The organism is Methanocalculus alkaliphilus, from assembly GCF_024170505.1.
In the GTDB taxonomy this organism is placed as follows: Archaea; Halobacteriota; Methanomicrobia; order Methanomicrobiales; family Methanocorpusculaceae; genus Methanocalculus; species Methanocalculus alkaliphilus.
This window is the reverse complement of record NZ_JALJYG010000008.1, coordinates 1-85,245: the sequence shown is the minus strand read 5'-3', so window position 1 is coordinate 85,245 and position 85,245 is coordinate 1. Positions and strand designations below refer to the sequence as shown.

At 52.1% G+C, this 85,245-nt stretch carries 97 protein-coding genes, 2 tRNA genes and 2 pseudogenes; 59 read left to right on the top strand and 42 right to left on the bottom strand.

The window, feature by feature from the left end:
- A pseudogene (locus J2T58_RS07275) lies at positions 1–103 on the bottom strand (IS200/IS605 family transposase); the annotation flags it as partial.
- A 222-nt stretch (positions 104–325) separates the two neighbouring features.
- Here J2T58_RS07275 and J2T58_RS07270 point away from each other — a divergent pair.
- Both J2T58_RS07270 and J2T58_RS07265 read left to right on the top strand, forming a co-directional pair.
- The gene (locus J2T58_RS07270; protein WP_253488450.1) at positions 326–3,703 is read left to right on the top strand and encodes a Kelch repeat-containing protein; all 3,378 of its coding nucleotides are present in this window, start codon (positions 326–328) and stop codon (positions 3,701–3,703) included.
- 113 nt (positions 3,704–3,816) lie between these two features.
- Positions 3,817–4,098 (top strand): histidinol dehydrogenase, encoded by a 282-nt coding sequence (locus J2T58_RS07265; RefSeq protein ID WP_366518459.1) that lies wholly within the window; start codon positions 3,817–3,819, stop codon positions 4,096–4,098.
- A gap of 42 nt (positions 4,099–4,140) precedes the next feature.
- Here J2T58_RS07265 and J2T58_RS11220 read toward each other — a convergent pair whose 3' ends face one another.
- The 4 genes from J2T58_RS11220 to J2T58_RS07250 all read right to left on the bottom strand — a co-directional run bounded on the left by J2T58_RS11220 (position 4,141) and on the right by J2T58_RS07250 (position 7,273).
- Positions 4,141–4,452: a type II toxin-antitoxin system RelE/ParE family toxin gene (locus J2T58_RS11220; protein ID WP_366518458.1), complete on the bottom strand. Its 312-nt coding sequence runs from the start codon at positions 4,450–4,452 to the stop codon at positions 4,141–4,143.
- Positions 4,430–4,708: a type II toxin-antitoxin system Phd/YefM family antitoxin gene (locus J2T58_RS07260; protein ID WP_253488448.1), complete on the bottom strand. Its 279-nt coding sequence runs from the start codon at positions 4,706–4,708 to the stop codon at positions 4,430–4,432. The genes J2T58_RS11220 and J2T58_RS07260 overlap by 23 nt, the downstream gene beginning before the upstream one ends.
- 126 nt (positions 4,709–4,834) lie before the next feature.
- Entirely contained in the window at positions 4,835–5,791 is a 957-nt protein-coding gene (locus J2T58_RS07255; RefSeq protein ID WP_253488447.1) for an HD domain-containing protein, read from the bottom strand.
- Between the two features lie 183 nt (positions 5,792–5,974).
- A complete protein-coding gene (locus tag J2T58_RS07250) occupies positions 5,975–7,273 on the bottom strand; it encodes an ATP-binding protein (RefSeq protein ID WP_253488446.1) in 1,299 nt (432 codons plus the stop codon).
- Between the two features lie 324 nt (positions 7,274–7,597).
- Between J2T58_RS07250 and J2T58_RS07245 the strand changes: the two genes are divergently transcribed.
- The 3 genes from J2T58_RS07245 to J2T58_RS07235 all read left to right on the top strand — a co-directional run bounded on the left by J2T58_RS07245 (position 7,598) and on the right by J2T58_RS07235 (position 8,770).
- Complete coding sequence (locus J2T58_RS07245) at positions 7,598–8,134, top strand: AAA family ATPase (RefSeq protein ID WP_253488445.1); 537 nt, start codon at positions 7,598–7,600, stop codon at positions 8,132–8,134.
- A 116-nt stretch (positions 8,135–8,250) separates the two neighbouring features.
- Entirely contained in the window at positions 8,251–8,493 is a 243-nt protein-coding gene (locus tag J2T58_RS07240; RefSeq protein WP_253488444.1) for a DUF7557 family protein, read from the top strand.
- 4 nt (positions 8,494–8,497) lie between these two features.
- Entirely contained in the window at positions 8,498–8,770 is a 273-nt protein-coding gene (locus J2T58_RS07235; RefSeq protein ID WP_253488443.1) for a type II toxin-antitoxin system RelE family toxin, read from the top strand.
- 26 nt (positions 8,771–8,796) lie between these two features.
- Here J2T58_RS07235 and J2T58_RS07230 read toward each other — a convergent pair whose 3' ends face one another.
- Positions 8,797–9,705 carry a tetratricopeptide repeat protein gene (locus J2T58_RS07230; RefSeq protein WP_253488442.1) on the bottom strand — a complete coding sequence of 303 codons (909 nt, stop codon included), beginning with the start codon at positions 9,703–9,705 and terminating at the stop codon, positions 8,797–8,799.
- A 224-nt stretch (positions 9,706–9,929) separates the two neighbouring features.
- On the opposite strand from J2T58_RS07230, the gene J2T58_RS07225 reads away from it, so the two are divergent.
- Positions 9,930–10,109: a hypothetical protein gene (locus J2T58_RS07225; RefSeq protein WP_253488441.1), complete on the top strand. Its 180-nt coding sequence runs from the start codon at positions 9,930–9,932 to the stop codon at positions 10,107–10,109.
- A gap of 89 nt (positions 10,110–10,198) precedes the next feature.
- Here the strand turns inward: J2T58_RS07225 and brxD are convergent, their stop codons facing one another.
- The 6 genes from brxD to J2T58_RS07195 are packed head-to-tail and all read right to left on the bottom strand — an operon-like array spanning position 10,199 to position 15,648.
- A complete protein-coding gene (gene brxD, locus J2T58_RS07220; protein WP_253488440.1) occupies positions 10,199–11,494 on the bottom strand; it encodes a BREX system ATP-binding protein BrxD in 1,296 nt (431 codons plus the stop codon).
- Positions 11,475–13,253, bottom strand: a complete 1,779-nt coding sequence (locus J2T58_RS07215; protein ID WP_253488439.1) for a tetratricopeptide repeat protein — start codon at positions 13,251–13,253, stop codon at positions 11,475–11,477. Before J2T58_RS07215 ends, brxD begins: the two co-directional genes overlap by 20 nt.
- Positions 13,253–13,948, bottom strand: coding sequence for a glycosyltransferase (locus J2T58_RS07210; RefSeq protein ID WP_253488438.1), 696 nt, complete (start codon positions 13,946–13,948; stop codon positions 13,253–13,255). Before J2T58_RS07210 ends, J2T58_RS07215 begins: the two co-directional genes overlap by 1 nt.
- Before the next feature lie 4 nt (positions 13,949–13,952).
- Positions 13,953–14,468: a DJ-1/PfpI family protein gene (locus J2T58_RS07205; RefSeq protein ID WP_253488437.1), complete on the bottom strand. Its 516-nt coding sequence runs from the start codon at positions 14,466–14,468 to the stop codon at positions 13,953–13,955.
- Between the two features lie 47 nt (positions 14,469–14,515).
- Positions 14,516–14,962, bottom strand: a complete 447-nt coding sequence (locus J2T58_RS07200; protein WP_253488436.1) for a GNAT family N-acetyltransferase — start codon at positions 14,960–14,962, stop codon at positions 14,516–14,518.
- Positions 14,963–14,976: 14 nt separating this feature from the next.
- The gene (locus J2T58_RS07195) at positions 14,977–15,648 is read right to left on the bottom strand and encodes a PEGA domain-containing protein (RefSeq protein ID WP_253488435.1); all 672 of its coding nucleotides are present in this window, start codon (positions 15,646–15,648) and stop codon (positions 14,977–14,979) included.
- An 88-nt stretch (positions 15,649–15,736) separates the two neighbouring features.
- Here J2T58_RS07195 and J2T58_RS07190 point away from each other — a divergent pair, with 88 nt between their 5' ends.
- The 7 genes from J2T58_RS07190 (at position 15,737) to J2T58_RS07160 (ending at position 22,037) form a co-directional block, all read left to right on the top strand.
- Entirely contained in the window at positions 15,737–16,153 is a 417-nt protein-coding gene (locus J2T58_RS07190) for a PaaI family thioesterase (RefSeq protein ID WP_253488434.1), read from the top strand.
- An 82-nt stretch (positions 16,154–16,235) separates the two neighbouring features.
- Positions 16,236–17,822, top strand: coding sequence for a glutamine hydrolyzing CTP synthase (pyrG, locus tag J2T58_RS07185; RefSeq protein WP_366518457.1), 1,587 nt, complete (start codon positions 16,236–16,238; stop codon positions 17,820–17,822).
- A 4-nt stretch (positions 17,823–17,826) separates the two neighbouring features.
- A complete protein-coding gene (gene guaA, locus J2T58_RS07180; RefSeq protein WP_253488433.1) occupies positions 17,827–18,744 on the top strand; it encodes a glutamine-hydrolyzing GMP synthase in 918 nt (305 codons plus the stop codon).
- Positions 18,745–18,750: 6 nt separating this feature from the next.
- On the top strand, positions 18,751–19,884 hold the full coding sequence (locus tag J2T58_RS07175; protein WP_253488432.1) for an aspartate aminotransferase family protein: 1,134 nt from the start codon (positions 18,751–18,753) through the stop codon (positions 19,882–19,884).
- Entirely contained in the window at positions 19,856–20,923 is a 1,068-nt protein-coding gene (locus J2T58_RS07170; protein ID WP_253488431.1) for a pyridoxal phosphate-dependent aminotransferase, read from the top strand. The genes J2T58_RS07175 and J2T58_RS07170 overlap by 29 nt, the downstream gene beginning before the upstream one ends.
- Entirely contained in the window at positions 20,920–21,435 is a 516-nt protein-coding gene (locus J2T58_RS07165; protein WP_253488430.1) for an adenylate kinase family protein, read from the top strand. The genes J2T58_RS07170 and J2T58_RS07165 overlap by 4 nt, the downstream gene beginning before the upstream one ends.
- The gene (locus J2T58_RS07160) at positions 21,432–22,037 is read left to right on the top strand and encodes a CDP-alcohol phosphatidyltransferase family protein (RefSeq protein WP_253488429.1); all 606 of its coding nucleotides are present in this window, start codon (positions 21,432–21,434) and stop codon (positions 22,035–22,037) included. Before J2T58_RS07165 ends, J2T58_RS07160 begins: the two co-directional genes overlap by 4 nt.
- A gap of 33 nt (positions 22,038–22,070) precedes the next feature.
- Here the strand turns inward: J2T58_RS07160 and J2T58_RS07155 are convergent, their stop codons facing one another.
- The 15 genes from J2T58_RS07155 to J2T58_RS07085 all read right to left on the bottom strand — a co-directional run bounded on the left by J2T58_RS07155 (position 22,071) and on the right by J2T58_RS07085 (position 34,015).
- Positions 22,071–23,252 carry a radical SAM/SPASM domain-containing protein gene (locus J2T58_RS07155; RefSeq protein WP_253488428.1) on the bottom strand — a complete coding sequence of 394 codons (1,182 nt, stop codon included), beginning with the start codon at positions 23,250–23,252 and terminating at the stop codon, positions 22,071–22,073.
- The gene (gene ahbB, locus J2T58_RS07150; RefSeq protein WP_253488427.1) at positions 23,249–23,731 is read right to left on the bottom strand and encodes a siroheme decarboxylase subunit beta; all 483 of its coding nucleotides are present in this window, start codon (positions 23,729–23,731) and stop codon (positions 23,249–23,251) included. The genes J2T58_RS07155 and ahbB overlap by 4 nt, the downstream gene beginning before the upstream one ends.
- Positions 23,718–24,275, bottom strand: coding sequence for an AsnC family transcriptional regulator (locus tag J2T58_RS07145; RefSeq protein ID WP_253488426.1), 558 nt, complete (start codon positions 24,273–24,275; stop codon positions 23,718–23,720). The genes ahbB and J2T58_RS07145 overlap by 14 nt, the downstream gene beginning before the upstream one ends.
- A complete protein-coding gene (locus tag J2T58_RS07140; protein WP_253488425.1) occupies positions 24,208–25,314 on the bottom strand; it encodes a radical SAM/SPASM domain-containing protein in 1,107 nt (368 codons plus the stop codon). The genes J2T58_RS07145 and J2T58_RS07140 overlap by 68 nt, the downstream gene beginning before the upstream one ends.
- Positions 25,315–25,426: 112 nt before the next feature.
- Complete coding sequence (locus J2T58_RS07135) at positions 25,427–26,263, bottom strand: hypothetical protein (protein ID WP_253488424.1); 837 nt, start codon at positions 26,261–26,263, stop codon at positions 25,427–25,429.
- The gene (locus J2T58_RS07130; protein ID WP_253488423.1) at positions 26,260–27,105 is read right to left on the bottom strand and encodes a polymer-forming cytoskeletal protein; all 846 of its coding nucleotides are present in this window, start codon (positions 27,103–27,105) and stop codon (positions 26,260–26,262) included. The genes J2T58_RS07135 and J2T58_RS07130 overlap by 4 nt, the downstream gene beginning before the upstream one ends.
- A gap of 12 nt (positions 27,106–27,117) precedes the next feature.
- Positions 27,118–28,353 carry a 2,3-bisphosphoglycerate-independent phosphoglycerate mutase gene (locus tag J2T58_RS07125; RefSeq protein ID WP_253488422.1) on the bottom strand — a complete coding sequence of 412 codons (1,236 nt, stop codon included), beginning with the start codon at positions 28,351–28,353 and terminating at the stop codon, positions 27,118–27,120.
- Positions 28,354–28,407: 54 nt separating this feature from the next.
- Positions 28,408–29,022, bottom strand: coding sequence for a 30S ribosomal protein S3ae (locus tag J2T58_RS07120; protein WP_253488421.1), 615 nt, complete (start codon positions 29,020–29,022; stop codon positions 28,408–28,410).
- Positions 29,023–29,030: 8 nt separating this feature from the next.
- Positions 29,031–29,303 (bottom strand): KEOPS complex subunit Pcc1, encoded by a 273-nt coding sequence (locus J2T58_RS07115; protein WP_253488420.1) that lies wholly within the window; start codon positions 29,301–29,303, stop codon positions 29,031–29,033.
- The gene (locus tag J2T58_RS07110) at positions 29,300–30,490 is read right to left on the bottom strand and encodes a DHH family phosphoesterase (protein WP_253488419.1); all 1,191 of its coding nucleotides are present in this window, start codon (positions 30,488–30,490) and stop codon (positions 29,300–29,302) included. The genes J2T58_RS07115 and J2T58_RS07110 overlap by 4 nt, the downstream gene beginning before the upstream one ends.
- 27 nt (positions 30,491–30,517) lie before the next feature.
- Positions 30,518–30,976 (bottom strand): 30S ribosomal protein S15, encoded by a 459-nt coding sequence (locus J2T58_RS07105; RefSeq protein WP_253488418.1) that lies wholly within the window; start codon positions 30,974–30,976, stop codon positions 30,518–30,520.
- Between the two features lie 229 nt (positions 30,977–31,205).
- Positions 31,206–32,372 (bottom strand): KamA family radical SAM protein, encoded by a 1,167-nt coding sequence (locus tag J2T58_RS07100; RefSeq protein WP_253488417.1) that lies wholly within the window; start codon positions 32,370–32,372, stop codon positions 31,206–31,208.
- Between the two features lie 220 nt (positions 32,373–32,592).
- A complete protein-coding gene (locus J2T58_RS07095) occupies positions 32,593–32,982 on the bottom strand; it encodes a Zn-ribbon domain-containing protein (protein WP_253488416.1) in 390 nt (129 codons plus the stop codon).
- 7 nt (positions 32,983–32,989) lie between these two features.
- Complete coding sequence (locus J2T58_RS07090; RefSeq protein WP_253488415.1) at positions 32,990–33,367, bottom strand: DUF2073 domain-containing protein; 378 nt, start codon at positions 33,365–33,367, stop codon at positions 32,990–32,992.
- Between the two features lie 6 nt (positions 33,368–33,373).
- On the bottom strand, positions 33,374–34,015 hold the full coding sequence (locus J2T58_RS07085; RefSeq protein ID WP_253488414.1) for an Era-like GTP-binding protein: 642 nt from the start codon (positions 34,013–34,015) through the stop codon (positions 33,374–33,376).
- Between the two features lie 220 nt (positions 34,016–34,235).
- On the opposite strand from J2T58_RS07085, the gene J2T58_RS07080 reads away from it, so the two are divergent.
- From J2T58_RS07080 to J2T58_RS06950, 27 genes are all read left to right on the top strand, one after another.
- Complete coding sequence (locus tag J2T58_RS07080; RefSeq protein ID WP_253488413.1) at positions 34,236–34,799, top strand: CBS domain-containing protein; 564 nt, start codon at positions 34,236–34,238, stop codon at positions 34,797–34,799.
- Entirely contained in the window at positions 34,796–35,554 is a 759-nt protein-coding gene (locus tag J2T58_RS07075; RefSeq protein ID WP_253488412.1) for a CBS domain-containing protein, read from the top strand. Before J2T58_RS07080 ends, J2T58_RS07075 begins: the two co-directional genes overlap by 4 nt.
- Before the next feature lie 9 nt (positions 35,555–35,563).
- On the top strand, positions 35,564–36,505 hold the full coding sequence (locus J2T58_RS07070; RefSeq protein WP_253488411.1) for a CBS domain-containing protein: 942 nt from the start codon (positions 35,564–35,566) through the stop codon (positions 36,503–36,505).
- Positions 36,506–36,510: 5 nt separating this feature from the next.
- On the top strand, positions 36,511–37,347 hold the full coding sequence (locus J2T58_RS07065; RefSeq protein WP_253488410.1) for a CBS domain-containing protein: 837 nt from the start codon (positions 36,511–36,513) through the stop codon (positions 37,345–37,347).
- Entirely contained in the window at positions 37,344–38,120 is a 777-nt protein-coding gene (locus J2T58_RS07060) for a CBS domain-containing protein (RefSeq protein ID WP_253488409.1), read from the top strand. The genes J2T58_RS07065 and J2T58_RS07060 overlap by 4 nt, the downstream gene beginning before the upstream one ends.
- Before the next feature lie 73 nt (positions 38,121–38,193).
- Complete coding sequence (locus J2T58_RS07055; protein WP_253488408.1) at positions 38,194–39,162, top strand: deoxyhypusine synthase; 969 nt, start codon at positions 38,194–38,196, stop codon at positions 39,160–39,162.
- Positions 39,163–39,267: 105 nt separating this feature from the next.
- Positions 39,268–39,352 (top strand) — tRNA-Ser (locus J2T58_RS07050).
- Positions 39,353–39,380: 28 nt separating this feature from the next.
- Positions 39,381–39,827, top strand: a complete 447-nt coding sequence (locus J2T58_RS07045; RefSeq protein WP_253488407.1) for a 30S ribosomal protein S13 — start codon at positions 39,381–39,383, stop codon at positions 39,825–39,827.
- A gap of 12 nt (positions 39,828–39,839) precedes the next feature.
- A complete protein-coding gene (locus tag J2T58_RS07040; protein ID WP_253488406.1) occupies positions 39,840–40,385 on the top strand; it encodes a 30S ribosomal protein S4 in 546 nt (181 codons plus the stop codon).
- A gap of 2 nt (positions 40,386–40,387) precedes the next feature.
- Complete coding sequence (locus J2T58_RS07035; RefSeq protein WP_253488405.1) at positions 40,388–40,783, top strand: 30S ribosomal protein S11; 396 nt, start codon at positions 40,388–40,390, stop codon at positions 40,781–40,783.
- Positions 40,783–41,610 carry a DNA-directed RNA polymerase subunit D gene (locus tag J2T58_RS07030; protein WP_253488404.1) on the top strand — a complete coding sequence of 276 codons (828 nt, stop codon included), beginning with the start codon at positions 40,783–40,785 and terminating at the stop codon, positions 41,608–41,610. The genes J2T58_RS07035 and J2T58_RS07030 overlap by 1 nt, the downstream gene beginning before the upstream one ends.
- Complete coding sequence (locus tag J2T58_RS07025) at positions 41,611–41,973, top strand: 50S ribosomal protein L18e (RefSeq protein WP_253488403.1); 363 nt, start codon at positions 41,611–41,613, stop codon at positions 41,971–41,973.
- A gap of 6 nt (positions 41,974–41,979) precedes the next feature.
- Positions 41,980–42,402: a 50S ribosomal protein L13 gene (locus J2T58_RS07020; RefSeq protein ID WP_253488402.1), complete on the top strand. Its 423-nt coding sequence runs from the start codon at positions 41,980–41,982 to the stop codon at positions 42,400–42,402.
- Positions 42,403–42,415: 13 nt separating this feature from the next.
- Complete coding sequence (locus J2T58_RS07015; RefSeq protein WP_253488401.1) at positions 42,416–42,817, top strand: 30S ribosomal protein S9; 402 nt, start codon at positions 42,416–42,418, stop codon at positions 42,815–42,817.
- 31 nt (positions 42,818–42,848) lie between these two features.
- Positions 42,849–43,037: a DNA-directed RNA polymerase subunit N gene (locus J2T58_RS07010; RefSeq protein WP_253488400.1), complete on the top strand. Its 189-nt coding sequence runs from the start codon at positions 42,849–42,851 to the stop codon at positions 43,035–43,037.
- A tRNA-Pro gene (locus J2T58_RS07005) sits at positions 43,038–43,112 on the top strand.
- 31 nt (positions 43,113–43,143) lie between these two features.
- The gene (locus J2T58_RS07000; protein ID WP_253488399.1) at positions 43,144–43,338 is read left to right on the top strand and encodes a DNA-directed RNA polymerase subunit K; all 195 of its coding nucleotides are present in this window, start codon (positions 43,144–43,146) and stop codon (positions 43,336–43,338) included.
- Positions 43,335–44,525: a phosphopyruvate hydratase gene (eno, locus tag J2T58_RS06995; protein ID WP_253488398.1), complete on the top strand. Its 1,191-nt coding sequence runs from the start codon at positions 43,335–43,337 to the stop codon at positions 44,523–44,525. The genes J2T58_RS07000 and eno overlap by 4 nt, the downstream gene beginning before the upstream one ends.
- Positions 44,522–45,145 (top strand): 30S ribosomal protein S2, encoded by a 624-nt coding sequence (gene rpsB / locus J2T58_RS06990; RefSeq protein ID WP_253488397.1) that lies wholly within the window; start codon positions 44,522–44,524, stop codon positions 45,143–45,145. The genes eno and rpsB overlap by 4 nt, the downstream gene beginning before the upstream one ends.
- A 38-nt stretch (positions 45,146–45,183) precedes the next feature.
- On the top strand, positions 45,184–45,972 hold the full coding sequence (gene amrB / locus J2T58_RS06985) for an AmmeMemoRadiSam system protein B (protein ID WP_253488396.1): 789 nt from the start codon (positions 45,184–45,186) through the stop codon (positions 45,970–45,972).
- 1 nt (position 45,973) lies between these two features.
- Entirely contained in the window at positions 45,974–46,843 is an 870-nt protein-coding gene (gene mvk, locus J2T58_RS06980; protein ID WP_253488395.1) for a mevalonate kinase, read from the top strand.
- The gene (locus J2T58_RS06975; RefSeq protein WP_253488394.1) at positions 46,836–47,597 is read left to right on the top strand and encodes an isopentenyl phosphate kinase; all 762 of its coding nucleotides are present in this window, start codon (positions 46,836–46,838) and stop codon (positions 47,595–47,597) included. Before mvk ends, J2T58_RS06975 begins: the two co-directional genes overlap by 8 nt.
- Positions 47,594–48,700, top strand: a complete 1,107-nt coding sequence (fni, locus tag J2T58_RS06970) for a type 2 isopentenyl-diphosphate Delta-isomerase (protein WP_253488393.1) — start codon at positions 47,594–47,596, stop codon at positions 48,698–48,700. Before J2T58_RS06975 ends, fni begins: the two co-directional genes overlap by 4 nt.
- Positions 48,666–50,006, top strand: coding sequence for an RNase J family beta-CASP ribonuclease (locus J2T58_RS06965; RefSeq protein WP_253488392.1), 1,341 nt, complete (start codon positions 48,666–48,668; stop codon positions 50,004–50,006). The genes fni and J2T58_RS06965 overlap by 35 nt, the downstream gene beginning before the upstream one ends.
- A 12-nt stretch (positions 50,007–50,018) precedes the next feature.
- Entirely contained in the window at positions 50,019–50,981 is a 963-nt protein-coding gene (locus tag J2T58_RS06960; protein WP_253488391.1) for a polyprenyl synthetase family protein, read from the top strand.
- A gap of 1 nt (position 50,982) precedes the next feature.
- Positions 50,983–52,659 (top strand): glutamate--tRNA ligase, encoded by a 1,677-nt coding sequence (locus J2T58_RS06955; protein ID WP_253488390.1) that lies wholly within the window; start codon positions 50,983–50,985, stop codon positions 52,657–52,659.
- Between the two features lie 9 nt (positions 52,660–52,668).
- The gene (locus J2T58_RS06950; RefSeq protein WP_253488389.1) at positions 52,669–53,376 is read left to right on the top strand and encodes a hypothetical protein; all 708 of its coding nucleotides are present in this window, start codon (positions 52,669–52,671) and stop codon (positions 53,374–53,376) included.
- On the opposite strand, the gene corA is transcribed toward J2T58_RS06950, so the two are convergent.
- Together corA and J2T58_RS06940 are read right to left on the bottom strand one after the other, a co-directional pair.
- A complete protein-coding gene (gene corA, locus J2T58_RS06945; protein WP_253488388.1) occupies positions 53,349–54,410 on the bottom strand; it encodes a magnesium/cobalt transporter CorA in 1,062 nt (353 codons plus the stop codon). The genes J2T58_RS06950 and corA overlap by 28 nt on opposite strands.
- An 8-nt stretch (positions 54,411–54,418) precedes the next feature.
- Positions 54,419–55,717 carry an STAS domain-containing protein gene (locus J2T58_RS06940; RefSeq protein WP_253488387.1) on the bottom strand — a complete coding sequence of 433 codons (1,299 nt, stop codon included), beginning with the start codon at positions 55,715–55,717 and terminating at the stop codon, positions 54,419–54,421.
- On the opposite strand from J2T58_RS06940, the gene J2T58_RS06935 reads away from it, so the two are divergent.
- Genes J2T58_RS06935 through J2T58_RS06920 form a run of 4 tightly spaced genes read left to right on the top strand, consistent with a single transcriptional unit; the run spans position 55,716 to position 58,729 of the window.
- Complete coding sequence (locus tag J2T58_RS06935) at positions 55,716–56,324, top strand: hypothetical protein (protein ID WP_253488386.1); 609 nt, start codon at positions 55,716–55,718, stop codon at positions 56,322–56,324. The genes J2T58_RS06940 and J2T58_RS06935 overlap by 2 nt on opposite strands.
- A complete protein-coding gene (locus J2T58_RS06930; RefSeq protein WP_211530124.1) occupies positions 56,324–56,551 on the top strand; it encodes a DUF8156 family protein in 228 nt (75 codons plus the stop codon). Before J2T58_RS06935 ends, J2T58_RS06930 begins: the two co-directional genes overlap by 1 nt.
- Positions 56,538–58,493 (top strand): type B DNA-directed DNA polymerase, encoded by a 1,956-nt coding sequence (locus J2T58_RS06925; RefSeq protein ID WP_253488385.1) that lies wholly within the window; start codon positions 56,538–56,540, stop codon positions 58,491–58,493. Before J2T58_RS06930 ends, J2T58_RS06925 begins: the two co-directional genes overlap by 14 nt.
- Positions 58,490–58,729, top strand: a complete 240-nt coding sequence (locus J2T58_RS06920) for a type II toxin-antitoxin system MqsA family antitoxin (RefSeq protein WP_253488384.1) — start codon at positions 58,490–58,492, stop codon at positions 58,727–58,729. Before J2T58_RS06925 ends, J2T58_RS06920 begins: the two co-directional genes overlap by 4 nt.
- Before the next feature lie 95 nt (positions 58,730–58,824).
- Here J2T58_RS06920 and J2T58_RS06915 read toward each other — a convergent pair whose 3' ends face one another.
- From J2T58_RS06915 to J2T58_RS06880, 8 genes are all read right to left on the bottom strand, one after another.
- Positions 58,825–60,150: a sodium-dependent transporter gene (locus J2T58_RS06915; RefSeq protein ID WP_253488383.1), complete on the bottom strand. Its 1,326-nt coding sequence runs from the start codon at positions 60,148–60,150 to the stop codon at positions 58,825–58,827.
- A 252-nt stretch (positions 60,151–60,402) separates the two neighbouring features.
- On the bottom strand, positions 60,403–60,753 hold the full coding sequence (locus J2T58_RS06910) for an alpha/beta fold hydrolase (protein ID WP_253488382.1): 351 nt from the start codon (positions 60,751–60,753) through the stop codon (positions 60,403–60,405).
- Between the two features lie 128 nt (positions 60,754–60,881).
- Complete coding sequence (locus tag J2T58_RS06905) at positions 60,882–61,259, bottom strand: GNAT family N-acetyltransferase (RefSeq protein WP_253488381.1); 378 nt, start codon at positions 61,257–61,259, stop codon at positions 60,882–60,884.
- Positions 61,260–61,408: 149 nt separating this feature from the next.
- Positions 61,409–61,567 (bottom strand): hypothetical protein, encoded by a 159-nt coding sequence (locus tag J2T58_RS06900; protein ID WP_253488380.1) that lies wholly within the window; start codon positions 61,565–61,567, stop codon positions 61,409–61,411.
- 233 nt (positions 61,568–61,800) lie between these two features.
- A complete protein-coding gene (locus J2T58_RS06895; RefSeq protein ID WP_253488379.1) occupies positions 61,801–62,316 on the bottom strand; it encodes a TATA-box-binding protein in 516 nt (171 codons plus the stop codon).
- 33 nt (positions 62,317–62,349) lie between these two features.
- On the bottom strand, positions 62,350–63,027 hold the full coding sequence (locus J2T58_RS06890; protein ID WP_253488378.1) for a DUF4276 family protein: 678 nt from the start codon (positions 63,025–63,027) through the stop codon (positions 62,350–62,352).
- A 4-nt stretch (positions 63,028–63,031) separates the two neighbouring features.
- Positions 63,032–64,177, bottom strand: coding sequence for an AAA family ATPase (locus J2T58_RS06885; RefSeq protein ID WP_253488377.1), 1,146 nt, complete (start codon positions 64,175–64,177; stop codon positions 63,032–63,034).
- Between the two features lie 135 nt (positions 64,178–64,312).
- A complete protein-coding gene (locus J2T58_RS06880; RefSeq protein ID WP_253488376.1) occupies positions 64,313–64,840 on the bottom strand; it encodes a DUF365 domain-containing protein in 528 nt (175 codons plus the stop codon).
- A gap of 231 nt (positions 64,841–65,071) precedes the next feature.
- On the opposite strand from J2T58_RS06880, the gene J2T58_RS06875 reads away from it, so the two are divergent.
- Positions 65,072–66,100 carry a PDDEXK nuclease domain-containing protein gene (locus tag J2T58_RS06875; protein ID WP_253488375.1) on the top strand — a complete coding sequence of 343 codons (1,029 nt, stop codon included), beginning with the start codon at positions 65,072–65,074 and terminating at the stop codon, positions 66,098–66,100.
- Positions 66,101–66,359: 259 nt separating this feature from the next.
- Positions 66,360–67,385, top strand: a complete 1,026-nt coding sequence (locus J2T58_RS06870) for a PDDEXK nuclease domain-containing protein (RefSeq protein ID WP_253488374.1) — start codon at positions 66,360–66,362, stop codon at positions 67,383–67,385.
- Between the two features lie 286 nt (positions 67,386–67,671).
- Here J2T58_RS06870 and J2T58_RS11320 read toward each other — a convergent pair.
- A pseudogene (locus tag J2T58_RS11320) lies at positions 67,672–68,057 on the bottom strand (DUF365 domain-containing protein).
- A gap of 324 nt (positions 68,058–68,381) precedes the next feature.
- Here J2T58_RS11320 and J2T58_RS06855 point away from each other — a divergent pair.
- The 7 genes from J2T58_RS06855 to J2T58_RS06825 all read left to right on the top strand — a co-directional run bounded on the left by J2T58_RS06855 (position 68,382) and on the right by J2T58_RS06825 (position 76,562).
- Positions 68,382–68,753 (top strand): DUF1016 N-terminal domain-containing protein, encoded by a 372-nt coding sequence (locus J2T58_RS06855; protein ID WP_253488372.1) that lies wholly within the window; start codon positions 68,382–68,384, stop codon positions 68,751–68,753.
- A gap of 644 nt (positions 68,754–69,397) precedes the next feature.
- Positions 69,398–70,204, top strand: a complete 807-nt coding sequence (locus J2T58_RS06850) for a HEAT repeat domain-containing protein (RefSeq protein ID WP_253488371.1) — start codon at positions 69,398–69,400, stop codon at positions 70,202–70,204.
- Positions 70,205–70,364: 160 nt separating this feature from the next.
- Positions 70,365–71,504 (top strand): DNA sulfur modification protein DndB, encoded by a 1,140-nt coding sequence (gene dndB, locus J2T58_RS06845; protein ID WP_253488370.1) that lies wholly within the window; start codon positions 70,365–70,367, stop codon positions 71,502–71,504.
- Complete coding sequence (gene dndC / locus J2T58_RS06840; RefSeq protein WP_253488369.1) at positions 71,501–72,964, top strand: DNA phosphorothioation system sulfurtransferase DndC; 1,464 nt, start codon at positions 71,501–71,503, stop codon at positions 72,962–72,964. Before dndB ends, dndC begins: the two co-directional genes overlap by 4 nt.
- Positions 72,888–74,996, top strand: a complete 2,109-nt coding sequence (gene dndD / locus J2T58_RS06835; protein WP_253488368.1) for a DNA sulfur modification protein DndD — start codon at positions 72,888–72,890, stop codon at positions 74,994–74,996. Before dndC ends, dndD begins: the two co-directional genes overlap by 77 nt.
- Entirely contained in the window at positions 74,993–75,406 is a 414-nt protein-coding gene (gene dndE, locus J2T58_RS06830) for a DNA sulfur modification protein DndE (RefSeq protein WP_253488367.1), read from the top strand. The genes dndD and dndE overlap by 4 nt, the downstream gene beginning before the upstream one ends.
- Positions 75,399–76,562, top strand: a complete 1,164-nt coding sequence (locus J2T58_RS06825; protein WP_253488366.1) for a cysteine desulfurase family protein — start codon at positions 75,399–75,401, stop codon at positions 76,560–76,562. The genes dndE and J2T58_RS06825 overlap by 8 nt, the downstream gene beginning before the upstream one ends.
- Positions 76,563–76,614: 52 nt before the next feature.
- On the opposite strand, the gene J2T58_RS06820 is transcribed toward J2T58_RS06825, so the two are convergent.
- From J2T58_RS06820 to J2T58_RS06805, 4 genes are read right to left on the bottom strand one after another with little or no spacing between them, the layout of a single operon-like run.
- Entirely contained in the window at positions 76,615–77,073 is a 459-nt protein-coding gene (locus J2T58_RS06820) for a DNA phosphorothioation-associated 4-like protein (protein ID WP_253488365.1), read from the bottom strand.
- Positions 77,063–79,048 carry an AAA family ATPase gene (locus tag J2T58_RS06815; RefSeq protein WP_253488364.1) on the bottom strand — a complete coding sequence of 662 codons (1,986 nt, stop codon included), beginning with the start codon at positions 79,046–79,048 and terminating at the stop codon, positions 77,063–77,065. Before J2T58_RS06815 ends, J2T58_RS06820 begins: the two co-directional genes overlap by 11 nt.
- Positions 79,045–79,242, bottom strand: coding sequence for a hypothetical protein (locus J2T58_RS06810; protein ID WP_253488363.1), 198 nt, complete (start codon positions 79,240–79,242; stop codon positions 79,045–79,047). The genes J2T58_RS06815 and J2T58_RS06810 overlap by 4 nt, the downstream gene beginning before the upstream one ends.
- A 3-nt stretch (positions 79,243–79,245) precedes the next feature.
- On the bottom strand, positions 79,246–81,378 hold the full coding sequence (locus J2T58_RS06805; protein ID WP_253488362.1) for a DEAD/DEAH box helicase family protein: 2,133 nt from the start codon (positions 81,376–81,378) through the stop codon (positions 79,246–79,248).
- A gap of 183 nt (positions 81,379–81,561) precedes the next feature.
- Here J2T58_RS06805 and J2T58_RS06800 point away from each other — a divergent pair, with 183 nt between their 5' ends.
- From J2T58_RS06800 to J2T58_RS06775, 6 genes are all read left to right on the top strand, one after another.
- Complete coding sequence (locus tag J2T58_RS06800) at positions 81,562–81,951, top strand: HIT family protein (protein WP_253488361.1); 390 nt, start codon at positions 81,562–81,564, stop codon at positions 81,949–81,951.
- Between the two features lie 247 nt (positions 81,952–82,198).
- Positions 82,199–83,659, top strand: coding sequence for an AlbA family DNA-binding domain-containing protein (locus J2T58_RS06795; protein WP_253488360.1), 1,461 nt, complete (start codon positions 82,199–82,201; stop codon positions 83,657–83,659).
- Positions 83,640–84,032 carry an HIT family protein gene (locus tag J2T58_RS06790; RefSeq protein ID WP_253488359.1) on the top strand — a complete coding sequence of 131 codons (393 nt, stop codon included), beginning with the start codon at positions 83,640–83,642 and terminating at the stop codon, positions 84,030–84,032. Before J2T58_RS06795 ends, J2T58_RS06790 begins: the two co-directional genes overlap by 20 nt.
- A 117-nt stretch (positions 84,033–84,149) precedes the next feature.
- Positions 84,150–84,419, top strand: a complete 270-nt coding sequence (locus J2T58_RS06785) for a nucleotidyltransferase family protein (protein ID WP_253488358.1) — start codon at positions 84,150–84,152, stop codon at positions 84,417–84,419.
- Positions 84,416–84,763, top strand: coding sequence for a HepT-like ribonuclease domain-containing protein (locus J2T58_RS06780; RefSeq protein WP_253488357.1), 348 nt, complete (start codon positions 84,416–84,418; stop codon positions 84,761–84,763). Before J2T58_RS06785 ends, J2T58_RS06780 begins: the two co-directional genes overlap by 4 nt.
- 90 nt (positions 84,764–84,853) lie before the next feature.
- On the top strand, positions 84,854–85,245 hold a 392-nt coding region (locus J2T58_RS06775), incomplete at its 3' end, for an HIT family protein (protein ID WP_366518455.1).

Below are 85,245 nucleotides of genomic sequence, written 5' to 3'. Positions count from 1 at the left end.
ACCGATCATCGACAAAGACTCCTCTCCGGTACTTGACACACTGCACCAAATGGTAGTGCAAAGCATAGACCGAATGGGCGCCCTTATCTAATCGGCAGTCCATAGTTGCTATCAGGTGTGATGAACCATAAAGGTTGCGGGAGCTCGTAGACGGCTCTCATCCCCCAGCTTGCGCAAGGGGACTTCTCGCATGTGGAGTTAAATAGGAGTCTATGTATCTATTACTACCATTATGATTCCGCCTCGTTCTCTGACCCCTGATCATACTCCCGTAACAAAGGGCGTAATGCCATGGCAATATGAATACCACTCCTTCCATCGGGTAATGGCACTGTGGTTGCTGCTTTTGGGTATCATCTGTACTTGTCTGGTTGGAGGGGCGGCGGCATATCCTATAGCAGACTTCTCCGCGAATGTGACGGAGGGTGATGCTCCGCTTACGGTTCAGTTCTCTGATGAATCAACCGGCGAACCCGCAACCGGCCTGGCATGGTATTTCGGCGATGAGCCTTTTGATGGTGCGTGGATCCGGGTTGATGACACTCCCGGGTGGAGCGGCCGGTGGGGTCAGACAAGTGTGGTGCTCCCTGACAGCAGTATTGTGCTGATGGGCGGATGGGATGCTGGCGGTAGGAAGAACGATACCTGGCGCTCTTATGATAATGGATCCACGTGGACGCAGGTAAATCCCGGTGCCGGATGGAGCGGCCGAGCCTGGCATACGAGTGTGATCCTCCCTGATGGCAGCATTGTGCTGATGGGCGGGGAGGCTGACGGCGATATTCCGCTCAACGACACCTGGCGTTCCGAGGATGGTGGAGCCACGTGGAACCAGGTGAATCCCGGTGCAGGGTGGAGCGCCCGGTATAGTCACACGAGTGTGCTGCTCCCTGATGGCAGTATTGTCCTGATGGGGGGAACAGATGATGATGTTTATACGAACGATGTCTGGCGTTCCCCTGATGGTGGAGCCACATGGACGCAGGTGAGTGCGAGTGCCGGATGGAGCGAGCGATACACTCATACGAGTGTTGTGCTCCCTGATGGCAGTATTGTCGTGATGGGTGGAGCGGATAGTGCTGATAATCTGATGAACGATGTCTGGCGTTCCCCTGATGGTGGAGCCACGTGGAACCAGGTAAATGCAAATGCAGGTTGGAACGGGCGATTTGGGCACACGAGTGTTCTGCTCCCTGACGGCAGTATTGTCCAGATGGGTGGATCGGGTTTCCCTTTTAGTCTGAGGAACGATATATGGCGTTCTTCTGATGGTGGAGCCACGTGGACACAGGTGAATGAGAGTGCCAGGTGGAGCGAGCGATTAGGGCACACGAGTGTTGTGCTCCCAGACGGCAGTATTGTGCTGATGGGGGGATTGGATGGCAGTTTTCAGAACGATGTCTGGCGACTTGAGACGGCAGGATCCTATGAGCAGAATCCTGGTCATATCTACAATAATCCTGGTGTCTACAACGTCACCCTTCAGGCATACAATGCCGGGGGATCGAATGCGACGATTAAACAAGGATACATCACTGTTACCACCCCTCCTCCGGTAGCGAACTTCACCGCCACCCCGACGAGGGGCCCGGGTCCGTTACAGGTGACCTTCACCGACGAGTCCACAGGTAGTCCAGATGAATGGCTCTGGGACTTCGGGGATGGGTATACAAACACTACTGCAAACCCTGTGCATACATATGAGAGCCCGGGGACATACACCGTGAGCCTGAACGCGTCAAACGCAGGTGGTAGTAACACAACCGAACGGCTGGGATATATCACGGTTACCATTCCTCCACCGGCAGCTGACTTCACGGCAGCACCGGGAACAGGTGCTGCCCCGCTTACGGTTCAATTCTCTGACACCTCATCCGGCGACCCCGCAACCGGCTGGGCATGGTATTTCGGCGATGAGGCTTTTGACGGTGCGTGGACACGGGTGAGTGAGAGTGCAGGGTGGAGTGGTCGTCTGTGGCACACGAGTGTTGTGCTCCCTGATGGCAGTATTCTGCTGATGGGTGGAATGGATAATGAAGGTTATAAGAACGATACGTGGCGCTCTTATGATAATGGAGCCACGTGGACGCTGGTCAATGAGAGTACAGGGTGGAGCGCCCGGGGACTGCATACGAGTGTGGTGCTCCCCGATGGCAGTGTTGTGCTGATGGGGGGAATGGATGCTGGGGGTGTGATGAATGATACCTGGCGCTCTTCTGATAATGGATCCACGTGGGTACAGGTCAATGCCAGTGCAGGGTGGAGTCCCCGGTCACTGCCTACGAGTGTTCTGCTCCCGGATGGCAGTATTGTCCTGATGGGGGGGGCGGGTTCTGGGGGTCCTATGAATGATACCTGGCGTTCCTCTGATGGTGGAGCCACGTGGACGCAGCTGAATCCCGCTGCCGGGTGGATCGAGCGGATGGACCACAGGAGTGTTCTGCTCCCTGATGGCAGTATTGTGCTGATAGGTGGAATGGATAGCGCTGATAATCGGATGAACGATACGTGGCGTTCCCCTGATGGTGGAGCCACGTGGACCCTTGTGAACGAGAGTGGCGGATGGATCGGCAGCATTGGACATACGAATGTGGTGCTCCCTGATGGCAGTATTCTGCTGATGGAAGTGAATGGTGGCGCTATGAATAACGCTGTCTGGCGTTCCCCTGATGCTGGAGCCACCTGGACGGAGGTGAATACGAGTGCCGGGTGGCCCATCCGGGTTTGGCACACGAGTGTTGTGCTTCCGGATGGCAGTATTGTCCTGATGGGGGGTTTTGATGACGGCGATTCTCTGTTAAACGATACCTGGCGCCTTGAGACCGCCGGATCATATCTGGAGAACCCCCTGCACACCTACAATAACCCCGGTCTCTATAATGTCACCCTTCAGGCATACAATGCCGGGGGATATACTGCGGCGATGAAGGAGGGGTATATCACTGTCACAACTCCAACTCCCGCCCCAACTCCGACACCCCGTCCCTCGGGCGGTGGCGGGAGCTCTGCACAGACTGTGAGCAATGTTGGATCGACCTCCTTCCTGCAGAGCAGCGCCGGCCAGGTACTCCAGAACTACAATCTTGGAACCGCTGATGGCTCTGCACAATTGAAGATACCCCTGGGAACTACAGTCCTTAACGCAGATGGTGGATCAGCAGGTACGATTTCGATCATCGATACCTCACCGGGAAGACAGTCGGGAGAAATCCCGGATGTTTCGGTCGATGCAACCTTCATTATTGCAGGGACCGGCTATGCGGTTTCGGGCTCACCTGCCGGTACAACATTCTCTCCGGCAATCCTCCTTACCTTCACCTTCACAGATGAGGAGTGGAGTGAGTTGATGGCAGATGCCGATGACAATCCTTCAAACCTGGTGATAAAATGGTATAATCCAAGGACAGAGTCCTATGAGGATATCGAAACGAGTGTTGACCCGGACTCCCAAACAGTGAGTGCGTGGATCAGTCACTTCAGCATCTACGCCGTATTCGTTGACTCTGAGGCATCTGCAACGGTTGTACCAACAACTCCTCAGACGACAGATACTCCCGGTCCGGTCACAACGGCTCCACCGCAGCCCGTCGTACCTGACGAAGGGCCTCGATTCCCGGGGATATATATGATCATTGGCATTGTCGTCATCCTTCTGCTCATTGGTGTAGCGTATTATTCTATCAAAAAGAAGGAAGAGAGATAATCCACTCTTTTTTGAATATAATAAAAGCAGATATCCCGAATAATCATTAATTACAGATTCGCCGGTGCTTCAGGCGGGATCATCCCGCGGTAAGATCTGGTTCAACAGGAGATTTGTTGGGGGAGAAACTCCGATATCCACTCCACAGCTCTTTTCCGCTTTTCTCCCCACCATCTGTCCTCACAGCTTGCTCCAAGGTAGCTGAACCGAGGGCATTCTTCCATGAGGTTGGCCATGCGGGATCGATCTTTGTCGGGCCGTATACGCCGGTCGCCTGCGGTGTTGATGTATCAGGGACAACCCATGTGCTTCCGACGTCGGGGTATGCCTCTGTTTATTTTGGCCTTTTTCTCTACCATTTCTGCACACGGTCGCAGGTCCGGAACCTGACCTGATTGAACAGTGGTACACCAGCTTTCACCGGATTGAGATGATGGCTATCTGAAAAACCGTGTATCCAGCAACCTTGCTGTATGCACTACACGAAGAATGATCACTTTTGATCCGGATACTCTGAAGATGATTCGATAATTACTATACAGAAGATGACGGTATGCTGTTCCAAGAAGTTCGTTTTCTGTTACGGGTGAACAGCGCAGGGGAAGGGTACCAAGCCCTGCTATAATCTCTTCAAGATGTACAATAAACGCTGTTGCTCTTTCTGTGTTGTCGCTTGAGATATAATCCCAGATCTCCTCAATATCCCGTTCAGCAACGGTAGTGATCTCAACCTGATATCTGCTTTTCACGTTTGAACTCACGGATAAAATCACTGGCCGAGCGTGTATCCCCGTTCTCTACGTCTTTTTCTGCCGGAACAAGCAATCGAGCGAGATTCGCTGCTTCAAGGTATTTTTCATATACCTTTATGTCAAGCAGGATGGAATCAGCCCTCCCATTAACAGTAAGGATAACAGGCCGGCCGGTTGCATGGAGGTGATCAAGAATTTCACGGGTGTGGCGTTTCAGATCCGTGACTGATCGAATATCTTCCAGAGGGCTCATGTATGTCATATGGTGCCTTGTGTTATATAGAATTTAGCATTGAATGTGATGCTATATATCGTACCTTCGCCCCACCTCACATCCGGGTTCTTACATTATTCTTTTCTGTCTTTGACAGAAGAAACCCTATATCCTGTACACCGGCCTTCCACCCTTCTCTCCGCGCCACTTCCCTTCGCCCCGGGCAAGCCCTGCGATATCATCTGCGGTCTCGCGGAGTGTCGCACTCGAGATGTCAGCAAGGTGAACCGCCCATGCCTCCGAGGTCCGTGGGGCCACATCGCCATGGTCGCCATGATGTGACTGGACAATATGGAGAAGATGAAGGAAGGTTGCCTCATCGCAGAAGTCCCTGAACCGCTCGAGGAGGGTGATCCCAAGCGGGATGTGGCCGATGAGATCGTACTCGGGGCGGGCGGAAAACCCGATACCTTTCTCTTCAAATGAGAGTGCCTTGCCGATATCATGGAGGAGGGCTCCTGCGATGACCAGGTCACGATCCAGGTTGAAGCTCTTCTGCGCATCGACCATGGCAACGGCGATCTTTGTGGTCTCGAGGGTATGTTCAGCAAGCCCTCCTGCATAGTCATGGTGGCGTTTCTTTGCAGCAGGCTTCTCATAGAAGCCACCGGCCTCCATCAGGGCGAGGGCAACGGTCATCCGGAGACCTCCGTTTCTGATCGATCCGGCGAGGGTCTGTATCTCTTTTGCCGTCTCTTTGATATCCACCGGCGAATAGATGAACTCCCCTTTTTCAGATGCCGGGATGGCAACCGGGGCGGCGAGTTCCAGCACACCCTCATTGACATTCACCTCGCAGTCGCCGTTGTAGACCTTTGCAGTTCCCCTGATCCGGTAGACCTCTCCCGGCTGAAGGCTCCGGCAGAGCGCCTCGATCTCTTCTGTGGTCTGGGATGCAAGCCCCCAGATCTTGCATGGTATCTTCCCGGTCTTATCCGAGAGGATGGCATGGAGATACTTCCCGTCCTGCCGCTTCTTCTTCTCTTCAATGCTTTCAAGGAGGAAGAGAGTCTCAACCGGCGTTCCATCACTGATATCTGTTATATACTGGGTCTTCTTCATAGGGTCACCTGATAGGACGTGTGGTTCTGACAATTGTATGAGGATCTGGTCGTTGAGACGTATTTTGTGTATCGGTGGGATACACGGGATCTTCGTGGTTGGAAGAAGGTAACCGGTATCAATAGAGCAGATACCTTTGCATCAACGGACTATGAAGAATCATTGCCGGATGTCTGACCCCCCCTATGGGTAGAGATCCGGATAGAGCATGTATTTCCATGCAGGAGTGATGATGAGATCCTTGCCGTCGATCTCTTCATGGCCGGAACGGTCCATTGTCAGGATGTATCCCTTTGGAAGATTATATTCATGGAGAGCATCAAGGAGTCCGTGTATATCTCTCTTTTTTGTCTCACTGTTCTGTATTTCCGCAGATACCTGTATGGCAGAGAGAACAGATGGTTCTTTCATGATCAGAAAGTCACATTCCTTTTCGGATACACCGGAGTGGTAGAAGAGGGAGTACCCTTTCTTTGCCTGCAATAGATGGAGAAAGACCAGATTTTCAAGTTTCTGTCCGGTGTTTTCCGAGAATCTGAATGATACGGTATTTAAGAAGCTGTTGTCTCCTGCATATACTTTTTTTGATGCCTGAGCCTGTTTCTTCAGGGAGAAATAAAAAGCCGGCAGCGTATAGAAGAGATATGAGTCCCTGAAGTACCCGATGTACTGGCTGATCGTATTTGTGCTTTTCAGTCCTGTTACGCTTAGCAGTGTAGAGTAGGTAAATTTTGATGAGGCATTCGAGGCGAGGTAGGTGGCAAGACGTGCAAGGCCTGCCTGCTCACGTACAGCATAGCGGTTTTCGATATCCCGCTTCAGGATATCATTGAAATAATACCCCGATAATTCGATATTCTTCTCTTTTAAGACCTCGGGAAACCCGCCATATTCGATATATTCCTTGAAATAATGAAAAATTTCTGCAGATCGATCTGAGGTGAGGAGATGAAACGGCGGGATCTCTATCCCCTTCAGCCGTAAATACTCACGGAAACTGAATGGATGGAGAGCCAGCACGACATTTCTTCCCGTGAGTGCTGTTGCAATCTCTCCCCCCAGGATCTTCGCATTCGATCCTGTGACAAAGACTTTATGGCCTTTAAAATGGAGGTTGTTTACCCATCGTTCCCATTGTGGAGCGTACTGTATTTCATCAAAGAAGAATACCGTCTTCTTCTTACGGGAGAACAATTCTATTGCAATATTTTCGATATCATGGTAATTGTCTGTTGTGATATCCAGGAGCCTGATATCCTCAAAATTGATGAAGAGGATATTCTCATCCCGTCGCTGGTATTGATCTGCAAGGAGTTTCAGGACGGTGCTCTTTCCTGATCGCCTGATGCCTGTTATGATGACGATCTCTTTACCACGCATATATTTGTGGAGATCGATCTCCCGCTCTATCGTGTCTTCAGGTATCTCTGCAAAGATCTCCTGATGCTGCACGATGACATCCATGAGCTGCGCTTTATCCATGGTACATCCACCTCAGTATCTCTCTTGTCGCCTCCCATATATAACCGTTCTTTTCCATTGAGATGGTTTAATATAATGAGAATATCATTGGCAAAGAAAGGTTACCTTTAGCTATCCATTCGTTTCTCTCAGTCCTGTATTCCGACCAAAATGGAAAGCAGCGGCGCTCAAAGACGTATGAGTCCTGTGGTTCATTTTTAATGGGCATTTCGATCTTTATATATCCGGGTGCCACAGAAATGAGCAGGCAGATACGTCATGATAGTATGGTGAGGCATGGAACAGCAGGAAGGTCAATCTCTCGGGCAACCCGTAATCGGGAAGATGAAGATTCTCATCATCGGAACACTTGGTGCCGGGAAGACAACACTCGCACGGGCCCTTTCAGATGAGACGGGTTTTCCGTATACATCCATTGATGACTGCCGGATCAGATATTCTGATGGCTCAATCGTTGGTGAAGAGACTGCATGGGATTATTTCCTGGAGGCTTGTTCTGATCCATCCCCGGCAATCCTTGAGTTCTCAGGCATGGGTCCGTATGCCCAAATGGTCTGCGATGCACTCCTCGGCTCGAAATTGCCGGTTGCAATCATATGGATTGATTGGCCCCACGATCTCTGTATCGAGAGGGCTTCAAAGCGGGAGAAGAATATCCCTGCACCATATATCTGGGCGCCAATCGACTATTCTGTTCCCGCTATCTATTCCGGGATCGAGATCGCCTGGGAGGAGATATGGAGTGCCGAGCCCTCGTTCCAAACGATGAGCATGGCGTTCTCCCGTGATGCACCCCCGAGTGAGGTCTATGCGAAGGTCGAATCATACCTCCGGGAGCTCGTACCGAAAAGGGTGTTATAGTGGCTCGGTCCGGCCAATCCTGATATCCGCTGGAATGAACTCCCCTCCACGCACCTGCCTGATTACCTGATCAGCTATGCGAAGGTATATGACGATATATCATAATATATAGCGATATGCCTGCTGTCACAACAATCCGAATCAGCACCGATCTCCGGGACCGGTTGGCATCCTTGAAGGTGCACCCGAAGGAACCATTCGAAGATGTCATCGAACGACTTATCGAGACTGCGATCGACGATGAACCTCTCAGTGATGAAACCATCCGGGCAATAGAGGAGTCGCTTGACGATATCAAAGCCGGGAGAGTTCAATCCCTTGAAGATGTTGCAGACGAGCTTGGTCTTTTGGATGCCTGATTAAATGGCGTACAAAGTGCTTATCTCAGCCCGTGCAAAAAAAGATCTCAGCAGGCTCCCGGTACCTGTCGGAAAGGCAGTATACCGGGAGCTGGCCTCACTCGCCGGTGAAACGAATCCACAAAATCATGTGAAAAAGCTCAAAGGGAGCAGTGATCCGTATTTTTATTCTCTGCGGGTAGGGAACTACCGGGTAATCCTCACAATCGACAATGCGATGATGATCATCCACGTGATTGAGACAGGCCATCGAAGCCCGATATACCGTCAGTATTGAGGGTTATAGGACGAAAGAAGCCCCATTTAGGACTCCCCCTTCCTGATGACGCCCCTCTCCTCTGCCTCCCGGATCTCCTCATCGCCGGGATCAAGAATGCAGAGCCGCGGGCTCTCACGTGCTTTCTCATAGGCCTGGCCTGCCTCCACGTACCGTCCAAGCCGGGCGAGCGCCAGCCCCCGGTAGTACCATTGAAACCGGGCTGCTGTATCAAAGGTGATCAGCTTCTCCCATGATTCAATCGCTTCTGCATGCTTCCCGAGGGCATCGAGGGCAGAGCCCCGGAGATACCATGCATGGCAGAACTCCGGGTAGATAGCTATCGCCCGATCACATGATTCAACCGCCTCCTCATATCTGCCGAGGGCATAGAGGAGTGCTCCACGGAGAGACCATGCATCCACATACCGGGTCTCGATTGCCAGTGCCCGATCATACGAGTCGAGCGCCTCCTCATGCCGCCCCATTAGCTCAAGGGCATGGCCCCGGTTGGTCCATCCCAGTGCAAACCCGGCATCATGATGGACCGCCTGATCAAAGGCGTCAAGAGCCTCGTCATACCGCCCAAGGGCACCCAGTGCCAGCCCACGGTCATTCCAGGCACCTGCATGCTTCGGATTGATCGCCAGTGCCCGGTCATAGGATTCGATCGCCTCCTCATGCCGGCCGGCCGCCTCAAGGGCATTGCCCCGGTTGATCCATGCCGGACAATGGCCGGGCTCAAGCGTAAGCGCCATATCATAAGACTCGATCGCGTCGGTATGGCGGCCGAGATTGCTCAGTGCAGCACCCCGGTTGTGCCAGGTATCGGCATGGCCGGGGTGTCGGGCAAGAGAGCGATCAAATAAGGCAAGCGCTTCGTCATACCGGCCGGCTAAAGAGAGCTCGACACCTTTGTTGAAGTCGCTTTTTCTGAGGAAGTCAAAGAGTGGCATGGTTGTGGATCGGGTTTTTTCTACAATATCCAGTGCGCTGAAATTATTAAATGCTCCGCTTGCTGAGGGTTGGATTCTGGAAAAAGTCGGATTGTTCACCGGGTTGATATCCTGACAGATTCAAGTGCATCATGTACCCACCATTCGCCATAATCACCTCAATAAACGCAATGACACCCAACCACAATGTATAACCAACCATAGCATCCCTATTTTTTATGCCAATGAACGTCATTGATCGCCTCGCAGACGCAGCGTATGATGATGAAACCCTCTCCCAAGAGGAGATTGATGGCCTCAAAGTGAGCGAGGAGGCTATCAAAGCCGGCCGGTATCGTACTCTTCGCGACATCATGCGTGATCTCGGCGATGATCATGTCATGGTGCAAACGGGTGGCGAATAGGGTACAATGCGACTCTTAGCCCATCTTATGAGAAGTCATCATAGGTAGGCAGGGAGACCGCATCCTGTTGAGCGGGGAGGAGGTGCCCCTCACCACGCAACCTCCATCACCGCCCGTTCCTCCTCCGTGACATCCGTCTCCGATCCCCCCTCGAACCGGTACTTCTGCATCGGATCATACTCCTCATGTAATGCACATTTATCAAGGATATCCACAAACTCCCGGAGGAAGATCCGGGGGATGACATCGACCCTGCCCCCGAACCGGGAGGTGACCCGGGTGATCATCGCCCTGATGAACCGGAGATTCACCCGGCTCCGGTCAACCTCTCCGTATGCCTCGCCATAGATCTCGACGACCTTTGAGGCAACCGCCTCAAGCCGCTTCTCATCGAACCGTGCGAGGACGATCTGGGTCTGGAGGGGATTGGCAAACCCGTCATCCCCGATCAGCTGGAGACGATCATAGAGCGGGGGGAGGGATCGGATCCCCTTTGACCCTTCAAAGAAGGACGGGGTTCCGGTGAAGAGGAAGAAGGTATGCGGAGACTCGTTCCGATCGACCGCATCCACGATCCGCCGGAGATTCACGTATCCCTTCTCCCGGAGGGGGCGGGACGACCCCTGGGCCGTCTCGGTCTCATCGATGGCGATTGCCAGGCCCCGGTACCCGGCCTGGACGATGATCCGGGTGATCCCCCGGAGGAAGGGGAGGGCAGTCCCCTCATCCACGGCCCCCTTCACGCCTGCCTCGGACTTGAAAGCCCGGCCGACGGTCCCTTCCCCGGCGATCCAGCCGAGGGCCGCCTGGGCAACGGCGAAGTCGCACCGGTTGTTCGCATGATAGTATGTCCGCACCGCAGCGGCAAGCCCGCTGTTCTCCTCGGAGATGCGGAGGAGGAGGGACTCGATCTCGGCGGATGTCTCCTGCTCAAGCTTCTCCTCATCCTCATCTCCGCCGACCGCGATCAGCCGCTCCTCGACCCGGTAGATCCATGAGTCGATGATCGACTTGAGCGCCCGCTCCCCAGCCTCCGTCCTCAGACCGCCGATGATAGCACCATACATTGATGCAAGCTTATGCAGCGGGGTATCAGGGGAGATGACCAGATGAGAGGTGACAAAACCGCTCGATCGGGCTATCTCAAGAGCCCGGCAGACGAAGAAGGTCTTGCCGCTCCCATAATCGCCCCGGACGAACTTCAGATCGGACCGGCCGGTCGCCACATAATCGAGCTGACCGGCGATCACCCGCTCCTCTGCATCGATCCCAACAGCCAGCCGTTCAAGCCCGGATGCCGGAACCGTCCCCCTCCGGAGGGCATTGATGATCCCCACACTCGCAAGCCTCAGATCGCTCTCCCGTTCACGTTCCAATCCAGGCATAGACCTCACCATGTTCTGACATCCCACGTCGTTCTATAATGGAAAGCCCGGCATCTCCGGCTTTCCGGATAATCCCGTTGATGATTCCGGCAACCCTCCGTGTCCCAAGAAGGGTCCGAAGTTCCATCTCATTCGTCTCCGTATGCGTCCGGATAAAGTCAACGACCTGCTCCTCCCGCTCATCCAGGTTGAGAAGCGCTGCAAGAGAGACCTCTTCCTCCTTCTCCTCCCCGCCTCTCCGAAGCATCACCGGATCCTCGGTCAGTGCATGCTCCTTTGCAAAACTGAGGAGCGGGATGAAGTCCTCGATCCGAATCGAGGAGGGATAGCAGGGCATCACATCCAGACCCGTTAAACAATGCTCCTTGCAAGCCTGGTAATCCCCGCCATCAAGGGCACCGGATGCAGCATAGAGTGAGGTGACGGCGAGGATCTCCCTCCCATCCGCACTCAGCGACGGGAGATCCTTCAGTAACCGCTGCTGAAGCGACGAGGAGATCCGCCTCTTCCGGTACAGCTTCTCCTCGCCGTGGACGATGGCACCCGCCACCATCTCAAGATCCTGTACTTTTGAGAGATGGGAAAGAATATAGAGCATCACCTTCTCACTCTCCCGCTCATCACCGGCACGAACAAGATAGGCCGCATAGGCAAGTCCGCCCCGGATATAATCACTCCGGTACCCCCGGTACCAGGCATCCCGTGCAGCCACATGATCCCCAAGCTGCTCATACATCTCACCAAGCGGGATGAGGCAGAACCATGTGGGATGTGGTGCAAGGAGATCGCTCACCAGTTTCACCACCTCCTTCTCAGGCTTCCACGAGAGGAGGAACCGGATATATTTCCTGATGATCAGGATCAGGGATTCGGGATCCTCAAGCGCCCCAAGCTGCGATGAGACGAGTCGTGAGAACTCACCTGATGCCTGCTCCATCGATCCCTCACGTACCAGCAGATCACAGAATGTCAGATGGTAGATGGGATCATAGGCATCTGCAAGGAGCTGCTGGAGGAGATCCCCCGCCTCATCCAGGTATCCAAGCTGCTTTGCCAGAAGAGCCGCTTCAAAGGCGAGTTCCGGATCCCAGATACCATCGAGGACCTCCCGGTACCTGGTATATGCCTCACCAGGACGGATCTTTGCAAGGGAGGAGAGCCAGAGGCGGCGAAGGAGCGGATCAGCGGCAGATGCCTTTCCGGCGAGTGCTGCCGCCTCCTCGTACCGCCTGCAGGCGATGAGCGCCCTGATAGAGAGATGATGGTCGTCCTCGCAGGATCCGTACTGTGTACAGACGGCAATCGCCTCCTCCCCCTCACCGATGGCGATGAGGGAGGTGATGAGGGGATGGAGAGCGGAGAGATCCTTACGCTGCCGGAGGAGGGTCTTCAGGACAGGGATGGCAGCCCGGTGATCCCCTCTCTCTGTCAGGAGGGCGGCGTACCTGGTGAGGGCATGGCGATCACCAGGATCGAGCCGGACCGCCGCCATGTACTCCCTGAACGCGGATGCATCACCCTGGAGCTCCAGCACCCGGCCAAGACCCCGGTGGAGGCGGGCCGAACCAGGAACCGATCGGATAAGATCACTATAGGCCGCCTTCGCTTCATCAAGTCGTCCAAGCGAGGCGAGGTTCTCTGCTGCAAGGATATCATACGCAGGATCGCTCCTCCCCTGACAGAGGGCGAGCGACTCCTCAAACATCCCTGCCTCATGGAGATGAAACGCCCGCTCCAGTGTGTCGATCTCACCGCTCATTATTGAACCCTGATCCGAAGAAGTCCAAGCAGCATCATCAGGGCATCCTTCAGCCCGACACTCGAGCCGCCACGATCACTCCACTCGATAGGCTCCTCCATGATGATATATCCCGCCATCTCCGCCCTCCAGAGGAGCTCGACATCAAACTCAAATCCGGTCGAAGCGACCTCATCAAGGACCGCAGCCAGAACCCCGGCCCGGAAGACCTTCGCACCGCACTGGGTATCAGAATACGCAAGCCCAAAGAGGAGCCGGATGATCAGGTTAAAGAGCCTGCTCTGGAACCGTCGAAGAATACCCTGACGGACCGGGATGACCGACCCCGCAAGCCAGCGCGATCCGATGACAACATCCGCAGATTCGAGTCGTGAGAAGAGCCGCTTCATCTCCGCAACCGATGTCGATCCATCAGCATCACAAAACCCGATGCAGGAGCGGGTGGCAGCCTTCATTCCGGCGATGGTACCCCCGCCCTTTCCAAGACGGGTAGCAAACGAGAGGCACCGGATATCCCGATCAGGGTAGCTGCGAAGAAACGCAGCGACGATATCCGCTGTACTATCCGTCCCGTCGGCAACGATGATCACCTCTCCATCAAAGGTCAGGAGATCACGGAGGAAGGCCTGGATCCTCTCCTCCTCGTTATATGCAGGGATGATAAGGCTGCAATCCCTCTCTTCGACCGGTGGCATGGAATTACTGTTTCAATGCAGCAACAACCGCTTCGCCAAAAGCTTTTGCAGCACCGGGCCCGTTTGCGGTCACGATCATTCCGTCGGTCACAACCGGATCCTTTGAGATGATCGCACCGGCCTCGTCCATCACCCGGTTTGATGCCGGGCTTGCGAAGAAGGTTGCCCGACGCCCGTTCAGGACACCTGCAATCCCGAGGATCGCGGGGGAGAGGCATATTGCAGAGACGACCTTTCCACCCTCATACAAGTCCTTTACAAGCCCGACGAGCTCAACACTGCTCCAGAGGAAGTCCTGTGATCCGATCCCGCCGATGATGACGATACCGTCATAATCATCCGCAACAACATCAGCGAAGGTGACCGTCGCCTCCACCCGATCCCCAAGCATCCCGAGGCATTCCCCGGTCTGTGTCGATCCGATGACGACCTCGATCCCCTCGGCATTAAAGATCTTCAGTGGCTCACTCAGTTCCTCATCACGGAACCGGTCAGGTGCAACAGCTATCAGGAGTTTCATACAGTAAGGTATCGGGAACAATGCCATTAAGGGTTTTCTTATACGTATCAGAACCGCCTTCTCAGGATGAGCCGGTCCTCGCCGGATCCGAAGTATTCTGTCCGGTATGCAACCTCCTCATAACCAAACGAGAGGTACAGTGGAAGGGCCCGGCTGTTTGCCGGAGATACCGAGAGGAAGAGCTCCCGGAGATCCATATTCCCGAATTCTTCGTGGAGGCGCTGGAGAAGCATTCGTCCGATACCTCGTCTCCGGTACGGCTCAGCCACCTGGAGCCGGAGGATCCAGCCCTTCTCAGGAGCGCCTGAGACGAGAGAGCCGATTGTATACCCGGCGATCTGATTGTCTATGGAAGATACAAAGAATGTCTCCCCCGCCAATGCCTGCATCTGCCTGATGAAGACCGAGGCGCCATACACAGACCCCGATCCGGCCATCTCAAGGGCGACAACCTGATCAAAATCCGGCTCTTCAAAGCCACGAATAACAACCATACAAAAAAGGGATCTTAATCCTTCCTTCTGGAAAGGATCAGGGCAATTCCTGCAAACGCTGCAAGAACCGTCAGGAGAGAGACCGGAGACGGGGCCGGCTCAGGCTGCTGCTGAAGGGTTGCATGGAGCTTCACGGTCTCGCCGGCTGCCGGCCAGTCGGTGATCTGGCTGGTGAAGTCGGAGTATCCCGCCTTGGAGACACGGTACGTCTGATAGGGGGTTGCGGTGACATAGACCTGGGTGGTCAGCTCACCATTCGATATGGTCCCTTTGTACTCATTATCAAAGTAGACGCTCGCACCATCGACATTGGCATAGACTGTGTAGTATCCGGTACTCCCACCAATAGGGGCAGGGGGCTGTGCCGGCTGCAGGGTTGCATAGAGATCGAATACCTCTCCCTGTATAGGATGATGATGGATGTCATCATAGAACGTCGTATATCCATCCTTCTCCACCCTGTAGCCTGAGACAGGGGTTGCTGTAGAGTAAACAGGGACATAAAGCTCGCCATTTACAATATCCCCCATGTATTCTCCATCAAAGTAGACGTGGGCACCATCCACATTACTATATACTTTGAACCATGCCTTATCCCCGCCGATCGGTCCTGTCATCGCCGACGCGGCAGGGAGGATCATCGCAACTGCGATGAAAAGTACCATCCAGTTCTTTATAGAAACCATCTGTTTCCCTCATCTTTTCAAGGAATCTATTCTGATATAAACTATACCATGGGCAATCTTTAAGGGCACCTGATGGAATCTGTATTCGATGGATTATATCAGACGGCTCAGGGAAGATTCAGACATGGCCAACCCCTTCTTCAGGACGATGGGGGTCTCTGTCATCTCGTTTGGTGATGGCAGAGCAGAACTCTCAATGGACGTTCAACCGACGATGCATAACGGGGTCGGGTGGCTCCAGGGAGGGATATTCGTCGCCCTCGCCGATGAAGCAATGGCACTTGCCCTCTACACACTCCTCTCGGAAGGGGAGGGGATCGCCACCATCTCCGAGACGACCAGTTTCCTCAGAGGGGCACGGGAGGGGACCGTCATCGCGCGCGGATGGGTTATCCGGCGTGGGCGGAAAGTTGCCTTTATGGAAGGCGAGGTGAGGAGGGGGGATGGATCCGGCGAACTCCTTGCAAAGACGACCGCTTCGTTTGCGATCGTCTCTCCCCATTAAGAAGCAGATATACATCTCTTTCCTCAAATGATGCGAAGGATAATAGTTATACAGACGAGACGGGTATAAAGCGGGGTTCTCTGTGAAGTATATTGTTGTTACCGGAGGGGTGATGAGTGGTCTTGGAAAAGGGATCACCGCCGCCTCGATTGGGCGAATTCTGAAGAACAGAGGGTACATCGTCACAGCAGTGAAGATCGATCCCTATCTCAATATCGATGCGGGCACCATGAATCCTGCTCAGCACGGCGAGGTCTTCGTCCTCCGTGATGGTGCCGAGGTCGATCTCGATCTTGGGAACTATGAGCGGTTCATGGATATCGAGCTGACCAATGATCATAACATCACCACAGGAAAGGTCTACCGGACCGTCATTGAGAAGGAGCGACGGGGCGACTATCTTGGAGAGACGGTGCAGATCATTCCGCATATCACCGATATGATCAAGTGCCAGATCAAAGAGGCTGCAGAGAGCTGGAGAGGGAGCGAGGGGCCAGCAGATGCCTGCATCGTCGAGGTCGGAGGGACGGTCGGCGATATCGAGAGCATGCCGTTCCTTGAGGCGGTTCGGCAGATGCATGGTGAAGCCGCACCAGGCGACTTTGTCCTGATTCACGTCACCCTCGTCCCCGCCGACACCATGGGGGACCTCAAGACGAAGCCGACCCAGCACTCGGTCAAGGCACTCAGGGAACTCGGGCTCTACCCTGATATCATCGTCGGCAGAAGCGATCTCCCCATCGGATCAAATACAAAGAGGAAGATATCAGCCTTCTGCGATGTCCCGCAGCAGGCGGTCATCAGTGCAACAACGGCACCGGATACCTACCAGGTCCCGATGGAGCTTGAGAAGGAGGGGCTTGCGGATGTCCTCACCGATCTCCTCAGGCTGGAGGTTCACGAGCCATCAAATGACTGGTACCGGCTCGTCACGCGAGAGTATCTCCATCGTATCACCGTTGCCATCGTCACCAAATACGGCATCGAGGATGTCTATATCAGCATCAAGGAGGCGCTCAAACATGCCGGGCGATCCCTCTCGACCGAGGTGAACATCCGGTGGATCGATGCCGAAGACTGTACCAACGGAGTCCTGAGCGAGGTTGATGGCATCCTCATCCCCGGCGGATTCGGAACGCGGGGGATCGAAGGAAAGATTGAGGCGATCCGGTGTGCCCGTGAGAAGAGGATACCCCTTCTCGGCCTCTGCCTCGGGTTTCAGCTATCCGTCATCGAGTATGCACGGCACTGTGCAACGATACCGGATGCGACGAGCGAGGAGATGGGGGATGGGACCCATGTCATCATGATCCTCCCCGAACAGGAGGGGGAGGTCGATCTCGGTGGGACGATGCGTCTTGGAGACTACCCAATCTCCATCAAAGCAGGGACACTTGCAGAGAAGCTCTATGGAACAGGTGAGATCACAGAGCGGCATCGACACAGATACGAGGTCAATCCTGAATACATCCCCCTCCTTGAGGAGAAGGGGCTCATCTTCTCGGGGAGGAATGGCGACAGGATGGAAATACTGGAGATCCCGGATCATCCATTCTTCTTTGCAACCCAGTTCCACCCTGAGTTCAGATCACGGCCAACCCGCCCTTCACCTCCCTTCATCGGGTTTGTGAAGGCCTGTATGGCAGAGAAGAAGACAGCAGAGAGGTGACCATATGGTAAATGCACAAAAGTTCATCGAAGAATCAGTAGAGGAGATACGCAAAGCCGCAGGAGACGGGCATGTTGTCATGGCACTCTCCGGCGGTGTTGACAGCTCGGTCTGTGCGGCACTTGCAGCACGGGCAATCGGCGACCGCCTCATTCCAATCTATGTGGATACAGGCCTTATGAGAAAGGGGGAGAGTGCCCGGATCAGGCAGCTCTTCGGCTCAATCAACTTAAAGACCGTTGATGCCTCCGCTGAGTTCTTCGCGGCACTGGAAGGGATCATCGACCCTGAAGAGAAGAGGAAAGCCATTGGGGAGCGCTTCATTCGGATCTTTGAGAAGGAAGCGGTCGCTACCGGGGCGGAATATCTCCTTCAGGGGACGATCTATCCTGATCGTATCGAGAGTGAGGGCGGTATCAAAAGCCATCACAACGTCGGCGGGATGCCTCTTGATATCAGATTCAAAGGTGTCATCGAGCCGCTGCGGGATCTCTATAAGGATGAGGTCCGTGTCGTTGCAGGAGCACTCGGCCTCCCGCCTGAGATCCAGCACAGGATGCCGTTCCCCGGACCCGGCCTTGCGGTGCGGGTTCTTGGAGAGGTCACCCCCGAGAAGGTCGCGATCATCCGTGAGGCGAACCATATCGTTGAGGATGAACTGATCGAAAAATACAGCCCATGGCAATGCTTTGCCGCACTCATCGGCCTTGGAACCGGGGTGAAGGGGGATGTCAGGCTCCATGGATGGATCGTCGCCGTTCGTGCAGTCAACTCAAGGGATGGGATGACCGCCGATCCCCTCAGGCTCCCCTATGAGACACTGGAACGGATATCATCCCGGATCACATCCGAGATCCCGGATGTCGCACGGGTCGTCTATGACATCACCGGAAAGCCACCTGCCACAATCGAGTACGAGTGAGATGACATGAGCGATTATCGGAAGCTTGATGCAGAGTACTATATGCCGGCATTCTCCCGGACGATGATGATCCGGAGAGGAAAGGGATGCACGGTATGGGATGATGACGGAAACGAGTACCTCGATCTCGTTGCAGGTATTGCAGTCTGCAGTACCGGTCACTGCCATGAGACTGTGGTGCAGGCACTCTGTCGGCAGGCCCATGAGCTGATCCATTGTTCAAACCTCTACTATGTCCCAGGACAGGCAGAGTTTGCAAAAAGACTTGCAGAGGTCACCGGCCTCTCGCAGGTCTTCTTCACCAACTCTGGTGCTGAGGCAAATGAGGCAGCGCTCAAACTGGCACGTCTGGCAACAAAGCGGACGAAGGCGGTCTCCTTCACCCATGGGTTCCATGGCAGGACACTCGGATCACTTGCCGTGACGCATAAGCCCGGTATCCGTGAACCGTTTGAGCCGCTTGAGCCGAAGTGCAGCTTCGTCGAATTTGGCGATCTCGAGGGGCTTCGTGCTGCTGTCGATACGGATACCGCCGCTGTCCTCCTTGAGCCGATCCAGGGGGAGGCAGGAATCATCATCCCACCGGAAGGATTCATCGAAGGTGTACGGGAGATCTGTGACGAGAAGGGCGCCCTCCTCATCGCAGACGAGGTGCAGACCGGGATGGGGCGGACAGGCACCTGGCTTGCAATGCATCAGACGAGGGCGATGCCTGATATCGTCTCCCTTGCAAAAGGGCTTGGATCAGGGTTCCCTGTCGGAGCTATCGTCGCACGGGAAGGGCTTGCCTTCAAAAAGAGCGAGCACGGGAGCACCTTTGCAGGAGGGCCCCTCGCATCCGCCGCCGGTATGGCGACGATCGACGTCATCGAACCACTCCTGCCCAATATCGCTGCAAAAGGGGAGCGGTTCAGGGAAGGGCTCGCCAGGTGGAACCCACGGGTTCGCGGCCTGATGATCGGGATCACGGTCGGAGAGAAATGCCCGGAGGTCCAGGCGCGATGTGCTGAGAAGGGTATCATCGTCAACTGTGCCGCAGACGGCAATCTCAGGCTCGTTCCACCGCTCATCATCACCGAAGCCGAGATCGATCGGGCAACAGGTGTCATCAATGAGGTCCTCACCGAGATCTGCAGTTAGAGACTGCTACCTGGGGGGCGGCTATGTCTTCGCCCAAAAGGCCCGGGATATCGCTGCTGAGTATGGGTTTGATGAGGTGGCACAGCTCGCCTCAAACGAAAACCCCTTCCCCCCTTCAGAGAAAGCCCTCGCGATGGCATCTGAGGCCCTCCTCTCTGTAAACAGGTACCCCGACAGCAGCCATGATACACTCACAGCGATGCTTGAAGCGGTCCATGGATGGTCGCCGACCGTCACCGGATCCGGAATGGACGGGGTCATCGAGACGGTGGTGCGGACACTCGTCTCGCCCGGCGACCTTGTTGCCATCGCCTCACCGACCTTCTCCTTTTATGATCTGGCCGTCCAGGCTCAGGGCGGAAGCATCAGGCATGTTCCCCGAACCTCTGATTACCAGGTGGATACGGAGACCTTCATTGATACCGCCAGGGAGGCGAAACTCTCCTTCATCTGCTCCCCGAACAATCCGACCGGGACCGTCACCGAACCCGCGGATATCGCAGCCATCCTCGATGAGATAGAGGGGATCCTCTTCCTTGACAATGCGTATGTCGAGTTTTCTGATAGAGACTATATCCAGCTCCTCTCCGAATATGAGAACCTTATTATCGGCCGGACGATGTCAAAAGTCCATGGTCTTGCCGGTCTTCGGATCGGATATGCCTTTGTACCTGACTGGTATGCACCATGCTACCATGCTGCCGCAACACCATTTGCCCTGAATATGGTATCGGCGGCAGCGGCGGTCGGCGCCCTCTCCGATCCCGGCTATGCGGGACGGTTCATCGCTCATGTACGACGCTGGCGGACGATCTTTGAAGAGACGATACCCTATCCCGTTGTTCCGGGTGGCGCCAACTTCGTCCTCATCGATACAGACCCCATATCTTCAAAAGAAGCGGTTAAACACCTTGCAGGGAAAGGTGTGCTGGTACGGTCATGCGACAGCTTCCCGGGCCTTGGAGAGACGTTCATCAGGGTCAGTATCGGGGAAGACTGGGAATGCGAACGATTCCTTGAGGCGATCCGATCCCTATGATGCTCGGCCTGACCGGCGTGCCCGGTACCGGAAAGACGACCGTCGCTGATATCCTCAGGGAGCGGGGTGTCCCGGTGATCCGGATAAACGATACCATCGAACCGTATATCATCGGATCTGATCCGGATCGTGATACCAGGATCATCGATGAGGAACGCTGGGCTGAGGAATTTACCCCTTTTGACGGGGTTGTCGAGGGACACCTTGCCCACCTCCTCCCCTGCGACCGTATCGTTATCCTTCGCTGCAATCCCGACGTCCTTTTCAAGCGGCTGATCACACGGGGATACTCAGAAGAGAAGGCTCTGGAAAATGCCCTCGCCGAGGCCCTCGATACTATATTGATCGAGGCATTCGAGGCATTTGAATCAGAAGTGATTTATGAGTTCGAGACGACAGATATCGATAGCGGGACGGTCGCCAATTGTGTCATGGATGTCCTCGCCGACAGGGCAACACCATCACATGGCATGTGCGACTGGTCCGACTACCTCGTGAACCGGATGCCATGACCCTGGATCAACTCCGCCCTCACCTGACCGGGATAGTACGTCCGGTTGCACGCCTCTCGATACGGGTTGGGCTGACACCCAACAGCTGTACTGTTCTTGCCCTTCTGGCGGCGATGGTTGCAGGGACCGCCTTCTGGTACCGGGAGATAGGGATCGGTGTCCTCTTTGTCGCCATTAATGCCTTCTTTGATGCAATCGATGGTGCTATCGCACGGGAGCTCGGATCGGCAGGGATGACCGGGGACTTTCTCGACCATGTCCTTGACAGATATGCCGATATTCTCATCATCATCGGGATCTTCGCCGGAGGGTTTGCCTCCTGGGAGATCGGGGTCTTTGCACTCACCGGCGTGCTGATGTCCTCATATCTTGGAACACAGGCACAGGCGGTCGGTGTCGGAAGATACTATGGCGGTCTCCTCGGGCGTGCCGACCGGCTCGTCCTGATCCTCCTTGCAGGCATTGCTGACATCCTCTTCCCGGCCGGCCTCTTCACATGGACCTATCTTGGGATAATGCTCCTCCTCTTTGGAGTCCTCGGACATATCACCGCAATCCAGCGGTTTATGCATGTCTGGCGGGAACTGAACAGAACAAAATAGAGAAATTCTTTGCGAAAGGGGGATAGCCCCCATTCATATCGGAGAATCCCCATTCCCGCTGATGAAGCAGAAGGGATCCTCGGCAAAAAACTCACCATTTTTCATATACGCCCGCACCCGGCATCCCCCTCCACAGAGGACCTGATGGCTGCACGATCCGCATCTTCCCGTATACGCGGCCGGGGGGGTCCGGAAGAGCCGCAGGACCGGGTTGGTATCGTCATCCCAGATCGCTGCAAACGGGGTTTTCCGGATATTCCCGATACGGAAGGTCTCCGATCGGGCAAACTGGCAGGGATAGATATCCCCCAGGTGGTCAATGTTTGCAACCTTCGTCCCCGCACTACAGCCACCGTTAAGTGAGGCGACGAGCCGTTCGGCATCAGGGAGATCGGGCGATTCATCCCGCCGCATCGAGGCGAGGAGATGGATCGCATCCTGTGGAGCATCAACGGTCAGAAACTCCATCTCTGCGGGATCGATCTCCTTTGCCTTCCTGTACAGAAGATTTAATGCATCAATCACCTGGCCGCCGTCAAGCTGCAGCCGGTCATACCCGTCGATCCCCCGCCCGGTGGGAACAAGCCAGTACAGGCAGAACCGGGATGCGCCAAGATCGGCTGCGAGATCGATGAGAGGTTCAAGTTCTCCGAGATTCTCCCGGGTGAGGGTGACACGGACACCGCACCTGAGCCCGGCATCCAGGCAATGGGCAAATGCCGCGGTCGTCCGTTCAAATGCGTCATCTGATCCCCGGAACCGGTTATGAGTCGCTGCATCTGCTCCGTCAAGGGAGATCCCGACATACGAGATCCCGCTCTCCTTGATCCGTCTGGCACATGTCGCATCGATCAGAGTTCCATTCGATGAAAGAGCGATTGATAATCCCTTCTCCCGGGCATATCCCGCAAGCTCAAAGATATCATGGCGGAGGAGGGGCTCCCCCCCGGTAAAGAGGATAAGGGGGACACCCGCAACAGCAAGATCATCGATAACCCGACGTGCTTCATCTGTTGAAAGCTCATTCTCGTCAGCCATATCTGACCCGCTGTAGCAGTGGATACATTGCAGATTACACGCATTTGTCAGGTTCCAGAAGATGACCGGGCGGTTCATCCCGGAGAACGCAAGATGCCGGGGCTTCCTCCCCGAACCATGCCGGTGGAGATCGCTGACGGTTCCCCTCCCATGCATACACTGGGTGATGCGGTTCATCTCAGATCCCCCGTACTATCATTAATCCGGACAGCAGGGGTGCGCTTGAGCTCTTCAGTACTGAAGAGAACACGATAGTCTCTGATTCCGATCTCGTCTGCAATGGTCCTGACCTCGTCATATACTTCATCCCTTGTCCGTTTATGATGAACGGTATACACTGTATATTCCCACCTCCCCGGTACCGGTTCCCTGAGGTAACAATGTGAAACACCAGGTTGGGATGCGAGTGCCTCATAACCGGTCCACTCCTCCGGAGGCTTCCATGCAACAAGGGCATTTGCCATGATCCCAATCTTCCGCTGGTTGATCCGGGCACGTATCTTCCGGATGACCCCGTCTGCCCGGAGGCGGCGGATCCGGAGGATCACCTCATCCTCAGCGATACCAAGCCGTAACCCGATTGCAGCAAACGGCTCATGGGTTAAGGCAATTCCCTTCTCAAGCTCGATGATGAGCCTGCGATCATTCTGATCCATCTGCATCCTCCGTCCGGCAGTCGAACCGGACATCTATTTTATACGACCGGATCGTCGGGAGATTAAGGATATCCTCATCCGGGATGGATGCCTTTTCCTGTATCTCGCCAAGTATCCGGGAGAGACGCTCACCCGTCGGAGCGGAGATGGTAAACCAGAGAGAATAGTGATGCTCGCGCCGGTAATTATGGGAGATCTCCGGGTAACTGTTGATGATCCCAATCGTTTCCTCGGCCTTATCATCCGGTACATGGAGGCCGACGAGGGTACCTGCATGAAGACCGAGGCTTCGGGACTCAAGGACAGGCGTAATCCCGCGAACGATCCCCATCTCCCGGAGGCGTTCTGTACGCCGGAGGAGATCGGCAGAGGAAATCCCGATCCGATCAGCGATCATCTCAAACGGGCGGGGAACCAGGGGAAGATCCTCCTGAAGAGCATCAAGGATGAGGAGATCGATCTGATCGACCTGCACATCAGTCTGTATCGGACCACCCCGCCGGAATATACGGGCACCAGGGATCTTCACTGGTGGGATCGCCATCAGCCGCCTCAGGATGACGGAGGCCGTCGCACCATCGTGTGGAGACATTCCGTGTTCCTGCATAGGCCCGTGCCCGGCAGCCACCGCAGATCGTTCTGTACCCACACATACCGCACCTGCCAGTGAGCTGATCCGGATCGCGGAGCCGGGCAAAGAGTGGAGAGCCCATCCAGATATCAGAAAAGGTCATCTCCCTCAGATTTCCTGCACTCACCGGGAGATACGGGCATGGCGTCACCTCTCCGGTCGCATAGATCCTGCAGTATGAGATCCCGGCAAGGCAGCCACGCCCCCAGCCGCCATCACTGATACCATGCTCCTCTGCGATACGCCGGAACTGCGGTGCACAGGTCGGTCTGACCGAGAGGCCGCTCTTCTCATACCGCCTGAGGATATCTGCTATCATTGACTCATACTCCAGGGGATTTTGGGGGGCGATCCCCTCTCCACGCCCCGTATGCACAGGGAAGAAGATATGATAATCGGTGACGCCCATCTCTCTCCCCATCCTGATGACGGCATCAACCTCATCCAGCGACGGCCGCATCACCGTCATATTGATCTGAACACCGATCCCGGCATCACGGCAGTTCCGTATTGCTGCAACCGCCTGCTCCCATGCACCATCCACCCCCCTAAACGCATCATGGAGAGAGGGATCTGTCGAGTCGATGCTGATCGCAGCAGCCTTCAGCCCCGCTTCCTTCAGATCCTCTGCCATCTGCGGATCCAGCCCATACCCGGAGGTTCCCATGACCATCCTGAGACCTCTGCCGGTTCCGTATCTGATGATCCTGAGGATGTCTTCCCTGAGGAGGGGTTCACCACCGCTCAGGATCAAAATCGGGGATCCGACGTCACAGATCTGATCGATGACACCTTCGGCCTCATCTGTTGTGAGGACGTCATCAGGCTCAGTCGCACCAGCATCAACATAGCAGTGGGCGCACTTCAGCGGGCATCTGAGCGTGATATTCCATGAGATGAGACGGGGGGGATCAGATCCTCTCTTCACGGTCTCATGCTGTTTCAAACCCATACTCCCTCGTATCTTAATCGTGCCGATAGAGAAGATATAGATTGCGATACAGACAACAAATCAGGAGATCATGAAAGGCTGAATGCAAAAAAAGGCATCTTCCGGGGATATCTCACCCGACACAGACCCATCGATCATAGATCGGGTCACGTTCATTCTCAAAGACATCGATGGCCCGGTCGAAGGCATCGCCCCATTCGACGATGAGCTGTGACTCCCGTTCCGTCCCGACGGTGATCAGCACCTCATCACAGAGATCAAAGAGGACACTGACGATCTCCTCCCACAGACCTGACTCAAATGAGTGTATCTCGCCAAGCATGATCCCAAGGCCCCTGCTCGTCTGTGGAAGGAAGATATCTGCCGACCTCCCATCGATCAGAAGTGTCCCCTCGGGATCGAGCCGCCCGGCGAGGAGGCCGCGGGCGATGAGTGCAGGATCATTATCATAGGCGAGCGGTTCCATCCCCATCCCCCTGAGGATGGCAGATCCGATCCCTGAGCCACAGCAGCAGTCAATACAGGGGCCGCTCCCGGTTGATCCAAAGACCTCGTGAATGAGCGACTCCAGCTTCCCGATCCGGTCTGGAGGAAGATCCTCAAACGCAGGATGGACGGCTGTTGTAATCTCTTCAGAAAATGAGCGTCGAAGAGCCCGTTCAAAGATCTTCCGTTCAATCTGGTAGAGATCTCCCCCTACCGTATCAAAGCAGTCCACCTCCGCTGCCGTCAGATCCCGGTACAGACAGGATGTCGCCCACCAGGTCAGGCCATCTGTTGAGAGGGCAAGTGCCATCGGCTCATCCCCGGTATCGATGAGAAGACGGGCAGACCCTTCCACAGCCGAGAGGGAGAAGAGATCAGGGAGTGCCTCCGTCCCGGCAAGATATCCAAATGATGGTTCAACAAACGATACTTCCGGAACCTCAAAAATCTCCGCAACATTCATTTCTTCTTTCTCCTGATCGTCAGGCCTCCGCTTGACCGGATAACCCCTTCGACGGTGGCATCCTCATCCATCGTCACCCGCGTGCCTTCGACATTGCCGAGGATACGGACACCCTCTTCGATGAGGACTTCTTTCTCCGCCTCGACATTCCCATGGATCATCGCCCCGGATTCGACAAGTACCGAATCATCACCCCGGACACTCCCAAAGACCGTCGTCTTCGATCCGACCGTCATCTGCGACCCATGAATAAGTCCATGAAGCCGGCATGACGATCCGATCTGAACGGGCATCAGAACAACAAGCCTGGACTGGTCGAGAAGAGAGCGGGGGGGCAGGATAAGCGGCCGGTCATCATAGGAGGAGAGCTCTTCCATGAACCGGTCGATCTCCTCCTCATGGTCAATCCGAAGCATCGTCATGACATAGAGGATGATGTAGAGGATCACCGGCATCGGATTTCTGACCGCAATCTCACCCAGTGCCTCAAATCCCTTATCTATCGTGACATTGTCGCCGATGTCGAGATTGCCGGTGACGGTGAGCTTCCCCCGGATCACGACCCCTTCACCGATAAAAGCGTCAGTACCGGCGATGATGTTTCCATCGATCTCACAGAAGTTTCCGATCCGGAGATCGCCTTCTGCTGTTATATCACCCTGCAGAGTGCATGAGTCCGCGATGAAGATCTCGTCTCCCGAGAGGCCGTATTCTATCCGCGAGTGTTCCCCGATGATCACATCTCCAGGAGCCTTTAAGATCCGTTCCTGAAGTTCCGTTCCATCCGGGAGGATGCATCCCCTCAGAACAGCCTGCTCCTCAGTTGTGACCCCGTCATCCATGCTTCCTGCTCCTCATGCACCATACTTTGATGATCTATTAATGAGATCGGCGAGGATCGGCATAAGATCTCCGCCCCGGATTCGTGAGAGCCCACCGGACGCCACAGAGATCTCATCAAATGCAGTCACCGAATCGACCCTGACATCGGGCCCCCGGATGACCACGGGGACGGGATCCCCGGAGTGATCCTTCACCGAGCACGGAGTCGTATGATCACTGCATAGAGCAATCAGGATATCGTCCCGTGCAAGGAGCGGGGCGAGTGCCGCATCGATCACCTCGATGAAGTCACGCTTGCCCTCAGCCTTGCCATCATGGCCAAACTCATCGGCCCCTTTGATATTGACAAGAACGAAGTCTTTCCGTTCGAGCTCAGACTCTGCGCGGGCGATCTTGGCTCCGAGATCCGAGTCGGCAGATCCGGTGATTCCCGGAACCTCAATGTTTTCAAGCCCGACTGCAGATCCGATGCCTGAGATGAGCGCCGCTGCGGATATGACACTCCCCGTCATCTTCCACTTCTCAGAGAAGGGTTCAAACCGGCCCATCAACCCGGCACCACGTATCAGAACGACATTTGCAGGGGCAAGACCGGAGCCTTTCCGCTCCCTGTTCAAGGGGTGATCCACAAGAATATCCTGGGACTGGCGGAGGAATTCATTCGCAACGTCAGCAGTATGCTGATCAGAACCCGCTTCGGTCATCGGCCTGATCGGAAGCGGCGGGAACCCCTCATGCTTTGGATCATTTGAGGTCACATTTGCACCAAGCCCGTCACCCCGAAGGGCAAGGGCTGCCCGATGACCCGCACCAGGTTCGAAGAAGAGATCCACACCAAAACCCGAGAGATCCACACCCTCCCTGATCGCCTCACAGAGAGGGGCAGTCGACGGGATCCGGCCCGCCCTGCGATCGCTGATCGCACCGTTATCATCGAGTGTTGCAAAATTTGCCCGGAACCCGATCATCCCCGGCTCCATCCGTATCCCGCACCCCTCCGCTTCAAGGGGACCCCGGCCGGTATAGTATCGTTTTGGAGGGTATCCAAGGAGACTGAGATGTGCGGTATCCGACCCGGGCCTGATACCCGGAGCAATCGTATCCATGATACCGCAGATGCCCTCGGATGCAAGTCGATCCAGCACAGGCGTCGCTGCTGCCTGAAGGGGAGTCCTTCCATCAAGTGCATCACAGGGGCGATCAGCAATCCCGTCAAGAATCAGGAGAAGTATCTTCTGTGCAGTCATCCTGCATAGATGGTACACCTCGATCTCTTATGAGGATGCCCCTTGAAAAAAAAGTTATGCGGCGATTGCCGCGGCCTTCTCAGCAGCAGTTCGTACTGCTTCGGTCTTGATCACATCGATCCTGCGGATCGGGAAGATCGTCTTGGTCTCTTTGAAGATCTCGCGGGAGATATCGCCGTTCACCGCAGCCTTTGCAAAGGAGTCATATTCCATCTCGCCAGCAAGGCGCCTGACAACCTCTACCATCTTTCCACGGATCGCATGGATCTGTGAAACCTTGGCACGGTTTAAGGTGAAACAGGTGAGCGTCACCTGGATATCACGGCCGCCCTGGACTTTCAGGGTCACCGTGGCATCTATCCGGGAGGTTCGCCGCTTCACATGCGAGCGGAGATAGTCACGGGTCACTTCATGGCCGACAAACTCGGTGTATGCCGAGTCACCGGCGACATGGTTGATCTTAAACTGCATCTTGATATGCTGCTTGGAGTAGTCCTGGGCGATCTCACCATATGAGACCTGCATAACACGCCCGATCATGTTTGTGGTATCTGCAGAAACCACATCACCGATATACACTTTTCCAAAGATTTCAGGGGTATAGACCTTGTACCAGCTCTTCGCCTTCCAGCCTTCAACCCTTCGTCCAACCTGCTTCTTCTTTGCCATCGTATCACCTACTGTTCTTCATCAATTGTGGGATCCATGCCATTGCCCGCTGTCATCGTCTTCATCTCCCCGTCACTGAGCCCATCTGCAATGGAGAGGTTCATCAGGTAATCATCCACCGATGCGATAAGAGACCGGATCGGCTTGTTCCTGATCACCATCCCGACATGCTCACCATCCACCCGCATCTCCATACCAAGGAGATTGTCGGGTGAGAGGCTCCCTGCAACAGTACCGGGATCCGAATGGCGGGATCGAATCCTGCCGCTTCCAATCATCATGAGAAACCCGCCTCCATGACCGCCTTCCTGAATACATCCACATTCTGTTGTGGTATCATCGCTCCTGCCCTCCGGTTGTGTCCACCACCGCTTCCTCCGGCATATGCTGCTGCATCCTTCACAATATCACCAAGATTTATTCCGTTGTCAGGCGGAGCACGGGCAGAAACCCGGCATATCCCGCCATCATCAACAAGAACAAAGATCGGATCATGAGAGAGGCAGTCATGAGAGAGGATATCGGCAATATCAGATGCCGCTACCGGATCATCCAGGCGATACCACCCTTCACCAAGAGAGGTGACGGATCGTATACCCGCAATAATCCTCTCCCGGAAAGCCTTGAAATGGTCCCATGCCTCAGGGATCCCGGAGGAGTCACCGAGGCAGAGCGAGGCTGCAAGCCCGCCATGACCGGATTTTCCGCAGGCATCAACGAGGGCTGCAAGGGTGGGGGCATCAGGCACAACCTCGCGCTCAAGAGCGTAGGCGTCCCCATATATACGAAGAAGAGCCTCAGCAGAGGCGGTATCACCCACCGAGAGGACAAGCCGTGAGAGGAAGAGCGGGTCCTCCTCAGCAGAGAGATCTGCTTCGGGAGATGCCGCAAGTTCCCTGCAGACATCTTCATTGCCCGTTACGGACGGAAGATATGGATCTGTTGAGAGGAAGAGACGCTCAAAGAGTTCCCTTCCGGGGAGCGTGCAGCCCCTCCTCGTCGAGATGATCCCATGACCGATCCCCTGATTGAGGATCTCGCGGTTGGGACCGGAGTACTCCTGGCGATCGCCGATCACTCCAAGGAGGGCCAGGCCCGCGAGATCACGATTATCACCCATCTTCTCCGCAACAAAGTACGCCGCTCCCGAGGTTGAGAGTTCACGATCCCCATCGATCCCATGGAGCCTCGGATTTACATGGAATTCTCCGGTAAAAAGAGGGATATGGTGATCGATGACCATCGCAGAGTCAGCCAGATCATGGAATGACGAACCGAAGTCGCAGAGGAGCACCGGGCGATCCGGGGGGACCTGATCCGCGGTTATTGCCGGGAGGACCCTCAGATGAAACGGAATATGGCACCGGGATAACGCCGTACAGAGGATAGCCGCAGCTGCGATACCATCGGCATCATGGTGGGCACAAACCTCCACGAAGTCGAGGGATTGCAGATGTTCTGCAAGCATATCTGCTGACGGCGATAGTGGCATGGATTATCTTGAGAGGAGAATCTCTGCGGTCTCCGGTTTGTAGACCCACTCCTGTGGGAGTTTGCCTGCCTTCCGATAATATTTGACGAGACGCCGGACCTTCGATTCGGTCAGCTGAAGCTGCCGCTTGTTATGAACATCCTTCTTATTCTCTGCAAGGTGCTTGCGGAGCCCAAGAGCCTTCTGCATCAGGTTTCTGAGATCCTCAGGGATGTCAGAGGTCATGTTGTGTTCTGCAAGGATTGCACCAACACGCTTCCCTGTTGCAAGTTTTACATCAGGAACCCCGTATTTATCACGGAGAACCGTCCCGATGACGGCTGTTGAGAGACCGTCCTTTCTCATATCGACGACCAGCTTCTCGATCTCAGCGAGATCGGTGTTGAACCATTCCGGAACATCCTTCCTGTGAGGACGGACGGAGCCGGATGATCCCTTCCGTCGTGCATACATTCGTGCCATATGGTACCTCGAAATTCTGTAGCTGCCTGCTGGTTATAGCAGAGGTGTCCGGTCATACCGTTCACCGTAAGTCACGAAAAGAGCCGTATCTGACTCGCCGCAATCCCAAGCCCACGTACAGGGCAGTGCTACTTGAGCACGTCGGACTTACCTCAGCCAGCACATGATGTGCGGATACTTTGTTGATCAGAAGAGGGAATAAGGGTATCGGAAGGTGGGGGAGAACCCACTACTCCGATGCGGTGTCTACCCCATATGATTTCCGCACGATATGCGAGGATGTGTGGTTGTTGAGATCAGAGATGTCACAGCTGTCCACAGGAACAGAATAATCATCCAGCCAGTATGCCGAGGGATCTCTCCGGAAGACGAGGACCTTCCCCATCTCGTCGGGGTCAGCCGCCTGATGATACTTCATCACGATAAATTCCCTGGTTACGGCAGTCACCTCAATCTTTCCTGTCGCATGGGACATCACAAACCGGGCACGCTTGGCAATCCCTGATGCTGTCGCACGTGCCTCCTCAAAGATACGGTAGCCTTCCTCAATCGGAACGGCATAGGTTCTGTTCCCACGTGTCGGCCTGCACTGGAAGATGTAATATGGAGAGACCCCGATGAAGGAGAGGGTCCGGAAGAGTTCCCCAAGCACCTCCGCAGAATCATTGATGCCCCTGAGTACCGGTGTCTGGTTTAAGATCATCACACCATGATCAAGGAGGGCAGTGACCGCCTCCATCGCCTCCGGAGTTATCTCCCGTGGATGCGTGAACTGGCTCATCAGATAGATCCGCTTCTCGGGAAGGCTATATTCGGCCAGGAGATCGAGGAGCTCCTGATCCCCTGAGATCCTCATCGGGAAGTACGCGGGCATCTTACTCCCGATGCGGATGATCTTCACATGATCAATCGATCTGATCTCTTCGATGATCTTTCTGAGCTCCCTGGTGGGAAGCATCAGGGGATCTCCGCCGGTGAGAAGGACATTGGTTATTTCAGGATGGTTGCGTATATACTCAATCCCCAGAGAGATATCAGGGACAACCTCATCGGCACTATCAACAAAGAGCCGCTTCCTGAAACAGTACCGGCAGAGCCCTGCGCACCGATCGGAGACGAGTAAAAGACCGGTTCGTGCGTATTTATGCTGGAGGCCGGGAGCCTTTGTATAGGAGGATTCCGAGGACGGATCGAGATCCCCGTCTTTTTCCAGTTCAGCAATATCCGGAACAACAATCCTGCGGATCGGATCATATGGATCGGACCAGTCGATCAGGTTCAGATAGTAGTCGGTCGCTCTGAATGAGAACCATCTCTCAGTTTCAGCGATCTCCTCCCGCTCTTCTGGCGAGAGACCTTTAATTTGGGATACGGATGTCAGATAGTGTGTCTTCACAGGATCACCTCCGGAACAGGTAGCATCATGCACCAGTTTTGGTGCAGAGAGGAAACGCCCGAATCAGAAATATACAACAAAGAGTATACAAGCAGATACGGGTCTTACAACGTTGAAAATTCTGTCTGTTACTAGAACCTACAGATATATAAAATATATGGGAACCCTGAAAAATATGACTATATAATGCCTTAAATGGAAAAATAGCGCTATTAATAAGTTATTTGCGCTTCTCTTTCTTCCCTTTTGACTTTGACATCGAGATGAGATCGACGACGTAACTCCCGTCTTTGCCGACACCGATCACCCGTTCATCGGTTGAGGCAAGCTTTTCGATATTGAGTTCATACGTGCCGGGTCCGACAATCCTGACGCTCTCGACCCGCTCATATGAATCGACATGTTTCTTCTCAGGAGTCTTAACCTCAAGAACCTCCTCTTTCGTCTCACTGGCAATCTCCTCGATCGTCTTCTCATTCAGGACATCCTGATGCCTCACCCTCTCACTGACGTACAGAAACTTCTTCCCGTCACAGCTTGGACACCCCCTGAGAATTTCGGTTGAGCCATCCCGAAATTCCCGCCCACACTGGGTACATTTGTGAGGCATCGGATCTTCACCTCCCTGACGAGAGGGAGGCCCAGGCAACCAGGCGATCCCTCTCTATCTTCAACATCTTCAGCTGCCCGGCGGGACCAATGACCGTCATCCTCCCCTCAGGTCCTTTTCCATGGAAGAGACGGGCAAAGAAGCCCCCTTTTGCGGCGTCCTTTCCGGGATAGGTCTCCATCTCGATCCCGGAAAAGCCACCCGGCTCAATCTCCCGCATCGTCACCTCAACGAGCATACTCTGCTCATCAGGGCTCAGTCCACGCTCAAGCACGACGATGTTTCCAAGCATTACAGAGTCAAGGATCGTCCTGATCTTTTCAAGCGTTGTGAGGCTTGAGAGGCGATCCGCTGAGATGAGTTCTATCTGTACTCCCTGTATCATCACGTATCACCCAAAGTGCTCTGTCATTATATCATAGAGCTCTGACATATTCGTGCCTTCAAGTCCGGAGACCATAATAACCGGATGCTGTGGGAATGCGCTCTTAATCCGGGAGGGGGCAGCATCGGGCAGATCGGTTTTATTCGCCACAATGACGACGGGAAGATCCCGGCTCTCGATGATCCCGACCATCATGATATTCACCTGCATAAATGGATCCAGCGTGCTGTCCATCACATAGATGACGCCGTTGATATCCTCCCGAAGCCAGTGCATCGCCTCAGCAACACCTTCGGTTGCTTCACGTGCACGTGAGATCGCCTCGTTCTGTTCAAGGCCGTACTCCAGAAACTCATGATAGTCAATCTTTGTCGTTACACCCGGAGTATCAACGATATCGAGCGTTAGTGTGTTTCCATTTGCTCCGGTGATCACAACATCCTCACGCCGCCGTGCCCTCCGTGTCTCGTGCGGAATCTCAGAGACAGGACCTATGGCGTCACCTGAGCAGTCTCTCACAATCCGGTTTGCCAGCGTTGTCTTCCCCGCATTCGGCGGACCATAAATCCCTATACGGGATCGTTTCCTCCGAAACAGCTGATGAAGAAATCTGCTCAACCTCTTTTTAGCCCGACTAAACATACCCATCTGTCTACCCCTTCATGAAAAGTTATTACAACTATGATAGTTACTGTACTCTCTTTCCGAATCCTAATAATACTACCCTCCCCATCATTGCCCGTATTGGCGTTCAATTCCTTCCCTGAACGAGTTGGACAGGTCTCCTTTCCTGTTACGAATCCTTTTAATAGGGGTATTGCATAGTAGAAGATGTCATCAGCGGAAAAGAGAAAGGAGGTGAAGAGAGATGAAACAAAGTGACAACATGGATTTCGAGACACGCATTCCGGTTCGCGAAGTGATGAAGCTTCATCCAACCACCATTGATGGAAATGCAACCACTGCCGAGGCAGCACAGGTGATGTGCCGCGATGAGGTGGGAAGCTGCATCGTTCTGCACCATAATCTTCCAATCGGTATTGTAACCGAGGAGGACTTCAACTGCAAGATCATGGCACTCGACAAAAAGCCTGGCGAGGTATTTGTCAGGGATGTCATGAGCACCCCCCTCATCACCATCGGTGCTGATGCATCCATTGCTGATGCTGCACGGATGATGGCAAACAAACGGGTTCGCAGACTCCCGGTCGTCAATGGTGACCAGAAGGTCATCGGGATCATCACGGTGCGGGACATTCTCAGCATTGCGACAGAGATGAACGAGATTATGAGCGACCTGATCGAGATTAACCGGGTGCAGGCCTACAATGACGGCATCTGTGATCGGTGCGGAAGCATGTCTGATGAACTCAGGAACTTCGACAGCCAGAATCTCTGCCCGATATGCCGTGAAGAGGAGTCAATCTTATGAAAGTTGCACGAGACCTGATGGTAGAGGTGACATCTCTGAAGAGGGATGAGTATGTCACCAGAGCACGGCAGATTCTTCGTGATGATGTCTACCGCGAGATCTACATCACCGATGATCAGGGACACCTGAGAGGAATGATCGATATCACCGATGTCCTCAGGGTGACTGACACACGATCCAATGTCACTATTGCGGGCTTCATCCGTGATGTATCGGGCATCTCCCCTGATACACCACTTGAGGAGGCCGCTTCAGCAATTCTGAAGGCGGGAACCGACAGCATACCGGTATCAGCCGGGAACGGGAAGTTCATCGGATCCATCCTTCTCCGCGATCTCTTTCCGATACTGGTCTCACGCCATGAGATCACCGGGCTGGTCAGGGATGCCATGACGGAGGATGTCGTCTGCTGCAATACGGGAGACAGCATTCAGAAGGTCTATTCCCTTATCACAGATACCGGATATGCATCCCTCCCCATTGTCAGGGGAAAGGAGCTCCTCGGAGTGATTTCACGCCGGGATCTTGTTGAGAACGGCGGTATCAGGCGATCCCTTGGAAACAGCACCAGGACCCAGGTAAACAAGGTGATGACCACACCTGTCATTACGGCGACACCGGATATGCAGGTGTCAGAAGCGTCCCACCTCCTTGTATCTCACGATATCAGCCGGATGCCGGTTGTTTCTGAGGGTACTGTCGTTGGCATCCTGGATCGCCATGATGTCCTGAGAACCATTGTCAAAAAGGCGTAAGGAATCACCATGCACGATAATAATTCAGGCCATAATAAAAGTGAACGGTATCTTATGAGAGCCGGCAAACAGGATCGGGGACCGGTTGAGTTTAAATCACGCCCGGCCGGTCGTCAGGGAGGTGTGATGAGCATTGCTGTTGGAAATGTTATCTGCGTCCCCCCGACAATGACCATCTGCGACGGCGTCGAGACGATGACGCGTGAAGGATTCCGGAGGCTCCCGATAGCGGATGCCGGAAGTCGGAAGCTGCGTGGCATTATCACCGTCTCCGACATCGTTGACTTTATGGGAGGTGGAGACCGGCACAACCTGGTCAAAAACAAACATCAGGGCAATTTCCTCTCTGCCATCAATGAGAGTCTCAGATCCATCATGACCGAGAATGTGATGACACTGCAGACGAGCGATGACATTGATGACGCAGTCGATATCATCGTCGGGAAGAGGCATGGAGGTGTACCGATCATTGACGGAGATGAGCACGTTGTTGGTATCGTCACCGAATATGATCTCCTCAAGTCTCTCTCCATCGAGCAGAGCCAGCTGACGGTCGAGGATGTTATGTCCTATTCACCACGGGTAACCTATCCCGACTGTTCAATCGCCGAAGTTGCACGACAGATGAATAAATATCATTTCAGGAGATTGCCGGTCGTCTCAGATGACGTCCTCTTTGGAATCATCACAGCAACCGACATCATGACGTATGTCGGCTCCGGTGAAGTATTCCGGTCGATGCAGACAGGCGATGTGGCAGAAGTGACCGCACGGCCGATCCGCTCGATCATCTCCGGCAACCTCCAGACGACCACCCCGGATAAGGATATTCATGAGATAGCACGCGAGATGATTCAGAAGCAGATTGGTGCGTTTCCCGTTACAGAAGATGCGCGCCTTATCGGAATGATAACAGAATATGATCTTGTTAAAGCACTCGCACTGAGGTGAGAGCCATGATTGTCAGAGAGATGATGTCATCCCCGGTCTATGTCGTGAGCAGAACAGACACCATTGCATACGCACGCAACCTGTTACTGAAGCACCATATCTCACGGCTTCTGGTAATGGATGGAGATAATCTCACAGGTATCATCACCAAGAAGGATATTGCCCACGGCTTCCGGCACAGTGATCCCCGGTGGAGACGGCGGCCTATCGACAGTATTCCGGTTGAGGTGATGATGACAAACGATCCGATGACGATCGCACCGGATCTCGAACTGAAGGAAGCCGCCCGGATCATGCTTCTGCATGATATCAGCAGTCTCCCGGTTACCGATGGCGATACCGTCGCCGGGATCATCACAAAGACGGATATCATGGCGGCACCCGATGTCGAGAAGATCAAGGCGACAGTTGCTGATATCATGGAGGATGTGGTGACTATCTCCCGGTACCACTCACTCAGCCATGTCATTGATGTGATACGGGAACGAAACGACAAGCTCCTCGTCATCAATAATGACGGCACGCTTGCAGGTGTTATCACCGAGTCAAATATTGCATTCTACGGGTATATCTTTGAAAACGGAGTTCCTGAAAAGGAGATCATGCATCTGCGCCGTGAAGAGAGCGGGGGGAGAAAGAGCCTGCGGCATGTCAGGAGTGTTTCAGCAATCGCCGAAGACGTCATGTCACGGCCCGTGATCACCATCAGCCCGTCCGAGTCTGTTGCAAGCGCGATCGCACTGATGCGCAAGCACAATATCAACAGTATCATCGCTGTTGAGGGTACCGACATCAAAGGAATATTAAAACGAGACGACATACTGAAAGAGGTAGCACAATGACAACACAGATCACCATCAAAGACGTCATGTCAAAGCCCGTCAGTATCGCAAAATCCTCACTCATCACCGAGGCACTCGAACGCATGCTCGATGAGGGGGTCGATCCGATCATCGTCACTCACCACAATCAGGTCGTAGGGACTGCATCCCGGCGCACAATTGCCGAAAAGATCGGGAGCAAAAGGAGTGGCCCCATTCCCCCGACGCAGATTCATGTAGCGAACGTCACCAAAGAAGACTACACCTTCGCCTACCAGGATCAGGATATTGACATCCTCATCCCCCTCCTCCAGAGCTATAAGATCGTCGTCGTGCTGGATGCAGAGCACAAGCTCATCGGCATGGTGACAATGGGCGATCTCCTTAAAGTGATGAAACCCGACTGCCCGCTTGAAGAGGTCATCGAGCTTGCACCGAAGATCTCACCCGAGGACCGGATCGTTCACCTCCACAGGAGGATGGTCGATGATTCAGCAACACGGTTCATCGTTGCTGACAATAGCAGGGTCCTTGGTATCGTCACCGAGACCGATCTCGCACAGTCCATAATGAAGCTCAAAGAGCTGGTGGAGGTAAAACACCATGATAACCGGATCCGCAATCTGATCGCCCAGGATATCATGAGCACCCCCGTCACCTCCGTCGAGAAGAGTAAAACCGTCGATGATGTCATCGCATTGATGGAAGAGAAGAATATCAGTACCGTCCTTGTAACTAACGATACAAAGCCGGTCGGTCTTGTCACTCGCAGATCGCTTATCAACGCGCTCTGACCCCCTTTTTTTCGCATAGCGGGTACCGCCCGCAACATCTGCTTTAATACCGACGATGAGAAACATACTTGCTATGGATCTGACCCCGACAAGCCCGGTGAAACCGACGGAACATATCGCAGAACTCCTTGAGTCCATGAGCCGAACCGGTTTTCAGGGGCGAAAACTAGGAGAAGCATACATTATATGGAAAGAGATGATTCAGGAGCCGGATTGCACCATTCTTCTTGGCCTCTCCGGTGCGATGGTCCCCGCCGGTATGCAGGAATGCTTAATCAGTCTCGCAGAACGGCACTACATGGATGCCATCGTCTCAACCGGGGCGAACATCTTTCACGACATCTGTGAGCACCTCGGCGTCCGGCACTACCGGGGCCACCACCATGCCGATGATGTGGCCCTCTTTGAGAAGGGGATCGACCGGATCTATGATGTCTTCGCCTATGAAGAACAGTTCCGGAGTGTTGATCAGCGGGTTGCCGACTTTATCGCCAGTATCGCACCCTTCCGGGGATCAAGCCGTGAACTGATCCGGAGGCTTGGAGAATGGCTCATCGAGGTCCGACCGGAAGGCCGGTCGCTCACCGCCACCTGTGCTGCCGAAGGGATCCCAATCTTCGTCCCTGCGCTTGCCGACTCGTCAATCGGGATCAGCCTTGTCATGGCGCGACGTGAGGGGACCGATGTCCAGGTCGATCAGATCAGCGATGCCGACGAGATCACCGCTATCGTTGAGCGATCGGCAAAGACAGGGGTCATCTATATCGGAGGTGGAGTGCCGAAGAACTTTATCCAGCAGACCCAGGTGATCGCATCCATCCACGATAGTGACCTTGAGGGGCATGCCTATGCCATCCAGTTCACCACCGATGCCCCCCACTGGGGAGGTCTCTCGGGATGCACCTTCGAAGAAGCGATCAGCTGGGGCAAGGAGACGGTTACCTGCCCGCGGGTCCAGTGCTTCTGCGATGCAACAATCGCCATCCCCCTGATGACCTCTGCCCTCGTATCCTCAGGGATCAGGCGGCCGGATCGTGGCTGACAGCCACAACCATTAATACTCTTTTCCACCAATCTATTAGAGCACTCAATTCATGGAGCAGTGATTCATTTGCACTGCGAGTGTCGAAAGATGCGACATATCTCTGTTGAGGTAGCCAAGCCTGGTATGGCGCAGGTTTGCTAAACCTGTGTCCCCCTGGGACTCGAGGGTTCAAATCCCTCCCTCAGCGCTCCAAGGAGAAGATTAGAGGAAAATCCATGGAAGAAGAACTGAATTACTTCGTACGCGTCAGTAACACAGATCTCGACGGCACACAGTCGGTCCGGATCTCGCTGACGGGCATCAAAGGCGTGGGGCTCCACACCGCGCTCATCCTTGCACGGAAGGCAGACGTCAACACCCATGCAGTCATGGGAAAACTCTCAGATGAAGAGGTTGACCGTATCCGCTCCGTTGTGGATGAGTACGTCAATACAGCTCCCACCTGGATGATGAACCGCCCAAAAGATCTCTATACAGGGAAAGCCCGCCACATCACCGGTGTTGATGTCGCTCTTACACGTGAAGAGGACTTAAACATCATGAAGAAGATGCGGTGCTACCGTGGTATCAGACATGAGACAGGACAGAAAGTACGTGGCCAGCGGACAAAGTCCACAGGCAGAACCGGAACAACTGTCGGTGTCTCGAAGAAGAAGAAGTGAGCGGTGATTTGAATGGGATACCCAGGAAAGAACCACAAGCAGTACCAGTCACCGAAGCGCCGTTTCGAGAAGGCCCGGATCGACGACGAACGTAAGATTGCCATTGACTTTGGTCTCCGAAACAAGAAGGAGATCTGGAAGGCAACCCATATCCTCCGCCGCCACCGCCAGGGTGCACGGAACATCCTTGCGATGACCTCCGGTGGTATAGACCAGGAGCGTATCGAGGGACGGCAGGAAGAGCTTCTTCAGCACCTGCAGCGGTATGCCATCGTCGGTGCAGGGGCAACGATTGATGACGTCCTTTCGCTGACGATTAATCATATCCTTGAACGCCGTCTCCAGACGATCGTCTACAGAAAGGGTCTTGCGCGCTCACCAAAGCAGGCACGCCAGCTCATCGGCCATGGCCATATCGCCATCGCCGGCAGGCGTGTCACCGTCCCGGGCTACATGGTCACCCGGGCTGATGAAGAGCAGATCAGCTACTACAAGACGTCGCCACTCTCAAGCGAGAGTAACCCCGAACGCGGCCGAATCAATAATGTAAGGGCATAACCATGGCAGCTGAGAAGGATAAGTGGGGTATCGCCCACATATTTGCATCATTCAACAACACCATCATCACCGTCACGGATCTCTCGGGAGCTGAGACTATCTGTAAGAGCAGTGGTGGAATGGTCGTTAAACAGGCACGGAACGAGAGCTCGCCCTATGCCGCAATGCAGATGGCAACAAACATTGCCCATGCAGCTCGTGACAAGGGATTCGTTGGTCTGCATGTGAAGGTTCGTGCACCAGGCCGCGGAAAGCAGAGGAGCCCGGGTCCCGGCGCTCAGGCGGCCATCCGGGCTCTTGCCCGTGCAGGTGTCCGCATCGGCAGAATCGAAGATGTCACCCCGGTCTCACATGACAGTATCCGGACCAAGGGTGGCAGGCGGGGAAGGAGAGTCTGATGGAGATCGTATTCGGCAGGCTTGACGAGAGCGTTGCACAGTTCACCCTCAGCTCGACATCTGTGGCATTTGCAAACAGCCTCAGACGGTCGATGATGGGTGAGGTTCCGACACTCGCCATCGAAGATATCAGGATCTATGATAACACAAGCGTCCTCTTTGACGAGATGCTCGCCCACCGTATCGGTATGATCCCGCTGAAGACAGACCTGTCCAGATTTGTGAGGAAGGAAGACTGCACCTGTGAGGGTGTCGGCTGCCCCCACTGCCAGGTCACATTCACCATCACCGTTGAAGGTCCAAAGACCGTCATGTCAGGTGATATGATATCAGATGACCCGATGACCGGGCCTGTCGAAGCGAACGTCCCCATAGTGAAGCTCTGGGGAGATCAGAAACTCGTCCTTGAAGCAGTGGCAGTTCTGAATATCGGAACCGAACACGCAAAGTGGCAGCCGACAATCGCATGCGGATACAAAGAGTACCCCGTGATAGACGTCACCGATCGGTGTGACGGATGCGGAATGTGTGTCGATGAGTGCCCCCGGAATGTCCTTGAGGTAAAGGGTCAGACGGTGCGTGTCGTTGACGGAAAACTCGAGGCCTGTTCACTCTGCCGGCTCTGTGAGAAGGCATGCATAGGAACAGGTATCGGGGAAGAATCAGCCATCATAATAGATACAGATGAGACAAAGTTCCTCTTTGTCGTCGAAGGTGACGGATCCCTATCCGCCCGGCAGATCGTCGAAGAGGGACTGCGATATATCAGAACCAGGTCAGACAGCCTGGTAGAAGCGTTACAGGAAATATCCACGGAGGGACTGTAGATGAAGAGATCGGGCAAAACAAACCCGCGCCTCGTCAATCTTATCAGGATGCTCAAATCCGCATCCCATGAGAACGAGGCGAATATCTGGCGTGAGATTGCACGGAGGCTCGACACGTCCAGCAGTAACTATGCCGAAGTCAATATCGGCAAGATCAACCGCTATGCGCAGGCAGGCGAGATCATTCTCGTCCCCGGGAAGGTTCTCGGAAGCGGTATACTCGATCAGTCCGTCAAGGTAGCGGCACTTCACTTCTCCGAGTCAGCACGTGAGAAGATTGTGCAGGCTGAGGGAGATTGTATGACGATCGAAGAGCTCGTCTCGGCACATCCTGCCGGCAGCCGGGTCAGGATACTGAGGTGAACGGGGATGACAACAATCATCAATGCAGATAATCTCCTCCTCGGAAGACTTGCAAGCATCGTTGCAAAGCGGGTCATCAATGGTGAAGAGATCGCCATCGTCAATGTGGAGAAGGCGATCATCTCAGGGAGCAGGGCACATGTCCTTGGCAAGTACCATGAGAAGAGAAACCGTGGATCTGTCGAGGGAGGTCCGTTCTACCCCCGCCGTCCTGATGACATCATGAAGCGGACCATCCGTGGAATGATCCCGTACAAGACAGGCCATGGCGCCGAGGCGCTCCGCCGTGTCAAGGCATATGTCGGTGTTCCGGATGAGTTTGCAGGACAGGAGATGGAGAGCATCGACGAAGCTCACCGTAACAGGCTGAACAAGCCCATGTACGTGACGCTCGGCACAGTCAGCCAGAACCTTGGTGCAAAGTTCTAGGAGGGATCGGGATATGGGAAAAATCATCAATACAAGCGGAAAGAGAAAGACAGCCGTCGCCCGCGCAACCCTCAGGGAGGGGAAGGGCAGGATCAGAATCAACTCGGTACCTCTTGAGATCTATGGATCTGAGCTTATCCGGATGAAGATCACTGAGGCACTCGTCCTTGCACCTGGCGTCAATGACTCGATTGATATCGAGATCAATGTCAGTGGAGGCGGTATCAACGGCCAGGCAGAAGCGGTCAGGACAGCACTTGGACGGGGTCTTCTGAGCTGGACGAATGATCCTGCCATCAAAGAGGTGTATCTTGGATACGACAGGACGCTCCTCGTCAATGACTCACGCCAGAAAGAGGCGAAGAAGCCGCATGGCCGTGGTGCACGGAAGAGATTCCAGAAGTCGTACCGTTAAATACAGGCAGGATAATAAGGAATCGAGGACAATGATACCTGTACGATGTTTCACCTGTGGAAAAGTGGTTTCCACGGCATGGGATGAGTTCAAGGAGCGGAAAGCGGCAGGTGAGGATCCAAAAGAGATCCTCAACACCCTCGGTTTAGAGCGGTACTGTTGCAGAAGAATGCTCCTCTCGCATAAGGAGATTATTGATGAACAGTATCCCTATCAGTGAGGGGTCGTGGGGTAGCCTGGACTATCCTATTGCGTTCGGGACGCAGTGACCTGAGTTCGAATCTCAGCGACCCCATTTCTGTTCAAAATTTTACGGAATGATTACTATGATATCCTACACTCGATACGAACGAGCCAGGATCATCGGAGCCAGAGCATTGCAGATATCGATGGGTGCCCCGGTACTGATCAAAACCGGTCGGATTGATCCACTTGAGATCGCACTTGAGGAATTTGATAAGGGTCTTGTACCCATCACCGTCAAGCGCCATTTCGGGGATCAGGAAGTTGTGGTTGCATGACATCGATAGAAGCAGTGACGCTCAGGACCATCCTCGATAGCCGTGGGAATCCGACCATCGAGGCCGATGTGATTGTCAACGGCGGGTACGGGCGTGCTGCAGCCCCGAGCGGGGCCAGCACCGGGAGGCATGAGGCGGTCGTCAGACCTCCGCAGGAGGCGATACCGTATGCATACAATACGGTCATCCCCCAGCTGATCGGTCTTGACTCCCGTGACCAGGTGACCTTTGATCGAATTCTTCATGAAATCGATGGAACAGCCACCTTTGAGGGTATCGGCGCCAATATCGCTGTTGCTCTCTCACTTGCCAACGCAAAGGCAGCAGCATCGGCGACCGGTATCGAACTCTATACCCACCTTGGGGGAGTCTATGCCGATGAAGCCCCGTTGCCGCTTGGTAATGCCATCGGCGGGGGTGCACACGCACCCGGAGCGACCGAGATCCAGGAGTTTCTTATCGTCCCAACCGGTGCCTCCTCAACAGAAGAGGCGGTCTTTACCAACGCACTCGTCCATAAGGAGGTTAAAAAGCTCCTGAGCGGACGGGGGATCACCTGCGGTAAGGGAGACGAGGGGGGCTGGGCTCCACAGATCAGCGATACAGATGCGCTTGAGATCATCGGAGAGGCGATCGATACCATCACCGATGAGACCGGTGTCACCGTCGGAATCGGCCTGGATGTCGCTGCAAGCGAGCTCTGGGATGGAGAACGGTATGCGTACCGTGACATCAGCCGGGCAACCGAGGATCAGATTGCGTATATCGCCGATCTCGTCGATACCTATGGGCTCATCTATGTTGAGGATCCACTCCATGAGGAGGATTTTGAAGGGTTTGGAACCCTCACCAGCCAGATCCCTGACAACTGCCTCATCTGTGGCGATGATCTCTTCGTCACAAACCCTGAGCGTATCCAGAGAGGAGTGGAACTCTCCTCGGCGACTGCGGTGCTGATCAAACCCAACCAGATCGGAACCCTCACCGATACCTTCGAAGCCGTGAGCCTCTCACACAGAACAGGTATGGAGACGGTGATGAGCCACCGGTCCGGAGAGACGACAGATACAACCATTGCCCACCTGGCAACAGCATTTGGATGCATCTATCTCAAATGCGGTATTGTTGGTGGCGAACGGATAGCAAAATTAAATGAATTAATTCGTATTTCGGAGAATTTCGCATGAGCGAGACTGAACTTGATATCGAACTGAACGAACCCCTCATCCCTGTCGAGGAGTACCTTGCAGCAGGTGTTCACATCGGAACGCAGCAGAAGAGCAATGAGATGATGAATTTCATCTACCGCGTCCGCGGAGATGGTCTGTATATCATCGATATCAGAAAGACCGATGAGCGGATCAAGCAGGTTGCAAAGTTCCTCTCCGGTTTTGAAGCCCCAAAGATTCTTGCCGTCACATCACGTCAGTACGGCCAGTATCCGGCAAGGAAATTTTCAGAGACGATCGGAGCAATGGCAACCACCGGACGGTTCATCCCAGGGACCCTCACAAATCCTGCCCTGAACAAGACATCGCTCCAGAAGTACATCGAGCCTGATGTCGTCATCGTCACCGACCCGATCGGCGATGCCCAGGTCGTTCGCGAGGCAGTCTTAAACGGTATCCCCGTCATTGCCCTCTGCGACACGAACAACAGCACAAAGAACATCGATCTCGTCATCCCGACGAACAACAAGGGACGGAAGGCTCTCTCCATGATCTACTATCTCCTGACCAAGGAGATGCTCAGAATCCGTGGTATTACAACCTCACTCACCCCCGAAGACTTCGAGACCGATCTTTAAATAGTCAGAAGAACAACTGCCAGAAGAGGTGCGAACCTATGGAGATCCGACGGTGTACTATGGCAGGGATGTTTTATCCCGGGGAACCCGGGCACCTTGAGCAGGTGCTTGGGATGTTCTTCACGAAGCAGGGTGAGCAGCTTCATCCCCTTGGCATTATTGTTCCGCATGCAGGGTATCCGTACTCCGGTGCTGTCGCCGCCCGCGGATACAGTACCATCGATCCCGGATTCGCAGGGACATTCATCATCATCGGCCCAAGCCATCGGGGATACAGGACATGCGTATCCGCACTCCCCTGGGAGACCCCGCTTGGCATTCTGACCAATGATGAAGAGCTCTCTCTGGCACTTGAGCTCCCCGTTGATGAAGCGGCACATCAGGATGATGAAAACTCACTTGAGACACAGATGCCGCTTATCAAATACCGGTTCCCACGAGCCAGGATCACACCGATCCTGATGGGAGACCAGTCAGCGGAAGAGGCGGAACGCCTGTCAGGGCTGATCCTCCGTGCCATTCAGAAGACGAAGCGGGATGTGGTTATCGTTGCATCAAGCGACTTCTCCCATTATATACCAAAGAATACTGCCGAGAAGATTGATGCTGAAGCGATTAAACCGATCCTCTCCCTTGATACCGATGCATTTTACAAAACGATCAGGGAGCTTGGGGTATCGGCCTGTGGCGTCGGCCCTATCGCAGCCATGCTCCGTGCAACCGGGGATCTCGGTGCTGAGAAGGGGATTCTTCTCACCTATATGACAAGCGGCGATGTCACCGGGGATCCGGAAGTCGTCGGGTATGCGGCCATTGCGGTGGTGTAGGGTGGCAACATGGAGTGCTCCAGGGAAGGTCTTCCTCTTTGGTGAACATGCTGTCGTCTATGGCAAACCCGGTATTGCAATGGCGATCAAGCCGAGGGTGATGGTCACCGTCCGGAGAGCCAAGCGGCAGAAGAAACCAAACTCATCGTATATTGCCGAGTGTTTCCGGCAGATGGGGGTCTCGGGATCGGTCTATGTCAGGTCCCAGCTTCCAAGTTCATCAGGGCTCGGATCCTCGGCGGCAGTGACGGTTGCGACCCTCTTTGCAATAAATGATGAGTTTGAGATGGGCAAAAGTCCGGAAGAGCTATCATCTCTTGCTCATATTGTTGAGAAGAACGTTCAGAAGGGGCGGGCAAGCGCGACAGATACGTATGTCTCAACCGTCGGAGGGATGGTGCTCATCACCGGCAACACAAAGAGGCGGCTCCCCCCCCAGCCGATCCAGCTTGTCATCGGCAACAGCCTCACCCATCACAATACATCCGAGATGGTCGGGAAGGTGGCCGAGCTGAAGAGGACACGCCCCCAGATAGCCGATCCGATAATCGAAGCAATCGCCGCGGTCACCAAATGTTCGATGCACCACTTCAACAATCCGCGTGAACTCGGCAACCTGATGAATATGAATCATGCACTCCTGGATGCCCTCGGCGTCGGCCATCCCCAGATATCCCGTCTCGTCCTGGCTGCCCGGGCAGCCGGGGCGCTTGGAGCAAAGGTGACCGGGGCCGGAGGTGGCGGGTGTATGTTTGCACTCTGTTCCAAGAGTGCCAAAACCCGTGTCGCTGGTGCGATTGAGGCGTGCGATGCACGGGCAATCATCACCACCATTGACACCCAGGGTGTCCGGAAAGAGAAGGATGAGTAAGACGACCGTACTCAAGCTCGGGGGATCCGTGATCACCGAGAAGCAGAACCCGGGGGTGATACACACCACCCGGCTCCAGGCGATAGCGGAGACTATCGCTCTCCATCGGGATCTCCCCCTTATCATCGTCCATGGTGCGGGATCCTGCGGCCACCCTGAAGCCCACCAGTACCGAATTCAGGAGGGCGTCGGAGAGGAGAATGCCGCTGGTATCGGAGAGACACACCGTGCCGTTGCAGGTCTCAACGGCACCGTTGTCTCGATACTCCGGGATGCCGGTATCGATGCCGTCGGGGTCCACCCCCTCTGCGGCTCACTTGCAGAGGATGGACGGCTCATCTCTTTTGAGACCGGGCAGCTTGCAGTGATGGCAGATCTCGGTGTTGTACCGGTCCTCCATGGCGATGTCGTTATGGACAGGAGACGTGGAGCCTGCATCATCTCCGGTGATCAGCTCGTCCTCAGAATTGCAGAAGGGGTCCGGGCAGATCGCGTCGGCCTTGCCACCGATGTGGCCGGCGTCCTCTCCGGAGGAGAGGTGGTCCGGGAGCTGACACGATCAACCGTAGATACCATCGATCTCGGGGACTCGGAGAAGATGGATGTGACCGGAGGGATGCGGGGGAAGGTACAAGAACTTCTCGCCCTCGCCGATACGGGCATCACGTCATCGATATTTCATATTGGGCGACTCGGAGACTTTCTCGCCGGAGACGATCACGGCGGAACTGAGATCGTCATGGAGCAGCTATGACCCTTCCTGAACAGACGACATCACGCAAACTCGATCACCTCCGCATCTGCAGTGAGAAGGAGATTGAAGCAGGATGTTCGGGGTTTTCCGATGTACGGATCGTTCATTCCGCACTTCCTGAGGCAGATATGGATCATATCGATCTCTCCTGCCGTTTCCTGAACACAACCCTCTCATCCCCCCTCTTCATCGCCGCGATGACTGGTGGCCATCCCGGAACGACCGAGGTGAACCGCCGTCTCGGGCGTGCGGCCGAGCGATTCGGATGCGCCATCGGTGTCGGATCACAGCGGGCAGCACTTGAGCGGTCCGATCTCAGACACTCGTTCTCTGTGGTCAGGGAAGAGGCTCCGACTGCGTTCATTGTTGCAAATATCGGGGCGATACAGCTCCGCGACCATGGACCTGCCTGGGCTGAGGAGGCCGTCTCGATGATCGAGGCGGATGCAATAGCAATCCATTTAAATCCACTCCAGGAAGCGATTCAGCCCGAAGGTGATCATGATGCAACCGGATGCCTCAAGGCGATAGAAGAGCTCTGCTCGCTCGTTCCATTCCCGGTGATCGCAAAAGAGACGGGATCGGGCATCTCACGGGAGACCGCATATAACCTCTGGAACGCCGGGGTTCAGGCGATAGATATCGGAGGATACGGTGGCACATCATGGGCCCGTGTCGAAGGGGTCCGGGCCGACGAAGCTGGCGACCCCGTACAGAGACGCCTCGGTGACGACTTCCTGAGCTGGGGGATCCCGACAGTGGTGAGCCTGATGGAGGTCAGAGAGACCGGAGGGCCGGTTATTGCAACAGGAGGCCTTCGTAACGGCCTCGATATTGCAAAGGCCCTCGCACTCGGTGCTGATATGGCAGGGATGGCACTTCCACTCCTTGCACCAGCGATGGAGAGCGATGCAGCTCTCAATGCAGCAATCGAAGAGATACACAGAGAATTAACAGTAGCGATGTTCCTCTCGGGAGCCGCGACGATACGCGATATGCGAAGAGTCAGGACGTATATAACCGGAGATACGCGCGATATGATACAGGAAACAGGATGTGAAAAACACTATGGAGATAGAAGTAATAGCCGTCGGCGGATATGAAGAAGTCGGTCGGAATATGACCGCTGTCCGCTGCGGTAAAGATATCGTCATCTTTGACATGGGTCTGCGCCTCGATCGGATCATGATCCATGAGGATGCCGAGGTCGAGAATATGCATTCCCTCGATCTCATCCAGATGAAGGCCATCCCTGATGATACCGTCATGAACGGGATCGAGGGGACCGTCAAGGCAATCGTCTGTACCCACGGGCATCTCGACCATATCGGAGCACTCCCAAAACTCGCCCACCGATATAATGCCCCCATCATCTCGACACCATATACAACCGAGCTGATCAGGCAGCAGATTGCAGGCGAACAGAAGTTCGGAGTGAATAACAAACTCTTTGCCCTGAAGGCCGGTGGGAAGTACACCATCTCGCAGCATCTCACGCTTGAGTTTGTCAGAACCCAGCACTCGATCATCGATACCGTCATGGCGGTTCTCCACACACCCCATGGTGCGGTCATCTATGCAAATGACTTCAAGTTTGACCGGACCCCGGTGATCGGGGAGCCCCCGGACTTTAACCGCCTCACACAGATCGGGAAGGAGGGGGTCCTCTGCCTCATCACAGAGTGTGTTAATGTCGAGTCGAAGGGGAGAGCACCGAGCGAGCGGATCGCACGGGATCTCGTCCGTGATGTCATCACCAGTTTTGAGGATGACAAAAACGCCATCCTTGTGACGACCTTTTCATCCCATGTCGCCCGCCTGAAGACATTGACCGAAGCGGCCCATGAGATCGGGAGAAAGCCGGTTCTCCTCGGCCGCTCGATGGAACGGTACTCGACGACGGCAGAGCAGATGAAACTTGTCGCATTCCCCAGATCCACCTCGGTCTTTGGGAACCGGAGGACCGTGGATCGGATCTTCCGGCGGATGATGAAGGAGGGGAAGGAGAAGTTCATGCCGATCATCACCGGCCACCAGGGCGAGCCGGGATCGGTCCTGACCAGGATCGCCCAGGGTGATACACCCTATCAGATCGAGAAGGGGGACAAAGTCCTCTTCTCCGCAAAGGTGATCCCAAACCCGATGAACTTCGGGCAGCGGTATCTCACCGAGACGAGGCTTGCGATGAAGGGGGCACGCATCTTTGATGACCTGCATGTCACCGGCCACGCCTACCGGGAGGATCACTATGACTTTATCCATATGCTCAACCCCCAGCATATCATCCCATCACACGGGGGTCTGGATATGTCCGGGGCATATGCCGCGTTTACAGCTGAACTTGGATACACACTCCACAAAGATGTGCACCTGATGAATAATGGTCAGAGGCTTCTGCTTCAGAAGTGAGAGGTACGAAATATGGATCTGAATGAATACCTGAAATCAGTTGAGAATCTCGTTGATAAGACGCTTTTTCGCTCCCTCGGAGACCCTCCGGGAGATCTGAACAAGGCAAGCGCCCACCTCCTCCTCGCCGGGGGAAAGCGTCTCCGGCCGGCAATGGTGATGCTTGCAGCCGAAGCGATCGAGAAGAAGTCGTCCGATCGGATCTTTCCGGCAGCACTGGCACTTGAGCTGACCCATACCTTCACCCTCGTCCATGATGATATCATGGACAAGGATTCGCTCCGGAGGGGGGTTCCGACCGTCCATACCATCTGGGATGAGGCGACCGCCATCCTCGCCGGTGATGTCCTGTATGCACGGGCATTCGACCTGATCTGCAAGGCGGAGGCTGATCCCAAGGCACAGGTACGTGCCGTCTCGATGCTTGCCAATGCCTGTGCGGAGATCTGCCAGGGGCAGGCGGATGATATGTCCTTTGAGAAGAGGGATGATGTCTCCCGTGGCGAGTACCTTGAGATGGTACGCATGAAGACCGGGGCATTATACGCAGCTGCCGCCGGTATCGGTGCGATCCTTGCAGGAGCGAGTCCACCACAGGCAGAGGCGCTCTATAACCTCGGCATGACGACAGGTATCGGGTTTCAGATACAGGACGATCTCATCGATCTCCTCTCACCACGGGACGGAAGCGGGAAAGACCGGGCATCCGATCTCAGGGCAGGGAAGCAGACCCTGATCGCCATCGTCGCACGGGAGAAGGGAATCGATCTCAAACCATACCGCAAGGATCTCACCGATGACGAGATCGATGTAATCATCACCAGGCTGCAGGATGCAGGCGTCATCGATGATGTCAAACAGATCGCACGTGATCTCGTAACGAATGCCAAGAAAGGCCTCTCCGTCATCCCCGACTCCGAAGAGAAGCGACTGATCAATAAGATGGTCGATTTCTTCGTGACGCGGGGGTTCTGAGATGGGTGATGAGATCCGGACGATCCTTGAGCAGTATGCACTCCAGAATGCAGTAAAACATCAGAATGTCCCCCGTGCCGGGGCGGTGATCGGTGCTGTCCTTGGAAAGCATGCGGAGCTCCGGAGCAGGGCGAAGGAGTTAAACGCCATCATCGGCTCTGTCCTTGCCGGGGTCGAAGCCCTCACCCATGAGGAGCGTGAGGCGAGGCTTGCAGCGATTGCACCGGATCTCATCGCCTCGATGCATGAGAAGAAGGAGAAGTCAGCGGATCTCCCTCCGCTCCCCGATGCAGACGGCGGGGTTGTGATGCGGTTTGCTCCAAACCCATCCGGTCCCCTGCATCTTGGCCATGCCCGTGCATCCATCTTAAATGACTATTATGTCCGGCGATACGGTGGATCCTACATCTACCGGATCGAGGATACCGATCCGAAGAGGGTCGTCCCGGAGGCATATGAGATGGTCCGCGAGGATCTCGAATGGCTCGGGATTGCGATCTCGGATATTGTGTACCAGAGCGACCGGCTCGATATCTATTATGAGTATGCACGCCGGATCATCGGGATCGGCGGTGCATATGTCTGTACCTGTGAGGCAGAGAGGTTCCGTGAGCTGAAGCTTGCAAAGAAGGCATGTCCATGCCGGGATCTCACTGTTGAAGAGAATCTTCTCCGCTGGGAGCAGATGCTCGACGGGACCTTCCTCGAAGGGGAGGCGACCGTCCGGATCAGGACCGAGATCGATCACCCGGACCCGGCAATCCGGGACTTCTCGGCGATGCGGATCGTCAGTTCAACACTCCACCCCCGTGTGGATGCGACCGTCTATCCGCTGATGAACTTCTCGGTTGCAATTGATGATCACCTCCTCGGGATGACCCATGTGATCAGGGGAAAAGATCATATCGCCAATACCCGGAGGCAGAAGTACATCTTCGATTACTTCGGGTGGAAGCCCCCCCACTATCTCCATTACGGGAGGATGTCCATCGAGGGGCTCGTCCTCTCGACCTCCTCCATGCACCAGGGGATCGCAGACGGAACTTTCACCGGATGGGATGATATCAGGCTTGGAACACTCCGGGCGATGGCCCGCCGGGGTATCCGGCCTGAGGCGGTCCGGGCGGCGGTCATCGATATCGGCTGTGGCGGGACCGACATCTCGTTTTCATGGGATAATCTCTTTGCAAAGAACCGGGAGCTGATCGATAAAGGATCGGACCGGTACTTCTTCGTCCAGGATCCGGTGCATCTCACCGTGAAAGACGGGCCGGAGCAGACGGCCCATGCACCCCTCTATCCGGGTGATGAGGAGCGTGGCTACCGGACGATCACCTTCAGGGGAGAGGTGCTCATCCCCGGAAAGGAGATGGAAGGAAACGAACTGATCCGGCTGAAGGATCTCTTCAATATCAGGGTGACGGGCGAGAGTACCGCAGTCTATGCAGGCGACTCCCTCACCGAGATACGGGCTGCAAAATCGCCGATCATCCAGTGGCTCCCGCCGGATCAGACGATCCCCTGTCGGATCCTGACACCGGAGGGGATCATCAGCGGCGTCTGCGAAGCCGGGGTTGCCGGATCCATTGGTACGACGATCCAGTTTGAACGGTTCGGCTTCGTCAGGATTGATGCCGTCGACGATGGATGCGTCACTGCATACTTCACCCACAGATAACACTTTTTTATGGATGATCCCGTCGTCTCCCTCCTGAGAGAGGCATCGGTGCAGAGAGCCGATGCCGTCGCCGCACTCCGCCATCTTCCGCTACCGGTCCGGCAGGAGCTTGCTGCAGAGGATCATGAGGCGAGGCGGCGATCCGAGGGGAGGTTCTTTGAGGCGATCATCTACGAACTCCTCAGGAAAGCCGGAGAAGAGAGCCCCCTGATCGCAGGCATAGCAGCTTTTGGTGCGGATGTGCCGGAGGAGAGCCGGGCGAAGAACGGGATACGCTACACCCGTGATGGGAATATCCGGATCTGCCGGGACGGGGTCATCGCCGCAGAGATCGATCTCCTCTTCGCAGATAACCGGGGGCGGATCTTCTTTGGGGAGGCGACGATTGCTCCCCCGCCGGCCTCGTTCATCAGCGAGGTGAGAGAGAAGAAAGCACTCCTCTCGGAACTCGCAGGGGGGAGGGAGATCATCTTCCTCTATCTCTCTCCATCCCCTCCACCCGATGTACTTGGTCCCCTCTTTGCGGAGGGGGGGTACCCGATCATCAGGCCGGATCTCCCTGCTCTCAGGGAGGAGGTCGCCGGGACGCTGGCGGCGCCAAGGAAGAAGAGGCGGCCGATCCCGCATCCGAAGGTGACGGATGGGGCCGCAATCTTCAGAACGGAGAGAGTGGAGGAGGGTTTCTTCTCCTATATCCAGCGTTTCTTCCGGAAGTAGGCGAGCATCAGAATCGAGATGCCAAACATCAGGGCGAGGACGGCCGGGTAGGCGAGAGTCCATTCCAGCTCGGGCATGTACATAAAGTTCATCCCATAGACACCGGCGATGAAGGTGAGGGGGATGAAGATGGTCGCGATGATGGTCAGGACCTTCATCACCTCGTTCATCTTAAACGATATGGTGGAGAGGTAGAGATCAAGCATCCCCGCAGTGATATCGCGGAGGGATTCGATGGCATCGATCACCTGGATGGTGTGATCATAGATGTCACGGAAATAGATCCCGGTCTTTGCCGAGATGAGCGGAGTCTCGGTCCGCTCGATGGCGGAGAGGACCTCACGAAGCGGCCATATCGCCTTTCTGAGCATGATGAGATCTCGTTTGAAGCCCCGGATCGTCTGGACGGTATCGGGATTTGGATCCGCCAGAAGGGTGGTTTCAAGAATCTCGATATCATCGCCGAGCGACTCGAGGATACCAAAGTATTCATCAACAATGGTATCGATGAGCGAGTAGCAGAGGAAATCGGATCCATAGGATCTGATCCGCCCTTTGTTCCGGATCCGTGCCCGGATGGGATCAAAGACATCGCCTGCACGTTCCTGGAGAGAGATGACGCAATGGTCCGTGAGGATCAGGCTCACCTGTTCGGAACGGATCTCACCGTCCTCACGCGAGAGCATCCGGAGGACGATGAAGAGATAGGAGGGGAACTCCTCGAACTTCGGCCGCTGGGTGGTATTCATCAGATCTTCAAGGGTGAGCGGATGGATCGAGAAGAGCGATCCGATCATCCGGATCACATCCTTGTCATGGATGCCGTTGATGTTGATCCAGGTTGTTGACGGGCTGTCCCGGTACTGGCTGATGGTATCGGGATCAAGGAGGCAGAGTTCCCGGAGCGAATCACCGGCATCATAATCCATCACCGTTATCGAGACGGGTTCTACCGGCTTCTCCCCGATATGAACGAGGGAGCCGGGCGGGAGGCCCGCCTTTCCGGATGGCTTGATGAACCGGTGGGGGAACATACGCCTGCCTACTCCTCGACGACCGCACCGATATAGGCGACCCCGATCTTTCCGCGCCGGAGACGGGTCGTATCGCTCAGGTGGCGGATATCAGTCACCTCGCCGGTATCGATGAGGGACTGTATCTGTCGTCCGAGGTCGGTGTTTCTGTCCCATGGCTTCCCCTTGAAGATGACGCCATGGTTATGGAGGCTGAGATCCTGCTCCCCTCTCTTTGCCGGGTGGGTTGAGGCGAGGGCGTGGAGAGCAGCGGGATCATAGGCTGAGAGGTCGGCCGTCATATCGACCCCGACTCCAAACGAGACGAGGGTGTCCCCCGGGTAGAGGGGATACTCGTTGGTCGATATCCAGTCGCCGGATGCATCGCCTTCCATGATGGTGCCTTTGAGGCCGCCGGAGTACTCCTTCAGCGGTGCCCGGGTGATGCTTGATCCGGTGATGCCTGCACTGACCCCGGCGATGGCAAGTGCGATGATCCCTTTGAAGTCCCTGCGCCTGACACGGGCGGCCGAGATGATCTGGCGATAGAGATCGGCGAGTGAAACCCCGGCGGGATCATCGGATTCAAAGGAGACATACTCATGGAACGGCCCTTCAAGTGTGACATTGAAGGCGGTATAGACCGGGATATCCATCGTATCTCCTGCAGGTGCAAGGAAGTCCGGGGTGTCGTTCCCATCGGTCGGGAGCCAGATCATCGTGCCATGGAGGGTGATCATCTCACCGAGGATCGGGAGGGCGGACGCGGCATCCGGCCCGAGCGCCCCAAGGCCAAACGAGTACTCAATGGATGAGAACGACGCTTCTTTGAGGTCATCCTGTGTGATCCGGGCATGGAGGAGGGTATCAAGGCTGCCCCGGACCTTCAGCCCGGCAGGGGCAACCTCTGCAACCTCGGTCTGGTACCGTACACCATCCTTCGTCACCGAGGGGAGGGAGAGTTCATCGATGAGGGAGAGGGCGACATCTCCTTTCCCACAGATCCGGATCGCCTCCTCAACGGTCGGAACGATCGAGAAGATCGACTGGAATCCCGCCATCTTCAGCACCTTCAGAGGGTACTCCTGAACACCGACGAGTGCCATCACCCCGCCACGCCGTTTCACCTCCTTTGCAAGGGTCAGGAGGGTACGGATCCCTGCGCTTGACAGGTACCCGACAGAGGACATATCAACGGTTGCAGCGGTGTCGTCGTCATAGAACGCAGACCGGATGGCATCCTCAAGGATACTGGCACCATGGCCATCGAGCCGTCCATCCAGCACAAAGACGAGGATACCATCGTTTCGGGTGACTGTTATCTGCATGATACAGGTAGCTTGGAGAGGAAGAGATATATATCTCCCGTTCACTTTCGCATCCCGGACGCTGATCATCAATACCCGGCTCATCCATACTGATGGTATGGAGATGCGACTGACACCCTGGATCACCCTCACAACCGGAACGTTCTCTGCAATCGTCTCGCCTGAGGAGGAGATGGTCCGCCTGCTCGCACGGCGGGATGAACTGAGGCGGTACCTCTTTCTGTACATCTCCGGGAACTATTCCCGGCTCCTCTCACGGGTCGGGGACCGGACAGCCCGGTTTGATGTCAGGCGGGCGTTCACGACCCACCAGCTCCTGACGATCCTCCGTGAGGCTGCACATACGATCATCTTCATCGAGCATGATCCGACCCTCTTCGACGGAGCTCCCGCTCATCTGATCACCACGGTTGGACGGACGATGCAGGAGATGGCGGCGGGATCGATTGTACTGCTGTATACCCCGGTTCCTGATCGGACATTTGGAACGCTCGCCGGCTATGCCGACCGGATCGTCACGCTTGCATCTGAGCAGAAGGAGGAGCCGAAGGGAGGAAGGGGGCCGCGTGAGAGGCCGGCCGGCCAGGTCTCGCTGGGGGCGTTCTGATGGGCCGGAGTATCGAAAGCGTCCGGCAGGGCGTCAACGAGACGGCACGCCGGTGGGAGCGGGCAGGCCGGGCACTGCGGAAGGAGGATCGGCCGTATGCCGCCCGGCTGGCTGAGATGGCACGGGCACATACCGGGGAGGGGTTCTATGCCTTCGATGATCCCCTTGAGGCGGCGGTCTTCTCGGTCCTCCTCGAACTGGTGAAGGAACGCGATGTGGATCCTTGATGCGGCCACAGACGGGGGGTCGATCCGGTTCTTCGGCCGGGGCGGGGAGAGGAGGCGGGTCACCTATACCCCGGCCTTCTCGTTCGTCATCGAGGATCCCCACCGCCACCGTGAGATGCTCGATGCCCTGGATGACCGGTATGGCCTCTCCGAATGCCGGATAGAGACGATCTTCGGGGTCGAGGATGGGTACAGCATCGTTGCGTCGCGCCGGGTTGCCGGGCTGATCGAGGAGCAGAGCGGTCATACCGCCCGGATCTATAACCTTGATCTCAGGCCGGAACAGCGGTTTCTTGCCGACGCGGGGATCACCTTCTGCGCAGTACCGGGAGAGGACCGGTTCAGCCCCGTCTTTGACCGGAGCCTTGCAGTGATGGAGATCGAGGTCGCTGATCCCCCGTACCGAAGCCGCCGGGTGAGCGGCATCCGGGTCGATGGGGACGCGATCACCGGGCCGGTGATCGACCGGCTTGCCGGGGTGATAGATGATGCTGATCCGGATCTGATCCTCTTCCCCCATGCGGATTACTGGATGCCGATCCTCATCGACGAGGCGGAGAGAGAAGGGGTGATCGTTCCGATCAGCAGGACGGGGAGGTACAGCCGCCTCTCTGCACGGTCATACTGGAGCTACGGGCAGATGGTCCACCGCGAGGGGGCGGTGATCCCGGAGGGGCGGTGCCTCATCGATACCGACCGGAGCTTTACGTACCGTGAGTGCGGCCTTGCCGGGGTCCTCTTTGCAGCACGGCTGACCGGCCTCTCCCCAAACCTGACGGCACGGTTTACGCCGGGAACCCTCATCTCCTCCTATGAGAACTATGAGGCGATCAGGCGTGGCATCGCGGTGCCGTACCGGAAATGGGATGCTGAAGGGTCGCGTCCGATCTCGATGCTCCGGGAGGCAGATAAGGGAGGGATGATCTTCCAGCCGGTTCCGGGGGTCTATGATGATCTGCTGCAGGTCGATTTCACCTCGATGTACCCCTCGATCATCGTCGGCCAGAACCTCTCCCCCGAGACGGTGACGGGATCGACGGGTGAGGGGTTCCTCGCCTCGGTCCTTGCTCCGGTGCTTGCACTCCGGATCAGGACGAAGGGGCTGAAGAAGGAGGAGCCCAGGTATGCCGGGATGGACAGCCTGCTGAAATGGATGCTGGTGACAAGTTTTGGCTATACCGGGTATCGAAACGCGAAGTTCGGGCGGATCGAGGTGCATGAGGCGGTGACACGGCATGCACGCGAGATCCTGATCCGGGCAAAGGAGATCGCCGAGGATGCGGGATGCACCGTCCTTCATGGGATCGTCGATTCGCTCTGGATAACCGGGGGGGATAGTGAGGCGTTCATCAGGGAGACGGAGAGGGAGACGGGGATTGCGACCGAGTCCGAGGGATACCACTGGATTGCGTTTCTCCCGATGGCAGACGGGACCGGGGCATATAACCGGTACTTCGGGCGGCTGAGGGGAGGGGGGATGAAGATCCGGGGGGTTGCCGCCCGCCGGAGGGATACCCCCCCGTATGTTCGATCCTTCCAGGAGGGGCTGTTTGCCATCTTTGAGAGGGCGGCATCTGCGGGTGATCTTCCCGGGCTTGCCGGGGAGGCACGCCGGATGCTCCATGAGGCGATCTCTTCCCTTCCGGCTGCGGCGATGGAGGATCTCGTCATCACCCGGCGGGTGAGCAGGACGGAGTATGCCCGCCGCTGCCTTGAAGCGTCTGCAATCCGTGCCTATGGGATGGCGGGTGTCCCGGTTGAGGCGGGGATGGAGATCGGGTATGTGGTCCGGGACGGGAAGCGGCTCCTCGTCGATCCCCCCTGGGAGGCAGCGACGGCAGATCTGCAGTACTACCAGGTGCTCCTTGAACGGGCATTTGAGGAGGTGGCACCTGTTTTTTCTCCGAGGAGGGGAGATGATAATGGAGAGAGAAGAGGATGATCTGTGTAGTTTGCAGGAGTGGAGAGAGGCAGCACGGTACGACCACGATCACCTTCGAGCGGGAGGGGGTTCTTCTGGTGGTGAAGGAGGTCCCGGCAGAGATCTGCATGAACTGCGGGGAAGATTACGTGGATGCGTCGATCACCCATGAGATCATGCTGCTGGCTGAGCGGATTGCAAAGAATGGTACTCTTATCGATGTCCGCAGATATGTTCCAGGTTCTGTAACCTGTTGAGAGTATACCAGCCGGTGATGGTCTTCTCTACCACCAGAGATGGGATATCGATGGATATCCACCTCTTCAAAAGGGGGGAGTTCGGATAGCACCCTTCAGAAGAGGGCGGCGATCCGAAACGTCGTGGTGATGAGGAGGGCGACCGGGATGAGATACCTGCAGAGCGGGGGGAGTGCCCGGACGAGGGGATGCCTGCCTGAGAGATCGCCCCAGAGGGCTTTGGGATCGAAGAACCAGGAGAAGGTCACCGCGATGAGGAGGGAGGTGACAGAGAGGCCGATCGTCCCGAAGACCTCATCCATCAGGTCAAGGATGGGGATGCCCCCAATGGAGAGGGCAAGCGGGGTATAGCTTGCAGCGGCGGGAAGCCCTGCGAGGATGGCAATACCGGTGACAAGGGCCGCCATCTTCTTCCGCGACTGCCCAAACGTCTCTGCCAGGGCAGCGGTCGGGACCTCGATAAAGGAAATCCCTGAGCTTATCGCGGCAAAGAAGACGATTGCAAAGAAGAAGACAGCGGCGATTCCGCCAAGCGGCATCATCTCAAAGGCGTACGGAAGGGTGGTGAAGACGAGCTCCGGGCCTGCTGCCGGTTCAAGGCCAAAGGCAAAGACGATCGAGAAGATGACGATCCCGGCCAGGAGGGAGACGCAGACATCCGCGATTGTAACGATTGCAGCGGATGCCGGGATCTTCTCAGCGGATCCGAGGTATGCACCATAGGTGAGGAGGGTCCCGTACCCGACCGAGAGCGAGAAGAAGGCCTGGCCGAGGGCTGCTGCCCAGATGAGGGGATCGGAGAGGACCGAGAAGTCAGGGGTGAAGAGGAAGGCAAGTCCTGCACCTGCCCCGGGGAGGCGGACGGCGACGATGATCATCGCAGCGAGGAGGACGAAGATGATCGGAACGAGGAGTGTCGTTGTCCGTTCGATCCCTCTTCGGACGCCCGAGGATATGATGATCCCGCAGATAACTGCCGAGAGGACGAAGAAGAGGATCGGGAGATAGGATCCCGTGAACTCCGAAAATGGTGCAATGGTCCCGGTGAGAGAGAAGGCAAGGTACCCGAATGTCCAGCCGGTGATGACCAGATAGTACGAAAAGATCCCGGTCATCACGATGCAGATGATCCAGCCGGCGAACCTGACCGGCGACCGGGATGTATCGCCGTCCTTCCTTCCACCCAGCCCTCCGGCTTTGTTGAAGGCGGCGATGACGGTGCTCCGGGTCCGCTGGCCCGCCTGCATCTCAAGGATCATCAGCGGGAGGCCGACGAGGAGGACGGCGGTGAGGTAGGGGATGAGGTAGGCGCCGCCTCCGTTCTGGCCGACGACTGTTGAGAAACGCCAGATGTTCCCGATGCCGACGGCTGATCCGATCGCAGCGAGGATAAAGCCGAGGCGGGATGACCAGAGCTCCATGAAGGTGGATGGATCTCCGGGGAGATAGTGGTTGTGTATCTACAGGGGGTTGGGGGTACCTTTTGGATCTGGCTAAATAGATCCGTTTTACCCACGTTCCAAGACCCATAACGGAGTACCTTCCTTGATTGGCATTTTTTGATGAACCTGATTATGTGGTGGCTGGACGTGGATCTGGCTAATGAGTGGCTCATGTCCGTCATACCAGCAAGGTGCTCTCCTCCCCCCTTCCAACTACCAGACCTTATGCGATCAATCCAGAAAATCCACGATGATTCCCGCGATCTTCTCAGGCTCGACAAAGATCATCCCGTGCCCCTGTCCTTCGCCGATGATGAGTGTGGCATCCGGGATTGCATCAGCGATGATAAACGCATTCTCCGGAGGGATGACGATATCCTGATCTCCGGTGATGACGAGTATCCTGGCACGGATTGTGGGGAGATCCGCAGAGACACCCTCCCATGATCTGAAGGCATGAAACTGCGCCTGCACGGCACCGGGATCGGCAACCTCCCCAAAGTCCACAAACCAGGTGAGGGGGTCTGGGTGGGTGGTGCGGAATGATTCGGTGATCGGGACTGGTGATGTCAGGGTTCCCAACACATCCCGATGCTCCAATAAGGGCAGGTATTGCGGAGATGAGGAGGAGGGTGATGGGGGGTATACAGAAGCGGATCGTATGGAGAATAGTCATTTCTGATTCGTATTCAAACCTTTTTCCACAGTTATCAATGGGAGTTGTCATCACCATTGTCCATAGGTGGATGGAGAAGCTTATATAGAGGAATTGTATTATGAATACGTCTTTTAGCAGTAATAAAGCCGTATTTTCTATAGAAATCTACAGATTCCGGTTCAGAATCAACGGTTAAATATTTGATTCCAACATACTTCGAAAGGGTCAAAGCAACAACGAGTGACTTGAGGAGAATATTTTTCCCATATCCATTTCTCCTCCATCTATCATCTACAGCCAGTCGTGCAAGTTTTATCGCCGGGTACCTTCTGTGAGGATATGTCACACCATCTGCAATAATTGCATCAACTTCAATACTGTCTGCTGTCAGGGTAAAATATCCTATTAATTGACCTTTATCATATGCCAATCTGGTAATTGCCCAGTTCTCCTGTGTGTACGTGAAGGCATCCTTTTTTAAAATTCGTCAAGATCCTGATTGCTGCACTGAAATGACTGAATATTTGATGTCTTATCAAAAAGATGATACTCGAGATCCTGATGAAACGGAGGCATCTTTCAAAGATGTATGGTTTCAGATGCCTTTTTCGAGAGTCGAACAGCCTCCTTGATCAACTCACGACCATCTCTCGTATCATATGGTTTTTTATTGTATCTATGGAAGGTGAGAGCATCCTCTCCTGTTAATTCCAGACCTAATTCAATCTCTTTTGCCATGAGGAGCCTCCAATATCGTACACAATCACAACACCCATAATATAAATTTTCTTCGTAAGGGGTCGGTTGAGGATTCTGGTTCTGATTGTATTATTCTCACCTGTAACTATAAAGATATCCTTCCATGCTCCGGGCGTGAGTTACTTCAGTGCCCCCGCCCTCTACCCACAATCCTCCTCTGATCAATTAATCCCAGGGAAGATACGGGATGTACGGAAGCATTGATACATGCTTCATATCCTGCTCGTTCTCTCCTTCAGCTCTGCTGCAAACGCCTCCATCGTTTCCGGATCTTTAAATCCCGGGAAGATCACCTTCCCTGATGAGAAGAGGAGGGCGGTCCCCGTCTCCCCCCGGTAGACGACGCCCGGGAACTGCTCGGGTTCGTACTCGACCCGCTCCATCCCCTCGGCGATGACGAACCGGGAGAGGTTGATCGCCATCCCGAAGTCCTCCATCCCGACGATATTCTGGACCTTCGGCGGCGTGGCGGCTGCAGGGTCGATGATCGGGGAGATGATGGCGAGGAACTCCTGGTAGGCTCCATTGATCTGATCGAGGGATTTCAGGCCATAGATGATATACTTCCCACTTTTATACAGGGTGACTTTGCCGGTGGAGATGAGGATATACGCCCCATGGTACTTTCCGGGGTCATAGCGGTATGATGCGGATGGGAGCTCCTCCAGCCGCTGAAACGGGATGGCCTGACGGAGGTCGCCGGAGCAGACGATATTGATGATCTTCATCTGAGGTCTGGTGAGAGTGTTGGTCTTTCTTCTTCAGATAGGTTGCCTTCTGGAGAGCTCTTCAAGTCCGGAGATCCAGGAATTAAAATGCGGGCACTTCTCCCGCATGGGACCAAGGCTGATTCGTTTTGCAATCTGACTGCCATCGAGCACTTTTCGGTAGGAGGGATAGACTTTTAAAAGTCGTTTTGAGGGGGCAGTCATCTCCCCATCGTTAATATATTCGGGTCCGCCAGGATAGTCTCTCAGAATATTTCTGAGATCACGGAGCCGGGAACGGGTGTAGACTCTCATATGCGCATCAATACCCTCGATATCAGAGAAGAGGAGTGTTTCAAATTCATAAAGCTGAATATAAGGGATGAAAAAACGATTGTCAATATCCAGACGCAGAGCCTCCTCAAGCAACTGAATCCGCTGATAAGGATCGGTGATAGGTGCAGCCTCCTGCATGCCCGGAAATGACTCTGGTAGTTTGTAAAGATCAATCATCGTGGTGATATATGCTCCAGTCCGTTCAAAAGATCCGAGAATTAATCTTCTCATACGAGTGTAGCTTCCAATTCCTCCACGGTGAGTCCTCTTTCCAACTGCTGTTGGTATGGTAATAGGAATTGCAATGATCTGATGTCCTGCAAGATGAGGAGCAAGGAGGGATCGTACAAAAGACTCTTCGGTCTGACCCTCGGTTATGATCTTCAGCCTTATCATCAAATCACCAGACGGGTTTGCCGCCAAGGATGTTCATCTCCCAGAGTTCGCTCAGTGAATACTCTGAGAGCCATGACTCCAGTTCTTCTGGATTGAGTCTTCTTGCGGTTGTTTCTCCTTGCAGCCGATCGACAACAACAACATCCTCTGGTTCAAAAAGATCAACAAGCATCGCTGATTGTGTTGCTACAATCACGTGTGTCCGATGTGATGCACTCCCGATCAGTGCTGCCAGAACCTGGATGGCAGATGGATGGAGACCAAGTTCCGGCTCATCAATGATGATCAGATCAGGTGGATCCGGTTGGAGGAGAAGAGTTGCAAGGCAGATGAATCTGAGGGTTCCATCCGATAGCTGATGCGCAAGAAATAGGTAATCCGAGTCGATCTCTCTCCATTCAAGTCGCATCATATTGGTATTTTCCACCATTGGGCGAAGGGTAAAGTCATCGAAACCCGGGATAACAAGCTGTATTGTCTCAACAATTCTCGTATAATGATCGGGATGTGTATGGGAAAGTGCATAGAGAAAAGGGGCCAGGTTTCCTCCATCCTCCCGGAGGTAGAGGTTATCATTGATCTGCTGTATCCCTTTCACATCAGCAGTATCTGATGTATCCTGGAAATGATATACCCGGAGATCATTGAAGGTCCTGAGGATCTGCCTTGATGCAGGATCTCCCTTTTCTGCCAGTTTTGAGAGGGAACTCTCCCAGTTGCCGCCTGCATCAATTGAACGATGCCAGTTTGATCGGCCTTTCCCCTCAACGCCAGCAGAGGTCCCCTGATCCCTGACAAATGACGGCTGAAGATCCAGATGAATCCCCGGTCTTTCTTCAGTGAAGATGAGATGCCCATCCTGTGCAGGAGCAAGTACACACTGATACTGGTGAGGTCCAAGTTTGACTTCTATGGCCATCTCACCTGTTCGCTTCGATCCATAGTGAAGTGTTGAGGATGCGCCACCGCCCCTGCTCATGGCTAGTTTGAGCCTTCCTTTGGCGATTGCATTGAGTAGTTTGAAGATGCTCAGGATATTGCTCTTGCCGGAGCTGTTTGCTCCAATCAGGATGGTAATCGCCCTGATGTCAAGTGTGAGATCCCGAATTGATTTGTACCCCTGAATTCTGATGCTGTACAGGTTCTCCATCTCTCCTCTCCTTCTGCTGCATCTCTTTCATGCATCTTGTTCATCCATCTCTTTGCTGGTGCTCCCCTGCCCGGAATGTAAGGAAGGCACCAGATGAACGCTTTGCACCTTCATTGCAATTGAAGATAGTTGGCATTATTCCCTTAAATACCGTCCTCCGACCGGCACAAACCGCTCCGGCTTCTGCACCGCCCCATACGCCCGGATATCCTCAAGCTCGAGTGCCATCCAGTCCCGCTTCCGGCTCTTATTCTCACTCCCATTCACATTCTCATTCTCACTTCCATTCTCATTTTCCTTCCCCTTCCTGACCCGGACGGCCTTCCACCGCTCCTGGTTCTCCAGATACGCGATCATCTCATCCCTGGTGAGGAAGACGGCGTCGCCATAGGTGTCATAGAAGGTGAGCGGATCTGCTGCGATCAGTATCCGCCTGATCGTCGCCTCCCCCACATACCCGGTATCTTCGTGCGACTGGTAGAAGACGAGCCGCATCCCCCGCCGCAGCTCCTTGAAGACGGTCGCCGGTTTCACAAAGACGGTCTTCCCCCCGGAGAAGAACCGGTGCATATACTGTTTCGGGACGGGGAAGGTGACGCCGGTAACGCCAGTAGCGCCGGGGGCGCTGGTGGCGCTGGTGAGGGTCGTTTCGTCGGTCCTCATAAGCGATCCATTGGTATGGGGTGTCTTAAAGGCTGTGATGTGGTGATCGGGGAGAACAGCAATAATGTCAAATGAGTACTCTTTTCTCCCTATCCAGGAAGTATACCTATCGGTGATAAGAGAGGGTTGGAAAGATGACGATGTGGGCAAGGAATACAACAGAGAACGGGGCAATACCTGGATTTGAATCGAAAATCCGGGAGTTCGGGGAGAGCCTGCGGAGGGGCGTGTATGGGTTTGAGTGATGCACTCCCGGAGGATTATCCCACGTTTCTTGCGGCTCTGAAGGTGCGGATACGGCAGGCACAGACCCGGGCGATTCTTTCGGTGAACCGGGAGCTCATCCTGCTCTACTGGCAGATAGGACGGGAGATCATGGAGAGGCAGGAGCAGGAGGGGTGGGGATCAAAGGTGATCGACCGGCTCTCAGACGATCTCAGAAAGGAGTTTCCGGAGGTACGGGGTTTCTCTCCCCGAAACCTGAAGTACATGCGCTCGTTTGCAGAGGCATGGCCCGATCCTGAATTTGTGCAAGAGGTGCTTGCACAAATAACATGGTATCATGCGATCACCTTACTCGACAAGGTCAAAGACCAGATGGCGAGGGAGTGGTATATCCAAAGAACAATTGCGAACGGGTGGTCAAGGAACGTTCTCGTGCATCAGATCGAGAGTGGGCTTATCAGACGCGAGGGGCGGGCGGTGACGAACTTTTCATCAGCACTTCCTGCACCTCAGTCAGATCTTGCACGATCGGTACTCAAAGATCCCTATATCTTTGATTTCCTCGGGATCGGGGAGGATGCAGCCGAGAGGGAGCTGGAGCGGGCGTTGATCGAGCATATCCGCGATTTCCTTCTGGAGCTCGGGGTAGGTTTTGCGTTCATCGGGAATCAGTACAGGCTCTCTATTGGAGGGAGAGAATTCTCTATTGATCTCCTCTTCTACCATCTCAAACTTCGGTCATACGTGGTGATCGAATTGAAAATTGGAGAGTTCATCCCGGAGTATGCCGGGAAGATGAACTTCTACCTCTCAGCTGTTGATGATCTCCTCCGCCACCCTGATGATAGCCCAAGCATTGGGATCATCCTCTGCAAGTCACAGAACCGCATCATTGCTGAGTATGCCCTCAGGGATATGGAGAAACCGATTGGCGTCGCCGGATATGAACTGACTACTCACCTTCCCGAGGATTTGCGGGGGAGACTGCCGACGGTGGATGAACTGGAAGAGGAGCTGGGACGGAGGGAAGGCTGAATGAGGAGGGGGCGTCTGTACCGGGTAAGGTAACGATCTTAAGAGGATCTGCATGAGGAGAGGAGTATATGGAGAGATTATTCAAAAGACTCCACGATCTGACTCACGGTGTGGTGTACCACCGATCAGGTATGCCACTACCTTGGAGTGTGGATGATGGGATCCAGGCTCAGGATCATCAATAATGATGAGCTGAGGGGATTTAGCTTTTAGCAAATAGCAGGGTATATCTTCTCTGAAATATCAGATAGGGAGAATTATGATGGATACATCCGACCTTCCGGAAGGATACAATGTCTTACTTTCCAAGGTAAAAGACCGGTTAAGGGAAGCACAGTATACAGCACTTCGTGCCGTTAACAAAGAGCTTGTCGGCCTTTACTGGGATATTGGCAGTATTATTGCCAGCAGACAGATTGAACAGGGCTATGGGAAATCTGTAGTCCAACAACTATCAGATGATCTAAAACGCGAATTTCCGGGTATAAAAGGCTTCTCGGTTCAGAATCTATGGTATATGCGCCAGTTTTACCTGGAGTATTGCACGAGTGAAAAAATCCAGCCATTGGTTGGAGAAATTAGCTGGAGTCATAATATCGTTATAATGTCACGCTGCAAAGATCCTCTGCAACGTGAATTCTATATTCGAATGACCCGGAAATTTGGCTGGTCAAAGAACGTTTTGATTCACCAGATAGAGAACCATTCATATGAGAAGATGCTTTCCGGTCAGAATAATTTTGATACGGAGCTTACGCCGGAGATAAGGGCACAGGCAAAACTGGCTTTAAGAGACGATTACATTTTTGATTTTCTTGAACTTGGAGAGGAACATTCCGAAAGGGAACTTGAACGAGCACTGATAAACCGGATTGAAGATTTTCTTCGTGCAATGGGCGGGGTCTTTGCCTTTTTAGGCAGCCAGTTCAGGCTTGAAGTGGGTGATAAGGAGTATTTTATTGACCTTCTTCTCTTTCACCGCAGGCTTTGTTGTCTTGTTGCAGTCGAACTTAAAGTCGGTGAGTTTCAGCCAGAATTTGTAGGTAAGATGCAGTTTTATCTGACGGCTCTTGACCAGCAGGTACGTGAGAATAATGAACATGCTTCCATAGGCATTATTCTGTGTAAGGAGAAGAACCGTACTGTAGTTGAATATGCCCTTCAGTCTTCCACAACACCTATCGGAGTTGCTACATACAGGATTGTAAGTGAGCTCCCCTCTGAGCTTCAAGGCCAGCTGCCGGGGCCTGAAGAGATTGCAAAACTGCTGGAGGATGAGATCTGATAACTCAGACATGAATCCGGATACCATGGGGGAGAAGGATATGATGAAAGATCATACTTTGATATAGTACCAGATTCTTTTTCCAGATGGATTCGAAATCAAAAGAGAGAAGCCGGGAAGAGAACCTGCTCTGCCAATGCAACGATAGGGTGAGGAAGGGATTTTCCTCCATCCGCTGAAAGGGGAGGAACTATTGGGGGTCGCCGGGGCAGACGATATTCATGATCTTCATTCAATGTCTTTAAATCCCTGAGTCTCTGGTCTCACTTGTAGTACTCTATTGATTTCAATCCCTTAGATACTGTCCTCCGACCGGCACAAACCGCTCAGGTTTCCGCAACACTTCATATTTCCGGATATCCTCAAGCTCCAGTGCTATCCAGTTTCGCTTCCGGCTCTCACTCCCCTTCCTGACCCGGACGGCCTTCCACCGCTCCTGGTTCCCGAGATATGCGATCATCTCATCCCGTGTGAGGAAGACGGAATCGCCATAGGTGTCATAGAAGGTGAGGGGGTCTTGTGCGATCAGTATCCACCTGATCGCCCCTTCCCCACATACCCGGTATCTTCATGCGACTGGTAGAAGACGAGCCGCATCCCCCGCCGCAGCTCCTTGAAGACAGTCGCCGGTTTCACAAAGACGGTCTTCCCTCCGGAGAAGAACCGGTTCATATACTGTTTCGGGACGGGGAAGGTGACGCCGGTAACGCCGGTAGCGCCGGAGACGCTGGTGGCGCTGGTGAGGGTCGTTTCGTCGGTCCTCATAAGCGATCCATTGGTATGGGGTGTCTTAAAGGCTGTGATGTGGTGATCGGGGAGAACAGCAATAATGTCAAATGAGTACTCTTTTCTCCCTATCCAGGAAGTATACCTATCGGTGATAAGAGAGGGTTGGAAAGATGACGATGTGGGCAAGGAATACAACAGAGAACGGGGCAATACCTGGATTTGAATCGAAAATCCGGGAGGTCGGGGAGAGCCTGCGGAGGGGCGTGTATGGGTTTGAGTGATGCACTCCCGGAGGATTATCCCACGTTTCTTGCGGCTCTGAAGGTGCGGATACGGCAGGCACAGACCCGGGCGATTCTTTCGGTGAACCGGGAGCTCATCCTGCTCTACTGGCAGATAGGACGGGAGATCATGGAGAGGCAGGAGCAGGAGGGGTGGGGATCAAAGGTGATCGACCGGCTCTCAGACGATCTCAGAAAGGAGTTCCCGGATGTACGGGGTTTCTCTCCCCGAAACCTGAAGTACATGCGCTCGTTTGCAGAGGCATGGCCCGATCCTGAATTTGTGCAGCGGGCTGCTGCACAAATACCCTGGTTTCATCCGTGCGTCATTCATGAATCCGGATACCATGGGGGGTGAGGATATGATGGATCATCATGGTATGAAGGATCATACTGATCCTTGAAGAGCGAAAGAGCAGGTACTCTCCGGCGTACCCTCCGGGGATCGATCCCCACCCTCTGGATGAAACAAATGGATCTCTCTTAGATGGATCTTACTTAGATGGATATCTCTTCGTCGCAGGAGTATATACCCCTCTCCTGCAGTCCGAATGTGTTTTCGTTCTTCGGAATCGCTCCTCTCCTGATGATGATTCATACCATGATGAAAGATCATACGTTGATATAGTACTAGCTTCTTTTTCCTGACGGAATCGAAATCAAAAGAGAGGAGTCGAGAAGAGAACCTGCTCTGCCAAGAGAACGATAGGGTGGAAGAAAGGATGTTGTTTATTGTCAACTGTCAACGTCGGTCAGGTATGAGGTATGGTCTTTGGGGGGGATTGCTCACCATTTCCATAGGTATCTTGGACTTTTGGCCATTTGTATACATCCCATGTAATGTTAGACAACGTTTTTATGAGTGAGATATTTTCTTTTGAGCTTTGGATTTCTTAATCATCCAACGATAGCATTGTTTTAAAACCCAAGCCTTATCCTGATCAAACCCAATAACTCTTCATTTGATTACTTCATGGTTGAGATCACTCTGAGGTTTATGACATGGCTACCAATCTGTTTGATGAATGCACCTATGCCCTGATTGATGCCCTTGCATCTCCTTTTCTTGATGTCCGGAAAGCCGCAATAAAATGTCTTGTTCGCCTGGGTGATGCGAGAGCGATTGGCCCAATAATAGAATCTATCAGGGATATCCCCACTGAGGATAGAGACACCCTTTTCCAATATATCAATGAAACAATAATTAATCTCTGCATTTTTTATGACACCTCGATCATAAAGCAATTGGCAGCCATACTCGATGAGATCTTCGATGACCCTTTTGATTATATATACGAACTGACTGAGGGGGGCGATAGATCGGTTATCCATAGTTTGGCCGAATATTATGAACTTGAGGAGGATGTGTTAGACGAGGTAGCTTTTGGTTCATACTCGGTTTATATCAAAAAACTTATCATTCATATTCTGATGGACATTAACACAATCGATTCAAATTATATTCTTTTGAAGTTTCTCAACGATCCAGATACTGATGAATACCTTTTAGATGAAGCTATAACTGCATTAGGCATGAACCAATGGGCTCCGGCGTTTGAGCCTCTCTGTGAAATATTATTGAATGAAAACCTATCTGAAGAAGAGAGCCGGAGTGCAGCTGCATTGGCACTTGGAAGAATAGGTGACCCAAGGGCAATCCCCCCTCTTGTGAAAGCAGTGTCTGATCCAAACATCGAAAAACACTCATGGCTGGTGGACTGCGTCAGCTCGGCATTGCACTTGCTTTCAGACGATCTCGATGATTTGTGGGATTATGAATATGAGGAAAATAGCGACGAGGTGCCATAAAGTCGAGTTACTATGGCTACAGACTGTCCCTTGATATGCACTAAAACCCTGCATTCATAGTGAGCTGGATTGTATCAGTCACCCGGTAGTGGAAGTTTACATATTGAGTAAAAACATACTTCCAAACATATAAATACAAACTTCCACATAGAATGAGCATATGAAATCTGTGGCTTTTGATGAGATTGATGATCTCAACACTGCTGTATATTCTTTTCCAGCAATCCGTGGTATTCAAGCCGGAAGAGAATACTATTCTGCTATGGTCCAGCTTAAACTTATTCCGGCTATCTTCCGGTTTAATGAGTCAGAAGTTCCTGTTCAGTTTCGTTCGCAACGAGTTATAAATAGGGCCAGGATCCCCGAGATTGCGCGTTATATCATCAATAATCCAAATGATTATATATTCTCATCAATAGCAGCATCAATCAGTGAAGCCCCGGTTAAATTCATTCCTGCCGACCCGGATAATCCAAATAGCAAAGTAGGTAAAATTGTTTTTCCCATGGATGCCAGAGTCCTCATTAATGATGGCCAGCACCGCCGGGCTGCAATTGAAGAGGCGTTAAAAGAGCGTCCTGAGCTGGGGAATGAAACATTATCCGTTGTTTTCTTTGTGGATGCAGGATTACAACGAAGTCAGCAGATGTTTTCAGATCTTAATCGTCATGCGATCCGACCCACAAAATCTATATCAATCCTCTATGATGCAAGAGATGAATTCGCGCAGTCGATAAGAGTCATAGCAGATTCAATTCCACTGTTCAAAGATCTGACCGAGTTAGAAAAAACAACAATCTCGAATAGATCCAGAAAAATGTTCACTCTCTCCAGTATTTATCAGGCAACAGCTGCTCTTCTTGGAAAGACGGAAAAAAGTAAAAAGATCACAAAAGATGATGAAAAGCTTGCATCTGAATACTGGAGTGTTGTCGCAGAAAATATCCCAGATTGGCAACTATTGATCAGAAGGGATGTCTCAGCCAGTTCACTTCGAAATGACTTTGTTCATGCACATGGAATTGCCCTTCATTCACTTGGTATTCTTGGACATGCACTCGTATCAGAATATCCGAATAACTGGAGAGAGCAATTAACCGGACTCCATCAGATTGACTGGTCACGTTCGAACCCCGATTGGGAAGGCAGAGCAATGAATAACGGAAGGATATCCAAAAGTCAGATGAACCTTGCTTTAACCAGCAATTATCTTAAGCTAAAAATGAATGTCCCCCTCTCTCAGGATGAAGAAGAGAATGAGATTAAATTTATGAATGTCATGAAAGGAAGGGCATTATGACCCCCCAGCAGACCCTGAATGGAAAAACGGTCTCAGTTTTTGATAAGAAAAATCTGGCTGAACATTACCGTGAGATTCAGGAAGTATACCTGAGTGATAACCGGCCGTGGGTTATCGGATACAGTGGTGGAAAAGACTCAACAACCGCTTTGCAACTCGTCTGGTATGCACTTGGCGAATTGCCTGAATCAAAGCGACAAAAGCCGGTTTTTGTTATCTCCTCGGATACCCTCGTTGAAACACCTGTCATCGTTGATTATATTACAACAACGCTTGAGAGAATCAATCAAACAGCGACAGAAAAGAAATTGCCATTTAAGGCATTTCAGTTAACTCCACGAATCATCGACTCTTTCTGGGTCAATCTGATTGGCAAAGGGTATCCTGCACCCAGTACACAGTTTCGCTGGTGCACTGAGCGACTCAAGATTCGGACTGCTGATCGATTTATTCTTGAGAGTGTCACGAAGTATGGGGAAGTAGTCATGATCCTCGGTGTCAGGAAAGGGGAGAGTAACACCCGTGATCAGGTCATGAACCTCTACAAGATCGAGGGATCAAAGCTTTCTCACCACTCACGTTTTGCTCAGTCCTATGTATATACTCCGATTGAGGATTTTTCGGTTGATGATGTCTGGACGTATCTCCTCCAGAAACCCTCCCCCTGGGGCAATAATAATCGGGACCTGTTGGCTCTCTACAAAAATGCTCAGGATGGCGAATGTCCGCTTGTGGTAGATACCCAGACGGGATCATGTGGGAATAGCCGGTTTGGATGCTGGGTGTGCACCGTTGTCCAGCGAGACCGGAGCATGGAGGCCCTTATTGAGAGTGGAGAGGATTGGCTTGAGCCTTTACTTGAATTACGCAATGAGCTTGCCGAAACCCAGATACCTGAAAAGAAGCATCTCTACCGTGATTATCGTCGGATGAATGGTAAAGTAAAAGTCATGAAGAAAGGTGATGACTGGGATATCATCAGAGGTCCATATACATTTGATTATTGTAAATATCTCCTCAGAAAATTACTTGAAATTCAGAAAGACGTTCAGGAAAAGGGACCATATCCGGACGTTCAATTAATTCAGCCCGAAGAAATCGAGGAAATCCGCCGAATATGGATGGCACAGCGAAGTGACTGGAACGATTCCTTAGCACAAATATACGAGGAAGTTATGGGAGAGAGCCTGAACTTTACGAAGGATGACCTGGGCTCATTCTCTCAGGCTGAACAGGATCTCCTGAATGAAATATGTGAGAAACACAATCTTCCACTTCGTCTTGTAACAAAACTTCTGGATGTTGAGCATCAGATGCAGGGGATGTCCCGTCGTTCATCTGTGTATAACCGGATTGGGGATGTGCTGTCCGAAGATTGGTTGAGTGAGGAAGAAATACGGGAACATATTGCCAAGCCAGATGGTATTGATACCAGAAGGCGTAATCTTCGGTATATTTGAGGGTCTTTTTATGTTGCTACATTCATTAACTCTGGAAAATGTTCGGATCTTCCAAGGTAGAAATGTCCTGGATTTCAGGCCAAAGACCAATGGAAACACCCCAAAACCTATTATCCTCATTGGCGGCAGAAATGGTGCAGGAAAAACAACACTATTTGATTCAATTCTTCTCTGCCTCTATGGTCAGTACGCACCCGGGAACAAGATGTCTAATACAAAATATGAAAAATATGTTCGGCAGATGGTTCCTCGCAGCCGAAATACCTCCAATACTATCAGACCAATTATAGAAATTATCTTTGAATTCACCCATGCCGGGGTGAAAAAAGTCTATGAGGTACGGCGTGAGTGGTTCTTTGATCCAAAATTTTCAGAGAAGCTGACGATACAACATGATGGTGAAGTCCTCTCAGATTTGGAGAGAGATCAATGGCAGGAGTTGTTGAATGAATTAATACCTCCCCGATTTGCACGATTATTTCTCTTCGATGGCGAAAAGATTCAGAACCTGGTTGAGGATAATGCAGAGAATATCTATCTTAGAGATTCTTTCAAGTCTCTTCTGGGTCTTGACATCGTTGACAGGCTCCGAGCTGATCTTGGGATATTCTCAAGTCGTCACCTCAAAGGATCCAAAGTAACTTCGATTGATCAAAATCTTGAAGATATCATGAAGCAGATCTCAGATAAAGAACATTTGTTGGATGATGTTTTTCAGGAACGTGCCAAGATTAAAAGCCAGAGTGATCAGATCAAGGCTGAGATAGAGCGACAGGAACAGATTCTTGCTGGTGAAGGGGGAGGATATGCCCGGAAACGTGAGGAGTGGAAGGGTGAAAAGATACGGCTGGAACATGAGATAGAGAAGGTTGAAAATGAGCTTCGGGATTTATGTGCAGGGCTATTTCCATTCTCAATCACCCCACAGTATTGTAAAATCCTGAAGGATAATATCACAAAAGAGGATGCAATACAGACTCAAAAGCGTTTAAAAGAGCTTATTCAGGCAAATATGAGTGATTTTGACAAAGCAATTCAGTCATCTGAATTCTGGTCTGATATTTCTGTACCATCAGAGCAAATAGAGAAGATCAGAGAGAAAATTGTCACGCTCATAAAAAACCAGCTAGAGCCAGGTGACGATCATATCGGGAAGAAATTAATCCATCAGGTATCTCAGGCAGAATACCATCAGCTTCTGCAATGGATTGATGAAGCGGTATCTCGGGTCCCACAAAAAATGAATACATTATCCGAAACGTTGGAAAAGCTCACTCATCAACGCCAGAAAATAGTCGGGAATATTAATAAAGCTCCCGATGATGAAATTATCGCCCCTTATATTCAGGAACTTAATAAATTAAATAAATCCTTTGGTGGACTCGAAGAGAAGCTGAATACACTGGATACCTCAATGCGTGAACTGACCTTCCAGTTGAATGAACTGAACAGAAAACGTGAGAAAAGCCTTGAGGAAATTCAAAGTGTCAAGAGCGACTCCAAGAAACTTGATCTTGCACATAAGGTTATTCGTGTTCTTGATGATTATGCAACAGAGCTTCAGGAACAGAAGGTAAAACAGCTTGCAGATAATATTCTGATGTGTTTTAACCGGTTAATTAGAAAGGATGACTATGTCCGCAATCTGGTGATAGATGGGGATTATACTATCACCCTTTATGATCACGATGGTCAGGTTATTCCCAAAGAACTACTCTCGGCCGGAGAGAAAGAGATCTTTGCAGTATCATTACTCTGGGGCCTGACACTCACCTCAAGCCGGGAGCTCCCATTTATTATTGATACTCCCCTCGGCCGGCTGGATAGTGAGCACAGGGGGAATCTTGTAATGGATTTCTTCCAACATGCCGGAGAACAGATGATCATCTTTTCAACCGATACAGAGATAGATCTTGAGTATTTCCGTACTCTCCAGCCATATATCTCTCGTGCATACCATCTTGATTATTCTAAGAAAGATCGGATGACATCCATATCTCCTGGGTACTTCTGGTCCGAGGTGGAAGTATGAACTTCAATCGAATCAGGATTAGTGAAAAAGCCACCTATCGGCTCAGTCAGTTGAAGGGAAAAACGGGCCTTACCCCCAATATTCTTTCAAGGATTGCTATCTGCTATTCATTGAATGATCAAACAGTACCTAATCCGAATGATTACGATGAACGCGGCCAGGAGTTGAACCGTTACACACTGACAGGTGAATGGGATACATTTTTCATTGCACTTGTCAAAGAGCGTTGTATTCACGATGGACTTGATCCAGAGAAGGATCTCTACCATCAGCTCAGGGCTCATTTAAATAGAGGGGTATTTGGTATGTATCCCCAGATTAAAGGTCTTGGAGATTTTCAGATCCTGCTAAAACACCAGGCCGAAGGGATTAAGTCCGGTATGCTGTCAGAGGAGAGATCTCATGAATAATACAAGACCAGTTTACATGGATCATCATGCAACAACCCCGGTTGATCCCCGAGTGCTTGAAGCAATGCTCCCTTATTTTAAGGATGATTTTGGTAATGCATCCAGTATCGATCATATGTATGGAGCCAGGGCTTATGAAGCCGTTGAGAAGGCAAGGAAGCAGGTTGCATCGATACTGAATGCAAAGCCAAATGAAATTTATTTTACAAGCGGAGCAACAGAATCTGATAATATTGCACTTCTTGGGGTTACGGATAAGTTAGCCGCAAAAGGCAACCATATCATCACCTGTGTAACAGAACACAAAGCAGTCCTCGATACCGCCAAACATCTTGAAAAGATGGGAAAGTCCGTTACTTATCTTCCGGTCGACCAATATGGGATGGTTAATCCCGCAGATATTGAGGCTGCCATTACGGATCGAACCATCCTCATCTCGATAATGGCTGCAAATAATGAGATAGGAACAATAGCACCATTACAGGAGATTGGAGAGATTGCCAAAAAGCATGGTGTCCGGTTCCATACCGATGCTGCCCAGGCGGTCGGCCACATCCCCATTGATGTAAAAGCAATGAAGATCGATCTCCTTTCATTATCAGGACATAAGATCTATGGCCCTAAAGGGATCGGGGCTCTGTACATCACAGGTCTGAATCCAAAAAAGAACATATCACCAGTGATGTTTGGTGGCGGTCACGAGAAGGGCATTCGATCCGGGACCTATAATGTTCCCGGCATTGTCGGACTTGGGAAAGCTATTGAGATCGCCCAGAAGGAGATGAAAGCTGAGGCCGAGCGGTATAAAAAATGGACGACCATGATGCTCGAAGCATTTCAGAATGAGTGTGGAGGAGTTATTCTCAATGGCCATCCGGAACAGAGGCTCCCTCATAATCTCAACGTCTGTTTCCCTGGCATTGAGAGCAAAGCGCTGATTCATTTGCTCAGAGATGACGTGGCAATTTCAACGGGGTCAGCCTGCTCGACAACATCGGTTGAGGCATCGTATGTATTACAGGCAATTGGCAGGGAGGAGGAGTATCTTCACTCTGCTATACGGTTTGGATTGGGGAGGTTTACGACCGAGGAGGCTATATATCACGTTATTTACAAGTTTAGAGGATTCGTGCAAAGACTAAGAAATTTAGAATAAGATTTCATCAATTAATTATCAGTAGAATTAATGAAAATTAAAGAAAAAAATTTCAAACATCACCTGTCGAATCAGAGTTTTTAAGTATATCTTTTAACTCAGCTTCAAGAAATTTCGGGTAATTAATACCATATTTTTCTATATGAGCCTTTAATATATTAATACCCTCTTCTGCGTAGCTTTCAGCTTCTTTGTAATGTGGATTTTCATCTTTCAGGCATAACAAGTCATCAGTATTAGCTAATGCAATTGAAAGTAACGTCCATTTCTGTCTTTCATTAAGGGCTACTACAGGAATATTTGCTTGACGATCTTTAACTTCGGTTTGTTTCGATTGTCTATTTTTGCCTAAAGCCATTGCAAAAATAAATAGATCCTTTTGATTTTTTCCTGCAAAAATTGTGGTTGAACCTTTATGAGTCCACGATCCTGGCTCATCAACTTTAAAAAAATGAGCATTTTTCTTACTATAAGCTAAATCTCTTGGTTCGTTATAATGTTTAACGGTCATGTTGCTTCACCTCAGATACTGTATTTGAATCGTTCTCAAAAATCTCAAAGAAACTATCTTTTAATAAATATGTATTTAAATTTTCTTGCACCTTATCGTCATATTCTGTTGGAGTAACTAGCAAGATTAATTGAGTTCCCTCTAAAAATTTTGGTAATTCAGTAGTGATATAATCACGATGCTCTTTATCAATTTTCCCGAGAGGTGTATCAATAATAACTGGAGCATGGAAACCCGATATTGTCATAAGTGCACTCATGAATGAGAGACCTAATATCATATATTCCCCTGCAGACAAATCATTAATTACATTATAATTATTTGCATGAATTACCTTTACATTAAAATCATCATCTATAATTATATTTTTAAATGCTGTTTTTTTCCGTATAAGTTTATTGAAGTTCTCTTTAGTCCTTGTTTCAACTAAATTTCGAATTTTTGTTTTCACAATTAGCTCAATTTCAGCAAGCGTTTCTAGAGCGTCTTGAACGATTTGGAGTTTATTTTTTAGAATTATATTTTTTTTATCTTTAGATAGTTCTAATCTTTCTTCTCCCTCTTTCATTTTTAATTGATAGTTATTTTTTTCAATATCTTTACTGGTGATAAGAATTTCTCTCTTCTTATGATCGATTGCCTCATTTAACTGCCTTCTTCTTTCTTCATATCTCCTTATTTCATCAATATCATGCTCACTCAAAATATTCGAAATTTGCTCTTCCCTTCGTTTTTTCCCATCATATAAATCTTTTAAAGATTCTATATCACCATTATATTTGTCGATTACATTGGAAAATTCAGAAACATCGGATAAAATCTCTTCAATTGTAGTTTTTCCATAGATACAGACTTCGCTTAATTCAGATAGAGTTAGTTTTTTACTATATGACGCAAGCTCAGCTTTGGCTTGATCCGTCAGTTCATTTCCGCAAATACACGTTCCACGCTCTATTAATTCGCGAACAAATGTCTCTTTTACTTTTGGCGGCAACTCTCCTTTGTCAACTTTATATTGTATTAGTTTATATGCGGTTTCGATCTCCTCTTTAAGAAATATAGAAGGGGCAATTTCAACAAGATAATTATTACGATTAATTTCTTTTTCCGCAATTTGTAATTTAAAGTAGTTAATATCCTTTATTAGACTGTCTCTTTCGCTTTGTAGAACTGCAATCTTTGGTTCGTTATACTGCCGAAGAAAACCCTCAACCTCATGTAAATCTACAATATCCTTTTCGATTGCTTTTTCATAATTCTTAATAAAATTCTGTCGGAACTCAATTTCCTCTTGAATAGAAATTATTTCATTTTGAACTTGTTGAAGTTTGGGTGTTGTTGCTTTAACATCTCTTCTTAACGATTTTCTATATTTTTCAAGATTTTTTGCGGCTTTATCTATTAATTCCATTTGTGAAACTTTATCAATAGCTTCGGCTATTTCAGAAGAACCTTTATATTTGAAAAATTCTCTAAGTTGTTCACCATCAATAAAAAAGAAATTGCGAAGAGCTTCCGGTAATAGATTATTGATAAGTATTTGAGTCTCTTCACCTTCAATATATTTATCCTGTCCTCCTACTGGATATATTACTGTTAATTTTGATCCTCCTATTAGTAAATCCCCTACATCATTTTTTTTAGCATCAAACCGTCTTATTATTGTCCATGGACCACCTTCTGTTTTTATATTCACACGGACTTCAGCAGAAGTACTTTGATTTGGTTTTAAAGATTCTATTTCTTGTACATTTATTATTGGCATCCCATCAGAATAATGATTGTTTTGATCCTTATGGACTTCAAGCCCATAAAAACACCATGTGAGAGCATTTAAAATATTCGATTTTCCAGCTCCATTTTTCCCTAAAATGACAAAAACATTCTTATTTTTATCATTAGAAAATTTCAATATCTGCTTTCCTTGGTATTGCCGATAATTGGTTAGTTCAAGAGATGATATAGAAAACTTCATTCTTTCATCTCCTTCAAAATCCTATCTACCATTTGATCATATTGACTTTCTATCTCACGCTGTGGAGGATATCGATTCCAAATATCAAGTTCATACTGAATAGAAGCATGAATTAGTTTTTCTACATATTTATTTGGAGATTCCTCTTTAATACCATCCTTAATAATTTGATTGATTTCAAGCCCTTCAGTCATAATCTAACCCCCATAAGCTGAATATCTTTTTCGAATATCAAATATGATTCTCTCAACATCTTCACGGTTAATTGCATCTTGAGAAAACTCCTCAAGTCGATTTAATTGTAATTCCAAATTTTTTTTGTCAATTTTATGTTGATGACCATCCAGAGTGGTCGGTATGGCTGTAATGTCATAAATAATTGCTTTACTCTTTCCTGGAAAACGTCTCAAAACACGTCCACGCCTTTGAATATATTCTTTTGGATTGCCCGAACTGCACATAAGAATTGCATTGCGAGTTGCTGGAACATCTACTCCTTCATCTAAACATCGAATTGCAACTAAAACATGATAATTTCCTCGTGAAAAATTATTAAGAAGGTACTCTCTTTCAGTTAAGTCTCCATATCTTTTCTGTTTTCGAATTGCATTCTCTTTACTGGTAAAACGGTGCTGAACAATATCGCCTTCTGTTCGTAGTAATTCTTGAACCGCATTAATCTGCTGGGGAGAACAATAGATAAGTGTATGTTTAATGAAATTGTTCCGAATTAATTCATCAATAATCATTTCAAATGCCGGATATTTAGTTGATGAATTTTTCAATATATCTTGTCGTTCTCTAAGTTTTTTTTCAAGACCCAATTGGTCTTTTGTCGTCTTATTTTTTTTATTTAATAAAATAGCAATTTTTCCACTTAATGATGAGTATTTATCCATTTCTGTTTTTGTTAATTCAACTATTATTGGATGATATTCATAAGGAGCTAGAAAAGTCTCTCCTGTGTCTGGATTAATTTCATTTATTGCTCTATGTAGATCAAAGGTATAAATAACTCCCCCAAAATAATCTAGTAAACCCTCAGTTCCTAACTCATCAAAATGTCGTTTAGGTGTGGCACTTAAACCAAGTCGATAATTATAGATCGATAATAGCCCCGCTAATCTTGTTATAGAACCAAGACCATGTACTTCATCACCTATAAGAAGAATTGAAGTTGTAGGTCCAACATCCTTCATTTTTTCAATAAATAAATCAGAAGATAGCGAATCGTGAGTAATTAAGATAATTAATTGGTTATCTCTCCCGAGTCGATTATTCAAGATTTTTTCTGTAAGTTCCTCTTTCCATTTCGGGTTGATACTACTTACATGAATAATTGGGACTTTGAGGGACATCTCTAATAATGCCTTTTCCCATTGATTAACAAGATGAAGATATGGTGCACTAATAATTGCTATAAGGTTACTCTCTCTCTCAAGAAGTTTTTCTAATGCTCCTATTGCAGTAAAAGTCTTACCTGTACCTGTCGCCATCTCAAAAATACCTTGACATCCATTATCAAACCATTTACCAATAGCTTCATTTTGATAGCCACGAAGATGAATTTTTGTTGGTTTCTCACAAACGAGAAGTGATGATGGATTTTGAGCATAATTAATTTTGGATAATATCTCTTCAATGTCGAGAGGGTCTCTATTTACAAGAGATATTACTTTTTGTTTTATTGCTTCAGGGAAAGAAATGACATTAGTTCGATTTGATTTATTATTCCATAAATCCTCAAAATCTTGGATATCTTCAACAATATAGGATTCTTGGTTCTCAATCCAATTAAAAAATACTTTAAATTTTTCTGAATTATATGCCCAACCATAAGCACTCTCATTGTTTGAGCCACTAAAAGTAATTATATTTCCTTCATTATCCTCCAATATTCCTACCTTCTGATGAAGAATTTCATATGCTTTATTTTTTTCTTTAATGTAACCAATTTTTACTTCTAAATATCCCTTGGCAATTAGCCATCCTAATACTTTAGTATAGTCATTCTTACATTTATCTTCAAATAGGTCAAGATCTTCAATTAAGCGTTCCTCAATAATTTTTTCTGGAGTCTGAATTCCTTTTTCAATTTGAGCATAATCCAACTCAGATAAGACTATATTTAATATAAATTTCATTTTACCATCATTTTTAATAAAATGTGAAAGGCCCGATGCGGCAATTAGAAATGAGCTTGATGAGAAATAACCTGTTATTCGTTTATAATAAATAGCTTCTTTTAAAATGGGAATATAAAAGCCATGTAAGATATTATCTTTTTCTGAAGTATATGAGTTTTTTAAGTTTAGATCTCGAAATGACATATAATATCAACAACATTTTATCATTTTTTATGATTAATAATTGTATCTATTAAGATATTGTTACAACTACAAACAGCTATCAAGCGGCACCTGATAGTCCAAACAAAGAGCATGTAGAAAGTCTATTTAGTTTATTCGTACCAACAACCCTGACATAACATGCTCAGTAAAGGTGTTTATTCCATGGACAAACAAATCAATGCTATGACCTGCCCCTTCTGCGACCCCGTCCCCTCCGACATCGTCCTCGCAAACGACCTCGCCTACGCCCGGTATGACCTCTACCCGGTCAGCCCCGGCCACCTCCTCCTCATCCCCTTCCGGCACGTGGTCTCATTCTTTGACGCAACCGGAGACGAGCAGGCCGCCCTGCACTCCCTCATCCACGCTGCCCGTCGGCTGTTGGATGAGCGGTATGCCCCCGACGGCTACAATATCGGGGTGAACATCGGGGCGGCGGCCGGCCAGAGCGTGATGCACCTGCATGTCCATGTGATTCCTCGGTATGTCGGGGATATGGAGGAGCCGAAGGGCGGGGTCCGGGGGGTTATTCCGGGGAAGAGGGGGTATTGAGAATATGAGGAGAGGTTAGTTTCCCAATTCAGGAAATAACCAGCACCTTTCGGTGAGCACTATTGCTATCCCATCTGTAGATACAGAGAGATTAGCAGGTGAGCATTTTTAGACCGCCACTTTTGTGCATTTTGATCAGGCCAATATCACCAAAGAATAGCTCTAAGAGAGGAGATGCTATTATGCTTGGATAACGTGACATTGTAGAGATAATCAACAGTTATGATAAATGCCTTGAGGAAGCCTGATGTATATCCCAATATCAGAACTTATTACACAACCAGAAGGCAAAACCCTTGAATTCAAGCGGGATCTCTCCTCCCCAAAGAACATCCTCAAGACGATAGTCGCCTTTGCAAATACTGCCGGTGGCCACATCCTCATTGGTGTTGAAGATAACTCCCACGAGGTGATCGGCGTACCTGATCCTCTGGATGAGGAAGAGAGGCTTTGCAGTCTGATCGCCGACTCCATTGCACCAAGGCTTGTTCCAGATGTCGAGCTCGTCTCTATCGGGGATAAGACCCTCCTTACGATCTGCGTCTATCCAAGCGGTCAGCGGCCACATTTCGTGAAGAGGGAAGGTCCTTTTGATGGTGTGTATGTCAGGCTCGGCTCAACCAACCGTAAAGCGGATCAGGAACTGATCACTGAACTTCAGCGAAGTGTCTCCGGTATCTCCTTTGATGAGATGCCAATGCCCGATCTCTCTTCAGATGATCTTGATATTGAAGCTGCCAGAAGACAATTCAGGGTTCGTAAGGATGTAAGCGAAGAAGAAATCCTCACGCTGAAGCTTCTGGTTCCGGTGCAGGGGAAGCTTGTCCCGACAATCGGCGGCATGCTCTTGTTTGGGAAGAAAAGAGAGTATTACTTCCCCGATGCCTGGATTCAGTGCGGGAGATTCATCGGGGTTGACAAGGCATACATATTCGACCATATCGAGATACATGAACACCTCCCGGATGCGGTCGAGAGTGTGATGCTCTTTCTTAAAAAACATGCATTCAGGGGTGCAGATTTCTCGGAGATCAGGCGTCGCGATGTATGGAGTATCCCTCTCACCATCCTCCGTGAGGCTGTCATTAACGCTATCGTGCATGCCGACTACTCCCAGAAAGGGGCGCCGATCAGGGTTTCTTTTTTTCATGACAGAATTGAAATCGAAAATCCCGGCATTCTCCTCCCGGGAATGACAATCGAAGACGTAAAACAGGGCGTCTCAAAGATACGAAACCGTGTCATTGCCAGGGTCTTCAGGGAGCTTGACTTAATTGAGCAGTGGGGCAGCGGGTTTCGCCGGATCTTACGGGAAGCAGAGGATCTTAGGTTACCTGAACCTCAGATCATAGAGATAGGGATGCGGGTAAGGGTCACTGTATTTCTCTCTGAAAATCTTGACATTACTACAATCGAACAAGTAACCGAACAAGTAACCGAACAAGTAACCGAACAAGTAAAAAAACTACTTCTGTCCCTGGAAGAAGAGCCGCTCAGTGTGAAGGAGGCGATGGAAAAACTCGGACTGAATCATCGTCCGACATTTATGTATGATTACGTAAAGCCTGCAATGAGTTTTGGATTTGCAGAGATGACACAACCGGATTCACCCAAAAGCCCTACACAGAAATACAGTCTGACGGCTAAAGGAAGGGCATTTCTCCGCCTAAAACAGGAAGATACGAACCATGGTCGATCTAACCGATGATAGAAGGATCTGCCCCTTCTGCACCCCCGCCCCCTCCGACATCCTCCTCGCAAACGACCTCGCCTACGCCCGGTTCGACCTCTACCCGGTCAGCCCCGGCCACCTCCTCGCAATCCCCTTCCGTCACGTGGCCTCGTTCTTCGAGGCAACCGCAACCGAGCAGGCCGCCCTCCTCTCTCTCGTCCATGATGCCCGTCGGCTCTTGGATGGGCAGTATGCCCCCGACGGGTATAATATCGGGGTGAACGTCGGGGCGGCGGCCGGCCAGAGCGTGATGCACCTGCATCTGCATGTGATCCCCCGGTATGCCGGGGATATGGATGATCCGAAGGGCGGGGTGAGAGGGGTGATCCCGGGGAGGAGGGGGTATTGAGAAGAGTGAAGAGGGAGATTCAGATTGAAACTCTCATGATTTCATGACAATAAAGATTATCATTCCACCTGACAATATTAGGATCGAGTCGATGCAATGAGCTTCTATAATGAAGTAATGAGGCAGAAAGAGAAGATCAGGCAGTTAGCCGCAGCACGTGGAGCGGTTAATATTCGGCTCTTCGGATCGGTAATCCGTGGAGAAGAGAACCCGGATAGTGACCTCGATATCCTTGTTGAATTTAAACCAGGAACAAGCCTCCTCGATCATATTGCACTCATCCATGATCTTGAAGATCTCCTTGGACGCAAGGTGGATGTTGTGAGCGAAAAGGGACTTCACTGGTTTATCCGCGATCAGATTCTTCAGGAAGCGGTTCCATTATGAAAGATGATCGATTATATCTGCTTCACATCCTTGAATCTGCTGAGAAAATAGTTTCGTACACCCACGAAGGCCGGGATGTATTTTTGGCAACACCCCTCATTCAGGATGCGGTAGTGCGAAATTTTCAAATTATTGGAGAAGCTGCAAAAAAGGTCTCTACAACCTTAAAATCTGAATACCCTCATATAAGATGGCGTGATATTGCAGGTTTCCGTGACATACTCACTCACAAATACATGTCTGTTGATATGGAGGAGATCTGGATCATTATTGACAATGAACTGCCTGAGTTACTGGAATCAGTACGAATGATTCTTGAAAGATATTCATTAGGCATCAAATAATACAGCGGAAGTAACGATCATTCAACTCAACACCATACAAAACAAACTCTGAGCCTAAAACCTCCAGAAAAATAATTTCAAATCAATACGATGACCTGCCCCTTCTGCGACCCCGCCCCCTCCGAGATCCTCCTCGCAAACGACCTCGCCTACGCCCGGTTCGACCTCTACCCGGTCAGCCCCGGCCATCTCCTCCTCATCCCCTTCCGGCACGTGGCCTCGTTCTTCGAGGCGACCGGAGACGAACAGGCCGCCCTCCAGGCTCTTGTTCATGATGCCCGTCGGCTGCAGGATGAGCGATATGCCCCCGACGGCTATAATATCGGCGTGAACATCGGGGCTGCGGCCGGCCAGAGCGTGATGCACCTGCATCTGCATGTGATTCCGTGTCAATGTCGGTTTACTTTTCCCCATTTCCGTCGGCGTAAAAATACCCAAATGCGTCGGGATAAAATTCCCCAGTTATGTCGGAATAAAAATCC

Bases quoted from the DNA above. Each gene is read 5' to 3' on its own strand.
- J2T58_RS07270 (WP_253488450.1), top strand. From the start codon at position 326: ATGGCACTGTGGTTGCTGCTTTTGGGTATCATCTGTACTTGTCTGGTT.
- J2T58_RS07260 (WP_253488448.1), bottom strand. From the start codon at position 4,708: ATGAGCCCTCTGGAAGATATTCGATCAGTCACGGATCTGAAACGCCAC.
- J2T58_RS07255 (WP_253488447.1), bottom strand. From the start codon at position 5,791: ATGAAGAAGACCCAGTATATAACAGATATCAGTGATGGAACGCCGGTT.
- J2T58_RS07250 (WP_253488446.1), bottom strand. From the start codon at position 7,273: ATGGATAAAGCGCAGCTCATGGATGTCATCGTGCAGCATCAGGAGATC.
- J2T58_RS07245 (WP_253488445.1), top strand. From the start codon at position 7,598: ATGAAGATTCTCATCATCGGAACACTTGGTGCCGGGAAGACAACACTC.
- J2T58_RS07240 (WP_253488444.1), top strand. From the start codon at position 8,251: ATGCCTGCTGTCACAACAATCCGAATCAGCACCGATCTCCGGGACCGG.
- J2T58_RS07235 (WP_253488443.1), top strand. From the start codon at position 8,498: ATGGCGTACAAAGTGCTTATCTCAGCCCGTGCAAAAAAAGATCTCAGC.
- J2T58_RS07230 (WP_253488442.1), bottom strand. From the start codon at position 9,705: ATGCCACTCTTTGACTTCCTCAGAAAAAGCGACTTCAACAAAGGTGTC.
- J2T58_RS07225 (WP_253488441.1), top strand. From the start codon at position 9,930: ATGAACGTCATTGATCGCCTCGCAGACGCAGCGTATGATGATGAAACC.
- brxD (WP_253488440.1), bottom strand. From the start codon at position 11,494: ATGCCTGGATTGGAACGTGAACGGGAGAGCGATCTGAGGCTTGCGAGT.
- J2T58_RS07215 (WP_253488439.1), bottom strand. From the start codon at position 13,253: ATGAGCGGTGAGATCGACACACTGGAGCGGGCGTTTCATCTCCATGAG.
- J2T58_RS07210 (WP_253488438.1), bottom strand. From the start codon at position 13,948: ATGCCACCGGTCGAAGAGAGGGATTGCAGCCTTATCATCCCTGCATAT.
- J2T58_RS07205 (WP_253488437.1), bottom strand. From the start codon at position 14,468: ATGAAACTCCTGATAGCTGTTGCACCTGACCGGTTCCGTGATGAGGAA.
- J2T58_RS07200 (WP_253488436.1), bottom strand. From the start codon at position 14,962: ATGGTTGTTATTCGTGGCTTTGAAGAGCCGGATTTTGATCAGGTTGTC.
- J2T58_RS07195 (WP_253488435.1), bottom strand. From the start codon at position 15,648: ATGGTTTCTATAAAGAACTGGATGGTACTTTTCATCGCAGTTGCGATG.
- J2T58_RS07190 (WP_253488434.1), top strand. From the start codon at position 15,737: ATGGATTATATCAGACGGCTCAGGGAAGATTCAGACATGGCCAACCCC.
- guaA (WP_253488433.1), top strand. From the start codon at position 17,827: ATGGTAAATGCACAAAAGTTCATCGAAGAATCAGTAGAGGAGATACGC.
- J2T58_RS07175 (WP_253488432.1), top strand. From the start codon at position 18,751: ATGAGCGATTATCGGAAGCTTGATGCAGAGTACTATATGCCGGCATTC.
- J2T58_RS07170 (WP_253488431.1), top strand. From the start codon at position 19,856: ATGAGGTCCTCACCGAGATCTGCAGTTAGAGACTGCTACCTGGGGGGC.
- J2T58_RS07165 (WP_253488430.1), top strand. From the start codon at position 20,920: ATGATGCTCGGCCTGACCGGCGTGCCCGGTACCGGAAAGACGACCGTC.
- J2T58_RS07160 (WP_253488429.1), top strand. From the start codon at position 21,432: ATGACCCTGGATCAACTCCGCCCTCACCTGACCGGGATAGTACGTCCG.
- J2T58_RS07155 (WP_253488428.1), bottom strand. From the start codon at position 23,252: ATGAACCGCATCACCCAGTGTATGCATGGGAGGGGAACCGTCAGCGAT.
- ahbB (WP_253488427.1), bottom strand. From the start codon at position 23,731: ATGGATCAGAATGATCGCAGGCTCATCATCGAGCTTGAGAAGGGAATT.
- J2T58_RS07145 (WP_253488426.1), bottom strand. From the start codon at position 24,275: ATGGCGATCCCACCAGTGAAGATCCCTGGTGCCCGTATATTCCGGCGG.
- J2T58_RS07140 (WP_253488425.1), bottom strand. From the start codon at position 25,314: ATGGGTTTGAAACAGCATGAGACCGTGAAGAGAGGATCTGATCCCCCC.
- J2T58_RS07135 (WP_253488424.1), bottom strand. From the start codon at position 26,263: ATGAATGTTGCGGAGATTTTTGAGGTTCCGGAAGTATCGTTTGTTGAA.
- J2T58_RS07130 (WP_253488423.1), bottom strand. From the start codon at position 27,105: ATGGATGACGGGGTCACAACTGAGGAGCAGGCTGTTCTGAGGGGATGC.
- J2T58_RS07125 (WP_253488422.1), bottom strand. From the start codon at position 28,353: ATGACTGCACAGAAGATACTTCTCCTGATTCTTGACGGGATTGCTGAT.
- J2T58_RS07120 (WP_253488421.1), bottom strand. From the start codon at position 29,022: ATGGCAAAGAAGAAGCAGGTTGGACGAAGGGTTGAAGGCTGGAAGGCG.
- J2T58_RS07115 (WP_253488420.1), bottom strand. From the start codon at position 29,303: ATGATGATTGGAAGCGGCAGGATTCGATCCCGCCATTCGGATCCCGGT.
- J2T58_RS07110 (WP_253488419.1), bottom strand. From the start codon at position 30,490: ATGCTTGCAGAACATCTGCAATCCCTCGACTTCGTGGAGGTTTGTGCC.
- J2T58_RS07105 (WP_253488418.1), bottom strand. From the start codon at position 30,976: ATGGCACGAATGTATGCACGACGGAAGGGATCATCCGGCTCCGTCCGT.
- J2T58_RS07095 (WP_253488416.1), bottom strand. From the start codon at position 32,982: ATGCCTCACAAATGTACCCAGTGTGGGCGGGAATTTCGGGATGGCTCA.
- J2T58_RS07090 (WP_253488415.1), bottom strand. From the start codon at position 33,367: ATGATACAGGGAGTACAGATAGAACTCATCTCAGCGGATCGCCTCTCA.
- J2T58_RS07085 (WP_253488414.1), bottom strand. From the start codon at position 34,015: ATGGGTATGTTTAGTCGGGCTAAAAAGAGGTTGAGCAGATTTCTTCAT.
- J2T58_RS07080 (WP_253488413.1), top strand. From the start codon at position 34,236: ATGAAACAAAGTGACAACATGGATTTCGAGACACGCATTCCGGTTCGC.
- J2T58_RS07075 (WP_253488412.1), top strand. From the start codon at position 34,796: ATGAAAGTTGCACGAGACCTGATGGTAGAGGTGACATCTCTGAAGAGG.
- J2T58_RS07070 (WP_253488411.1), top strand. From the start codon at position 35,564: ATGCACGATAATAATTCAGGCCATAATAAAAGTGAACGGTATCTTATG.
- J2T58_RS07065 (WP_253488410.1), top strand. From the start codon at position 36,511: ATGATTGTCAGAGAGATGATGTCATCCCCGGTCTATGTCGTGAGCAGA.
- J2T58_RS07060 (WP_253488409.1), top strand. From the start codon at position 37,344: ATGACAACACAGATCACCATCAAAGACGTCATGTCAAAGCCCGTCAGT.
- J2T58_RS07055 (WP_253488408.1), top strand. From the start codon at position 38,194: ATGGATCTGACCCCGACAAGCCCGGTGAAACCGACGGAACATATCGCA.
- J2T58_RS07045 (WP_253488407.1), top strand. From the start codon at position 39,381: ATGGAAGAAGAACTGAATTACTTCGTACGCGTCAGTAACACAGATCTC.
- J2T58_RS07040 (WP_253488406.1), top strand. From the start codon at position 39,840: ATGGGATACCCAGGAAAGAACCACAAGCAGTACCAGTCACCGAAGCGC.
- J2T58_RS07035 (WP_253488405.1), top strand. From the start codon at position 40,388: ATGGCAGCTGAGAAGGATAAGTGGGGTATCGCCCACATATTTGCATCA.
- J2T58_RS07030 (WP_253488404.1), top strand. From the start codon at position 40,783: ATGGAGATCGTATTCGGCAGGCTTGACGAGAGCGTTGCACAGTTCACC.
- J2T58_RS07025 (WP_253488403.1), top strand. From the start codon at position 41,611: ATGAAGAGATCGGGCAAAACAAACCCGCGCCTCGTCAATCTTATCAGG.
- J2T58_RS07020 (WP_253488402.1), top strand. From the start codon at position 41,980: ATGACAACAATCATCAATGCAGATAATCTCCTCCTCGGAAGACTTGCA.
- J2T58_RS07015 (WP_253488401.1), top strand. From the start codon at position 42,416: ATGGGAAAAATCATCAATACAAGCGGAAAGAGAAAGACAGCCGTCGCC.
- J2T58_RS07010 (WP_253488400.1), top strand. From the start codon at position 42,849: ATGATACCTGTACGATGTTTCACCTGTGGAAAAGTGGTTTCCACGGCA.
- J2T58_RS07000 (WP_253488399.1), top strand. From the start codon at position 43,144: ATGATATCCTACACTCGATACGAACGAGCCAGGATCATCGGAGCCAGA.
- eno (WP_253488398.1), top strand. From the start codon at position 43,335: ATGACATCGATAGAAGCAGTGACGCTCAGGACCATCCTCGATAGCCGT.
- rpsB (WP_253488397.1), top strand. From the start codon at position 44,522: ATGAGCGAGACTGAACTTGATATCGAACTGAACGAACCCCTCATCCCT.
- amrB (WP_253488396.1), top strand. From the start codon at position 45,184: ATGGAGATCCGACGGTGTACTATGGCAGGGATGTTTTATCCCGGGGAA.
- J2T58_RS06975 (WP_253488394.1), top strand. From the start codon at position 46,836: ATGAGTAAGACGACCGTACTCAAGCTCGGGGGATCCGTGATCACCGAG.
- fni (WP_253488393.1), top strand. From the start codon at position 47,594: ATGACCCTTCCTGAACAGACGACATCACGCAAACTCGATCACCTCCGC.
- J2T58_RS06965 (WP_253488392.1), top strand. From the start codon at position 48,666: ATGGAGATAGAAGTAATAGCCGTCGGCGGATATGAAGAAGTCGGTCGG.
- J2T58_RS06960 (WP_253488391.1), top strand. From the start codon at position 50,019: ATGGATCTGAATGAATACCTGAAATCAGTTGAGAATCTCGTTGATAAG.
- J2T58_RS06955 (WP_253488390.1), top strand. From the start codon at position 50,983: ATGGGTGATGAGATCCGGACGATCCTTGAGCAGTATGCACTCCAGAAT.
- J2T58_RS06950 (WP_253488389.1), top strand. From the start codon at position 52,669: ATGGATGATCCCGTCGTCTCCCTCCTGAGAGAGGCATCGGTGCAGAGA.
- corA (WP_253488388.1), bottom strand. From the start codon at position 54,410: ATGTTCCCCCACCGGTTCATCAAGCCATCCGGAAAGGCGGGCCTCCCG.
- J2T58_RS06935 (WP_253488386.1), top strand. From the start codon at position 55,716: ATGATACAGGTAGCTTGGAGAGGAAGAGATATATATCTCCCGTTCACT.
- J2T58_RS06940 (WP_253488387.1), bottom strand. From the start codon at position 55,717: ATGCAGATAACAGTCACCCGAAACGATGGTATCCTCGTCTTTGTGCTG.
- J2T58_RS06930 (WP_211530124.1), top strand. From the start codon at position 56,324: ATGGGCCGGAGTATCGAAAGCGTCCGGCAGGGCGTCAACGAGACGGCA.
- J2T58_RS06925 (WP_253488385.1), top strand. From the start codon at position 56,538: ATGTGGATCCTTGATGCGGCCACAGACGGGGGGTCGATCCGGTTCTTC.
- J2T58_RS06920 (WP_253488384.1), top strand. From the start codon at position 58,490: ATGATCTGTGTAGTTTGCAGGAGTGGAGAGAGGCAGCACGGTACGACC.
- J2T58_RS06915 (WP_253488383.1), bottom strand. From the start codon at position 60,150: ATGGAGCTCTGGTCATCCCGCCTCGGCTTTATCCTCGCTGCGATCGGA.
- J2T58_RS06900 (WP_253488380.1), bottom strand. From the start codon at position 61,567: ATGGCAAAAGAGATTGAATTAGGTCTGGAATTAACAGGAGAGGATGCT.
- J2T58_RS06895 (WP_253488379.1), bottom strand. From the start codon at position 62,316: ATGAAGATCATCAATATCGTCTGCTCCGGCGACCTCCGTCAGGCCATC.
- J2T58_RS06890 (WP_253488378.1), bottom strand. From the start codon at position 63,027: ATGATAAGGCTGAAGATCATAACCGAGGGTCAGACCGAAGAGTCTTTT.
- J2T58_RS06885 (WP_253488377.1), bottom strand. From the start codon at position 64,177: ATGGAGAACCTGTACAGCATCAGAATTCAGGGGTACAAATCAATTCGG.
- J2T58_RS06880 (WP_253488376.1), bottom strand. From the start codon at position 64,840: ATGAGGACCGACGAAACGACCCTCACCAGCGCCACCAGCGCCCCCGGC.
- J2T58_RS06875 (WP_253488375.1), top strand. From the start codon at position 65,072: ATGGGTTTGAGTGATGCACTCCCGGAGGATTATCCCACGTTTCTTGCG.
- J2T58_RS06870 (WP_253488374.1), top strand. From the start codon at position 66,360: ATGATGGATACATCCGACCTTCCGGAAGGATACAATGTCTTACTTTCC.
- J2T58_RS06855 (WP_253488372.1), top strand. From the start codon at position 68,382: ATGGGTTTGAGTGATGCACTCCCGGAGGATTATCCCACGTTTCTTGCG.
- J2T58_RS06850 (WP_253488371.1), top strand. From the start codon at position 69,398: ATGGCTACCAATCTGTTTGATGAATGCACCTATGCCCTGATTGATGCC.
- dndB (WP_253488370.1), top strand. From the start codon at position 70,365: ATGAAATCTGTGGCTTTTGATGAGATTGATGATCTCAACACTGCTGTA.
- dndC (WP_253488369.1), top strand. From the start codon at position 71,501: ATGACCCCCCAGCAGACCCTGAATGGAAAAACGGTCTCAGTTTTTGAT.
- dndE (WP_253488367.1), top strand. From the start codon at position 74,993: ATGAACTTCAATCGAATCAGGATTAGTGAAAAAGCCACCTATCGGCTC.
- J2T58_RS06825 (WP_253488366.1), top strand. From the start codon at position 75,399: ATGAATAATACAAGACCAGTTTACATGGATCATCATGCAACAACCCCG.
- J2T58_RS06820 (WP_253488365.1), bottom strand. From the start codon at position 77,073: ATGACCGTTAAACATTATAACGAACCAAGAGATTTAGCTTATAGTAAG.
- J2T58_RS06815 (WP_253488364.1), bottom strand. From the start codon at position 79,048: ATGAAGTTTTCTATATCATCTCTTGAACTAACCAATTATCGGCAATAC.
- J2T58_RS06810 (WP_253488363.1), bottom strand. From the start codon at position 79,242: ATGACTGAAGGGCTTGAAATCAATCAAATTATTAAGGATGGTATTAAA.
- J2T58_RS06805 (WP_253488362.1), bottom strand. From the start codon at position 81,378: ATGTCATTTCGAGATCTAAACTTAAAAAACTCATATACTTCAGAAAAA.
- J2T58_RS06800 (WP_253488361.1), top strand. From the start codon at position 81,562: ATGGACAAACAAATCAATGCTATGACCTGCCCCTTCTGCGACCCCGTC.
- J2T58_RS06795 (WP_253488360.1), top strand. From the start codon at position 82,199: ATGTATATCCCAATATCAGAACTTATTACACAACCAGAAGGCAAAACC.
- J2T58_RS06790 (WP_253488359.1), top strand. From the start codon at position 83,640: ATGGTCGATCTAACCGATGATAGAAGGATCTGCCCCTTCTGCACCCCC.
- J2T58_RS06785 (WP_253488358.1), top strand. From the start codon at position 84,150: ATGAGGCAGAAAGAGAAGATCAGGCAGTTAGCCGCAGCACGTGGAGCG.
- J2T58_RS06780 (WP_253488357.1), top strand. From the start codon at position 84,416: ATGAAAGATGATCGATTATATCTGCTTCACATCCTTGAATCTGCTGAG.